This window comes from Aquipuribacter sp. SD81, assembly GCF_037153975.1.
GTDB lineage: Bacteria > Actinomycetota > Actinomycetes > Actinomycetales > JBBAYJ01 > Aquipuribacter.
This window is the reverse complement of the sequence record NZ_JBBAYJ010000012.1, coordinates 1-113131: the sequence shown is the minus strand read 5'-3', so window position 1 is coordinate 113131 and position 113131 is coordinate 1. Positions and strand designations below refer to the sequence as shown.

Annotated in this window: 114 protein-coding genes, 1 tRNA gene and 1 riboswitch (1 of these 116 cut by a window edge); of the genes, 49 read left to right on the top strand and 66 right to left on the bottom strand. The window is 76.3% G+C overall.

Annotation, left to right across the window (positions count from 1 at the left end):
* The 5 genes in view from WAA21_RS09390 to WAA21_RS09370 are tightly spaced (at most 48 nt apart) and all read left to right on the top strand, a layout consistent with a single transcriptional unit that may run on beyond the window.
* Positions 1–189, top strand: partial view of an RNA polymerase sigma factor gene (locus WAA21_RS09390; protein WP_336922523.1) — the final stretch only. Its footprint begins 390 nt before the window's first position; 189 of the gene's 579 nt are visible here — the last part of the coding sequence; its start codon lies beyond the left edge, outside the window; its stop codon occupies positions 187–189.
* On the top strand, positions 186–1322 hold the full coding sequence (locus tag WAA21_RS09385; RefSeq protein WP_336922522.1) for a hypothetical protein: 1137 nt from the start codon (positions 186–188) through the stop codon (positions 1320–1322). Before WAA21_RS09390 ends, WAA21_RS09385 begins: the two co-directional genes overlap by 4 nt.
* Positions 1319–2293: an ABC transporter ATP-binding protein gene (locus tag WAA21_RS09380; protein WP_336922521.1), complete on the top strand. Its 975-nt coding sequence runs from the start codon at positions 1319–1321 to the stop codon at positions 2291–2293. The genes WAA21_RS09385 and WAA21_RS09380 overlap by 4 nt, the downstream gene beginning before the upstream one ends.
* Positions 2290–3159, top strand: coding sequence for an ABC transporter permease (locus tag WAA21_RS09375; RefSeq protein WP_336922520.1), 870 nt, complete (start codon positions 2290–2292; stop codon positions 3157–3159). The genes WAA21_RS09380 and WAA21_RS09375 overlap by 4 nt, the downstream gene beginning before the upstream one ends.
* A gap of 48 nt (positions 3160–3207) precedes the next feature.
* Positions 3208–4323 carry a lipid kinase gene (locus WAA21_RS09370; RefSeq protein ID WP_336922519.1) on the top strand — a complete coding sequence of 372 codons (1116 nt, stop codon included), beginning with the start codon at positions 3208–3210 and terminating at the stop codon, positions 4321–4323.
* Here WAA21_RS09370 and WAA21_RS09365 read toward each other — a convergent pair.
* Entirely contained in the window at positions 4223–4846 is a 624-nt protein-coding gene (locus WAA21_RS09365; RefSeq protein WP_336922518.1) for an HdeD family acid-resistance protein, read from the bottom strand. The genes WAA21_RS09370 and WAA21_RS09365 overlap by 101 nt on opposite strands.
* Positions 4847–5012: 166 nt before the next feature.
* Between WAA21_RS09365 and WAA21_RS09360 the strand changes: the two genes are divergently transcribed.
* From WAA21_RS09360 to WAA21_RS09345, 4 genes are all read left to right on the top strand, one after another.
* Positions 5013–5279: a hypothetical protein gene (locus WAA21_RS09360; protein ID WP_336922517.1), complete on the top strand. Its 267-nt coding sequence runs from the start codon at positions 5013–5015 to the stop codon at positions 5277–5279.
* An 84-nt stretch (positions 5280–5363) separates the two neighbouring features.
* Entirely contained in the window at positions 5364–6359 is a 996-nt protein-coding gene (locus WAA21_RS09355) for an LLM class flavin-dependent oxidoreductase (protein ID WP_336922516.1), read from the top strand.
* A gap of 30 nt (positions 6360–6389) precedes the next feature.
* A complete protein-coding gene (locus WAA21_RS09350; RefSeq protein WP_336922515.1) occupies positions 6390–6758 on the top strand; it encodes an FKBP-type peptidyl-prolyl cis-trans isomerase in 369 nt (122 codons plus the stop codon).
* A 196-nt stretch (positions 6759–6954) separates the two neighbouring features.
* Positions 6955–7269 carry a hypothetical protein gene (locus WAA21_RS09345; protein ID WP_336922514.1) on the top strand — a complete coding sequence of 105 codons (315 nt, stop codon included), beginning with the start codon at positions 6955–6957 and terminating at the stop codon, positions 7267–7269.
* A 299-nt stretch (positions 7270–7568) separates the two neighbouring features.
* Here WAA21_RS09345 and WAA21_RS09340 read toward each other — a convergent pair whose 3' ends face one another.
* From WAA21_RS09340 to WAA21_RS09330, 3 genes are all read right to left on the bottom strand, one after another.
* On the bottom strand, positions 7569–7973 hold the full coding sequence (locus tag WAA21_RS09340; RefSeq protein ID WP_336922513.1) for a hypothetical protein: 405 nt from the start codon (positions 7971–7973) through the stop codon (positions 7569–7571).
* A complete protein-coding gene (locus WAA21_RS09335; RefSeq protein WP_336922512.1) occupies positions 7970–10240 on the bottom strand; it encodes an MMPL family transporter in 2271 nt (756 codons plus the stop codon). The genes WAA21_RS09340 and WAA21_RS09335 overlap by 4 nt, the downstream gene beginning before the upstream one ends.
* A gap of 135 nt (positions 10241–10375) precedes the next feature.
* Positions 10376–11194 carry a trypsin-like serine protease gene (locus tag WAA21_RS09330; protein ID WP_336922511.1) on the bottom strand — a complete coding sequence of 273 codons (819 nt, stop codon included), beginning with the start codon at positions 11192–11194 and terminating at the stop codon, positions 10376–10378.
* Between the two features lie 194 nt (positions 11195–11388).
* Positions 11389–11480, top strand: a riboswitch (SAM riboswitch).
* Positions 11481–11649: 169 nt separating this feature from the next.
* Here WAA21_RS09330 and WAA21_RS09325 point away from each other — a divergent pair.
* From WAA21_RS09325 to fgd, 5 genes are all read left to right on the top strand, one after another.
* Positions 11650–13110 (top strand): O-acetylhomoserine aminocarboxypropyltransferase/cysteine synthase family protein, encoded by a 1461-nt coding sequence (locus tag WAA21_RS09325; RefSeq protein WP_336922510.1) that lies wholly within the window; start codon positions 11650–11652, stop codon positions 13108–13110.
* Position 13111: 1 nt separating this feature from the next.
* Positions 13112–14434, top strand: coding sequence for an LLM class flavin-dependent oxidoreductase (locus WAA21_RS09320; protein ID WP_336922509.1), 1323 nt, complete (start codon positions 13112–13114; stop codon positions 14432–14434).
* Between the two features lie 60 nt (positions 14435–14494).
* Positions 14495–14935 carry an SRPBCC family protein gene (locus tag WAA21_RS09315; protein WP_336922508.1) on the top strand — a complete coding sequence of 147 codons (441 nt, stop codon included), beginning with the start codon at positions 14495–14497 and terminating at the stop codon, positions 14933–14935.
* A 179-nt stretch (positions 14936–15114) separates the two neighbouring features.
* Positions 15115–15465, top strand: a complete 351-nt coding sequence (locus WAA21_RS09310) for an STAS domain-containing protein (protein WP_336922507.1) — start codon at positions 15115–15117, stop codon at positions 15463–15465.
* A 101-nt stretch (positions 15466–15566) separates the two neighbouring features.
* Positions 15567–16577 carry a glucose-6-phosphate dehydrogenase (coenzyme-F420) gene (gene fgd, locus WAA21_RS09305; RefSeq protein WP_336922506.1) on the top strand — a complete coding sequence of 337 codons (1011 nt, stop codon included), beginning with the start codon at positions 15567–15569 and terminating at the stop codon, positions 16575–16577.
* Between the two features lie 25 nt (positions 16578–16602).
* Here the strand turns inward: fgd and WAA21_RS09300 are convergent, their stop codons facing one another.
* Positions 16603–18642, bottom strand: a complete 2040-nt coding sequence (locus tag WAA21_RS09300; protein WP_336922505.1) for a putative bifunctional diguanylate cyclase/phosphodiesterase — start codon at positions 18640–18642, stop codon at positions 16603–16605.
* Between the two features lie 218 nt (positions 18643–18860).
* Here WAA21_RS09300 and WAA21_RS09295 point away from each other — a divergent pair, with 218 nt between their 5' ends.
* Positions 18861–19535 carry a nuclear transport factor 2 family protein gene (locus tag WAA21_RS09295; RefSeq protein ID WP_336922504.1) on the top strand — a complete coding sequence of 225 codons (675 nt, stop codon included), beginning with the start codon at positions 18861–18863 and terminating at the stop codon, positions 19533–19535.
* A gap of 67 nt (positions 19536–19602) precedes the next feature.
* Here WAA21_RS09295 and WAA21_RS09290 read toward each other — a convergent pair whose 3' ends face one another.
* The 16 genes from WAA21_RS09290 to ispF form a co-directional block, all read right to left on the bottom strand.
* Positions 19603–20505 (bottom strand): HDOD domain-containing protein, encoded by a 903-nt coding sequence (locus WAA21_RS09290; RefSeq protein WP_336922503.1) that lies wholly within the window; start codon positions 20503–20505, stop codon positions 19603–19605.
* Positions 20502–22640, bottom strand: a complete 2139-nt coding sequence (locus WAA21_RS09285; RefSeq protein WP_336922502.1) for a putative bifunctional diguanylate cyclase/phosphodiesterase — start codon at positions 22638–22640, stop codon at positions 20502–20504. Before WAA21_RS09285 ends, WAA21_RS09290 begins: the two co-directional genes overlap by 4 nt.
* A gap of 176 nt (positions 22641–22816) precedes the next feature.
* Positions 22817–23851 (bottom strand): CopD family protein, encoded by a 1035-nt coding sequence (locus WAA21_RS09280; protein ID WP_336922501.1) that lies wholly within the window; start codon positions 23849–23851, stop codon positions 22817–22819.
* Positions 23848–24924, bottom strand: a complete 1077-nt coding sequence (locus tag WAA21_RS09275; RefSeq protein WP_336922500.1) for a hemolysin family protein — start codon at positions 24922–24924, stop codon at positions 23848–23850. Before WAA21_RS09275 ends, WAA21_RS09280 begins: the two co-directional genes overlap by 4 nt.
* On the bottom strand, positions 24921–26345 hold the full coding sequence (locus WAA21_RS09270) for a hemolysin family protein (RefSeq protein ID WP_336922499.1): 1425 nt from the start codon (positions 26343–26345) through the stop codon (positions 24921–24923). Before WAA21_RS09270 ends, WAA21_RS09275 begins: the two co-directional genes overlap by 4 nt.
* A 173-nt stretch (positions 26346–26518) precedes the next feature.
* Complete coding sequence (locus WAA21_RS09265; RefSeq protein WP_336922498.1) at positions 26519–27580, bottom strand: ABC transporter ATP-binding protein; 1062 nt, start codon at positions 27578–27580, stop codon at positions 26519–26521.
* The gene (locus tag WAA21_RS09260; RefSeq protein WP_336922497.1) at positions 27577–28377 is read right to left on the bottom strand and encodes an ABC transporter permease; all 801 of its coding nucleotides are present in this window, start codon (positions 28375–28377) and stop codon (positions 27577–27579) included. The genes WAA21_RS09265 and WAA21_RS09260 overlap by 4 nt, the downstream gene beginning before the upstream one ends.
* Positions 28374–29195, bottom strand: coding sequence for a molybdate ABC transporter substrate-binding protein (gene modA, locus WAA21_RS09255; RefSeq protein WP_336922496.1), 822 nt, complete (start codon positions 29193–29195; stop codon positions 28374–28376). Before modA ends, WAA21_RS09260 begins: the two co-directional genes overlap by 4 nt.
* Positions 29192–29587: a TOBE domain-containing protein gene (locus WAA21_RS09250; protein WP_336922495.1), complete on the bottom strand. Its 396-nt coding sequence runs from the start codon at positions 29585–29587 to the stop codon at positions 29192–29194. The genes modA and WAA21_RS09250 overlap by 4 nt, the downstream gene beginning before the upstream one ends.
* A gap of 67 nt (positions 29588–29654) precedes the next feature.
* Positions 29655–30431 carry an ABC transporter permease gene (locus WAA21_RS09245; protein WP_336922528.1) on the bottom strand — a complete coding sequence of 259 codons (777 nt, stop codon included), beginning with the start codon at positions 30429–30431 and terminating at the stop codon, positions 29655–29657.
* A 73-nt stretch (positions 30432–30504) separates the two neighbouring features.
* A complete protein-coding gene (locus WAA21_RS09240; protein ID WP_336922494.1) occupies positions 30505–31464 on the bottom strand; it encodes an ABC transporter ATP-binding protein in 960 nt (319 codons plus the stop codon).
* Positions 31465–31480: 16 nt separating this feature from the next.
* Positions 31481–32740: a LolA family protein gene (locus WAA21_RS09235; protein WP_336922493.1), complete on the bottom strand. Its 1260-nt coding sequence runs from the start codon at positions 32738–32740 to the stop codon at positions 31481–31483.
* Positions 32741–32843: 103 nt separating this feature from the next.
* Positions 32844–33941, bottom strand: a complete 1098-nt coding sequence (locus tag WAA21_RS09230) for a hypothetical protein (RefSeq protein ID WP_336922492.1) — start codon at positions 33939–33941, stop codon at positions 32844–32846.
* Positions 33938–34756, bottom strand: coding sequence for a GNAT family N-acetyltransferase (locus WAA21_RS09225; RefSeq protein WP_336922491.1), 819 nt, complete (start codon positions 34754–34756; stop codon positions 33938–33940). Before WAA21_RS09225 ends, WAA21_RS09230 begins: the two co-directional genes overlap by 4 nt.
* Before the next feature lie 65 nt (positions 34757–34821).
* On the bottom strand, positions 34822–35919 hold the full coding sequence (locus tag WAA21_RS09220) for a PHP domain-containing protein (protein WP_336922490.1): 1098 nt from the start codon (positions 35917–35919) through the stop codon (positions 34822–34824).
* Positions 35916–36422 carry a 2-C-methyl-D-erythritol 2,4-cyclodiphosphate synthase gene (gene ispF / locus WAA21_RS09215; RefSeq protein ID WP_336922489.1) on the bottom strand — a complete coding sequence of 169 codons (507 nt, stop codon included), beginning with the start codon at positions 36420–36422 and terminating at the stop codon, positions 35916–35918. Before ispF ends, WAA21_RS09220 begins: the two co-directional genes overlap by 4 nt.
* A 125-nt stretch (positions 36423–36547) precedes the next feature.
* Between ispF and WAA21_RS09210 the strand changes: the two genes are divergently transcribed.
* The gene (locus WAA21_RS09210; protein ID WP_336922488.1) at positions 36548–37339 is read left to right on the top strand and encodes an IspD/TarI family cytidylyltransferase; all 792 of its coding nucleotides are present in this window, start codon (positions 36548–36550) and stop codon (positions 37337–37339) included.
* 35 nt (positions 37340–37374) lie between these two features.
* Here the strand turns inward: WAA21_RS09210 and WAA21_RS09205 are convergent, their stop codons facing one another.
* The 3 genes from WAA21_RS09205 to WAA21_RS09195 form a co-directional block, all read right to left on the bottom strand.
* Positions 37375–38112, bottom strand: coding sequence for a 2-C-methyl-D-erythritol 4-phosphate cytidylyltransferase (locus tag WAA21_RS09205; RefSeq protein WP_336922487.1), 738 nt, complete (start codon positions 38110–38112; stop codon positions 37375–37377).
* Entirely contained in the window at positions 38105–39157 is a 1053-nt protein-coding gene (locus WAA21_RS09200; RefSeq protein WP_336922486.1) for a PIN/TRAM domain-containing protein, read from the bottom strand. Before WAA21_RS09200 ends, WAA21_RS09205 begins: the two co-directional genes overlap by 8 nt.
* Before the next feature lie 62 nt (positions 39158–39219).
* Positions 39220–39702: a CarD family transcriptional regulator gene (locus WAA21_RS09195; protein WP_336922485.1), complete on the bottom strand. Its 483-nt coding sequence runs from the start codon at positions 39700–39702 to the stop codon at positions 39220–39222.
* 286 nt (positions 39703–39988) lie between these two features.
* Between WAA21_RS09195 and WAA21_RS09190 the strand changes: the two genes are divergently transcribed.
* Positions 39989–40498, top strand: coding sequence for a hypothetical protein (locus WAA21_RS09190; protein WP_336922484.1), 510 nt, complete (start codon positions 39989–39991; stop codon positions 40496–40498).
* Positions 40499–40507: 9 nt separating this feature from the next.
* Here WAA21_RS09190 and WAA21_RS09185 read toward each other — a convergent pair whose 3' ends face one another.
* Positions 40508–41191, bottom strand: a complete 684-nt coding sequence (locus WAA21_RS09185; protein WP_336922483.1) for a response regulator transcription factor — start codon at positions 41189–41191, stop codon at positions 40508–40510.
* On the bottom strand, positions 41188–42408 hold the full coding sequence (locus WAA21_RS09180; protein ID WP_336922482.1) for a sensor histidine kinase: 1221 nt from the start codon (positions 42406–42408) through the stop codon (positions 41188–41190). Before WAA21_RS09180 ends, WAA21_RS09185 begins: the two co-directional genes overlap by 4 nt.
* A gap of 89 nt (positions 42409–42497) precedes the next feature.
* Between WAA21_RS09180 and phoU the strand changes: the two genes are divergently transcribed.
* Positions 42498–43169, top strand: a complete 672-nt coding sequence (gene phoU / locus WAA21_RS09175; RefSeq protein ID WP_336922481.1) for a phosphate signaling complex protein PhoU — start codon at positions 42498–42500, stop codon at positions 43167–43169.
* A gap of 4 nt (positions 43170–43173) precedes the next feature.
* Here phoU and WAA21_RS09170 read toward each other — a convergent pair whose 3' ends face one another.
* From WAA21_RS09170 to mshA, 3 genes are read right to left on the bottom strand one after another with little or no spacing between them, the layout of a single operon-like run.
* A complete protein-coding gene (locus tag WAA21_RS09170) occupies positions 43174–43932 on the bottom strand; it encodes a phosphoglyceromutase (protein ID WP_336922480.1) in 759 nt (252 codons plus the stop codon).
* A gap of 22 nt (positions 43933–43954) precedes the next feature.
* Entirely contained in the window at positions 43955–44506 is a 552-nt protein-coding gene (locus tag WAA21_RS09165) for a YbjN domain-containing protein (RefSeq protein WP_336922479.1), read from the bottom strand.
* Between the two features lie 4 nt (positions 44507–44510).
* The gene (gene mshA, locus WAA21_RS09160; RefSeq protein ID WP_336922527.1) at positions 44511–45824 is read right to left on the bottom strand and encodes a D-inositol-3-phosphate glycosyltransferase; all 1314 of its coding nucleotides are present in this window, start codon (positions 45822–45824) and stop codon (positions 44511–44513) included.
* Positions 45825–45987: 163 nt separating this feature from the next.
* Here mshA and WAA21_RS09155 point away from each other — a divergent pair, with 163 nt between their 5' ends.
* Positions 45988–46782 (top strand): class I SAM-dependent methyltransferase, encoded by a 795-nt coding sequence (locus tag WAA21_RS09155; protein ID WP_336922478.1) that lies wholly within the window; start codon positions 45988–45990, stop codon positions 46780–46782.
* Between the two features lie 10 nt (positions 46783–46792).
* Here WAA21_RS09155 and WAA21_RS09150 read toward each other — a convergent pair whose 3' ends face one another.
* From WAA21_RS09150 to WAA21_RS09100, 11 genes are all read right to left on the bottom strand, one after another.
* Positions 46793–47899, bottom strand: coding sequence for a hypothetical protein (locus WAA21_RS09150; RefSeq protein WP_336922477.1), 1107 nt, complete (start codon positions 47897–47899; stop codon positions 46793–46795).
* Positions 47896–49161, bottom strand: coding sequence for an ATP-binding protein (locus WAA21_RS09145; protein ID WP_336922476.1), 1266 nt, complete (start codon positions 49159–49161; stop codon positions 47896–47898). Before WAA21_RS09145 ends, WAA21_RS09150 begins: the two co-directional genes overlap by 4 nt.
* A gap of 10 nt (positions 49162–49171) precedes the next feature.
* Positions 49172–49867, bottom strand: a complete 696-nt coding sequence (locus WAA21_RS09140) for a response regulator transcription factor (RefSeq protein WP_336922475.1) — start codon at positions 49865–49867, stop codon at positions 49172–49174.
* A 261-nt stretch (positions 49868–50128) separates the two neighbouring features.
* Complete coding sequence (gene dtd / locus WAA21_RS09135; RefSeq protein WP_336922474.1) at positions 50129–50575, bottom strand: D-aminoacyl-tRNA deacylase; 447 nt, start codon at positions 50573–50575, stop codon at positions 50129–50131.
* Between the two features lie 10 nt (positions 50576–50585).
* On the bottom strand, positions 50586–50906 hold the full coding sequence (locus tag WAA21_RS09130) for a DUF2516 family protein (protein WP_336922473.1): 321 nt from the start codon (positions 50904–50906) through the stop codon (positions 50586–50588).
* Positions 50907–51112: 206 nt separating this feature from the next.
* Positions 51113–51964 (bottom strand): hypothetical protein, encoded by an 852-nt coding sequence (locus WAA21_RS09125; RefSeq protein WP_336922472.1) that lies wholly within the window; start codon positions 51962–51964, stop codon positions 51113–51115.
* Complete coding sequence (locus WAA21_RS09120) at positions 51961–52419, bottom strand: helix-turn-helix domain-containing protein (protein ID WP_336922471.1); 459 nt, start codon at positions 52417–52419, stop codon at positions 51961–51963. The genes WAA21_RS09125 and WAA21_RS09120 overlap by 4 nt, the downstream gene beginning before the upstream one ends.
* A gap of 646 nt (positions 52420–53065) precedes the next feature.
* Positions 53066–53659, bottom strand: a complete 594-nt coding sequence (locus WAA21_RS09115) for an RsiG family protein (RefSeq protein ID WP_336922470.1) — start codon at positions 53657–53659, stop codon at positions 53066–53068.
* A 41-nt stretch (positions 53660–53700) separates the two neighbouring features.
* Positions 53701–54576 carry a 3-keto-5-aminohexanoate cleavage protein gene (locus tag WAA21_RS09110; RefSeq protein ID WP_336922469.1) on the bottom strand — a complete coding sequence of 292 codons (876 nt, stop codon included), beginning with the start codon at positions 54574–54576 and terminating at the stop codon, positions 53701–53703.
* 22 nt (positions 54577–54598) lie between these two features.
* Complete coding sequence (ygfZ, locus tag WAA21_RS09105; protein ID WP_336922526.1) at positions 54599–55612, bottom strand: CAF17-like 4Fe-4S cluster assembly/insertion protein YgfZ; 1014 nt, start codon at positions 55610–55612, stop codon at positions 54599–54601.
* Positions 55613–55626: 14 nt separating this feature from the next.
* On the bottom strand, positions 55627–56157 hold the full coding sequence (locus WAA21_RS09100; RefSeq protein ID WP_336922468.1) for an FABP family protein: 531 nt from the start codon (positions 56155–56157) through the stop codon (positions 55627–55629).
* Positions 56158–56310: 153 nt separating this feature from the next.
* On the opposite strand from WAA21_RS09100, the gene WAA21_RS09095 reads away from it, so the two are divergent.
* Positions 56311–56694, top strand: coding sequence for a DsrE family protein (locus WAA21_RS09095; RefSeq protein ID WP_336922467.1), 384 nt, complete (start codon positions 56311–56313; stop codon positions 56692–56694).
* Here the strand turns inward: WAA21_RS09095 and WAA21_RS09090 are convergent.
* The 5 genes from WAA21_RS09090 to WAA21_RS09070 form a co-directional block, all read right to left on the bottom strand.
* On the bottom strand, positions 56660–57151 hold the full coding sequence (locus WAA21_RS09090; RefSeq protein WP_336922466.1) for a DUF4395 domain-containing protein: 492 nt from the start codon (positions 57149–57151) through the stop codon (positions 56660–56662). The two genes, WAA21_RS09095 and WAA21_RS09090, sit on opposite strands and share 35 nt — an antisense overlap.
* Positions 57148–57645, bottom strand: a complete 498-nt coding sequence (locus WAA21_RS09085; protein WP_336922465.1) for a hypothetical protein — start codon at positions 57643–57645, stop codon at positions 57148–57150. The genes WAA21_RS09090 and WAA21_RS09085 overlap by 4 nt, the downstream gene beginning before the upstream one ends.
* A 106-nt stretch (positions 57646–57751) precedes the next feature.
* Positions 57752–57985, bottom strand: a complete 234-nt coding sequence (locus WAA21_RS09080) for a hypothetical protein (protein WP_336922464.1) — start codon at positions 57983–57985, stop codon at positions 57752–57754.
* 229 nt (positions 57986–58214) lie between these two features.
* Positions 58215–58712 (bottom strand): hypothetical protein, encoded by a 498-nt coding sequence (locus WAA21_RS09075; RefSeq protein ID WP_336922463.1) that lies wholly within the window; start codon positions 58710–58712, stop codon positions 58215–58217.
* Positions 58713–58813: 101 nt separating this feature from the next.
* The gene (locus tag WAA21_RS09070) at positions 58814–59566 is read right to left on the bottom strand and encodes a hypothetical protein (RefSeq protein WP_336922462.1); all 753 of its coding nucleotides are present in this window, start codon (positions 59564–59566) and stop codon (positions 58814–58816) included.
* 108 nt (positions 59567–59674) lie between these two features.
* On the opposite strand from WAA21_RS09070, the gene WAA21_RS09065 reads away from it, so the two are divergent.
* On the top strand, positions 59675–60379 hold the full coding sequence (locus tag WAA21_RS09065; protein WP_336922461.1) for a winged helix-turn-helix transcriptional regulator: 705 nt from the start codon (positions 59675–59677) through the stop codon (positions 60377–60379).
* A 123-nt stretch (positions 60380–60502) separates the two neighbouring features.
* Here WAA21_RS09065 and WAA21_RS09060 read toward each other — a convergent pair whose 3' ends face one another.
* Complete coding sequence (locus tag WAA21_RS09060) at positions 60503–62293, bottom strand: bifunctional metallophosphatase/5'-nucleotidase (RefSeq protein WP_336922460.1); 1791 nt, start codon at positions 62291–62293, stop codon at positions 60503–60505.
* 267 nt (positions 62294–62560) lie between these two features.
* Between WAA21_RS09060 and mshD the strand changes: the two genes are divergently transcribed.
* From mshD to rlmB, 9 genes are all read left to right on the top strand, one after another.
* Entirely contained in the window at positions 62561–63628 is a 1068-nt protein-coding gene (gene mshD, locus WAA21_RS09055) for a mycothiol synthase (RefSeq protein ID WP_336922459.1), read from the top strand.
* A 70-nt stretch (positions 63629–63698) separates the two neighbouring features.
* Positions 63699–66137: an RNA degradosome polyphosphate kinase gene (locus tag WAA21_RS09050; protein ID WP_336922458.1), complete on the top strand. Its 2439-nt coding sequence runs from the start codon at positions 63699–63701 to the stop codon at positions 66135–66137.
* 260 nt (positions 66138–66397) lie between these two features.
* On the top strand, positions 66398–67513 hold the full coding sequence (locus WAA21_RS09045; protein WP_442893255.1) for a phosphate ABC transporter substrate-binding protein PstS: 1116 nt from the start codon (positions 66398–66400) through the stop codon (positions 67511–67513).
* Between the two features lie 139 nt (positions 67514–67652).
* Positions 67653–68609, top strand: coding sequence for a phosphate ABC transporter permease subunit PstC (pstC, locus tag WAA21_RS09040; RefSeq protein ID WP_336922456.1), 957 nt, complete (start codon positions 67653–67655; stop codon positions 68607–68609).
* Positions 68606–69817: a phosphate ABC transporter permease PstA gene (pstA, locus tag WAA21_RS09035; protein WP_336922455.1), complete on the top strand. Its 1212-nt coding sequence runs from the start codon at positions 68606–68608 to the stop codon at positions 69815–69817. The genes pstC and pstA overlap by 4 nt, the downstream gene beginning before the upstream one ends.
* Positions 69818–69831: 14 nt before the next feature.
* Positions 69832–70611, top strand: coding sequence for a phosphate ABC transporter ATP-binding protein PstB (gene pstB, locus WAA21_RS09030; RefSeq protein WP_336922454.1), 780 nt, complete (start codon positions 69832–69834; stop codon positions 70609–70611).
* 46 nt (positions 70612–70657) lie between these two features.
* Entirely contained in the window at positions 70658–71638 is a 981-nt protein-coding gene (locus WAA21_RS09025) for a substrate-binding domain-containing protein (protein ID WP_336922453.1), read from the top strand.
* Positions 71639–71673: 35 nt separating this feature from the next.
* Positions 71674–73140, top strand: coding sequence for a cysteine--tRNA ligase (cysS, locus tag WAA21_RS09020; RefSeq protein WP_336922452.1), 1467 nt, complete (start codon positions 71674–71676; stop codon positions 73138–73140).
* Positions 73140–74165 (top strand): 23S rRNA (guanosine(2251)-2'-O)-methyltransferase RlmB, encoded by a 1026-nt coding sequence (gene rlmB, locus WAA21_RS09015; protein ID WP_336922451.1) that lies wholly within the window; start codon positions 73140–73142, stop codon positions 74163–74165. Before cysS ends, rlmB begins: the two co-directional genes overlap by 1 nt.
* A 154-nt stretch (positions 74166–74319) precedes the next feature.
* Here the strand turns inward: rlmB and WAA21_RS09010 are convergent, their stop codons facing one another.
* Entirely contained in the window at positions 74320–74754 is a 435-nt protein-coding gene (locus WAA21_RS09010) for an arsenate-mycothiol transferase ArsC (protein WP_336922450.1), read from the bottom strand.
* Positions 74751–75506 (bottom strand): aquaporin, encoded by a 756-nt coding sequence (locus WAA21_RS09005; protein WP_336922449.1) that lies wholly within the window; start codon positions 75504–75506, stop codon positions 74751–74753. The genes WAA21_RS09010 and WAA21_RS09005 overlap by 4 nt, the downstream gene beginning before the upstream one ends.
* Positions 75507–75593: 87 nt before the next feature.
* On the opposite strand from WAA21_RS09005, the gene WAA21_RS09000 reads away from it, so the two are divergent.
* Positions 75594–76280, top strand: coding sequence for an arsenate reductase/protein-tyrosine-phosphatase family protein (locus tag WAA21_RS09000; RefSeq protein ID WP_336922448.1), 687 nt, complete (start codon positions 75594–75596; stop codon positions 76278–76280).
* Between the two features lie 12 nt (positions 76281–76292).
* A complete protein-coding gene (locus WAA21_RS08995; RefSeq protein ID WP_336922447.1) occupies positions 76293–76979 on the top strand; it encodes an arsenate reductase ArsC in 687 nt (228 codons plus the stop codon).
* 12 nt (positions 76980–76991) lie between these two features.
* On the opposite strand, the gene WAA21_RS08990 is transcribed toward WAA21_RS08995, so the two are convergent.
* Positions 76992–77351 (bottom strand): metalloregulator ArsR/SmtB family transcription factor, encoded by a 360-nt coding sequence (locus WAA21_RS08990; protein WP_336922446.1) that lies wholly within the window; start codon positions 77349–77351, stop codon positions 76992–76994.
* Positions 77352–77425: 74 nt separating this feature from the next.
* Between WAA21_RS08990 and WAA21_RS08985 the strand changes: the two genes are divergently transcribed.
* Positions 77426–78787 carry an NAD(P)-binding domain-containing protein gene (locus WAA21_RS08985; protein ID WP_336922445.1) on the top strand — a complete coding sequence of 454 codons (1362 nt, stop codon included), beginning with the start codon at positions 77426–77428 and terminating at the stop codon, positions 78785–78787.
* Between the two features lie 314 nt (positions 78788–79101).
* Positions 79102–79773, top strand: coding sequence for an SPFH domain-containing protein (locus WAA21_RS08980; protein WP_336922444.1), 672 nt, complete (start codon positions 79102–79104; stop codon positions 79771–79773).
* A gap of 227 nt (positions 79774–80000) precedes the next feature.
* Here WAA21_RS08980 and WAA21_RS08975 read toward each other — a convergent pair whose 3' ends face one another.
* Both WAA21_RS08975 and WAA21_RS08970 read right to left on the bottom strand, forming a co-directional pair.
* Positions 80001–81263, bottom strand: coding sequence for a DUF4032 domain-containing protein (locus tag WAA21_RS08975; RefSeq protein WP_442893254.1), 1263 nt, complete (start codon positions 81261–81263; stop codon positions 80001–80003).
* A gap of 106 nt (positions 81264–81369) precedes the next feature.
* Positions 81370–82494, bottom strand: a complete 1125-nt coding sequence (locus WAA21_RS08970; protein WP_336922442.1) for an ABC transporter ATP-binding protein — start codon at positions 82492–82494, stop codon at positions 81370–81372.
* A gap of 327 nt (positions 82495–82821) precedes the next feature.
* Between WAA21_RS08970 and WAA21_RS08965 the strand changes: the two genes are divergently transcribed.
* The 6 genes from WAA21_RS08965 to WAA21_RS08940 all read left to right on the top strand — a co-directional run bounded on the left by WAA21_RS08965 (position 82822) and on the right by WAA21_RS08940 (position 89438).
* Complete coding sequence (locus WAA21_RS08965; RefSeq protein ID WP_336922441.1) at positions 82822–84447, top strand: ABC transporter substrate-binding protein; 1626 nt, start codon at positions 82822–82824, stop codon at positions 84445–84447.
* Positions 84448–84523: 76 nt separating this feature from the next.
* Positions 84524–85465 (top strand): ABC transporter permease, encoded by a 942-nt coding sequence (locus WAA21_RS08960; RefSeq protein ID WP_336922440.1) that lies wholly within the window; start codon positions 84524–84526, stop codon positions 85463–85465.
* Entirely contained in the window at positions 85462–86469 is a 1008-nt protein-coding gene (locus tag WAA21_RS08955; RefSeq protein ID WP_336922439.1) for an ABC transporter permease, read from the top strand. Before WAA21_RS08960 ends, WAA21_RS08955 begins: the two co-directional genes overlap by 4 nt.
* Positions 86470–86473: 4 nt before the next feature.
* Positions 86474–87592: an ABC transporter ATP-binding protein gene (locus WAA21_RS08950; RefSeq protein WP_336922438.1), complete on the top strand. Its 1119-nt coding sequence runs from the start codon at positions 86474–86476 to the stop codon at positions 87590–87592.
* Positions 87585–88616 carry an ABC transporter ATP-binding protein gene (locus WAA21_RS08945; protein WP_336922437.1) on the top strand — a complete coding sequence of 344 codons (1032 nt, stop codon included), beginning with the start codon at positions 87585–87587 and terminating at the stop codon, positions 88614–88616. Before WAA21_RS08950 ends, WAA21_RS08945 begins: the two co-directional genes overlap by 8 nt.
* Positions 88617–88952: 336 nt before the next feature.
* On the top strand, positions 88953–89438 hold the full coding sequence (locus WAA21_RS08940) for a VOC family protein (protein WP_336922436.1): 486 nt from the start codon (positions 88953–88955) through the stop codon (positions 89436–89438).
* A gap of 10 nt (positions 89439–89448) precedes the next feature.
* Here the strand turns inward: WAA21_RS08940 and WAA21_RS08935 are convergent, their stop codons facing one another.
* Positions 89449–91062: a hypothetical protein gene (locus WAA21_RS08935; RefSeq protein WP_336922435.1), complete on the bottom strand. Its 1614-nt coding sequence runs from the start codon at positions 91060–91062 to the stop codon at positions 89449–89451.
* A complete protein-coding gene (locus WAA21_RS08930) occupies positions 91038–91802 on the bottom strand; it encodes an ABC transporter ATP-binding protein (RefSeq protein WP_336922434.1) in 765 nt (254 codons plus the stop codon). Before WAA21_RS08930 ends, WAA21_RS08935 begins: the two co-directional genes overlap by 25 nt.
* 86 nt (positions 91803–91888) lie before the next feature.
* On the opposite strand from WAA21_RS08930, the gene WAA21_RS08925 reads away from it, so the two are divergent.
* Positions 91889–93724, top strand: coding sequence for a serine/threonine-protein kinase (locus WAA21_RS08925; protein ID WP_336922433.1), 1836 nt, complete (start codon positions 91889–91891; stop codon positions 93722–93724).
* An 8-nt stretch (positions 93725–93732) separates the two neighbouring features.
* Here WAA21_RS08925 and WAA21_RS08920 read toward each other — a convergent pair whose 3' ends face one another.
* The 5 genes from WAA21_RS08920 to WAA21_RS08900 all read right to left on the bottom strand — a co-directional run bounded on the left by WAA21_RS08920 (position 93733) and on the right by WAA21_RS08900 (position 98695).
* Positions 93733–94845, bottom strand: coding sequence for a spore photoproduct lyase family protein (locus WAA21_RS08920; protein ID WP_336922432.1), 1113 nt, complete (start codon positions 94843–94845; stop codon positions 93733–93735).
* 37 nt (positions 94846–94882) lie between these two features.
* Entirely contained in the window at positions 94883–95695 is an 813-nt protein-coding gene (locus tag WAA21_RS08915) for an SGNH/GDSL hydrolase family protein (RefSeq protein ID WP_336922431.1), read from the bottom strand.
* 75 nt (positions 95696–95770) lie between these two features.
* Positions 95771–96982, bottom strand: a complete 1212-nt coding sequence (locus WAA21_RS08910) for a hypothetical protein (protein WP_336922430.1) — start codon at positions 96980–96982, stop codon at positions 95771–95773.
* A 94-nt stretch (positions 96983–97076) separates the two neighbouring features.
* Complete coding sequence (locus WAA21_RS08905) at positions 97077–97931, bottom strand: helix-turn-helix transcriptional regulator (RefSeq protein WP_336922429.1); 855 nt, start codon at positions 97929–97931, stop codon at positions 97077–97079.
* A 116-nt stretch (positions 97932–98047) separates the two neighbouring features.
* The gene (locus WAA21_RS08900) at positions 98048–98695 is read right to left on the bottom strand and encodes an FMN-dependent NADH-azoreductase (RefSeq protein ID WP_336922428.1); all 648 of its coding nucleotides are present in this window, start codon (positions 98693–98695) and stop codon (positions 98048–98050) included.
* Between the two features lie 108 nt (positions 98696–98803).
* On the opposite strand from WAA21_RS08900, the gene WAA21_RS08895 reads away from it, so the two are divergent.
* Together WAA21_RS08895 and WAA21_RS08890 are read left to right on the top strand one after the other, a co-directional pair.
* On the top strand, positions 98804–99142 hold the full coding sequence (locus tag WAA21_RS08895) for a winged helix-turn-helix transcriptional regulator (RefSeq protein WP_336922427.1): 339 nt from the start codon (positions 98804–98806) through the stop codon (positions 99140–99142).
* 201 nt (positions 99143–99343) lie between these two features.
* Positions 99344–100291 carry an SDR family oxidoreductase gene (locus WAA21_RS08890; protein ID WP_336922426.1) on the top strand — a complete coding sequence of 316 codons (948 nt, stop codon included), beginning with the start codon at positions 99344–99346 and terminating at the stop codon, positions 100289–100291.
* Between the two features lie 4 nt (positions 100292–100295).
* Here WAA21_RS08890 and WAA21_RS08885 read toward each other — a convergent pair whose 3' ends face one another.
* Complete coding sequence (locus tag WAA21_RS08885) at positions 100296–101147, bottom strand: LysR family transcriptional regulator (RefSeq protein ID WP_336922425.1); 852 nt, start codon at positions 101145–101147, stop codon at positions 100296–100298.
* A 68-nt stretch (positions 101148–101215) separates the two neighbouring features.
* On the opposite strand from WAA21_RS08885, the gene WAA21_RS08880 reads away from it, so the two are divergent.
* A complete protein-coding gene (locus WAA21_RS08880; RefSeq protein ID WP_336922424.1) occupies positions 101216–102169 on the top strand; it encodes an EamA family transporter in 954 nt (317 codons plus the stop codon).
* An 11-nt stretch (positions 102170–102180) separates the two neighbouring features.
* Positions 102181–103305, top strand: a complete 1125-nt coding sequence (locus WAA21_RS08875; protein ID WP_336922423.1) for a hypothetical protein — start codon at positions 102181–102183, stop codon at positions 103303–103305.
* On the opposite strand, the gene WAA21_RS08870 is transcribed toward WAA21_RS08875, so the two are convergent.
* From WAA21_RS08870 to WAA21_RS08860, 3 genes are read right to left on the bottom strand one after another with little or no spacing between them, the layout of a single operon-like run.
* Positions 103257–104777: an acyltransferase family protein gene (locus WAA21_RS08870; protein ID WP_336922422.1), complete on the bottom strand. Its 1521-nt coding sequence runs from the start codon at positions 104775–104777 to the stop codon at positions 103257–103259. The genes WAA21_RS08875 and WAA21_RS08870 overlap by 49 nt on opposite strands.
* 32 nt (positions 104778–104809) lie before the next feature.
* Entirely contained in the window at positions 104810–105265 is a 456-nt protein-coding gene (locus tag WAA21_RS08865) for a GntR family transcriptional regulator (RefSeq protein WP_336922421.1), read from the bottom strand.
* On the bottom strand, positions 105262–106197 hold the full coding sequence (locus WAA21_RS08860) for a hypothetical protein (RefSeq protein WP_336922420.1): 936 nt from the start codon (positions 106195–106197) through the stop codon (positions 105262–105264). The genes WAA21_RS08865 and WAA21_RS08860 overlap by 4 nt, the downstream gene beginning before the upstream one ends.
* A 155-nt stretch (positions 106198–106352) precedes the next feature.
* On the opposite strand from WAA21_RS08860, the gene WAA21_RS08855 reads away from it, so the two are divergent.
* On the top strand, positions 106353–106844 hold the full coding sequence (locus tag WAA21_RS08855; RefSeq protein ID WP_336922419.1) for an anthrone oxygenase family protein: 492 nt from the start codon (positions 106353–106355) through the stop codon (positions 106842–106844).
* A 19-nt stretch (positions 106845–106863) separates the two neighbouring features.
* On the opposite strand, the gene WAA21_RS08850 is transcribed toward WAA21_RS08855, so the two are convergent.
* Entirely contained in the window at positions 106864–108072 is a 1209-nt protein-coding gene (locus WAA21_RS08850) for an FAD/NAD(P)-binding oxidoreductase (protein ID WP_336922418.1), read from the bottom strand.
* A gap of 162 nt (positions 108073–108234) precedes the next feature.
* Here WAA21_RS08850 and WAA21_RS08845 point away from each other — a divergent pair, with 162 nt between their 5' ends.
* Positions 108235–109239 carry a 3-keto-disaccharide hydrolase gene (locus WAA21_RS08845; protein ID WP_336922417.1) on the top strand — a complete coding sequence of 335 codons (1005 nt, stop codon included), beginning with the start codon at positions 108235–108237 and terminating at the stop codon, positions 109237–109239.
* Between the two features lie 22 nt (positions 109240–109261).
* Here WAA21_RS08845 and WAA21_RS08840 read toward each other — a convergent pair whose 3' ends face one another.
* Genes WAA21_RS08840 through WAA21_RS08830 form a run of 3 tightly spaced genes read right to left on the bottom strand, consistent with a single transcriptional unit; the run spans position 109262 to position 111532 of the window.
* A complete protein-coding gene (locus WAA21_RS08840; protein WP_336922416.1) occupies positions 109262–109783 on the bottom strand; it encodes an LURP-one-related/scramblase family protein in 522 nt (173 codons plus the stop codon).
* The gene (locus WAA21_RS08835) at positions 109780–110538 is read right to left on the bottom strand and encodes an MBL fold metallo-hydrolase (RefSeq protein ID WP_336922415.1); all 759 of its coding nucleotides are present in this window, start codon (positions 110536–110538) and stop codon (positions 109780–109782) included. Before WAA21_RS08835 ends, WAA21_RS08840 begins: the two co-directional genes overlap by 4 nt.
* 28 nt (positions 110539–110566) lie before the next feature.
* Positions 110567–111532 carry an intradiol ring-cleavage dioxygenase gene (locus tag WAA21_RS08830; protein WP_336922414.1) on the bottom strand — a complete coding sequence of 322 codons (966 nt, stop codon included), beginning with the start codon at positions 111530–111532 and terminating at the stop codon, positions 110567–110569.
* Positions 111533–111834: 302 nt separating this feature from the next.
* Here WAA21_RS08830 and WAA21_RS08825 point away from each other — a divergent pair, with 302 nt between their 5' ends.
* Entirely contained in the window at positions 111835–112485 is a 651-nt protein-coding gene (locus tag WAA21_RS08825) for a fasciclin domain-containing protein (protein WP_336922413.1), read from the top strand.
* A gap of 341 nt (positions 112486–112826) precedes the next feature.
* Positions 112827–112899, top strand: a tRNA-Thr gene (locus tag WAA21_RS08820).
* Positions 112900–113131: the final 232 nt, after the last annotated feature.

Here is a 113131-nt window from a genome sequence, read left to right as displayed (position 1 = left end):
GCGGAGGACCGGCGGCGGGTGCGCGAGGCCGTCGCCCGACTGCCACGCACCCAGGCCGTCGTGCTCGTGCTCCGGCACAGCGGCCTCAGCTACGCCGAGGTCGCCGCCGCCTGCGGGCTGTCGCCCGGCAGCGTCGGCACGACCCTGCGCCGCGCGGAGAACGCCCTTCGAGAGGAGCTCGACCGATGAGGACCCGCACCCGACACCCCGACCCCGGCGCCCTGCGACGGCTGGTCGACGAGCCCGCGGGCGTGCTCGACGTCGACCGCGACCACGTCGCCGGCTGCCCGCCCTGCCTCGCCGACCTCGCGCGGACGCGGGAGGACGCCGACCGTGCGGCGACGGTGTTCGCCCCGCGCGGGGCCGAGCGCGCCCACGACACCGACGCCGCCGACCTCGAGCAGGCCTGGCAGCGGCTCACGGGCGCGCTGCGCGCCGACGGCACCGGAGGGACGAGCGGTCAGGTCTCCCGCATCGACCGTCGTCGCCGCCGCCGGGCGCTGCGCAGCCCCGCCCTCGCCGCGGTCGGGGTCGCCGCCGTCCTCACCGGCGCGAGCGCGGCCGCCGCGGGCGACTGGATCCGGGTCTTCCGCACCGAGCAGGTCGCGGTCCCCGGCATCAGCCGCGCCGAGCTCGTCGCCCTGCCCGAGCCCGAGGAGCTCGACGCCTTCGGCGACCTCGCCGTGCTCGCGGAGCCGGACGTGCGACCCGTGGACGACGCCGCCGCGGCCGCCGAGGCGACCGGCCTGGCCGTCCCCGGCGTCGCCGCCCTGCCGCGCGGGGTCGCGGGCGAGCCGACGCTCCAGGTGCTCGGGCCGGTGGCCGCGGAGTTCACCTTCGACGCCGAGGAGGCGCGCGACACCCTTGCGGCGGACGGCGAGCAGCTGCCGACCCTGCCCGACGGTCTCGACGGCGCGACCTTCCGGCTGTCCGCCGGCCCGGGGCACGCCGCCGTGTGGCAGAGCGGCAGCGGCGCCCCGGCCCTCGTCGTGGCCCGGGCCGTCGCACCCACGGTGCACTCCTCCGGCGTCCCCTTCGACACGGCCGTCGACTACCTGGCGGGGGTCCCGGGCGTGCCGCCGGAGCTCGTGGGCGAGCTCGACCGGTTCGCCGGCGGGACGACGCTGCCGCTGCCCTTCGCCGACGACGAGGTGCGGACCCGCACGGAGGACGTCGGGGGCCGACCGGCGACGGTCGTCACCTCCCGCGACGGGACGTTCGCGGGCGTCGTGCAGGTGCGGGACGGGGTCGCCACCGTCGTCGCCGGGACGCTCGGGGCCGACGAGGTGCTGGCCGTCGCCCGCGGGCTGCGGGAGCCGTGACCCAGCGGACGGGTGAGCGGGCGGCGGCCGACCTGGTCGCCGCCCTGCCCGCGTCCCCGGCCGTGTGGTGCGCGGGACTGCGCAAGCGGTACCGGCGAACCACCGCCGTCGACGACGTCGGCTTCACGGTCGGGCGGGGTGAGGTCGTCGCGCTCCTCGGCCCGAACGGCGCCGGCAAGACGACGGTCATCAAGAGCCTGCTCGGGCTCGTCCGGCCCGACGCGGGCGAGGTGCACCTCCTCGGACGCCCGGCGAGCGACCCCCGCTCGCGCGAGCGCGTCGGCTACCTGCCCGAGCTGTTCCGCTACCAGCCGTGGCTCACCGCGGCGGAGGTCCTGCGCCTGCACGCCCGGCTGTCGGGCGTCGACGCCCAGGCGCACGAGCGGGACGACCTGCTCGGGCTCGTCGGCCTCGCCGACCGCCGCGACGACCGGGTCGGCGGCTTCTCCAAGGGCATGCAGCAGCGTCTCGGGCTCGCGGTCGCGCTCGTCGGGCGGCCCGAGCTCGTCGTGCTCGACGAGCCCACGAGCGCGCTGGACCCGATCGGCCGGGCCGACGTCCGCGACGTCGTCCTGCGGCTGCGCGCCGACGGCGTCGCGGTCCTGCTCAACTCCCACCTCGTCGACGAGGTGGAGCGGGTCTGCGACCGGGTCGTCGTGCTCGACCACGGCCGCGTGGCCGCCGCCGGCAGCCTCGAGGAGCTCCTCGGTCGGCGTGCCCTGCGGCTGCGCCTCGACGGCGTCGGACCCCGGGCCGCCGAGCGGCTCGCGGCCCTCGGCCCGCTCACCGTCCGCGGCGACGAGGTGACGGTCGCGCTGCACACGTCCGACCTGGGCCCCGCAGCCGACCCGGTGCCGGACCTCGTCGCGGACCTCGTGGCCCTCGGCGTCCGCGTGCACGGCGTCGAGACGGTCCGGGGCAGCCTCGAGCAGCGGCTGCTCGAGATCCTGCGGGCGGGGGCCCAGCCGTGAGCGCCGTCGTCCGCACGGTGCTCACCGTCGCCGCGCTCACGGTCACCGAGACCTCGCGCCGCCGCGTGCTCCGCTCCCTCGGCGTCCTCACCGTCCTGCTGCTCGGGCTGAGCGCGTGGGGCTTCTCGCGGCTCGCGGTGCTCGAGCTCGGCGGCGAGCCGGTGACGAGCGGCGAGGGCCGGCTCACGGCGTCCATCGTCCTCAACCTCGTGATGTTCGGCCTCAGCCTCGTCGCGGCCCTCGGCACGACCTTCCTCGCCGGGCCGACGCTCGCGGGCGAGGTCGAGTCCGGTGCCGCGCTCGCGGTCCTGGCCCGCCCGGTCCGCCGCGAGACCGTCCTGCTCGGCAAGTGGTGCGGCCTCGTCGCCTTCGGCGGCGGGTTCGTCGTGCTCGCGGGCCTCGCGCAGCTCGTCGTGGTGCGGCTGACCGTCGGGTACTGGCCGCCCGAGCCCGTGACCGGACTGGCACTGCTCGCCGCCCAGACGACGGTCCTGCTCACCCTCGGGCTGCTGCTGTCGACGGTGGTCTCGCCCATGGCGTCGGGCATCGTCGCGGTCGGGCTGTTCGGCACGACGTGGATCGCCGGCGTGGTGGGCGGCGTCGGGACGGCGCTCGGCAACCGCAGCATCGAGCAGGTCGGGACCGTGTCGCGCATGCTCCTGCCCACCGACGGGCTGTGGCGCGGGGCCATGAACGCCTTCCAGGACCCGACGGCCCTGCTCACCATGAGCGGGGACGACGTCGCGGGCGGGTTCCCGTTCCTCGGTCCGGCCCCGCTCACGGCCGCCTACCTGCTGTGGACGGCGGTGTGGGTGGTGCTCGTCCTCGGGCTGGCCGCCCTCGCCTTCCGCCGCAGGGACGTGTGAGGCCGGGGCGCACAGCGGGCACCCAGGTCCGTGCGGCAGGGTGCGGGCGTGCAGCAGCGTCCCCGGGCGGTCACCCTCGTCGTCAACGAGGGGGCGCGCCGTGGGTCCGGCTCGCTGGAGCGCGCCGCGGGGGCGCTTCGGCGGCGGGGCGTCGACGTGGTCGCGGCCCACTCCGTCACCGGTGGCGACGCGCTCCGCGACCGCCTCGGGGCGGTGCTGGAGCAGCGGCCCGGGACGGTCGTCGTGGGCGGGGGCGACGGCTCGCTCAGCTGTGCCGCGGGCATGGTCGCGCACACGCCGACCGTCCTCGGGCTGCTGCCGCTCGGCACCGCGAACGACCTCGCGCGGACGCTGCAGCTGCCGCGGGGGCTCGAGGCCGCGTGCGACGCCGTGGCGCACGGGCACGTCGTGGACGTCGACCTCGGTCGCGCCGACGGCCGGCCGTTCGTCAACGTCGCCTCCGCCGGGCTGTCGGTCGGCGTCACCGAGGCCCTGGACGCGGGCCTCAAGCGGCGCCTCGGCGCCCCCGCGTACGGCGTCGCGCTGCTGCGCGCCTACCGGCACCACCGGCCCTTCGCCGCCCGGCTGGAGTTCCCGGACGGCGACCACGAACCGGTCGAGTGGCACGACCTGCTGCAGCTCGCGGTCGGCAACGGCCGCCACCACGGCGGCGGCAACGCCGTCTCGCCGACCGCGACCATCGACGACGGTCTGCTCGACGTCTACGCCGTCCGCACCGCGGGTCTCCGTGAGCACCTGCGCGTCGCGGCGTCGCTCAAGGACGGGTCCTTCGTGGCCCACCCGTCGGTCGACGCGCTCACGACCCGCCGGGTGCGCGTGGTCACCGACCCCGGCACGCCGCTCAACCTCGACGGCGAGGTCGTGGGCGGGACGCCTGCGCTGTTCGAGGTCGACCGCAACGCCGTCCACGTGCTCGTGCCCCGCAGCTCGACCGCGGCCACGTACGACGGCGACCGCGGTGAGGAGGCCCTCGACCGCGGCGACCGCTCGCCCGCGGCCGCGCCGACCAGGGACGGACGGCGCGACCGCGGGCCGGCGGCTCTCAGGCCGACGGCGCGGCGCCCGTCGGGCGGCGGCTCTCCTCCTGCGGGGCGCCCGCGGGTGCGGGGACGCCGACGGGACCGCTGGTGGGCAGCTCGATGACGCGCACCCGGCCGAGCAGCACCATGGTGACGCCCTCGATGACCGCCTGGACCCCGACGAGGATGCCGAGCAGCGACAGGCTGGCGGTGAAGAGGTTGACGAGCACCATCGCCCCGAGCAGGGTCGAGGCGACGCCGCTCACCACGAGGACCGCTCGTCCCTCGGGTCGGCCGACGGCCACGGCGATCCGGGTGATGCCGGAGGCGAGGAAGAGGGCACCGGCCGTCAGGGTGAGGCTCACGGCCGTCACGAGCGGGTTGGCGAGGACGAAGGCGCCTAGGACGGCGAGAAGCGCCCCGCCGAGCGCCGTCGACCAGAAGCCGCCGCGGCGGATACGCACGAAGGCCGCCACGACGAGGACGAGACCGGTCAGCAGGGCGGACCAGCCGACGAGGAGCACGGAGAACGCGGTGGCGAGGACCGCGTTGCCGAGGACGACGAGGCCGGCGAGCGCGACGAGGACGCCGAGGACGACGTCCCACGGCGTGCGGCGGCGGCCGAGGGCGGGGCTGGACACGGACATGGCGGACCTCCTGCTGGGAGCGCGCCGGGGCGCCGTGTCCCGACGCGTGGTGGCGACGACGCTGCCCGCCCGTGGTGCCCGTGACCAGGGACCAAGGTCCCGGTGCGACGGCCGGGGGCCCGGTCCTCGTCTCGTGCGCACCGTCGGGCGGTGCGACGATCCCGGGATGGAGGGGTACATGGAGGAGCACGACCGCATCAACGAGCTGCAGGAGCACGTCGCGGGGCTCCTGGTGGCCGTCCGGGACCTCACGGCGGCGGTGGAGGGCCTCGCGCCGCTCCTGCCGCCCGAGGACGCCGAGCGCGTCGTCGCCCTCGCGCGCGACGCCCGCACCGCGATGGACCGCGCCGACGTCACCGGCGACGCCGCCGCGAGGGTCGGCGTCGCCCGCGCCGGGCGGAGCGCGCCGGGACGCGCGGACACGTCTCGCTAGCGGGCGGGGGCCGCGCGGCCGCGCCGCCGCACCGGCCGTCGCCGGCGGCGGGAAGGTCTGGGCGCCACGGGCGTTGCACCCCGTGTGACCGTGCCGCTCTCCGTGCTCGACCTCGCGCCCGTCGCCGAGGGCCAGACCGTCGGCGACAGCCTCGCGGCCAGCGTGGCCCTCGCCCGGGCCGCCGAGGCGAGCGGCTACCGCCGCGTCTGGTACGCCGAGCACCACAACATGCCGACCATCGCCTCGTCCGCGACGAGCGTGCTCATCGCGCACGTGGCCGCGCACACCTCCCGCATCCGGCTCGGGGCCGGCGGCGTCATGCTGCCCAACCACTCCCCGCTCGTCGTCGCGGAGCAGTTCGGCACCCTGGAGTCGCTGCACCCCGGCCGGATCGACCTGGGTCTCGGCCGCGCGCCGGGCAGCGACCGCACCACGTCGTACGCGCTGCGTCGCGACCCGGGCGCCGCTGACCGCTTCGCCGACGACGTCCTCGAGCTCCAGGCGTTCCTCGCCGGGGAGTCGCGCGTCCCCGGCGTGCAGGCCGTGCCCGGCGCCGGCACGCGCGTGCCGCTGTACGTGCTGGGCTCGTCGCTGTTCGGGGCGCAGCTCGCCGCGGCCCTCGGGCTGCCGTACGCCTTCGCGAGCCACTTCGCGCCGGCGGCGCTCGAGCAGGCCGTCGACGTGTACCGCCGCGGGTTCCGGCCCTCGGAGCAGCTCGCCGAGCCCTACGTCCTGGCCGCGGTCAACGTGGTGGCGGCCGAGGACGGTGACGACGCGCGGGAGCAGCTGCGGACCGTGCGGCGCTCCTTCGTCAAGCGCATCCTGCAGCGTGGTCCCGACGCCCCGCTCCTGGACGACGAGCAGGTCGACGCCCTGCTCGCGAGCGACCAGGGCGCCCAGCTCGCCGACATGCTGCGCTACAGCGTCGCGGGCACCCCGGACGAGGTCGTCGACTACCTCGGCTGGTTCGCGGAGCACGCCCGCGCGGACGAGCTCGTCGTCGCATTCCAGTCGCCGGACGCCGGGCGCCGGGTGCGCTCGCTGGAGCTCACGGCCGCGCGGGCGCTCGTCCCCGCGTGAGGCGGCCGCCGAGGTCCTAGGCTGCGGCGCATGGAGAAGCCCGAGGTCGAGTTCGTCGACCCCCAGCCGCCGTCGGACCTCGTCGTCGACGACCTCAGCGTCGGCGACGGCGACGAGGCACGCCCCGGGACCACGGTCCGCGTGCACTACGTGGGCGTCGCGCACTCCACGGGCGAGGAGTTCGACGCCTCGTACAACCGCGGCGAGCCGCTGGAGTTCCGGCTGGGGGCCGGTCAGGTCATCAGCGGGTGGGACAGCGGCATCACCGGCATGCGCGTGGGCGGGCGCCGCCGGCTCGTCATCCCGCCGCACCTCGCCTACGGCGACCGCGGCGCCGGCGGAGTCATCGGACCGGGTGAGACGCTCGTCTTCGTCTGCGACCTCGTCGGGGTGCGCTGAGCCCCGTCCTCGCGCCACCACCGGGCGTCACCGGGAGGCGTGAACACCCCGGCCAGGGCCCGTACTGCGTGACCGTGCGTGACGCCCGGGCGCGCCGATTACCGTGCTGGCACGGTGTTGCTCACCGAGGGTGTGGCGGCAGGCTCCCGCCACCACCGGCGGACAGGCCCGCCGGGGACCCCACCCAGGAGAACCCATGACTGCACGCTCCCGCGTGGTCGGCGTCGTCCTCGCCGCCGCCGCGCTCGCCCTCGTCGCCTCGCCGGCCTCGGCCGCCGGGCAGACCGAGCGCGGTCCTGAGCACGCGAACTCGCTGTGCTCGTACTCCGGCCTCAACGACGACCCGGCCGAGGCCTTCCCCGACGACGGTCGGACGCAGACCTACGGCCAGCTCGTCCGGAAGGGCGTCATCCCGCCGAGCCTCGTCCGCAACGGCGAGCCCAGCCCCGGCACCCTGTGCAACGGCCACCTCGTGCCCCTGCAGGACATGCCGGAGGAGCCGCCGGCCTGACGGTCGGCGCGTCCCGGTGCCCGCGACGGGCGCCGGGACGCCCGCCATGGGCGACGGGACGAGCACCACTCGCTCGAGGCCGGGGCACGACTACGGCCAGTACGTGCGCGACGCGGAGAACGCCGGCATGGACGACGAGGCCTCGTTCTCCCGCGAGGTCATGGAGCAGGACTCCCAGCGTGCGCAGCGCTGCCACGAGCTGCTCAAGAAGCTGACGGACCGACGCGGCCCGTCGGCACGACGACGCCCCCGGCCGCTGCCGGGGGCGTCGTCGCGTCCGGGGCCCGGGCCGGTCGGCGTCAGGGTCCGACCGAGGGTCGCGCCGACGGGTAGGACGAGGCGGGTGACGGGAGGGGCAGGGCCGGCACCTCCTCGGCGCTCCGGCAGCGCTCGAGCGCCTCACGGGCCCGCACGTCCTCGGCGCGCATCCGCTCGACGACCTGCTCCAGCTCCGCGGCGTCGAGGTCCGCCATCGCAGCGGCCGCGGACTCCGCGAGCTCCAGAACCGTCGCGGTGCGCTCGGCCGCCTCCACGCACTCCGCCGTGACCGGCTGCGGTGCCGGGTCGCTCGCGACGGGGCCGGGCGGGCCGCCGCGTGCCGCGTCCTCACGGGGACCCGGACCCGACGCGACGGCGACGCCGATGACCACGCCGAGCGCGACGCCCGCCACCACGAGCCCCACACCTCGTCCGACTGCGCTCACGGGCGCGCCTCCTCCTCCTCGGGCCGCAGCGCGGGCCACGGCCAGCGGTTCCAGCGGTCCAGCAGCACCAGCAGCGAGGGCACCAGCAGCACCCGCACGAGCACGGCGTCCAGCAGAACGCCCACCGACATGACGAACGCGAGCTCGTGGAACGGCCGCAGCGGCACCACCGCGAGCAGGCCGAAGCTCACCGCGAGCGTGACGGCCGCCACCGTGATGGCGCGGGACGTCCTCGGGACCACCTCGACGACCGCCCGCCGCAGCGGCACGTCGTGCGCGACCCGCCACAGCCGACCGACGCCGTACACGTTGTAGTCCGAGCCGAGGGCGACGAGCAGCACCGCCGCGGCGAACGGCACGTAGAACGTGATCCCGTCGTGGCCGAGCAGCGTCTGGAACACGAGCGTGGTCAGGCCGAGCGCGGCGAGCAGCGACAGCACGCTGGTGCCGAGCAGGTACAGGGGCAGGACCGTCGCGCGCAGGAACACCACGAGCACGAGCAGGTTGATGACGACCACGGCGACGGCCACCCGCGCGAGGTCGTCGGTGGTGGAGCGGGCGAGCAGGGACGCCAGCGCCGTGTCACCCCCCAGGGACACCCGCACGCCCGGCAGGCCCGACTCCTCCGCCCAGTCCTCGACCCCCGCCTCCAGCCGGTCGAAGGCGGCGACGGCCGCCGCGCCCAGCGGCTCGTGGTCGAGCACGACGAGGTAGCGCGCCGCGGTCCCGTCGGGCGTCACCACGAGCCCGAGCGGCTGCTGCAGCAGCCCGTAGCCCGGGCCCAGCACGCCGGCCACCCCGGCCTGCGACTCCAGGCGGGTGCGGAAGGCGGCGAGCGCCTGGGCCTGCTCGTCGAGGTCGGCGCCCTCGACGAGGACGAGCGTGGGGGACAGGATGCCGGGAGCGACCCCCTCGGCGGCCGCGTCCGCCGCCTGCGCCGCCTCCTCCTCCGCCGGCAGCGACGGGACGAACGAGACCCCGAGCGCGAGGTCCTTGACCGGCACCGCGAGCGCGAGGAGCACGAGCGTGCCGCCGACGACGACCGACGCGGCCGTGCGTGGGCGGACGAGCCGTCCCACGAGAGGTCGTCGTACCCGGGCGAAGCGGGCCGTGCGGCGAGCCAGCGGGACCGAGGCGCCGTCCAGCGCGCCGGGCCGGGCGGGCCAGTACGCCGCGCGGCCGAGCACCGCCAGCAGCGCCGGGAGCAGCGTCACCGAGACCGCCAGGCCGACGAGCACCGCGAGCGCCATGCCCGGTCCGAAGGCGCGGAACACGCTGCCGCGGGCGGCGAGCAGCGACGCCGTGCCGGCGGCGACCGTGAGGCCCGCGACCACGACGACGGGCAGGTAGTCGACGACCGCGCGTCGCGCGGCCCCCACGCGGTCCTCACCGTCCTCCAGCCCGCTGCGGGTGGCGGCGAGGAAGAAGACCGCGTAGTCGGTGACGACCCCGAGCAGCAGCGCGAGCAGCAGCGGGCGCAGCTCGGCGGGCACCTGCACGTCGAGCACCGCCCCGAGCGCCCCGGCCGCGTGGAGCGTGAGGACGAAGGCGAGGACCGCCGTGCCGATCGCGAGCAGCGGCGCGACGAGGGAGCGGAAGCTCAGCGCCAGCACGCCGAACACCGCCAGCGGTGCCGTGAGCTCCAGCGCCCGCAGCGACCGGTCGAGGACGGCGTCCTGCGCGACGCGCGCCGGGAAGGTGCCGGTCACGCCGACGGTCGCGTCGAGCGGGTCCGGTGCGCCGGCGGCGTAGCGCTGCGCGGCCCGGGTCTGCCCGAAGATGCCGGTCTCGGGCGACATGAGCAGGTAGGTGAGGGCCGTCGTGCCCTCCTCGCGGGCGCCCGGCACGAGACCGGCGGTGTTGAGCAGCGGCAGCGCCCCCAGCAGCGGGCCCGGCTCGGGGTAGGTGCCCTGGGCGACCGACGCCGCGCGCAGCACGGCGGCTGCCTGCGTGTACGGCGACAGCCCGTCGGGGTCGCGCTGCACGACGACGGCGCGCGACAGCAGCGGGAAGCCGAACGCCTGCGCCGACCGCACCTCGGTCGACACGTAGGGGTTGCCGTCGGGCGCGAAGTCGTCGAGGTCGCCGACCCCCGTGCCGCCCGGCAGCGGGAGCAGGACGACGGCCGCGACGGTGAGCACGACCCAGCCGAGCAGGACGGCGAACCGGCCGCGGACCACGAGGGCCGCGGCGGCCCCGACCCCGCGCGGCGGAGCGCGGTGCGGCGTCCCCGCCGTCCCCGCCGCCCGCGCCGTCCCCGCTGTCATGGTCACCTCCGGGCACGGGCCCCGGTCCGGACCCCTGTCGCCGCAGTACCCCGACCGAGCGGTCCGCACGCAGCGGGCCCGGCACCCGTGCCGGGTGCCGGGCCCGCCGTCAGGCGCGGGTGCGTCCGTGCGGCCTCACAGGAAGCCGCGGATGAACCCGAGCTCCCGCTCCTGGTCGATGCGGAACATGCCGCCGACACCGGCGCAGTTGCCGTTGAGGCCGTAGGAGTTGACCGAGACGAGCGTGTCGCCGACCAGCGCGGGGCCGCCGGAGTCGCCGAAGCACGTACCGCCGTGCTTGGCGTCGCCGCTCAGCAGGATCGACTGGTTGCCCGACGCGGTGCCGGCGCCGTTCGCCCCCTGGGTGTTGAGGACGAAGAGGTCCGCCTGGTAGCGGGTGAGCTCGGCGACGTTGCGCTCCGGCTGCACGGGGTTGCTGGACGCGGCCTGCAGCCCGTAGCCGACGGCCGTGACCACGGCGCCGTTGCGCCCCTTGGGCAGCGTGTCGACGACGCCGACCTGCGGCAGCTCGGCGTAGCGGTCGAGCTCGACGGGCTCGTCGAGGACGACGACGCCGAGGTCGTGCAGGTAGAACGCGGCGTCGTCGTACTCCGGGTGCGTGTACGGCGTGCCGGTCACCGACGTCGCGCCCTCGTAGGGGTAGCCGAAGTCGGCCGGCGTGGGCTCGAGCGTCGTCTCGAACCAGATCTCGACGGAGTCCGCCCCGAACGTGCAGTGCCCGGCCGTGACGTACACCGTCGGGGAGATGAGAGAGCCGCTGCACCGCGACTGCGGCACGAGCTCGCCGTCGGCGTCGTAGGTGCTCGACACCATGATGCCGACGTAGGGGTGGTCCTGGCCGTCGAGGCTGCCGCCCCGGGTGATGGCCGCCGCGGGCGCCGCGACCGCGGCGCCGAGGACGAGAGCCGCGGCGGCGGCGAGAACAGGCTTCATGGGTGCTCCTCCGGGGGCGGGATCGAGGTCCGGCGGTGGCCCCTCGCCGCCGTGCCGGGACCATAGCCACGCCCACCGACCGTCCGATAGGCCTGACTCGTCCCGGAGTTCGGGGCGAGTCCCGACCGCGTCCACCCGTCGGGACGACCCGTCCGCTGCTTGACACGGCCGCGCCGCCTGCCGAACACTCGGCGACACCATCCAGAGCGGCCGAGAGACGTGGCTCGTCGACGCCGCAGCAACCACCCCCCCGGGGGGCAGGTGCTCCCGCCACGGCCGATGGAGGAGTCATGACGCAGCGCCGCTCGGCGGTCGGTCACCGCACGTCGTACCGCACCCGTGTCCTCGTGGTGCTCGGGGAGAGCGAGCCCTGTCGGGCCTGACGCCCGACCTCGCCTCCCGACCACCCGTCGCCGCGCCGCGCGGCCGGCGACCCCAGCACCCGAGGACCCGCCATGACCGTGACCGACCCCTGGTTCGACGTGCTCGCACCCGTACCGGCCCACCCCCTGACGGCCCCGACCACCGGCGCCCCGACCCACGAGGCCCTGTCCGGCAGCGAGACGGCGCCGTCCGACCCGTGGGCGCCGCGCGGGTTCGCCACCCGCCAGGTCCACGCCGGCGCCGAGCCCGACGCCCTCACCGGCGCCCGCGTCGCGCCGGTCCACGTGAGCGCGGGATTCGTGTTCGACGACTTCGAGCAGGCCCGCGCCCGCTTCGCCGGCGACGAGGAGGGCTACACGTACTCCCGCGTCGCGAACCCGACGTGCGCGGCGCTCGAGCGGCGCCTCGCCGCGCTCGAGGGCGGGACCGACGCGGTGGTCGTCGGCAGCGGGCAGGCCGCCGTGACCGTCGCCCTGCTCGGGCTGCTGCGGGCCGGCGACCACCTGCTGTCGGCGCGCAGCGTCTACGAGGGCTCGCGCGGGCTGTTCACCGAGAACTTCGCGCGGTTGGGCATCGAGGTCGACCTCGTCGACGACCACACGGACCCCGAGGCGTGGCGCCGGCTCGTCCGGCCCACGACGCGGGCGTTCTTCGCCGAGTCCGTGCCCAACCCCACGAACGACCTCGTGGACCTGCGCGCCGTCGCCGACGTCGCTCACGCGGCCGGGGTCCCGTTCGTCGTCGACAACACGCTCGCGACGCCGTACCTGCTCCGGCCGCTGGAGCACGGGGCCGACGTCGTCGTGCACTCCGCGAGCAAGTTCCTGTCCGGGCACGGCGCGACCCTCGGCGGGGTCGTCGTGACCGGGACCGGCTTCGACTGGGCGGCGCGCGAGGACCGGTGGGAGCACCTCACCGCGCCCAGCGCGCTGCTCGGCGGGAGCAGCTGGGTGCAGCGGTACGGCCGGCGCGCGTACGTCGAGCACGCCCGGCACGTCGTCGCGGCCCGGCTCGGCCCGACCCTCGCCCCCCTCAACGCGTGGCTGCTGCAGCAGGGCGTGGAGACGCTGTCGCTGCGGGTGCGGCAGCAGACCGACAACGCCCTCGTGCTCGCCCGTTGGCTCGAGGCGCAGCCGGAGGTCGCCCACGTCGCGCACGCCGGGCTCGCCTCCAGCCCGTCGCACGACCTGGCCCGGCGCTACCTGCCGCGCGGCACCGGCTCGGTCTTCGCCGTCACGCTCGCGGGCGGTGAGCCCGCCGCGCGCCGGTTCGTCGACGCCGTCCGGCTCCTCAGCCGCATGACGCACCTCGGCGACGTCCGCTCGCTCGTGCTCCACCCCGCCTCGACCACGCACGCGCACCGCTCGCCGGCCGACCGCGCGGCGGCCGGGGTCCACGACGGGACGCTGCGGCTGTCGGTGGGGATCGAGGACGTCGAGGACCTCCTCGACGACCTCGCGCGCGGCCTCGCCGCGGTGCGCGCCGGCGACGGCGCGACCGGCGTGACCGGCGCGACCGCGACGGGCGCCTGACGTGGGGCGGCTGCAGCACGTCGGCTGGTTCTTCTCCCGCGGCTTCGGCCCGCAGGGGTGGGGCCGCGAGGACTGGCGGTGGGGCTGGCGCTGGACCGACCCGCGGCTGTACCAGCAGGCCGTCCGCGAGCTGGAGCAGGCGGGCCTCGACCTCGTCGTCATGGAGGACGCGCTGAGCCTCGGCAGCCCCGAGACGCTCCATCTGCGCGTGCGCGAGGCCTACGGGGGTCCCAAGCACGACCCGCTCCTGCTCGCGCCGTACCTGTTCGACGTGACGTCGCACCTCGGCCTGGCGCCGACGGTCAACGCGGGCGTCACGCCGCCCTACCTCGCGGCCCGTCAGGCGGCCACCCTGCACCACCTGTCGGGCGGGCGGTTCGGGCTCAACGTCGTCACCGACACCGGCTCCGCCCGGCACGTCGGCGCGGCGCCGCTCGGGCACGACGCCGCGTACGACCGCGCGGAGGAGTGGACCGACGTGGTGCGGGGCCTGTGGCACTCGTGGGAGGACGGTGCCCTCGTCGCCGACCCCGCGACCGGCCGCTTCGCCGACGGCGACCGCATCCGGACGCAGCGGTGGAGCGGGGCGCACTTCGACGTGACCGGCCCGCTCAACGCCGTGCCGTTCGACGGCCTCGGTGACCCCGTCGTCGTCTCCCCGGGCGGGTCGCCACGCGGGCTGGCCTATGCCGGGCGGAACTCCGACGTGCAGCTGGCGTACGCGCCGCTCGACGCCGGCACCGTGCGGGCGTACCGCGCGAGGGTCCTCGACGCGGCCGCGGCGGCGGGTCGGACGGCGGACGACGTGCGCGTCCTGTTCGTGCTGAAGCCGGAGCTGCTGCCCAGCCGCGAGGAGGCCGACCGGGTGGTCGAGGCCTCGCGGCACCCCGACGAGGCCGTGCTCCTGCAGGTCGCCGCCGCGCAGTCCAGCGACCTCGAGACCGACCTCACCGCCCTGCCGCTCGACGAGCCGCTGCGCGCGTCCGCCTTCGGCGAGCACGTCTCGCAGGGCACGGTCCGCGGGCTGCTCGGCAAGGAGGGCGAGCTCGGGGTCGACACGCTGCGGGAGCTCCTCACGCGCAAGGCGCGCAAGGGCCGGCTGTCCGCGCGAGAGGGGTTCGTCGGCACGGCCGAGGAGCTCGCCGACTTCGTCGAGGAGCTCGGCGAGGACGCGGGCAACGACGGTGTCCTGCTGTCCGGCGACCTCCACCCGACGACGGTGCACCGAGTGCTCGACGACCTCGTGCCGGTCCTGCGGCGGCGCGGGGTGCTGCGCGAGGGGTACGGCGACGGCGGGGTGCGGGGCAACCTCTTCGACTTCTGAGCCGACGGCCGGATCCGGCGGGTCGGAGTGAGCGGCCCGCACGACGGGTACCTCTGCCGCATGTCCGACCACGAGGCCAGCCGTCGGCTCGACGCCGACCCGGACGCCGTCTACGCCTACCTCTCCGACGTCCGTCACCTGCCGGAGTACTTCCCGCAGATGACGGCCGCGGAGCAGGTGCCGGGCGAGGACGCCGTCCGCACCACCGCCGTCCTCGAGCCGGACGAGGCCGGTCTCCCGGACCAGGACGGGCCGCGGGAGGTGCACGGCGAGGCGTGGTTCCGCACCGACGACGACGCCCGCCGGGTGCGCTGGGGCAGCGAGGGGGCCTCGGACTACGCCGGTGACCTCGTCGTCACCCCGGACGACGGCGGTGCGCGGGTCGAGATCCGTCTCCACGCGCCCGCGCACCACGCGGCCGAGGAGTCGGTCGACGAGGCGCTCGAGCGCGCCCTCGACGCCATCGCGACCGCGGCCGGGCCCGCGGGCGACGGGGCGTGACGGACCGGCAGCCGAGGGTCGGCGACCCGGGCGGGGCCGAGGGAGCGCCCCCGCCGGACGACGCGGACGCGGCCTCGACGTCCGTCCTCTCCCGCCGCGACGTGCTGATCGCGTCACGGAACGGTCACAGGCTGGTGCGTCGCGGGGTACGGACCCGCCCGAACGGGTACACACGGGTCATGACCTCGACGCCGAGGGGGGACGACGGCGACCGGCGCGGCCCCGACGTCCTGGCCCCGGGCCCCGCCGTCGTGGAGGTGGGCCCGCGCCTGCTGGCGAGCGAGGCCCCGCGGCTGCGCCGCTCGGTGCACCTGGTCTCCGCCGAGCACGACCTGGTCGAGCTGCGCGTGCACCAGGTCCAGGCCTTCGACGCCGCCGGGCTCGGGCTTCTGCTAGGCCTCCACCGCCTCGCTCGCTCTCACGGGGCGGCGATGGTCGTCGTCGGGCCGCCGCCGCGCCTCATGACCGCGCTGCGGCGGCGCGGCCTGCACAAGGTGCTCGTCGTCGAGGTGTCGCTGCCCGAGGACTGAACGCGCGGACCGAGCCGGGGTGCGGGGCCGAGGACCCTGCCGGCACGGGTGGCGTGCCCCTCCGGCTGTCGGAGGCGTCCCCGGGCTGCGACCCTGGAGCGGTGGCAGGGCTGAGGATCGGCTACAAGGCGTCGGCGGAGCAGTTCGCCCCCCGCGAGCTCGTCGAGCTGGGGGTGCGCGCGGAGCAGGCGGGCATGGACTCCGCGTTCGTCAGCGACCACTTCCAGCCGTGGCGGCACGAGGGCGGTCACGCCCCCTTCGCGCTGTCGTGGATGACGGCCGTGGGCGAGCGGACCGAGCGCCTCGTCCTCGGCACGTCGGTCATGACGCCGACGTTCCGCTACAACCCCGCCGTCGTCGCGCAGGCCTTCGCCACCATGGCGTGCCTGTACCCCGGCCGCGTCGTCCTCGGCGTCGGCACCGGGGAGGCACTCAACGAGGTCGCCACGGGCTTCACCGGCGAGTGGCCGGAGTTCAAGGAGCGCTTCGCCCGGCTGCGGGAGGCCGTCGACCTCATGCGCCGGCTGTGGCAGGGCGACCGGGTGACCTTCGAGGGCGAGCACTACCGGACGCAGGACGCGAGCATCTACGACGTCCCCGACGGCGGCGTGCCCGTGTACGTCGCGGCGGGCGGCCCCGTCGTGGCCCGCTACGCCGGCCGCGCGGGCGACGGCTTCATCTGCACGAGCGGCAAGGGCATGGACCTGTACACCGAGAAGCTCCTGCCGGCGGTGGCCGAGGGGCTCGCGAAGGCGGAGCGGGACCCTGCGGGCATCGACCGCATGATCGAGGTCAAGGTGTCCTACGACCGCGACCACGCCGCCGCGCTCGACAACACCCGGTTCTGGGCGCCGCTGTCCCTCACGCCCGAGCAGAAGCACAGCGTCGACGACCCGGTCGAGATGGAGCGCCTCGCCGACGAGCTGCCCATCGACCAGGTCGCCCGGCGCTGGGTCGTGGCGAGCGACCCCGACGAGGTCGCCGAGGCGGTGCGGCCCTACGTGGACGCGGGCTTCGACCACCTCGTCCTGCACGCGCCCGGGCACGACCAGCGGCGCTTCCTCGAGCTGTTCGAGGCCGACCTGGCCCCCCGGCTGCGCGCGCTGGCATGAGCGCGCCGCGGCCCGGTCGGCGCGGTCACACCACGTAGCCGGGGCGGGGCCGACCGAGCAGGAACCCCTGCGCGTACCGGGCGCCGGTGGAGCGCACGGCCTCGTACTGCTCGGGGGTCTCGATCCCCTCGACCACGCAGTGCGCCCCCACGGCGCGCGTCATCTCCACGGCCGTGCGCAGCACCGCCGAGCGCCGGGAGTCGGTGAGGTCGGTGAGGAACGTCCGGTCGATCTTGACGAGGTCGACCGGGAGGCTCGCGAGGTGGCTGAGGCTGGAGTACCCCGTGCCGAAGTCGTCGACCGCCACCCGGACCCCCAGCTCGCGCAGCTCCCGCAGCTGGTCGATGACGCTCGTGCTCGACGGCAGCACCTGCGACTCCGTCATCTCCACCACCAGGCCCTCGCTGGGCAGGCCGGTCGCCTCCAGCGCGCGGCGCACCGTCCGCACGTAGTTCCCGCTCACCAGCTGCTGGGCGGACACGTTGACCGTCACGAACGAGTCCCGCCGGGTGATGCCGCGCCAGCGCGCGGCCTGCCGCAGCGCCTCCAGCAGCACCCACGCGCCGACGTCGACCATGAGGCCGCCGGCCTCGGCGGCGGGGAGGAAGTCGGCGGGCGTCAGCAGCCCGCGGCGCGGGTGCCGCCAGCGCAGCAGCGCCTCCGAGCCGACGACGGTGCCGCTGCTGACGTCGACGATGCCCTGGAAGTGCAGCTCGAACTCCTCGCGCGGCAGCGCGTTGGCGAGGTCGGCCTCGAGGGCGACGAGGTCGATGACCTTGCGGCGGTGCTGCTCGGTGAAGACGGTGTAGCGCGCCTTGCCGCTGCCCTTGGAGGCGTACATCGCGATGTCGGCGTTGCCGAGGACCGCGTCGGCGTCGGTCTGCCCGGCCGCGGGGAACACGACCCCGACGCTCGCCCGCAACGACACCGCCTGGCCGGAGACGAGCACCGGCCGGGCGATGGCCTCGACGACCCGGTCGTACACCGGGAGCCACTCCTCCTCCTCGCCGCACCCCTCGAGCACGAGGACGAACTCGTCGCCGCCGAGGCGCCCGACGGTGTCCTCGTCCCGGACCGCCGCGGTGAGGCGGGTCGCGACCTCCTGCAGGAGGGCGTCGCCGTGGCGGTGCCCCAGGGTGTCGTTGACGGCCTTGAAGCCGTCGAGGTCGAGGAAGGCGACGGCGACCCCGGTGCCCTCGCGCGCGCTGCGCTGCAGGGCGTGCTCGACCCTGTCGCGCAGCAGCACCCGGTTCGGCAGCCCGGTGAGGGCGTCGTGCGTCGCGGCGTGCAGCAGCCGCTGGGCGTCGTCCCGGGCCTGCGAGACATCGCGGAAGACCGAGAGCACCCGGTCCTCGTCGATGCGGATGACGACGTTCTCGTACGTGCCGGGCCACGTCCCGTGCTCGCCCACCTCGACGAGCAGCCGGCTCGTGCGACCGGTGCGCATGGTGTCCAGCAGGGCGTCGAACAGCCCGGTGCCCGCCGCCTCCGGGAAGAACTCCTGCACCGGCCGGCCGACCACCTCCTCGGGGCGGCGGCCGGCGAGCCCGGCGCGGTTGAGGCGGACGAGGCGCGCGTCGACGACCTCGCCCGCGTCGTCGCGCTCCGCGTGGTAGATCGCGAGACCGTCGGGGGAGGCCTCGAGCGCGGCCGTCACCGTCGCGCGCTCCTCCTCCACGGCCGCCAGCAGGTCGTCGGACACGAGCATGGTCCGCGCCGTCGGGTCGACGTCCTCCACCTGCACGACGGTCCACACCCCCGCCTCGTCCTCGTGCTGCCGCCAGGTCCACCGGCTCCAGCGCGGCGAGCGCCGCTCGATCGCGAGCCGGCACGTGAAGCGGCCACCGCCGTCGCCGGGGTGGGAGCGGGCCCACTGCGCCTGGAAGGTGCCGTGGTCCTCGGCGGCGACGAGGCGGGCGAGCCGGGTGCCGACGACCTCGGCCGCGTCCCGGCCGACGAGCCGGGCCAGCGCGGCGTTGCACTCGACGACGACGCCGTCGGAGTCGGCGAGCGCGACCCCGACGGGGCTGTCGGCCACGGCGGCCCGCAGCCACGTCTCGTCCACGTCGCACCTCCCGTCGACCGGTGTGGGGACCACCCGGGTCGGCGCCCCCCTTCCCGCGGCGCCCGTGCCCGGTCTACCACCGGTCGACCTGCGGTGACGCGACCCTACGAGGACTCACCCTCATGGCGCAGCCCTACGCGAGGGCGACCGGGGAAGCCCGGACGGGGCGCTGCCGCGAGCGCGGGCGGGCGCACGAGCCCGTCCCTATGCTCGGGCGGGTGGTGGTGACGGCGTCGGTGGAGCGGCTCCGGGCGGCGCTGGCCGCGCGCGACGTCGACGCCGTCGTGGCGTGCGCGCACGAGGACGTCGTGGTGAGCGTGGACGGCGACGCCGCGGACGTCGTCGGCCGCGACGAGCTGAGGGCGTGGCTGGAGCGGCTGCGCGACGCGACCGCCGACAGCCGCTGGGTCGTGCACGTGTCGTCGCGCGGCGACGGGTCGCCCGCGGCCGTGGAGGACGAGGTGACGCTCGCGTGGCGCCCGCTGCCCGCCTCGGCCGGTTCCGGTCCCGCGCGGCCCCGCTGGGTCGTGGTCGCGGGCTCCGTCCGTCTCGAGGTCGCCCCGGGTGACGGCGCGCTCCGGCGGGCGCGCGTGCGCGTCGACCGGGCCGCCGTCGCCGCGCAGCTCGCGGGGGCCGAGCGGCTGCCGGCCTCCTCGGTGCGCACGGAGGTCGCGCTGGCCACGTTCGACCCCGAGGCGTCCCCGCCCGTCCTGGACGAGCGGACGCTCGCGCCCCCCGCCGGGCACGGGGCGAGACGGGCCGGCCGGGCGGTCCTCGTCGCGCTGGGCGTGCTGCTCGCGGTGGGCGCGGTCCTCGGCGGCCTGTGGTGGACCGACGTCCTGCCCGCCGGTCTCGTGCCGGACGGCCTGCTGCCGGAGCGACCGGCCGGCTGAGGACGCTGGGGAGGGCCGACGGGGCACTTCCCGGTGCCGTCGGGGTCCGGTCCCGCGCGCCCCGGGCTCAGGACTGCACGGCGCGCACGAGCTCCGCGGCCAGCGGCGGCACCCGGCGGGCGAGGGCGGCGAGGTCGTCCTCGTCGACCCGGCCTCCGGACATGTGGCGGGCGTCGAGCCCGCTGCTGCCCCAGCCGGTGACGCGGTCGGCGACCTCGCGCGCGACGAGCAGGCAGCGCGTCGTGGCGTCGACGCCGTCGGCGGGCTGGCCGAGGGGCCACGAGTCGAGCGTCTGCAGGGCGGTGGCCATGTCGGGCGGGAAGCTCCACGCGCGCAGGGCCGACGCGGACACCGACACGTGGGAGACGCCGTAGCGGCTGCGCTCGGCGGCGGCGAGAGCGTGCCGGCCGACGGCCTCGCCGGCCAGCCGCGTGTACTCCCGCTCGTCGGCGCGGTGCAGCAGCGCCTGGCCGATGCCCGACAGCAGGCCGAGGCAGAACGCGTCGGGGCCCTGCAGCCCGAACCGCCGCGCGAGCTCGCCCGCCGCGACCGCCGCGGACGCGCTGCGCTCCCAGAAGCCGTCGGGCACCGCGCGCTCGCTGTCGAACCCGGCCGCCGCCGACAGCGCGATCGTGCGGACGGTGGTGAAGCCGACGACCGTGACCGCGAAGCCGAGGGTCCGCACCCGACCGGACAGGCCGTAGTACGCCGAGTTCGCCAGCCGCATGAGCCGCGCGGTGACGCTCGCGTCCGCTGCGGCGACCGAGGCGAGCTGCGCGGCGCTCACGTCCTCGTCGTGGGTGAGCTGGACCATCCGCGCCGCGACCGGGCGCTGCGCCGGGAGGTCGTCGAGGGAGGCGAGGAGCTCCTCGAGCACGACGGGCCCCGTCAGCGTCTCCGGGGCGGGCTGCTCCGGCGGTGCCGCCCCACGGGACACGGCGTCGGCGAGCACCGCGCGCAGGGGGCTCACGCCGCCGCCTCGCGCTCGCGGACCCAGCGGGCGAGGTCGTCGCCGGTCATGCCGCGCGCCCAGAGCCAGCCCTGCGCGTACGTGCAGCCGAGCGCGCGCAGCGCCGCGGCCTGCTCGGGGCGCTCCACGCCCTCCGCGACGGTCGACAGCCCCAGGGCGCGGGCCAGCGAGACGACCGCTCCGGCGAGGGCGCCCCCGTCGCCGTCCTCCGGCGCGCCGCCGGTCTCCAGCAGCCCCGTGACGAAGGAACGGTCGATCTTGAGGTGGTCCACCGGCAGGCGGCGCAGGTGGGCGAGCGAGGAGTAGCCGGTGCCGAAGTCGTCGATCGCGACCGCGACCCCGGCCTGCCGCAGCCCCCGCAGCACCTGCCGCGTGGTGGCGGGGTCGGCGACCAGGGCGGACTCCGTCACCTCCAGGCAGAGGACGTCGGCGGGCAGGCCGTGCCGGGCGAGGGTCCCGGTCACGGTGCCGACGAAGCGGGGGTCGCCGAGCTGGTGGGGTGACACGTTGACCGCGACCCGGCGCGGGGCGCGCTCACCGAGCTGCTCCCGCCAGCGCACCACCTGGGCGCAGGCCGCGTCGAGGACGGCCTCCCCGAGCCGGCCCACGAGCTGGTGGGCCTCGGCCAGCGGCACGAACACGTCGGGCGGCACGGACCCGCGCACCGGGTGCTGCCAGCGCGCCAGCGCCTCCACGACGGGCAGCGGGCCCGGCGACGTGCCGTCGCCGAGGTCGGGGCCGCCGCTCGGCGCGAGGGCGACGATGGGCTGGTAGACGACGCCGATGCCGACCTGGGCGCCGTCGTGCGTGCGCTCCCCGGCGTTGTCGTCCAGGGCCGTGCGGAGGTCGGCGAGCAGGCGCAGCTCGTCGCGGGCGGCGTCGCGCGTCACCTCGTCGCACAGCGCGTAGCGGTTCTTGCCCAGCGACTTCGCGCGGTACATCGCGATGTCGGCGTCGCGCAGCACGTCCTGCGCCGACACGCCGCCGGCGTCGACCCGGGCGACGCCCATGCTCGCCGACGGGTGCACGCGCAGGGTGCCGATGTCGGTCGGCTGCGTGCACACCTCGAGGACGCGGGCCGCGAGCTGCTCGGCCTCCTCGTCGTCGTCGACGCCGTGGCACACGACGACGAACTCGTCCCCGCCCATCCGCGTGACGACGTCCTGGTCGCGCACGGCCGCCCGCAGCCGGCGCGCCACGTCGACGAGGAGCGCGTCGCCCGCGTGGTGGCCGAGGGAGTCGTTGACGAGCTTGAAGTTGTCGAGGTCGAGGAACAGGACAGCGAGCCGGGGGCTCGCCCCGCGCGCGGCGAGCACGGCGCGCTGCAGGTGCTCGAAGAGCGCGGCCCGGTTCGGCAGGCCGGTGAGCGGGTCGTGCCGCGCCTGGTAGGCGAGCTGGCGCTCGAAGGCCCGGCGTTCGGTGACGTCCTCGGCCGTGCCGACGAAGCCTGACCCGTGGCGCGGGTTGGTCGTCGGGGCGAGCCGCAGGTGCACCCAGCGCTCGCCGTCGGCGCCCTGGAGCCGGGCGAAGGTCTCCGCCGCCTCGCCCTCCAGCGCCGCGCGGGCGCACGCCGTCACCGGCTCGAGGTCCTCGGGGTGGACGAGGTCGAGCCACGCGGTGCCGAGGACCGACTCCGCGGGCAGCCCCACCAGACGGGTGAAGGCGTCGTTGACGTGCGCGAGCCGGAGCCCCACGTCGGACAGGACGGTCGGGACGGGTGTGCGCTCGGCGAGCGCGGTGAAGCGGCGCTCGACGGCCCGCAGCGCCTCGGAGTCCGCCTCGACGGGTCGGCGCTGCGCCGGGACGGCGGTCAGCACCCACAGCGGCTGCCCGGGCACGGGGTGGCTCGTGACGCGGACGGCGGTGCGGGTGCCGTCCGCGGCGCGCAGCGAGCCGTGGCCGGCGCTGCCGCGCGCGGTGCCGAGCAGGTCGTCGCGGGACTCCAGGAGACGGGCGAGCGGGGCGCCGGCGATGGTGCCGCTCGCGGCCCCGAGGACCGTCTCGGCGGCGGGGTTCACCCACTCGACCCGTGACGGGTCGCCGGCGCGCACGACGAGGACCGCGTCGTCGGCGACCTCGGCGGCGTGCAGCAGCGCGTGCCGCACACCGGGGTCGAGCCGGTCCTCTCTCGTCACCGTGGTCCTCCTGGGCCGCCGCCGCCCGTCCGTGGGTGGCGAGGGGCCGGTGGTCGGCCCCAGCAGGGAGATCGGCAGCCGGCGCACGCGCTGTAGCGCGCGGCGCGCGGGTGCCCCCTACCGGGTGAGGGGGCGGCGGCGCCGGGGCAGGCCCGCCGGCCCCGGCGCCCGGACGCTCAGCCGGGGGGCGGCGTGCGGGCCAGCGCGACCGCGACCGCCACGACGAGCACCATGACGACGACCTCGACGGCCAGGAGGCGGGCGAAGGCGGACCGGCCCGCGCCGGCCAGCGCCGCGGCGACCCCCCGGCGCCGGTGCCACCAGCCGAGCCCGGCGAGCGCCGCGAGGCCGAGGGCCTTGACCGCGAGCAGGAGACCGTAGGACGTGGTCCACAGCTGCTCCGGCGCGGTGACGCGCAGGCCCGCGTTGAGCACGCCGCTGGCCGCGACGACCGCGACGCAGCCGAGGGCGAGGGTGCTGAACGACCCGACGACGCGTGCGGCGTCCCGGACCTGCACCCGGTGGTCGGCCACGACCAGCACGGTGAGGACGACGACACCGCCCACCCACAGCGACGCGGCGACGAGGTGCAGCGACAGGCTCGCCACCGCGAGCTCGTGGGCGGAGGCGGCGGCGGAGTGGCCTGAGAACGCGGGCGGCACGAGCGCGGCGGTGGCCAGCACGAGGAGCGCCGCGAGGGCCGGCGGCGCGTGCTCCGGCTCGCGGTCGCGCAGCACCGCCGCGGCGACGGCGAGGACGACCGCGGCGAGCAGCACGAGCAGCAGGGCGCGCGACTGGGGCAGCGACGTGAACGCGCGCTGCACCTGCCACGTCAGGGTCTCCGGCACGGTGCGGCCCGACAGGTCGGAGGCCGTCAGCACGTACACGGCGGCGGTCGCGACCGCGAGTCCCACCGCGGCGGGCACGAGCAGGCCGAGGGCCCGGCGCACCGTCACCGCCAGCGGGGCCGCGAGGACGGCGACGAGGGCCGCGCCCACCGCGAGGACGCCGAGCAGGTCCTGCGCGAGGCGGGCCAGCGGCAGCCCGGTCGTCGTGAGCGGGCCGGGGTCGGCGAGCGTGCCGGGCCGGGCGCCGCCGCCGGCCACGAGCAGCCCGACCACGAGGACCGAGGCGGCCACGACCGTGAGGACGGCCGTCGCGACGACGGTCGTGCGCTCGGGCGGTGACGGCGGCGCGGCGGTCGACGTCACGTCGTGGCGCCCTGGCCCTGCCGCCGGCGGGGGCCGGCGCGGTGGGCGGGGTCGCGCACCTCGCCGATGAGCTCCTCGAGCGCGTCCTCGAGGGCGACGAGGCCGACGACCTCCTCCCCGCGCACCACCCGACCGAGGTGCGCCCCGGCGGCGCGCAGCGCCTGGACGACCTGCTCGACCGAGGCCGCGGCCTGCACGTCGGGCAGCGGGTGGCGCGACCCCGCCGGCACCGGGCGGCCGTTGACGCGCTCGCCCTTCGGCGGCAGGACGTCCTTCACGTGGACGTACGACACGGGCTCGCCGGAGGCGTCCACGAGGGGGAAGCGCGAGAACCCGGTCTCGACCGTGGCGGCGTGGACGTCGCTCGCGCGGGCGTCCGTCGGCAGCGTCCGCACCTGGTCGCGCGGGACCATGATGTCGCCGGCTGTGCGGTCGACGAGGTCGAGGGCGCCCTCGAGGAGGCCGACCTCCTCGGTGTCGAGCAGGCCCTCGCGGCCGGACTCGCCGATCATCGTCGCGACCTGCTCGCGCGTGAACGCGCTCGCCACCTCGTCGGTCGGCGTCACCCGCACCGCACGCAGCAGCAGGTTGGCGAGGCCGTTGAGCAGGACGATGACGGGCTTGAGCGCCGTCACGACGCCGTACAGCATCGGCCCCAGCACGAGGGCCGAGCGCTCCGGCCCGGCGATGGCGATGTTCTTGGGCACCATCTCGCCCAGCACCATGTGGAGGTACACGACGATCGCGAGCGCGATCGCGAAGGCGATCGGGTGCACGAACGCCTCGGGCACGCCCAGGCCCTCGAACACGGGCTCGAGCAGGTGCGCGACGGCGGGCTCGCCGAGCGCGCCGAGGCCGAGGGAGCACGCGGTGATGCCGAGCTGCGCGCCCGCCATCATGAGCGAGACGCGCTCCATGGCCCGCAGGGTCGTGCGCGCGCCGCGCCTGCCCTCCTCGGCGAGCGGCTCGATGCGCGAGCGGCGGGCGCTGATGAGCGCGAACTCGGCGCCGACGAAGAAGGCGTTGCCCGCCAGCAGCAGGACGGCCACGAGGACCGCGGTCTGGTCGCTCACCGGCGTGCCTCCCTCGTGGCGGGGACGGCCTCGGCGGCCGCCGGGTCGTCGTCGTCGCGGCGCGACCCGGCGCCGCGCCCACCCCGCGTGGCGGGGCCGCGCTCGTCCGGGTGCCCGTCCTCCTCGCCCGGCGCGGGCGGGGTCGCGCGGACGGTCTCGACGCGCATGCCGTCCATCGCGACCACGTGCAGCCTCCAGCCCTCGACGTCGACCTCGTCGCCCGTCTCCGCCAGGCGGCCGAGCCGGTCCACGACGAGGCCGCCGAGGGTGTCGTAGTCGCTGTCGTCCTCGGCGGGGATGCCGAGGTCGCGCAGCTCGTCGGGCCGGAGCAGGCCCGAGACCTCCAGCGAGCCGTCGGGGCGCTCGGTGTAGCGGGTCTCCGGCGCGTCGTGCTCGTCCTCCACCTCGCCGACGAGCTCCTCGACGAGGTCCTCGAGCGTGACGACGCCCGCGGTGCCGCCGTACTCGTCGACGACGAGCGCGAGGTGGCTCTGCGTGCGGAGGATGACGAGGAGGTCGTCGAGGTCGACGGACTCCGGCACGACGACGGGGGCGTCCATGACGGCGACGGCCCGCGTCTGCGCCCGCTGGTCCTCGGGCACGCGCAGGCACGTGCGCAGCGACACGACGCCGACGACGTCGTCGGAGCCGCCGCTGCCCGTGACGGGGAAGCGGGAGTGCCCCGTGGTGCGCGACAGCTCGACGACGTCCTCCAGCGTGGTGTGGCGCTCGACGAAGTGGACCTGCCCGCGCGCGGTCAGCACGTCCGCGGCGGTCCGGTCCGCGAAGGACAGCGAGCGCTCCAGCAGCGTGGCGGTGCGCGGCTCGAGCGTGCCGGCCTCCGCGGAGCGGCGCACGAGGGACTGCAGCTCCTCCGGCGAGCGCGCGCTCGCCAGCTCCTCCTGCGGCTCGACACCGAGGCGGCGCAGCAGCCAGTTCGCGTTGCCGTTGAGGAAGCGGATGAGGGGGCCCGCGACCCGGGTGAAGCCGCGCTGGAGCGGCACGACGACCACCGCGGTGCGGAACGGCTGCGCGATGGCGACGTTCTTGGGGAACAGCTCGGCCACGATCATCTGGAAGCCGGTCGCCACCACGAGCGCGAGGGTGATGGCGACGACCGGCACCGCGCCCTCGGGCAGGCCCGCCGACGTCAGCGGCGGGCGCAGCAGCGCCGCGAGCGACGGCTCGGCGAGGAAGCCGACGAGCAGCGACGTCACGGTGATGCCGAGCTGGGCGCCCGACAGCTGCGTCGACAGCGTGCGCAGGCCCTCGAGCACGCCCGACGCGCCGCGCTGCTGCGCGTCGACGCGGTCCTCGACCTCGCCCCGCTCGACGGTGACGAGGCTGAACTCGGCGGCGACGAAGAGCCCGTTGAGGGCGACGAGCAGCAGGGCCACCCCCAGGTAGACCCACTCGGTCACGGTGCACCCCCGCCCAGGCGGGGGCCGCTACTTGACGGCAGCTCGGACGCGGTCTCGGGGGACTCGCCCTCGGGGGGCGGCAGCGGGTGTGAGCCGGACATGGTGCTGACCAGTATGGGGGAGCGCGCCCGTGCGCGGGAGCCTCGCGGCTCCGGCGGTGGACGGCGCCACCCTCACGCCGGGTGGACGGCGACCTCCGTCGCCTTGAGGCCCACCCACACCCGCCGTCCGGGCGCGAGCCCGAGGTCGGCCGCCGCGAGGGCCGTCACCTCCGCCGTCGCCTCGGTGCCGTCGTCGGCGAGCAGCTGCACGCGGACGGTGTCCGCACGCGGCTCCAGGCCCCGCACGTCCGCCTGCCACACGTTGCGCACCGACGTCGCGGGGGGTCGCGCACCGAAGAGCACGACGGCGCTCGGGGCGAAGGTGAGCAGCACCGGCCCGTGGGGTGCGCCGGTCACGGTGACCTCCCTGCCGCCGGGCAGGCGGACGCGGTGCCCGGACGCGACGCCCTCCCACCGGTTGAGGCCCACGAGCCGCGCCACGTAGTCGGTCCGCGGGGCACGCGCGACGTCGCGCGGCGCGCCCGCCTGCACGACGCGGCCGCCCTCCAGCACGACGACCCGGTCACCGAGCACGAGCGCGTCGACGGGGTCGTGCGTGACGACGACGGTCGGCACGCCCACCTCGGCGAGGTGGTGGCGCAGCTCGGTCCGCACGAGCAGCCGCGTCCCTGCGTCGAGGGCCGCGAGCGGCTCGTCGAGCAGCAGGGCGTCGGGACCGGCCGCGAGGGCGCGTGCGAGGGCGACGCGCTGCTGCTGCCCGCCCGAGAGCCGGGCCGCGCGCCGGTCCGCGAGGCCGGTGAGGTCGAGCCGGGCCAGCCACGGCCGGGCCGCGTCGCGGGCCCTCGCCCGCGGCAGGCCCGCGGCGCGCAGCCCGAACGCGACGTTGTCGAGCACGTCGAGGTGGGGGAAGAGCAGGTGGTCGGCGAAGACGTGCCCGACCCGGCGCTGCGGCACCGGCACGTGCCGGCCACGCGCGGGCTCGTCGAGCACCCGGCCGCCGCACTCGACGCGGCCGGCGAGCAGCGGCACGAGGCCGGCGACGGCCTGCAGCAGCGTCGACTTGCCCGCCCCGTTGGGGCCGACCACCACGACGACCTCGCCCGCCGCCACGCCGAGGTCGACGGCGAGGTCGAGCGCCCCGCGGCGCACGCGCACGTCGGCCCGCAGCGTCACCGGCCCACCGCCCACCAGCGTTCGCGCAGGAGCAGCAGGACGGTCACCGAGACGGCGAGCAGGACGAGGGAGAGCACGACGGCGGCGTCCGGGTCCGTCTCGAGGAACAGGTAGACCGCGACCGGGGTGGTGCGGGTCGTGCCGGGCAGGCTGCCGGCGAAGGTGATGGTGGCGCCGAACTCGCCGAGCGCCCGGGCGAAGCACAGCACCGCCCCGGCCGCGAGCCCCGGCACCACGAGCGGCAGGGTGACGTGGCGGAACGTGAAGGCGCGGGACGCCCCGAGGGTGGCGGCCGCGTCCTCGAGCCGGCCGTCGAGCGTGCGCAGCGCCCCCTCGACGCTCACGACGAGGAAGGGCAGGGCGACGAAGGTCTGCGCGAGGACGACCGCGGCGGTGCTGAACGGCACCGTGACGCCTAACCACACGTCGAGCGGGCGGCCGAGCAGGCCGTTGCGGCCGAGCAGCAGCAGGAGCGCGACGCCCCCCACCACCGGCGGCAGGACGAGCGGGACCGTGACGAGCGCCCGCACGACACGCCGGCCCGGCAGCGAGGTGCGCGCGAGCAGCCACGCCAGCGGCACACCGAGCAGCAGGCACAGCAGGGTCGAGACCGTCGCCGTGCCGAGCGACAGCCCGAGCGCCTGCCGCACCTGCGGGTCGGTGACGACCTCGCCGAGGCGCGACCACGGCGTGCGCACGACGAGGGCGAGCAGCGGCAGCACGAGCAGCGCGACCGCGAGGGCCCCGGGCACGGCGAGGGTCCACGGCACCGTCGCCCGCCGGCCGTGGTCCGTCACGGCACCTCGAAGCCGGCCCGGCGGAGGGCCGCGGCCCCGGTCGCGGAGGCGAGGAGGTCGACGAGCTCGCCGGCGGCCGCCGGCTCGGCGGCGCCGGCGAGGACCGCGGCCGGGTAGTCGGTGGCGGCGGCGTCCTGCAGGTCGGCGGGCAGCGGCAGGGACTCCACCGCCCCGTCGGCGGCGGCGACGTCGGTCGCGTACACGAGCCCGGCGTCGACCTCGCCGAGCCGCAGCCGGCTGAGGACGGCACGCACGTCCTGCTCGAGCGTGTCCGGTGCGGCGGTCACGCCCGCCGCGTCGAGCACGCGCTCGGCGGCGGCCCCGCACGGCACCTGCTCGGCGCACAGCGCGACGAGCAGGTCGTCGGCGGCGAGGTCGGCGAGCCCGTCGACGCCTGCCGGGTTGCCGGCGGGCACCGCGAGCACGAGGTGGTTGGTGGCGACGACGACGGGCTCGCCGGCCACCGCGCCCGCGTCGACGGCCCGGGCCATGGTCTGCGCCGACGCCGTCACGAGGACGTCGGCGGGGGCCCCGGCGAGCACCTGCTGCACGAGGCCCGAGCTGCCGGCGAAGGAGAACGTGACGGTCGTGCCGGGGTGCTGCTCCTCGAAGGTCCGGCCGACGTCGGGCAGCACGTCGGACAGCGAGGCGGCCGCGAGGACCACGAGCGTCGTGTCCCGCGGAGTGTCCCTCGCCGGGTCCTGCGCCCCGGCGGCGGGTCCCGCGGGGTCCGCGGCCGCGCCGCACGCGGTCAGCAGGGCCACCGCACCGGTGAGGGCGGCGAGGAGGGTGACGACGAGCCCGCCGGAGGGCCTCACGTGGGGACCTCGAGCCCGACGTCGGTGGCCTTGACGACCGCGGCCACCCGCGACCCGACCTCGAGCCCGAGCTCCTCGACGGCCTCGCGCGAGACGAGCGAGACGAGGCGGTACGGCCCCGCCTGCACCTCTACCTGCGCCATGACGGTGTCGACGGTGAGGCGGGTGACGAGACCCGTGAGCCGGTTGCGCGCGCTGGGTCGGGTCCGCTCCCCGACGGGCGGGGTCCGGGCCACCTCGTGCGCGAGCGCGGCGAGGGCGGCGCCGTCGACGACGCGGACGCCGGCGGCGTCGCGCGAGGCGGCGAGCCGGCCGTGGGCCACCCACCGCCGGACCGTGTCGTCGCTGACGCCGAGCAGCGCGGCGGCCTCTCCGATCCTCATCTGCGGCACGACACCACGCTAGCCGTCCGCACGTGCGGCTAGCAGTGGGGGAGAGCCCGACGAGTCCGGACGTTCGTCAGCTGAGGACGTCCTTCGAGGTGAACCTCGCCCACGCGAGCGCGCCGAACACCGCGACGTAGCCCGCCTGCAGCAGCGCGTTGAGGCGGAAGGACTCCCACGCCACGGGGTCCCGGAGCACGTCGGCGACCTCGAACCAGCGGTACGTGAGCAGCCACGGGTGCACGACCTCCACCTGCGGGATCTGCCCGACCACCTGCGCGACCACGGCGACGGTGACCGTCGCCGCCATCGCGCCGACCGGCACGTCGGTGAGCGTGGAGATGAAGACCCCGACCGTGCCGAGCCCGACGAGCGACACCGTCACGTAGGCGGCCGCGAGCAGCGCGCGCCCGAAGGACTCCCACGGGGTGATCGTCCCGCCGGACAGCACGGCGACGTCCTGCGCGCCGAAGACGGCGAGCCCGACCGCGGCGCCGGTGAGCACGACCGTCAGCGTCGCGGCCAGGCAGAAGGCGACGACGCCGGCGAGCTTGACCGCGAGCAGCCGGGTCCGCCCGGCCGGGGACAGCAGCAGGTAGCGCAGGGTCCCGGTGCCGGCCTCGCCGGCGACCGCGTCGCCCGCGACGACCCCCACGGCCAGCGGCAGGAACAGCGGGACGCAGATGACGAGCGCCGTCAGCCCGACGAACAGCCCGTTCTGGGTGACCCGGTCGAGGAACGGGGGTCCGTCGCCGGCACCCACGGGGTCGGACAGCCGCACGGCCACCGCGATGAGCACGGGCACGGCCGCGAGCACCGCGAGGATCGCCAGGTGCCGGCGCCGGGTGAACATCGTCGCGAGCTCGCTGACGAGCAGCGGGTCGACGACCCGTCGCCGGGTACCGCCTCCGGTCGCCGCCCCGGTGTCAGCCACGGACCTCGAACCCCTCCCCGGTGAGCTCGACGAAGCGCTCCTCGAGCGTCTGCGCCCGCACGTGCACGCCCCGCACCCGCACCCCGGCGGTCACGAGCGAGGCCACGACGTCCTCCACGGCAGGTGCGCCGTCGCGCGGCAGCGCCGCGACGAGCGTCGCCGCGCGGTCGTACGCGGCCCCGGCGCCTGCGGTGGTGCCGAGACCCCGCGCCTGCAGCACGCGGCGGGCCTCGTCCGGGTCGGGCGTGAGGAGCACGAGCTCGCGCTCGCTCTCCTCGGCGAGCCCGGCGAGGGTGCCCTGCGCGACGAGGCGGCCGCCGCTCATGACGCCGACGTGGCTGCACACCTGCTCGATCTCGGCGAGCAGGTGCGAGGAGACGACGAGGGTCGTGCCGTCCGCCGCGAGCGAGCGGACGAGCGTGCGCACCTCCCGCGTGCCCTGCGGGTCCAGGCCGTTGGTGGGCTCGTCGAGCACGAGCAGGTCCCGCGGGCGCAGCAGCGCCCCGGCGATCCCGAGGCGCTGCTTCATGCCGAGCGAGTACGCCTTCACGCGCTTGCGCCCGGCGCGGGCGAGCCCGACCCGCTCCAGCGCCGCCCCCACCCGCGCCCGGCGGGTGCGCGGGTCGGCGTCGCGGTCGGCGGCGTCGAGCCGGGCGAGGTTCGCCGGCCCGGACAGCCACGGGTAGAACGCCGGCCCCTCGACGAGCGCGCCGACCCGCGGTAGCACGTCGCGCCACGACGCGGGCATGGGCGAGCCGAGCAGCTCGACCTCGCCGCCGCTGGGACGGGCGAGGCCGAGCAGCACCCGGATGGTCGTGGTCTTCCCGGACCCGTTCGGGCCGAGGAAGCCGTACACGGCCCCGGCCGGGACGGCGAGGTCGACGCCGTCGACGGCGACCTGCTGCCCGTAGCGCTTGGTGAGGCCGGTGGTGCGGACCGCGAGGTCGCTCACCCGCTGGACCGCCCGGTCAGCCGGCGTAGCGCTGCAGCACCGCGGGCTCGACCGCCCCGACGAGCACGCGGCCGTCGTCGGTGAGCAGGACGCTCAGCAGCGTGCTCGTGAGCACGCGGCCGCCGTCGACCTCGGCCGTGAGGCCCTCGAGCAGGGCGGCCGGGTCCCCGGCGCCCTCAGGCAGGTCGCCCTCGCGGACCTCGGGCCCACCCGCGGCGGCGCCGTCACCCAGCTCCATCCGCCAGTCGGCACCGGCCTCGGGGGCCGCGAGCTCGAGGACGGTCGACCAGCCCTCGCCGTGCACGACGGGCTCCGGCGCGTCGCTCGCCGCGCCGGCCTCCGCGTGCGGGGCGGCGGTCTCGTCCTCGCGCGGCTCGGCCTGCGGCTCCACGACCGTCGTGCCGGGCGCGGGGGAGAAGTCGAACACCGACGCGTCCGGCGCCGTGAGGTCGAGCGAGGTGAAGCCGGTGACGAAGGCGGGCTCGCCCTGGCCGCGGGCGCCGACCGACACCTGCAGCACGTGCCCCGTCTCGGCGTCGACGGCGACCTCGAGGGTGCCGACGAGGGTCTCGTCGTCCTGCGGGGTCGCGGTCAGCGTGTAGGCGTCCCGGCCCGCGACGACGCGCGGGGTGCCGACGGCGACCTCGGTGTCCTCGACGTCGGCGAGCAGCGTGCGGGCGACCTCGTCGGGCGTCATGCCGGCGAACGGGTCCTCGGCGGTTTCGAGGCCGGCGCGGAGCTCCGCGAGGTGCTCCTCGAGGGCCGCGCGCTCGGAGTCGGTGAGCGAGGCCTCCTTCTCCGCCCACGCGGCCTCGGCGTCGGCGCGTGCCTCGGCGAGGTCGAACCGCGTCGCGGTGTCCTCGCTCGAGGAGTACGTCCACACGACGTCGCCGTCGCGGACGACGTCGAGCTCGGTGAAGTCGTCGACGAGCGACACCCGCTGCTGCTCCGGGCCCCCGACCCACACGCGCAGCTCGTTCTCGCCCGACAGCAGGCGCGTGAGCACGGCGGTCGGGTCGGTGGACGTCTGCTCCGGTCCGGCGCCGCCGGCGGCGCCGGCCAGCCCGGACAGGTCCGGCAGGCCGAGGGCGGCGACGGTCCGGACGGTGCCGGAGAACGGCTCGGGCTCGGCCTCGGCGACGGCGACGAGCAGGTCCTCGGCGCTGCGCTCCGGCAGGTCCGGGGTGGCGTCGGAGGAGGCGGACGCGGCGACCCCGCCCCCCACCACGACGGCGGTGACGGCGGCGGGCACGAGCCAGCGGGCTGCAGCGGACATGCCACCACGGTACGTCCGCCCCGAGCGGTCCGGCAGTGGGGGCAACCCCCCGGCCCGCGCTGCGGCGGGCCGCAGCCGCGGGCCCCCGCGGGCCGCGACCGCCTCAGACCCGACGGTCCGGCGGCAGCGGGAACCCGAGGTGGACGTGGTCCTGGTGGACCCGGTCGGTGAAGTACCGCTCCGCCGGCCGCAGCTCCGCGGGCCCGCCGATGTCGGTGGCGCCGGCCTCGAGGGCCGCCGCCATGAACGCCCGCCACGGGGCGCGCTCGCGGTCCACGACCCACAGCCCGTCCAGGGCCGTGACGTCGACCGCGCGCCCGACGGTGTGCGCGGACGGCCTCGTCGTGGCGAAGACGTTGACGGGGTGGGCGGAGTACAGGACGTGGACCCGGACTCGCCAGCGCGCCGCGAGCTCGGTGAGCGCGAGGGCGACCGACTCGTGGACGACGCCCGAGCGGAGGTCGGCGGCGGCGATGCCGGACAGCTCGACGCGGTCGTCCTCCAGCAGGGCCTGGACCGGCCCGGGCAGCGGCGGCAGCGGCGGGTCGGGGAAGGCCGGCTGCACCGACGTCACCACCCAGCGGTCGCCGTCGCGGCTCAGCCGCACGTCGGCGCCGAACGGCCGGCGCACGAGGTCGCCCGCCCCGTCCAGCAGCAGCAGGTCGCCGAGGACCATCTGGCTCGCCCGGTCCTCCTCGGCGTTCAGCCCGCCGTACTGCGGGTACGTCACGCGCAGCGCCGCCGGCCCCCGCTGGGGCAGGAGCCCGAGCAGCGGCCGGGCGACGCCGGGGTCCTGCCCGGTCGGGGCGAGGCGCTCGGCGAGGGCGTCGTCGTCGCGGCCGAGGTCGTCGACCGACATGACGGCCTCGAGGAAGCGGACCGCGTCCCGCTTGCAGGCCGCGAGCATCTCGCCGGGCAGCACCTCGTACGGCGCCGGCCGGTCGGGCAGGGTCGGCACGGGTGGGGCCTCGGGCGCCGCGGTCACCGTCCGCGGCGGCGGTGTCGCCTCGACGGTGACGGTCGGCCCGCCCGTGGTGACGGTGGAGGTCACGGTCGGCGCGGCGACGTCCGGGCCGGGCCGCGCCGAGCAGGCCGCGAGGCCGCTGCCGCCCGCGGCCGCGGCGGCGAGCAGCAGGCCGCGCCGGCTCCAGCGCCCCTCGCCGCCGTCCCCGTTGCGCCCCGTCCGGTCCCCGCGCCTCACGCCCGGCCCTCGGGGCGCCCGTCGGCGCCCACCGGCGCGGAGCCGGCCGTCAGGTCGAGGACGGTGCCCGGCGTGGTGACGCGCGCGAGCGGGAGCCGGTACTCCGCCACCCACCGGCCGTCGCGGTGGCGGCGCACCTCGGCGCGCGTCCAGCCGAGCCGCTCGTACATCGCGGCGGCGCCCTCCGGCGGGAGCCCGAGGTCGGGGTCGGAGCAGTCGGTGACGAGGGCGACGTGGTCGGCGCGCGCGGCGGCCGCCGCCGCCACCGCGGTCTCCAGCAGCGCCCGCGCGAGCCCCAGCCCGCGCGCCCCGGGCACGGTGACGACGGCGTGCACGACCGCGACCCGGACCCGGCGCCCGGGTCGCGGCGTCCCGTCGGGCCCGGGCGCGGGGCCGGCCTGCGCGGCGGCCCCCGCGCGCAGGCGGCGCGGCAGCAGGTGGCGGGCGTAGGCACGCACCCGGGTGCGCAGGAACCGGACGAGCACCGCCGGGCGCACGAGCAGGCCGAGCGCGCCCCGCCACAGCAGCGCCGTCCGGTGGGTGCGCAGCACGTGCCGCAGGTACAGGCGCTGGTCGAGCGTCACGAGCACGAAGGCCACGACCTCGCCGGAGCGGACGACGCCCAGGCCGAGCGCGGCGGGGGTGTCGAGGAACGTGCGGTGCCAGCGCCGGACGAAGGCCTGCCCGAGGCGCGGGAACAGGCCGTTGGGCAGGAGGCGGCGGTGCAGGCGCGCGGTGCGGGCGGTGTCCGCCGGTCGCAGGGCTCGCACGAGGCACCCTGCCGGCAGGGTGGGCGTCGGCACGTCCAGCCTCATCGCCACTCACGGTAACCCGTCGTGCGCGCTGTGCCTATGCCGCCTGGCCGGGGACCGGGATCGGGTCAGCCGCGGGTCCAGGCGAGCAGCCGGTCGAGGTCCCACGTGTCGACGACGCGGTCGGCGTCGATGCCCGCGTGCTCCACGCGCGCGCAGCCGAGCTGCTGCCAGTCCAGCTGCCCGGGCGCGTGCGCGTCGGAGTCGACGGCGAACAGGCACCCCGCGTCGGCGGCGAGGGCGAGCAGGTCGGTGGGCGGGTCGAGGCGCTCGGGGCGGGCGTTGACCTCCACGGCCGTCCCCGCCGCCGCGCACGCGGCGAAGACGCGCTCGGCGTCGAACTCCGACTGCGGGCGCCCGCCGCGGCCGCGGCTGGCGCCGGGGGAGTCACCCGCCCGCCCGCCGAGGAGCCGTCCCGTGCAGTGCCCGAGCACGTCGACGTGCGGGTCCTGCACGGCGCGCAGCATCCGCCGGGTCATGGCGTCGGCGTCCATCCGCAGCTTGGAGTGCACCGAGGCGACGACGACGTCGAGCCGGGCGAGCAGCTCGTCGGTCTGGTCGAGGCTGCCGTCGTCGAGGATGTCGACCTCGATGCCGCTGAGCACGCGCAGCGGCACCCCGTCGGCGTCGAGGCGCTCCTGCACCTGCTCGATCTCGTCGAGCTGCGCGAGCAGCCGCTCCGGCGACAGCCCGTTCGCCACGGTGAGGCGGGGGGAGTGGTCGGTGACCACCAGGTAGTCGTGGCCGAGCGCCGCCGCCGTCCGTGCCATCGTCTCGATGCTGCTGCCGCCGTCGCTGGCGAGGGTGTGGCTGTGCAGGTCGCCCCGCAGCGCCGCCCGCAGGGCGTGGCCGTCCGCGACGAGCGGCCCCACCTGCGCCTCGAGCGCCGCGCGGTACCCCGACACCTCACCGCGGACGGACTCGGTGACGACCTCGGCGGTGCGCGGGCCGATGCCCGCGAGCCCCGTGAGGCCCCCCTCGTCGGCGAGCCGGCGCACCTCGTCGTCCGCCAGCCCGCCCACGACCGCGGCCGCGGTCCGGAAGGCCTTGACCCGCGGGGTCGCCGACTGCGCGCGCTCGAGCAGGAACGCGACCCGCTCGAGCTCCTCGCGAGGGGCGAGCGGCCGCTCGTCGGGCTCGCCCGCGAGGGGTACCCGCGTGCTCACCGGTCGCCCCCGGTCACGCCGCGCACGAGCAGGGCCGTCGCGAGGGCGGCGGCCCCCTCGCCCCGGCCGGTCAGCCCGAGGCCGTCGCTCGTGGTGCCGGACACCGAGACGGGCGCCCCGACCGCCTCGGACAGCACCTGCTGGGCCTCGGCCCGGCGCGGCCCGAGCCGCGGTCGGGCGGCGACCACCTGCACCGACACGTTGACCACCCGCCACCCGGCCTCGCGCACCCGCCGCGCGGTCTCCGCGAGCAGCGTCGTGCCGGACGCCCCGGACCAGCGGGGGTCGCTCGTGCCGAAGACCGCCCCGAGGTCGCCGAGCGCCGCGGCGGACAGCAGGGCGTCGCAGGCGGCGTGGGCCGCCACGTCGCCGTCGGAGTGCCCGGCGAGCCCGGCGGGCTCCTCGGGGAAGTGCAGCCCCGCGACGTGGCACGGCACGTCGGCGGCGAAGGCGTGGACGTCCACGCCGTTGCCCACCCTCAGGTCCGGCAGGCCGCCGGTCACGGCGCGCCGGTCCGGTCCGTGGTGCCGCGGGGTGGTCGCGAGGGCGTCGGGCTCACGACGGCATCCAACCGCGCCGTCCCGGTGACGGCGAGGGCCGGTCGGTCGCGACGGTCTACCGTGCGCGCGTGGGCGACGCCGGGACCGACGCGGGGACCACGGCGCGGGCCGGTGTCCGGGCCGCGCTGGTGGTGCTGGCGGGCGGGAGCGGCACCCGTGCGGGCGGCGTGCTCAACAAGGTGCTCGCGCCGGTGGCGGGACGACCGGTCCTCGCGTGGTCGCTGCGGCGCGTCGCCGACGCGCCCTGGTGCGTGCGGACGGTCGTCGTGGGCCGCGCCGACGAGCTCGACGCGGTCCGGGCCGTTGTCGCCTCGTGCCCGGGGCCGCGCCCGGTCGACGTCGTGGCGGGCGGTGGGACCCGGCACGGCTCGGAGCGGAACGCGCTGCGCGTCCTCGAGGCCGACGTCGCCGCGGGCGCGCTCGACGTCGTCGTGGTCCACGACGCGGCCCGTCCGCTCGCGCCGCGGCGGCTGTTCGACGACGTGGTGGCGACGGCGGCCCGCTCGGGGGCGGCGCTGCCCGTCGTGCCGCGACGCGACGTGCTGCTCGCCGGTGCCGTCGCCGACGTCGCGGCCGTGCAGACCCCGCAGGCGTTCGCCGCGGCGCCGCTCGTCGCCGCGTACCGGCGCGCCGACGCCGACGGCTTCACCGGGACCGACACCGCGGCCTGCGTCGAGCGCTACACCGACCTCGTGGTGGTCGGCGTGCCCGGCAGCCCGCGCAACCTCAAGGTGACGTTCGCGCCGGACCTGCCCCTGGCCTCCGCCCTGCTCGCGGCCGAGGCGGCGGACGAGGCGGCGGGCCGGGCGGGGGGCCAGGCGGCGACCGGGACCACGGACGAGGCGGCCGGGCGGGTCTGACGCCCCGGCCCCACCGCGCGACCGCGACCCGCGGCTCAGCCCGCGGCCGCGGCGTCGAGGGACAGGGCGAGGACCTCGGCGTCCTCCGGGGTGTGCACGCGCCGCGCGGCGCCCGTCACGGGGACGAGGTCGACGGTCGCGGCCGCGCGCAGCGCCGCGAGCGTCGCGGCGGGGTCGCCGAGCGGGACCGGGGCGCTGAGCACGGTCCCGGCCGGCACGACGACGGGCGTGCCCGCGCCGAGGCAGGCCTCCCGGTCGACCGTCGCGTCCACGACGACCCGGTCGCCGTCGCGGTGCACCGCCTTGAGCGTGTCGGTCACGGGCAGCACCGCGGCCGCGCACCGGCCGCCGGTCCGCGAGCGCGCGGCGACGGCGGCCACGTCGGCCGGCGGCACGAGAGCGCACAGCGGGTCGAGCACGACGACCTCGGTCGCCGTCCCGGCGCGGGCGAGGACCTCGCACAGGTCACCCGGCTCGACGACCTCGACCCGGGGGGCGGCGCCGCCGGCCGCGCCGGCGACGGTCCGTGCCGTCGCGGTGGCCCGCTCGACGAGCGTCTCGCCGTCGGGCAGCGGGCCGCGCCCGAGCACGAGCGCGCGGTCCGCCGCGTGCGCCGGCAGGGGCACGACGACGAGGGTGGCGCCGCCCGCGGCGCCCGCCCGGGGACCGCTCGCGCCGCCGGCCGGGTCGCCGGGCAGGTCGCCGGGCAGGTCGCCGGGCAGGTCGCCGGGCAGGTCGCCGGGCAGGTCGGGCACGCCAGGCAGGTCAGGCACGCGCGCGCGGCTCCGGTGCGGCGTGCGGGCGCGCGAAGACCATGCGCCCGTTCGCGGTGAGGAGGACGCTCGTGACGGTCACGGGGAGGTCCTGCCCCACGTGACGTCGCGCGTTCTCCACGACCACCATGGTGCCGTCGTCGAGGTACCCGACGGCCTGCCCGGGCTCGCGTCCGGCGCGCAGCAGGGCGACCGTCACCGTGTCGCCCGCGCCCACCGGGGGGCGCAGCGCGAGGGCGAGGGCGTGCAGGTTCATGACGCGGGCGCCGGCGAGCGCGGCCACCTTGGCGAGGTTGGTGTCGAGCGTGAGCAGCGGCTCCCCGCGCCGCAGCGCCGCCCGCACGAGCTTGGCGTCGACCTCGTCGAGCTCCGGCGCGGGGTCCTCGACGACCTCGACGTCGACCTCGCGCAGGTTGCGCAGCGCCGTGAGCGCGTCCAGGCCCCGCCGCCCCCGCGCGCGCCGCCCGTCGTCGCCGGAGTCCGCGAGGTGCTGGAGCTCGTCGAGGACCGGCTGCAGCACGGTGAGCCGCCCGTGGAGGAACCCGGCCCGCACGACGTCGACGACCCTGCCGTCGACGGCGACGGACGTGTCGAGCAGCCGGGCCGAGGTCGGGCCGGACTCCGCGGCCGCCGTGCCCGGCGGGGCGGAGCCCACGAGACGCAGCACGCCCTCGCGCCGCGCGAGACCCAGCCGGTAGCCGACCGTCCCGGCGACGACGAGGACGAACACGAACACCGGCAGCACCACGAGCGGGCGGCCGAGCACGAGCAGCGGCCACGTGACGAAGCCGGCCGCCAGGACCGCCACCGCGGCACCCAGCAGCCCGGACAGCAGCTGCTCGGCGGACCGCCCGGCGAAGAGCCGGTCGGCGTGGCCGACCCCGCGCGCCACGCGCCGGGCCAGCCAGCCGCCCAGCACGTAGCCCAGGCACGCCCCCAGCAGCACGCCGAGGGTCGCGCCGGACAGCGGAAGTCCCGTCCCGCCCGCCTCGTCACCGACGAGCTCTCCCAGGTGGGCGCCCACGCCCGCCAGGAAGACGACCACGCACAGGCGCAGCGTCTCGACGACGAACGTCGGGACAGGGCGCCCGGGCGCGGGCGCGGTGCTCAGGAGGAGAGGACCTCGTCGAGCATGGTCTCGGCGGCGACCTCGTCGGTCTTCTCGCACAGGGCGAGCTCGGAGACGAGGATCTGCCGGGCCTTGGCGAGCATGCGCTTCTCGCCGGCCGACAGGCCCTTGTCGCCGTCGCGTCGGTGCAGGTCGCGGATGACCTCCGCGACCCGGATGACGTCGCCCGAGGCGATCTTCTCCTGGTTCGCCTTGAAGCGGCGCGACCAGTTGGTCGGCTCCTCGGCCTGCGGCGAGCGCAGGACGGAGAACACCTTGTCGAGGCCGTCCTTGCCGACGGCGTCACGGACGCCGACCAGGTCGACGTTCTCGGCGGGGACGCGCACCGTCAGGTCGCCCTGAGCGACCTTGAGGACGAGGTACGCCTTCTCCACCCCCTTGATGGTCCGGGTCTCGACGGCCTCGATGAGGGCCGCTCCGTGGTGTGGATAGACGACGGTCTCGCCCACTGCAAACGCCATGTGTTATGCCCCTTTCCGACGTAGAGAGTACCACCGGCCGGGGGCCCGGTGAAGATCGCGGACCAACGTTTGCGCTGGTCAGCGACCTACGGCCCCTGTCAGACCCTCTTGACAGGAAGGGACCCGGACCGCTACGCGCGCCTGTTCCGTCACGCCCGGGAGCGCCCCCGCGACGGCTGCTCCCCAGGTCAGGGCCAGGTCGCGCCCAGGTCCCGCGCAGGCGAGCGGGCGGCGTCGCGGCAGGTCGGGCGACGCCGTGGGGCCCCCGCTCGCTAGCATCGGCGCCGTGACCCCGCAGAGCCGCCATGGCGTCCCCCGCACCGCCGCCGCGTCGAGCCGCCCGGTCCTCCGGGGTCTCGCGTGGACGGGGGCGCTCGCGGTGTCCGCGACGCTGCTCGGCGGCTGCTCGTTCTGGTCGCGCGACGTCGTGCTCGAGCCGTACGCCCCCGCCGACGGCCTGCAGGCGGAGCTCGGCGACGTGCTCGTCCGCAACGTGCTCGTCGTGTCGGAGGGCTCCGGTGAGCCGGGGGTCGTCAGCGGCGCGCTGGTGAGCCGGTCGGAGGAGGACACCGTGGTCCTCGTCGAGGCCGGCGGCTCCGACGCCGTCGTGGAGGTCGGGGCGGGGGAGACCGTCTTCCTCGGCACGGAGGACGGCGAGCAGGTGGAGATCGAGACCGTCGAGGAGGCGGCCGGGGCGGCGACGCCCGTCACCTTCACGAGCGAGACCGTCGGTGCGGTCACGATCGTCGTGCCGGTGCAGCTGCCCGAGGGCGCCTACGCCGAGATCACGCCCTGACGGGCGGGCTCAGGTCTCGAACTTGTAGCCGAGGCCGCGCACGGTGACGATGTGCCGCGGCCGCGACGGGTCCGGCTCCACCTTGGTGCGCAGCCGCTTGACGTGGACGTCGAGCGTCTTGGTGTCGCCGACGTAGTCCGCGCCCCACACCCGGTCGATGATCTGCCCGCGGGTGAGCACCCGGTCGGCGTTGCGCACGAGGAGCTCGAGCAGCTCGAACTCCTTCAGGGGCAGCTGCACCTGCTCCCCGGCCACGTGCACGACGTGCCGGTCCACGTCCATGCGCACGGGGCCGGCCGTCACGAGCGCGCCGGCGCCGTCGGGCTCGGTCTCCTCGTGGCGCCGCAGCACGGCCCGGATCCGGGCGACGAGCTCACGGGCGGAGTACGGCTTCGTCACGTAGTCGTCGGCCCCGAGCTCCAGCCCGACGACCTTGTCGACCTCGCCGTCCTTCGCCGTCAGCATGATGATCGGCACCCTGCTGCGCGAGCGAAGCCGGCGGCACACCTCGGTGCCGGGCAGGCCGGGCAGCATGAGGTCGAGCAGGACGACGTCGGCCCCGTCGCGCTCGAAGACGTCGAGCGCGTCGTCCCCGCTCGCGGCGACGCCGACCTCGTAGCCCTCGCGCTCGAGCTGGTAGCTGAGCGGCTCCGAGAACGACGGCTCGTCCTCGACGACCAGGATGCGGGTCACGCGGGTCCTCCGGGGGCTGGTGGGTCGGTCGTATCCTGCCCGGTCCCCGGGGGCGGGGAGGGCGGGGTCTCGGCCGGTGCGCTGGGGGCGTCGGCGTCCGGCAGGCGCAGCGTGAAGGTCGAGCCCTGGCCGGGGCGGCTCCACAGCCCCACGTCGCCGCCGTGGTCCTCCAGCACGTGCTTGACGATCGCGAGCCCGAGACCCGTGCCGCCGGTGCGGCGGGACCGGGCGGGGTCGACGCGGTAGAAGCGCTCGAACACGCGCTCCTGCTCCTCCAGCGGGATGCCGATGCCGCGGTCGGTGACCTGCACGACGGCGAGCCCGTGGCGTCGGGTGACGGCCACCGACACCGGCGAGCCGTGCGGGCTGTAGGCGATGGCGTTGGTGAGGAGGTTGCGGACGGCGGTCGTGAGCAGGTCGCGGTCGCCGACCGTCCGGACCCCCGCGGGCCGGGACCGGGTGATGCCGGTGCCGGCCTCCTGCGCGATCGGGCGGACCTGGTCGAGCGCGTCGTCGACCACGTCGTCGAGGGCGACGACGTCCCGCGCGCCGGGCCGGTCGACGACCTGCACGCGGGACAGCTCGACGACGTCGGCGACGAGCCGCTCCAGCCGGAGGCTCTCCTGCCGCATGCGGGCGGAGAAGCGGCGGACCGCGGCGGGGTCGTCGGCCGCGTCCTCGAGGGTCTCCGCGAGCAGGCTGATGGCCCCGACCGGGGTCTTGAGCTCGTGGCTCACGTTGACGACGAAGTCACGGCGCACGTCCTCCACGCGCATCGCCTCCGTGCGGTTCTCCACGTCGAGCAGCACGTGCTCGGGCCCGACCCGGTGCGCGACGACGCGCACCTCGACCGTCCCCGGGCCGAGCGGGCCGCGCGGCAGGCTCAGCTGCTCGGTGCCGTGCCCCGACGGCCTGCGGCCGGTGAGGACGTCGGCGGCGAGCGCACGCAGCTCGTCGTGGACGAGGAACTCCGCACGGACCAGGCCGAGGCCGACCGCCTCGCGGGAGGCGAGCACGACCCGGGCGCCGCGTGCGACCACGAGCAGCGGGCGGTCGGTGAGCGCGACGGCGCGCGCGAGCACGTCGGTGAGGCCCGGGGACGCGTCGCGGGGGCCGGCCCGCCCGGCGCGGTGACCGACGGTGAATGCGCCGACGAGGAGCACGACCGCCGCCACCGCCACGACGGCCACGAGCACCACGACGTCGACCGCTGCCACGTCCGCCGAGCCTAGGGCCGGGCGCCGGGCGCGCGTGTCGTCGCCCCGCGACGGGACAACCGCCGCCGCGCACGGCAGGATGAGTGGGCGTGAGCAGGTTCGACGAGGATCTCGCGTCGCTGACCTCGGGCATGGTCGAGATGACCGGGCTCGTCGCGCAGTCGATCTCGCGCGCCTCCTTCGCCCTGCTCAACGGCGACCTCGAGCTCGCGGAGGCGGTCATCGCCGAGGACGACCGCATCGACGCGTGGCAGTGGACGCTCGACGACCAGATCATCGGCATGATGACGCGCCACGGTGCCCTCGCCGGTGACCTGCGCACGCTCGTGTCGGGCCTGCGCGTGACCGCGGACCTCGAGCGCATGGGCGACCTCGCCCGTCACCTCGCGCAGGTGACGCGGCTGAAGTACCCGGACCCGGTCGTGCCGGACACCGTGCGACGGCACATCGAGTCGATGGGCGACGTCGCCGAGCGCATCGCCTTCAAGACCGGCGACGTGCTCGCCCGCAGCGACAGCCGCCTCGCGCGCGAGGTCGACCGGATCGACGACGAGATGGACCGGCTGCACCGCGAGCTCTTCACGGTCATGCTGTCCTCGCGCTGGGACGAGGCCGTCTCCGTCGCGATCGACGTGACCCTCATCGGGCGCTTCTACGAGCGCTTCGCCGACCACGCGGTCAACGTCGCCAACCAGGTGGTGTACCAGATCACGGGCGAGGACCCGGACCGCGTGGGCGGCCCGGGCCTCCCGCCCGTCTAGCCGCTCAGCGGCCCTGGTTCGCCACGGCCGCGACGGCCTCCGCGGCCGCCTCGGGGTCGAGGTAGCGCCCGCCCTTCTCGACCGGCACGAGCTCGTCGCCCTCGGCGCGCAGCTCGTAGAGCAGCGGGATGCCCGTGGGGATGTTGAGCCCCGCGATCGTCTCGTCGTCGATGCCGTCGAGGTGCTTGACGAGCGCGCGCAGCGAGTTGCCGTGCGCCGCGAGCAGCGTCACCTTGCCGGCCCGCAGGTCCGGCACGACGGCCTCGCGCCAGTACGGCAGCATCCGCTCGACGACGTCCTTCAGGCACTCGCTGGTGGGCATGGCGCCGTCGATGTCGCGGTAACGGGGGTCGCCGGTCTGGGCGTACTCGTCGTCGGGGTCGATCGGCGGCGGGGGCGTGTCGTAGGAGCGGCGCCACAGCATGAACTGCTCCTCGCCGAACTCCTGCAGCGTCTGCTTCTTGTCCTTGCCCTGCAGCGCGCCGTAGTGCCGCTCGTTGAGGCGCCACGACCGCGTGACGGGCACCCAGTGCCGGTCGCACGCGTCGAGGGCGAGGTTGGCGGTCATGATGGCCCGGCGCAGCACCGAGGTGTGGCAGACGTCGGGCAGGACGCCGGCCTCGGCGAGCAGCCGCCCGCCGCGCGTGGCCTCCTCGCGGCCCTTCTCCGACAGCGGGACGTCGACCCAGCCGGTGAAGAGGTTCTTCGCGTTCCACTCGCTCTCGCCGTGGCGGAGCAGGACGAGGGTGAAGGTGTCGCTCATGGCGGCCATCCTGGCAGCCGGCTCAGTCGGCGTCGTGCCGGTCCCGGCCCTCGGCGTCGTCGCGCAGCAGCGAGGAGAAGGCCGCGAGGTTGCGCGCGTCCAGACCGCGCTCGGCGCGCCAGCGCGCCTCCCGGCGGATCGAGCCGGCGAAGCCGAGCCGCAGCAGCTCGTCGAAGGCGCCGTCGGCGGTGGCCAGCACCGTGCCGAGCAGCTCGTCGAGGACGTCGGGGACCACGGCCGCGAGCGGCAGGCGCGCGACGAGGTACACGTCGCCCTCGCCGTCCAGGGCGAAGGCGACGCCGCGCAGGCGCGCGTTGCGCCGCAGCAGCCACCGCATGACCTGCTCGGTCGCCTCCTCCGGCCGCCGCACGACGAAGGCGGACAGGCTGAGCGAGCGGTCACCGACCAGCAGCGACGCGGTCGTCGTGAGGCGGTGCTCGCCCGGCAGGCGGACCACCACCTCCCCCGTCCGTGCGCCCGGCTCGTGCTCGACCCCCGCCTCGTCCAGCCAGGCCAGCACGAGGGCCGTGGCGCGCTCCCGGGCGGTGGCGGACGCGCCGCCGCCCTCCGTCACCGGCTCACCCGGAGGCCTCGAGCAGACCCGGCACGACGAGCTCGTCGGGCCGGGTCGGCACCGTCGGGCGTCGCCGGAAGTCGGTGACGGCCCGCCCGTACTCGGCGAGCACGCGCTCGGCGGTGACGTCCCAGCCGTGCTGCGTCGCGTGGCGGGCGGCCGCCGCACCCAGTCGGGCCCGGCCCGCCTCGTCGTTGAGCAGCCGGTCGAGCTCGTCGGCCCAGCGGGCGGGGTCGTGGCCGTCGACGAGGACGCCCGTGACGCCGTCCCGCACCGCCCGGCGCAGCCCGCCGACCGCCGCCGCGACGACGGGCGTCCCGCACGCCTGCGCCTCGAGCGCGACGAGGCCGAACGACTCGCTGTACGACGGGACCGTCACGAGGTCGGCGGCGCGGTACCAGTCCGCGAGCCGGGGCCGCGGCACGGGCGGGGAGGTGTGGAGCAGGTCGGCGACCCCGAGCTCGCGGGCCTGCTCCACCAGTGCGGTCGGCCGGGCGAGGCCGCTGCCGCTCGGTCCGCCGAGCACGGCCACGACGAGCGGTCGGTCGGCGCGCGGGTGACCGGCCGCCTCGCGGCGCCGGCGGAGGTGGGCGGCCGCAGCGACGAGCACGTCGGGCGCCTTGAGGGGCTGGAGGCGGCCGACGAAGAGCAGGACGTCGGCGTCCGGCGGCAGGCCGAGGCGCGCCCGCGCCCGGCCGCGCGGTCCGGGGGTGAAGAGGTCGAGGTCCACCCCGGGCGACACAGCGGCGACCCGGGCCGGGTCCGCCCCGTAGTGGCGGACGAGGTCGGCCGCCTCCTCCTCGGTGTTCGCCACGAGCCGGTCCGCCGCGTCGACGACCTGCTGCTCGCCGATGACGCGGCCGCGCGGCTCCGGGGCGTCACCGGAGGCGAGGCTCGCGTTCTTCACCTTCGCCATCGTGTGCATGGTGTGCACGAGCGGCACGCCCCAGCGCTCGGCGAACAGCCACCCCACCTGCCCGGACAGCCAGTAGTGGGAGTGCACGACGTCGTGGTGGCCGTCGGGGACGCTCGCCGCCACCCGCATGAGGCCCGCGGAGAACGCGCACAGCTGGCCGGGCAGGTCCTCCTTCGCCAGCCCGTCGTACGGCCCGGCGTCGACGTGGCGGACGAGCACGCCGGGCGCGTCCTCGCCCAGCGGGACCACGTCCGGCTGGCCCGAGCTCGTGCGGCGGGTGGCGATCTCGACCGCCACCCCGCGGTCGGCCAGGCGCCGGCTCAGCTCGACGACGTAGACGTTGAGGCCGCCGGCGTCGCCCGTGCCGGGCTGCTCCAGCGGCGAGGTGTGCACCGACACCATGAGCACACGGCGGACGCGGGCGGGCTCCTCCACGGGCCGAACCTACGCCCGCGCGCAGCGGGAGGCGCCCCGGGGTGAGCCCGCGCGGGGCCTACCCTCACCGCCGTGAGCCCACTGTGAGTCCGTCGTGAGCCCGTCGTGAGCCCGTCGTGAGCCCGCCGCCGTGAGCCCGGCCCCGCGCCCCCACGGCCGCGTGACGCGCGGCACGACGGCGCCCAACCGGTTGAGGCGGGTCGACCGCTGGCTCGTGCGGCGTCACGCGACGCGGCTGCGCGCCGCCGGCGACCCCCTCGTCGTCGACCTGGGCTACGGCCGGCACCCGGTGACGGTCGTGGAGCTCGCCGACCGCCTGCGACGGGTGCGCGCCGACGTCGACGTGGTGGGGCTGGAGATCGACCCCGACCGGGTCGCCGCCGCCCGCGGGCGCGAGCGGGCGGGCCTGCGCTTCGCCGTCGGCGGCTTCGAGCTCGGCCCGGTAGGGGGACGCCGTCCCGTGGTGGTCCGCGCGCTCAACGTGCTGCGCCAGTACGACGAGCACGAGGTCCCGGCGGTGTGGGCCGGCCTGGTCGCCCGGCTCGCGCCCGGGGGGCTGCTCGTGGAGGGCACGTGCGACGAGCAGGGGCGCCTGGCGGCGTGGGCCGCCCTCGACGCGGGCGGCCCGCGCAGCCTCGTCCTCGCGTGGCGGCTCGCGGGGCTCGACCGTCCCGGCGCGGTCGCCGCGCGGCTGCCCAAGGCCCTCATCCACCGCAACGTGCCCGGGGAGGGCGTGCACGCCTTCCTCGCCGCGCTCGACGACGCGTGGGCGCGCGCCGCCCCGCTGGCCTCGCACGGCGCCCGGCAGCGGCTGGCCGCCACGGCGGCCGGGCTGCTCGACGCGGGCTGGCCGCTCGTGCGCGACCCGGCGGGCTGGCGCGGCGGCACGCTCGAGGTGGCGTGGTCGGCGGTGGCCCCGCGCTGACGGACGCGCGTCAGACCGCCTGCCGGGTCCCGGCCGGGGCCGGTGCGAGGGCGGTCGACACCGTCACCACCATCTCCGACGACCCGCGCTCCACGGGCTCGACGTCGACGACGGCGTCACCGGTCCCGCGCTCCTGCAGCGTGCGTCGGCAGCGGTCCGCGAGGTCCGCCGCGTCAGGCGCGACGACGACGAGCGTGCCGTCCTCCGGCGAGGACAGGCGCACCGTGAGGACGCCGGCCTCGACCTTCTCCACGAGCTCGACGAGGCAGCGGCGGACCGCCTGCGCGATGGGGGGCGGGTCGTCACCGGGCTCGGTGCCGGAGTCGTCGAGCAGCACGACCTCGACCCCCCGGCTGCGGGCGGCCCACACGCTGTCGCGCACCGACGGGTCGACGACGTGCCGCCCGCGGATGCCGTCGCGGACGGCGGCCTCGAGCAGCCGGCACTCCGTGGCCAGGCGCGCGTCGACCGGGTCGCCCTCGGCGAGGCGGCGCAGGACGGGCACGGCGATCTGCTCGACCTGCTGCAGGTGCTGCCGTCGCTCCTCGGCGGCCGCGAGCGAGGCGGCGCGCGCGCGGGCCGCGGCGGCCCGGGCGGCCCGGGCCCGCTCGACCGCGCGGGCGTTCTGCTGCACGAGCAGGTGGATCCCGACGGCGACCACGACGACCGCCGTCGGCGAGACGACCCGGTACAGGCCGTCCTGCACCGGGGCGACACCGGGCTCCTGCCACGCCCAGCCGACCGTCGTGGCGGCGCTCGCCACGGCCGCGGCGAGGGCGAGGCGGGGGTGGCCGCGCAGCGCCAGGCCGCTCAGCGGCAGCCAGACGAAGGCCGGGTACCACAGCGCGTAGCCGGGCCGGTCGTCCGGCAGGACCGCCACGACGAGCAGGCCGATGGCGACGACCGCGACCGCCACGCCGGTCGCGATCGCACGCGCCCGCTCCGGTGGCCACCGCAGGACCACGGACACGGAGCTGGCGAGGCCGAGCGCGAGCGCGAGCGCGTACAGCGCGGGGCTCCGGACGTCGCCGATGCTGAGCGCCCCGAGCGCACCCAGGCTGACGACGATGGCGGCCGCCGCGACGACGACCACCCGTGCGGGCAGCCGGTCGATCACGGGGACGCCTCCCCGCCGGGCCGCCACGACAGCCGGACGGTCGTGCCCGAGCCGGTCGCCGTCACCAGCTCCGCCTCGCCTCCCACCCGGGCCATGCGGGCGCGCACCGACACGGCCAGCCCCATCCGGTGGGGGGCGACGAGCGCCGGGTCGAACCCGACGCCGTCGTCGTGCACGACGACGACGAGGCCGCGTCCGTCGCCGCTCGGCCGCACCTCGACGGTGATGTCCGGCGCGCCGCCCGCGCCCCCGCCGTGCCGTCGCGCGTTTCGGGCCGCCTCCAGCGCCGCCTCGGTGAGGGCGCGGGCGACCACCGCGGGGACGGCCGGGCCGCCGCGCACGTCGAGGTCGGCCTCGGGGGCCACCGCGGCGAGGCTCTCCTGCAGCCGTCGGCCCACGGCCTCGCCGCTCACCGGCTCGTCACCGGCCGGGTCCGGGACCGAGCTCAGCGTGGTGAGGGCGCGCTCGGCCAGCGACGGCAGCTCCGGGGCGCCCGGGTCGTGCACGGCCGTGTGCAGCGCCGCGAGGACGGTGTCGTGCACCGCGGCGTCGAGCTCGCGCCGGGTGGCGAGCGCGGCGGCCGCCCGCGCCGCGGCCGTGCTCTCCTCCGCGGCCCGCGCGGCGACCGCGTCGAGCCGGGCCGCGGCGCGGCGGGCGCCGACGACGAGGACGGCCGGCCCGGCGGACAGCCCGACGATGAGGACGAGCTCCAGCACCGCGGTGACGACGGTCCCGCCGCCGCCGACCGGCTGGACGCGCACGACGGCGTACGCGGTGCCGACGACGAGCCCGTACCCCGTGCTGAGGGGCACGGAGCCGAGTGAGGCGAGCACGAGGGTCGTGAGCGGCAGCACGAGCCACAGCCAGGGCAGGCCCTGCGCGGCCCGGGCCTCGTCCGTCACGCCCTCCTCCCACAGCACGAGGCAGGCCAGCGTCCCCACGGACAGCCAGGCGGCGGCGGCCCGGATGTCGCCGGCCCGGCGCAGCGACAGCACGACGAGCCACGCGGCCGGGACGCAGATGCCGAGGACGGCGAGCACCTGCCACCAGCCGGCGAGGAAGTCGCGCTGGTCCAGTGCGCCGTGGCCCCAGGCCGGCACGGTGAGGACGACCAGGACGCCGGCGAGCCGGGCCAGCATGCTCGAGACGGCGGCGGTGCCGGGTGCCGTCGCGGCCGTCGGGTCGGCTCCGGGCACCTCGGCGGTGCCGGAGGGGTCGGGCGCGGCGACGGTGGCAGCGGGCGCCTGCGCGGAGGAGGCCACGGTCGTCCTGTCAGCCCGCGGCGCCCGCGCCGCCGCCCCCGTGGCGGGGGGTGGCGACGTAGCCGTCCTCGACCGCCCGGTGGTAGAGGTCGAGCTTCGTCGTGGCGGGTCGGTCGACGTCGGCGTACTTGCGTCGCACGCGCAGGAGGTACTCGCGGAACGACCCGAGGCTGATGTCCATGCGCCGGGCCGCGGACTTCATCGGCAGGCCGCTCGCGTACAGCGACAGCGCCTCGGTCTCGCGCTCGGACAGCGCGGGACGCCCGGACCCGCGTGCCGCGTCGAGAGTGGCGGCCCACTCGGTGGTGAGCAGCGGCTGACCGGCGGCCGCGTCGCGCACGGCGGCGACGAGGACGTCGGCGTCCTGGCCCTTGTGGACGACCCCGAGCGCACCCGCGACCAGCGCCTCCCGCAGCAGTCCCGGGTCGGTGAGGCTGGAGTAGACGAGGACGTCGGCGCCGGCCGCCACGAGCACCGCGACGTTGGCAGCGGGACGCGACCCGTCGTCGAGGTGGAGGTCGAGCAGCACGACGTCGACCCCCGTGAGGCCGTCGGTCGCGGCGAGCAGGGCGGTGACGCTGTCGGCGGTCGCGGCGACGGTGATCCCGGGCGCGTCGTCGAGCATCGCCGCGAGACCCCGTCGCACGGGCACGTGGTCGTCCACGGCCGCCACCACGACGGTCCGGTCCTCGTCGAGCGGGGACATACGTGCTGCTCCTGGGGGGCCTCGGGACGTTCGGTCTGCGCCTCAGCCTGCCACCGGGGTGGTCCGTCGCGCACGGACACGGCAGGCCCGGCACGGAGAAGGGCGGTACCCGTGACCCCCCGGTCCGGGTACCGCCCTTGCTTCCCCTTGCCCCTGCCTGCCGGCTGGTGTCACAAGCATATGTCGGACGTTGCGGGAACGGGAGAGTCACACCGTCGTCACCGTGTCCTCTCTTTGGGGGACGCGGGCCGACCGCCCGGCTCAGGGGGTGTCGACGACGAGGGTGACGGGGCCGTCGTTGACGAGGTCGACGCGCATGTCGGCCCCGAACCGCCCGGTGGCGACCTCGACGCCGCGCGAGCGCAGCGCGTCGGCGAGGGCGTCGACGAGCGGGGCGGCGACCGGCGGCGGGGCCGCCGCCGCCCACGTCGGGCGGCGACCGCGACGGACGTCCCCCAGGAGCGTGAACTGGCTGACGAGGAGCACCCCCGCGCCCGGCGGGTCGAGGACCGAGCGCTCCTCGCGCAGCACGCGCAGCCCGCTCAGCTTGTCGGCGAGCCAGCGGACCTGCTCGGGACCGTCGTCGTGTCCGACGCCGACCAGCACGAGCAGTCCCGGCCCGTCGAGCTCACCGGTCCGCTCGACGCGGCCGTCGGGGTGGACGACGTCGACGGCCGCGCGGGTCACCCGCTGGACGACGGCGCGCACGGCGGCCGGGTCACCAGCCGCCGTAGGGCCCGCGACCGCCCGCCCCGCCGCCGCCGTACGTGCGCACGGCCGGCCGGACGTCGGCGAGGTACACCCCCGCGGCGACCACGGCGATGACGACGAAGAAGAAGCCGCCGCCGATCGACACGAAGGCGAGCGCGACCGCGACGGCGAGCAGGATCGACCAGAACCGCTTGGTCCGCTTGCCGGCGTACTCGAAGGCCGCCGCGGGCCGGCGCAGCGCGTCGACGAGGGCCCACACGCAGATCGCGAAGGCCGCGAGCGTGAGCGCGTACAGCACGAGGCCCTGCGCGGTGCCGAGGAAGTCCACGACGGTCAGGGTAGGCGAGCCGGTCCCGACGGCACGGGAAGGCCCCGCGCACCGGGCGGTGCGCGGGGCCTGAGGGTCCGGTTGCGGCCGACGGTCGTCCGGTCGGTCGCCGTCGGTCGCCGTCGTTCGCCCGGCCGGTCGCCGGGCCGGTCGCCGGGCCGGTCGCCGGGCCGGTCGCCGGGCCGGTCGCCGGGCCGGTCGCCGGGTCAGTCGCCGAGCTTCTCCGAGCCCGCGGTGACGGCGTCGCCCGCGGCTTCGGCGGCCTTGCTCGCGCTGGTCGCCGCGGCCTTGACCGCCGAACGCGCCTGCGAGCTCCGCTCGGCGGCCGCCTCTCGCGCCTCGGCCGCGGCGGCCCGGGAGCCGGTGCGCGCGGTGCCCGTGCGCGTCGTCGTGCGCTTCGCGGCCGGGGTGCCGTCGGTCCGGGCCGTCGACTTCCCGGCGGCGGTGGTCCGCGGGGTCGTCGACTTGGCGGTGGTCTTCCTCGCGGTGGTCTTCGTGGCGGTGGTCTTGCTGGCGGTGGTGCGGCTGCCCGTGCCCGAGGTGCCGGTGCGCGCGGTGCGCCGAGCGCGGCCCGTCGTGGTCGTCGCGGCGCCCGCGGCCTCCGACGCGGTGTCGGCGACCTCGGCCGCGACCGTGGCGACACCGGCGGCGGCGGTGCTGGTGGCCGCGCCCCGCACGGTGGTGACGGCCGCCTTGGTGCGGCTGACCGCGACCTTGCTGCGGCGGACGAGCTCCTCCGACGCGCGCTGGCGGCGGATGCGGACGGCCACGTCCTTGCCGCGCGCGGCGAGGGTGTCGACCTGCTTCTCGGCGCGGCCGGCGAGGTCGAGGGCCGCGCTCACGGCCCGGGTCGGCAGCTGCTGGAGCGACTGCGAGACCTTGGCGGGCAGCTCGCGGGTGTCGACGGCGTGGACCTGCTCGCGGGCCTTGTCGGCGGCGCCGGCCGCCTCGCGCAGCCGCGCGACGACGAGGTCCGTCGCGCCGATGGCGAGGTACGCGCCGGTGGTGGCGGCGTCGACGACGGCCTTGCGGGTCTGGTCGGTGGTGGTGGTGCTCATGCGTTCCTCCGTGGGATGTCGGGGGTGGTGCCGGTGGTTCCGGCCCGCTCGGCGGGTGGCGCCTCGGCCGGGCCGGCCGTGACGAAGCTGGCGTAGACGTCGAGCAGCACGCGCTTCTGCCGCTCGCTCAGGTGCGGGTCCGCCGCGACGGCGGCCGGCACCTCGGAGGCCTCGGCCTGCTCGAGCAGGCCGGCGCGCACGTACAGCGCCTCGGCCGAGATCTCGAGCCCCTTGGCGATCTGCTGGAGCACCTCCGCACTCGGCCGGCGCAGACCGCGCTCGACCTGGCTGAGGTAGGGGTTGCTGACGCCGGCGGCGTCGGCCAGCTGCCGCAGGGACATGCGCGCCTGCTGCCGCTGCTCGCGCAGGAAGCCGCCGAGGTCGCCGACGCGTGTCCGCGCCCCACCGACCGCGCCACCGACGGCCGTGACGGCCTCCGTGACGGCATCGCTCACGACGCCCTGGACGGACCCCGTGACCGCAACCCGACGGGACCCGGGACCGACCGTCCCGTCCGCGCGCGGCTGCTTCCTGCTCACGTGGTCCAGCCTGCTAGCAGAGTGCTAGCAATTGCAAGCGGCAGAGGTGTGACCGCCGACACCTGGCGCTCGTGCGGTCGTGGCCGCGGGCGCGTGTGGTCGGGGCGTCCGGATTCCGGGCGAGGTGGCGCGTGATGAGGGCCGCGTGTGGTCGGGACGTCCGGATTCCGGGGGTGACGCGCGCGATGAGGGCCGCGTGTGGTCGGGACGTCCGGATTCCGGGGGGAGACGCACGTGAGGGGGGCCGTGGGTGGTCGGGACGTCCGGATTCCGGGGGAGGGACGCGTGAGGAGGGTCGCCCGCGGTCGGGACGTCCGGATTCCGGGGGGAGACGCGCGCGATGAGGGCCCCGGGTGGTCGGGACGTCCGGATTCCGGGGGAGACGTGCGTGAGGAGGGCGGCGTGTGGTCGGGACGTCCGGATTCCGGGGGAGACGCGCGTGAGGAGGGCCGCGGGTGGTCGGGACGTCCGGATTCCGGGGGAGACGCGCGCGATGAGGGCCGCGGGTGGTCGGGACGTCCGGAATCCGGCCGGATGGCGCGCGCGCGGGCGCGGCGCGGACTCAGTCGCGGGACGTGGGAAGAGCGTCCTCCACGGTCATGAGCCCGTCGCGGTAGCGGCGCCCGATCTCGTCCTTGAGGGCGTCGGCGGCGTGCTGGACCGCGGTCCGCTGGCGGCCGACGGCGTCCGCGAGGGCCTGGAGCCGCTCGACCGCCGCCGCGAGCCCCGCGTCGTCGAGGGAGCCGGGGTCGCTGATCGACGGGTCGGCGACCGCCGCCTCGGCGGCGCGCCGGTGCTCCCCGACGCGGCTCGGCTCGGCCAGCCCGTGCCGGCCGAGGCCGTGGCTCTGCCCGGGCGGGTCGGCGAGGGTGCGGGCCAGCCTCGCGACGAGCTCCTCGGTCGAGCGCTCGGCGAGGCTCGCGCCCTCCTGGCGCGCCCGCTGCTCGGCGCGCAGCAGGTCGAGCCGGCCGTGCAGCAGCCGCCGCGCGTAGCTGAGGTCGGTCTCCTCCTGCTCGGCCTCCGCGCGCCGGGCGCGCAGGTCCTCGACGGGCATCTCGCCGAGCCCGTCGAGGAAGTCCTCGGCGAGGACGTGGTCGAGACGGCGCCGCCCACCGGGCTGCGGCTCCACGGGCGACGGCGTACCGGACGACGACATGTCCCGCAGCCTAGGCGCTCGCGCCCGGCTGCGGGCCGGGCTCAGGCGACCGACGCGCGGGCGGCGTCGAGCCCGAGCAGCTCGCGCGCGGCGGCCACGGGCAGCGGCGGGCGCTGCAGCTGCGTCGCCACCCCGGCGGCGCGCGCGACGAGGTCGGCGTTGGACCCGACCGGCACGGCCCCCTCCGGCCCGCGGGACCACACGAGCACGTCCTCCATGCCGACGCGCAGGTGCCCGCCCGCCGCCAGCGCGGCGGCGAGGACGGTGAGGTGCGAGCGGCCGATGCCCGTGGCCGACCACGACGTCACCTCCGGCGGCAGCGCCGCGACGCACGCGACGAGCGTGTCGGCCGTGCCGGGCATGCCGCCGGGCACGCCCATGACGAGGTCGACGTGCACCTTCCCCCCGGCGGGCAGGCCCTCGCGGTCCAGGAGCCGGCGCAGCGTCGCGAGCTGGCCGAGGTCGAAGACCTCGAACTCCGGCACGATGCCGCGCTCGCGCGCCGCGCGGAACAGGTCGACGACGAAGCCCCACGGGTTCATGAACACGTCGTCGCCGAAGTTGACGGTGCCGAGCGTGAGCGAGCACGAGTCCGGCTCCGCGTCCAGGACCGCGAGACGGGCGTCGAGCGGGTCGTGGACGCTGCCGCCGGTCGACAGCTGCACGACGAGGCCGCACGCCTCCCGCACCGCGGCCAGGGTCTCGCGCACCCGCGGCAGGTCGAGGGTCGGCGCGTGCTCGGCGTCGCGCACGTGGACGTGCACCATGGCCGCGCCGGCCCGCTCGCACGCGGCGGCCTCGGCCGCGATCTCCTCCGGTGTCGTCGGGAGGTTCGGCACGTCCGCCCGGCGCGACTCCGCCCCGGTCGGTGCGACGGTGATCATGGTGCCGGCGGGCGGGCGCAGGAAGCGGCTCACGGCCGCAGACCCTAGTGCTCGGCTACGGCCGGACGAGCACGTCCTGCGAGGCGGCGACCCCGTCGGCGACGAGCACCGCGTCGACCGGCGTGCTCCGTTTGACCACGCCGAGCGCGATCGGCCCGAGCTCGTGGTGCCGCACGACGGTCGTGAGCCGCCCGACGGCGCGCCCGCCGTCGACGGCGTGCAGCTCCGCGCCCTCGGCGGGCAGCGTGTGACCGGACCCGTCGAGGTGCAGGAGCACGACGCGCCGGGGCGGTCGGCCGAGGTTGTGGACCCGGGCGACGGTCTCCTGCCCGCGGTAGCAGCCCTTCTGCAGGTGCACGGCGGTGCGGAGCCAGTCGAGCTCGTGGGGGATGGTGCGGTGGTCGGTCTCGCGCAGGTGGCGCGGCCGCCCGGCCGCCACGCGCAGCGCCTCGGCCGCCCACACCCCCGCGCGCGGGCGCTCGGCGAGCACCGCCTCGAGCCGGTCGCGGGGGACGAGGACCTCGCGCCAGGCGCGCTCGCGTCCCGGGTGGCTCGCGTCGTCGCTGCCGTAGCCCGCGCTCACCGCGCCCGTCCGCGGCCACGGGTCGACCCAGGCGAGCGGCTCGCCCTCGCCGGACTCCCGCGCGACGGGCTCGCCGACGACCGCCCAGTCCGCGGTGACGTCGGCGACCTCCACCCGAAGCATGAAGCGCATGCTGTCGAGGAAGGCGACGAGGTCCGGTGCCGTCCCGGGCTCCACGACGAGCCACGTGGTGCTGCCGTCGTCGACCACGTGGAGCTCGTGCTCGACGTGGCCCTTGGGGCTCAGCAGCAGCGCCTCGGTCGAGGTGCGCGGCGGCAGCGTGCGCAGGTCCTGCGTCGTCAGGGAGTGCAGCCACGTGAGCCGGTCGGGGCCGGTCACCGTGACGACGCCGCGGGTCGACAGGTCGACGTGGGCGAGGCCCTCCTCGAGCAGCCGCTGCTCGCGGACCGGGTCGCCGTAGTGCGCGGGCACACCCGCGTCCGGTCCGTCGGCGACGAGGACCGCTCCGGCGGAGCTCGACGGCATCCCGGCGGCGGTGCTCACGCGACCTTCTTGAGGCGGGCCGAGGCGTGCGAGCCCATCGGCTGCCCGACGGCGACCATGTCCATGGCCCACAGCAGGTCGCCCTGCACGTAGCCGTACAGCCGCTGCGCGGCGGAGTACTCCGCGGCGTCCGTGGAGCGGGCGACCAGCTCGGTGCTCAGCTCGATCTTCCCGGCGTGGGCGCGGCCGAGGTACTGCTCGAGGTAGCCCATGGGGTGCACGAGCAGGAGCTCGACGTCGGTGCCGTCGACGCCGGCCTCGCCGCCGGGCACGCGCCAGAAGCCGGTCTCCGTCGCGAGCGGCTGGCCGAGCGCGCCGGCCTCGTCGAGCTGCCACGTGCGGGAGTCCCACCGCAGGAACGGCCGGCCGTCGTGCGTGACCCGGACCTCCTGCCCGAAGGGCACCGCGCGGTCCATGGTCGGGTACGTGACCTCGCCGGCGCCCTGCCACGTGCCGACGAGCCAGCCGACGGCCACGAGCGGGCGCGCGAGGTCGGCGGGGATCTCGATGGGTCGGGCGGGGCTCACGGGGTGCCGGTCCGGGTGCGGCCGCGCCTCAGCGCTGACCCGCGAAGAGCTTGTAGAGGACGACGAGGCCGACCCAGCCGATCGCGAGCGACGAGAGGACCAGGAGCCCCGTGAAGACGGCCTCGAGCATGCGGCCATCGTAGCCTCGGCGGCGTGGACGAGCTCTCCCCGGACCCCGCGCCGGCCTCCCTCGTGGTCAAGGTCACGTGCGGGGCGGAGGCGCCCGAGCGCTGCAGCCAGGCCCTGACGGTCGCCTCGACCGCGGTCGCCGCCGGGGTGGCGGTGTCGCTCTGGCTGACCGGCGAGGCGACCCGGCTCGCGGTGCGCGGCGCCGAGGGGTTCGTGCTCGAGCACGCGGCCGACCCGCTCGAGCTCCTCGCGCTCGTCGCGACCGAGGGGACGGTGACGGTCTGCTCGCAGTGCGCGGCGCGCCGCTCGCTCACCGAGGCCGACCTCGTGCCGGGGGCGCGCATCGCCGGCGCCGCCGTGCTCGTGCAGGAGGTCATGGCGCCGGGCGCCCGCTCGCTCGTCTACTGAGGCGCCGCCGGCGCAGGCCGGCCCGGTACAGCGCGCAGCCGAGGCAGATGCCGAAGCCGGCGTTGAGGCCCGCGGCGACGAGCGCCGCCGCGGCGGAGCCGACGACCGCTCCCGGCACGCCCAGCGCCCACAGCGCGAGGCCCGCGCCGACGACTCCGAGCCCCACGAGCTGGGCGAAGCGCGGCGCGGCGGCGTCCTCCCAGAACGCGGGCGGGCCGAGCCGCGGTCGCACGGCGACCCGGAACAGGGCGCCCCACGGGCCGCGGCCCGGACCGAGCACGACCGTGAGCGCGAAGACGACCGCCTGGAGCGCGAGCAGCCACACCGACCCGGTGAGCACGGTCGCGGCGAGGACGAGCGAGGTGCCGGCCGCGGCGACGCGCGGGCCGCGGGGGTCGACCGCTCCCGGCGGGCGCGGGCCGGCCGCCGTGCCGGGCGCGATCGCCGTGCCCGTCACGCCGCGCTCCGGGTCGCCGGCGGCGCCGCGTCCAGCGAGGGGCGGCGGCCGGCCGCGAGCACGTCGAGCGCCGCGGCGACCCGGTCGGCGTCGACCGCGCCGGGGTGCGAGACCACGACGACGCCGGCCGCGTCGGCAAGGAGGACGGTCGGGGCGGTGCGGACGTCGAGCCGCTCGACGAGGTCCGGCACGCGCTCGGCGAGCACGTGCGCGACCGTCACGCCCGGACGTGCGCCGAGGGCGGCCCGGAGCGCGGCGAGGGTACGGGCGCAGTCCGAGCAGGCCCGGGTGCCGACGACCACGACGGTCGCGACGGTCCCCGCCGGCCGGTCGAGCGTCCCGGCGGCGAGGTCGGGCAGGGAGACGGCCGCGGTCGTGGGCGCGAGGTCGCGGCGCCGGACGCGCCGCTCCCGGGCACGCACGACCAGGCCGGCCACGACGACCGCGGCCATGACGGCGGCGAGCAGCAGCGCGCGCGCGAGCAGGGGGTCCACGACCGAACCAAGCGGTGGCGGGGCGCGCGTGTTCCCGGGCCGTCCGGCATGCGGATCCGCGGGCCGCCTCGTGCGCGACGAACCGGGCGGCGCACGGCACGCGCCTTCACGTGCAGAGCAGGCCGAGGGTCAGGTTCCGCGTGGGGTAGGGCGCCGCCGCCGCACGGCTCCAGCCGCCGACGACCGACGTCACGCGGTAGCGGTACGTGCCGAGGAGGCCTGGCTGGTCGACGAGGGACGTGGCGGTGGTCGTCGCGAGCACGGTCCACGTCGTCCCGCCGTCGGCGGAGCGGGCGACCACGTGGCGCGTGCCGGGCACGGCCGGGGTGCCCGGCTCCACGCGACGTCGACGCCGCTCGGCAGCAGCAGCGAGCACCGGGCGGTCACCGCGCTCGGCGCGGCGAGCGTGGCGGCCCCGGCCGACCCCGCCCCCGCACCCGGCGTGGTCCACGCGTGCGCCGCGCCGGCGTTCACGAGCCAGACCAGCACCCACGCGAGCAGCGCGGCGAGCAGGCGCGCCCCCGAGCGGGCGGGCCCCACCCGCGGCGCGCGGCGGGTCACGGCCCGCCTCAGACCTGTGCGGCGACCAGCGTGCCCGCGACCTGGACGGTGACGCCCTGGCACGCGTCACCCGCCGCGGCCACCATCGTGAGGCCGCCGACCACGGTGACGTCGCCGGAGGCGCCGGCCGCCAGGGTCACCGGCGCGACCGTGCCGGCGGAGGTGGTGAAGTTCGACGCGCCGCACGCGCCCTGGCCGGTGACGGCGCCGAGGGTGACGCCCGTGACGCGCACCGGGAACGGGTTGGGGTTCGACACGGCGAACACGACGTCGCCGGAGCCGCCCGGGAACAGCTGCGCGCCGGCCGTGCCGGGCGTCACGACGAGGTCCTGCGCGGTCGTCGCCCGGCCCCCGCCGACCCCGGCGCCGCCGACGGTCCACAGGGCCGCGGCCGCGGCCGCCGGCAGCGCGAGGGCGACGACCCAGGCGACCAGGGACGCGCGGCGACGGGCCCTCGTGCCGCGTGCGCGGCCGACGGCGGCGCGGTGCTGCGGCGTGCCGGTCATGACGTCCCCCCGTCGCTGCCGCCGCGGTCGGAGCGCCGCGGCCACCCCGTCGATCGGCAGCCGGGCGGCGCACCTGAGGGGCGGCGCCCGGCGGCCGGCGCTCAGCCCAGGGTGAGGCGGGCGCCGACGTGCACGCCGAGGCCGGCGGCCATGACGCACGCGGCCCCCGCGGACACCGCCGCGCGGCGGTGCGAGGTCGTCGGCTGCCGGTACAGCAGCACGTGCAGGCCCGCGGTCGTCGCGCCCGAGACCGCGCCGAGCGCGAGCGCCGGCAGCACGCCGGTGCCCTCGACGACCCAGCCGCCGAGGGCGCCCGCGAGCAGCCCGCCCGCGACCGTGGCGAGCGGGAGGGTGACCGGGCGGGGCCACGGGACGCTCATGACGAGGGCCGCGCTCACGCACCCCGTCGCGCCGACCAGCAGCGGCGCGACGGAGCCGGTGCCGGCGTCGGCGGCGAGCCAGCCGGTGCCGAGCAGGACGACCGCCTGGCCGCTCACGCTCGCGGACACGGACTCGACCAGGCGCGGCCGGCCGTCGCGCCGGCCCATCTGGTGCACGAAGGCGACGACGACCCCGACGGCGAAGACCGCGGGCACCCACTCGAGGTCGTCGGTGCCGTCGAGCTGCACGAGGACGGCCCCCGTGACGCCGGTGCCCACCACGATCCAGCCGACCCCCCAGCCGACCGGCACCTGGAGCAGCCGCGTCCACCCGTAGCCGACCGCCGCGACGACCGCGACGAAGGCGAGCGACGTCCACCACGGCCCGAGCGGGCCGCCCGCCAGCAGCGGCACGAGGGTGAGAGCGGCGGCCGCCCCCAGTGCGCCGAGCAGGACGATCACGCGGGCGAGCACCCCGGCATCGTGCCAGAGGCCGCACGCACCGGGACCGAGCGCCGGGGCGGCGCCCGGCACGCCCTATCCTCCGAGCCGAGCCATCCGACGGCGACAGGAGGACGAGGCGTGGCCCGACTCGTGCTGCTCGGTGACGTCCTCAGCCCCTCCACCTCCGCCCTGCCCGCCCTCGCGCTGCTCCCGCACCGGGTCGACGTCCTGCCGGGCGTGCCGGGTGCCCTCGTCGACCTGGGTGACGCCGACGTCGTCCTCGTCGACTGCCTCCGCGACCTCGTCGCGGCGCGCGCGCTGTGCCGGCTGCTGCGGACGACGGCGCCGGACACCCCCGTGCTGGCCGTGCTCACCGAGGGCGGCCTCGCCGCGGTGTCCGGTGACTGGGGCGTGACGGACGTCGTCCTCCACGACGCGGGTCCGGCCGAGGTCGACGCGCGCGTGCGGCTCGCGGCGGCGGCCGTCGCGCCGCGCGACGACGCGGCGGACGGGCCGGGGGAGATCGTCGCGGGCGACGTCGTCATCGACGAGAGCACGTACACCGCCCGCGTCCGGCGCACCGTCCTCGACCTCACGTACAAGGAGTTCGAGCTGCTGAAGTTCCTGGCCGCCCACCCCGGCCGGGTGTTCACCCGCGCACAGCTGCTGCAGGAGGTGTGGGGCTACGACTACTTCGGCGGCACCCGCACCGTCGACGTCCACGTGCGCCGGCTGCGCGCGAAGCTCGGCGCGGAGCACGAGCACCTCATCGGCACCGTCCGCAACGTCGGCTACCGCCTCGTCGTGGGCCGCGCCGCCGTTGAGGACGACGCGACGGACTGAGGCCGCGGGCGCCGGTCCGCGGGCGCGTTCGCCCCGTCCTCGAGACGCACGCAGGAGGGGCCCCGACCGGTCCGGTCGGGGCCCCTCCGCGGTGTCAGCGGCCTGCCGCCGACGACCTGCCGGTCACGGCAGGATCGTGATGCGGCCCTCGCCGCCGCGGGGGTAGTCCGCCGCGGTCACGACGCCGCCGAGGTCCTCGCTCAGGTACGTGACGAGCCCCTGCTGGTACTGCACGCCGAGCCGCACGAAGTCGACCGCCGGGTAGCCGTCGCCACCGGCCAGCGAGAAGTCGTTCGAGGCGACCGCGTACGTGCTCGTCGGGTCGAGGACGACGCCGCCGGAGATGATCTCGGTGCCGTCGTCGAGCGTGAGCTCGGTGATGCGGTCACCGGCCGGGCGGGACGCGTCGATCGTGTAGCTCGCGCCGGCGATCTGCACGAACGCGCCGTTGGCGGCCGGGTAGGACGCCGCACCGGTCTCCAGCAGCTGCTTGAGCTGCGCCGCGGTGTACTCCGGCGCGACCGACACGAAGTTGGAGAACGCCGCGATGCGGAACGTGTCCGCCTCGGTGATCGGGCCCTCGGGCTGGTCGATGTTGCCGCGGATGCCGCCGCCGTTGTGGAAGGCGAGGTCCGGCACGGGCGTGCCGAACTCGGCGGCCTGCTGCGTGGCGATGGCGAGCTGCATGTCGGCCATGAGGTTGCCGCCGTTGGACTCGCCGGTGCGGACGTCGACGGTCTGCAGGTCGAGGACGACCTGGCTCTGCGCCACGACGTTCGCCTCGAGCGCGTCGAGGTAGTCCTGCACGGGCTCCTCGACGTTCTCCAGCAGGTACGGGTCGGGCTCGACCGCGTCGGGGCCGACCGAGGACACGCGGCGGACGCCGGAGGCGTCCTCGTCGACCGAGAGGACCTCGCCGCTGCGGTCGAAGTTCACCGTCAGCGCGCCCACGTAGCGCCAGGAGCCGAGCGTGGTGACGACCGGGACCTCGACGCCGTCGGCGTCCGTGGAGTACAGCGGGTAGTCGTCGAGGCGCGTGTCGCCGGGCACGAGCAGGTCGTCCTCGTCCGCCAGCAGCTCCGCACCGCCACCGCCGATCACGACGTCGACGCCGCTCAGCTCGGTGACGAGCTCGAGCTCCTCGTTGATGTCCTGCAGGTGCGACTGCAGCACGATGATGTCGACGCCGGAGTCGGTGAGCAGGTCGACCTGCGCCTGGGTGATGTCGACCAGCTCCGGCCGCGCGACGACGTCGCCGGGGGAGGAGATGGTCGGCAGCTCGGGCGTCGTGAGGCCGATGACGCCGATGCGCTCACCGCGCTCGCGCACGACCGTGCTGGCGGCGATCGAGCCGTCCGCGGCCAGCGCCGCCAGTGAGGGCACGCCCGACACGTCGAGGTTGGCCGACACGAACGTCGTGTCCGGCACCGAGGAGATGAAGCGGGCGAGCGTCTCGGGCCCGAAGTCGAACTCGTGGTTGCCGATGGCGAGGGCGTCGTAGTCGAGGTAGTCGACCGCCACGGCGTCGTAGAAGGGCGCACCCTCCTGGCGGGAGGCGTTGAGCTCGGCGCCGGCCAGGTAGTTGTCGCCGGAGTTGAGCAGGAGGAAGCCCCGCTTGCCGGACTGCCCCGGAGCGGGCCGGCCGCTCAGCGACTCGCGCTCGATGCGCTCCACGACGGAGGCGAAGCGGGCGACGCCGCCGTACTCGCCGCCGTCGATCTCGGTGGGCGTGAGCGCGGACTCGCCGTCGTTGTTGTGGGCGATGGTGAGGGTGAAGGCGGCCTTGGGCGCCTTCCCGGCGCCCGTGCCGGACGGGGGCGCGGCGGACGCGGCGCCGGCGGACGCGGTGCCGGCGGCGGCGAGCGCCACTGCGGCCACGGCGGCCAGTGCGCCGCGGCGGTGTGCCTGGGACATGTCACTCCAGATCGGGTCGGGTGCGGGGTCGTGCCGGCCGGACGGCGGTACGGGCGGGTCGCCCCCCGTTCCCGCCCGGTGCGGCACCGTTGCTACCAGGGACGCCTTCGCCCCGGTGAGCACCGGGTGAACGATCGGTGAAGTATGGCCCTCGGCGCCAGGCTGCCCGGTGTGTCCTGACATGCGGTGCGGCCGCCCTCACCGACCGTGAGCCCCGCGGACCCGCATCCGGGTGCAGCCGAGCGGCCGCGGCGTAGGCTCGCGGCCATGCCGAGCGAGCCCGCCGGCGCCGTCGTCGGCGCCCCCGCCGTGCGGCGTGCGGCGCGGCTGACGCCCCGGGACGTGGCCGCCGTCGAGGAGCTCGTGCGGCGGGCGACCGAGGCGGACGGGGTGGCGCCGCTCAGCGAGCACGTCGTGCTCCACCTCCGCCGCGGCGGGGAGGAGCCCGGGGTCCACCTGCTCGTCCGCGAGGGGGGCGCCGACGCCGCTGCCGACGAGGGCCCGCTGCTCGGGTACGCCCACCTCGACCCGACCGACGCCGTCGCGGGGTCGTCGGCGGAGCTCGTCGTCGACCCGGACGCGCGCCGTGGCGGCCTCGGGCGGGCGCTCGTGGCCGCGCTGCTCGACCTGTCCGGCGAGCTCGCCGACGGCCGGCTGCGGCTCTGGGCGCACGGCGAGTCCCCCGACGCCGCGGCCCTCGCGAGCGCGATGGGCTTCACCCGGGCCCGCGAGCTGTGGCAGATGCGGCGGTCCCTGCGTGCGGCCCTGCCGCGCCCCGACGTGCCCGACGGCGTCGCGGTCCGGACGCTGCGCACCGAGCCGCGGGCAGCCCTCGACGCCGACGCGGACGCCGTGCTCGCGGTCAACGCCGCCGCCTTCGCCGACCACCCGGAGCAGGGCCGCTGGACGAGGGCCGACGTCGACGCGCGCCTCGCCGAGGCGTGGTTCGACCCCGCCGGGCTCTTCCTGGCCCACGAGGTCGGCGCCGACGGCACCGAGGGCGCGCTGCTCGGCTTCCACTGGACGAAGGTGCACGGCCACGCGTCCGGACCCTCGACCGGCGCGACGGACGGGCCGGCCGACGACCACGACCACGACCAGGACCACGGCCACGAGCCGGTCGGGGAGGTGTACGTCGTCGGTGTGTCGCCGCTGGCGCAGGGCCGGGGCCTCGGGCGCGTCCTCACGCTCGTCGGCCTGCACCACCTCCGCGCGCGCGGCCTGGACCAGGCCATGCTGTACGTCGACGCCGGCAACACCGCGGCCGTGCGCACGTACACATCCCTCGGCTTCACCCGCTGGGACGTCGACGTCCAGTTCTCGCGTGACGGCTGACCGACCACCCGACGCCGACCGACCCCGACCGACACCCACGACCTCGTCCGACTCCCCGGGAGCCCCCACGATGGCCACCACCCGACGTCCCGCCCGCCCCGCCCGCCCGGCGCGTGCGGCGACGCCGACCCGTCGCACGTCCCGCGCGCGCACCGCGGCCGGGCAGGACGCCGCCGACGCGTCCGGCGCGGTCGACGGCGCCGAACCGACCGGCGCCGGGTCGGGCGAGGCCCCGGCCGGTGGGGACGACCGCGGGGAGGCCGGCAGCGGCCCCGCGGCCCCGCGGCCCGGGCGGCAGCGGCGCGAGACCGCGGAGATCGCCGAGCACCTCGGCGAGGCGGCCCCCGAGCACGAGCCGGACGACGTCGACGAGCTGCCCGAGGACCGCTTCGCCGACCGCGAGGTGTCGTGGCTCGCGTTCAACGAGCGTGTCCTGGAGCTCGCCGAGGACCCCGACGTGCCGCTGCTCGAGCGGGCGCGCTTCCTCGCGATCTTCGCGAGCAACCTCGACGAGTTCTACATGGTCCGCGTCGCCGGCCTGAAGCGGCGCATCGCGACCGGCATCGCGGTGCGCGCCGCGAGCGGCCTGGAGCCGCGCGAGGTGCTCCACGAGATCTCGGTGCGCACCGAGTCGCTCATGGCGCGGCACGCCCGGGTGTACCGCGACGTCGTCGGCCCGGAGATGGCCGTGCACGGCATCACGGTGGTGCGCTGGGACGAGCTCGACGACCACGCGTGCGAGCGGCTGTCCGAGCTCTTCCGCGAGCAGGTCTTCCCCGTGCTCACGCCGCTCGCGGTCGACCCCGCGCACCCGTTCCCCTACATCTCCGGGCTGTCGCTCAACCTCGCCGTCGTCGTCTCCAACCCCGCGACCGGCAAGCAGCACTTCGCCCGCGTCAAGGTGCCGCCGGTCCTGCCGCGGTTCCTGCGGGTGCCGCGCGAGGGCGGCAGCGGCGACGACGTGAGCGTCGGGTTCGTGCCGCTGGAGGACGTCATCGCCGCCCACCTCGGCATGCTCTTCCCCGGCATGGACGTGGTCCGGCACTCCACCTTCCGCGTCACCCGCAACGAGGACCTCGAGGTGGAGGAGGACGACGCGGAGAACCTCCTGCAGGCGCTGGAGAAGGAGCTCCTGCGCCGGCGGTTCGGCCCGCCCGTCCGGCTCGAGCTCGCCGACGGGATGGCCGAGGAGGACAAGGACCTGCTGGTCCGCGAGCTCGACGTCACCGCCGACGAGGTCTACCACCTGCCGGAGCCGCTCGACCTGCGCGGCCTCACCGTCATGGCCGACCTCGACCGGCCGGAGCTGCAGTTCCCCACCTTCCTGCCGCGCACCCACCGGGACCTCGCCGAGGTCGAGACGGCCAAGGCGAGCGACGTCTTCGCGGCGGTCAGCCGTCGCGACGTCCTCCTGCACCACCCGTACGACTCGTTCTCCACGAGCGTGCAGGCGTTCCTCGAGCAGGCCGCAGCCGACCCGCACGTCCTCGCGATCAAGCAGACGCTGTACCGCACGAGCGGCGACAGCCCGATCGTCGACGCCCTCATCGACGCCGCCGAGGCGGGCAAGCAGGTGCTCGCCCTCGTCGAGATCAAGGCGCGCTTCGACGAGCAGGCGAACATCTCGTGGGCGCGCAAGCTCGAGCAGGCCGGCGTCCACGTCGTGTACGGGATCGTCGGGCTCAAGACGCACGCCAAGCTGAGCCTCGTCGTGCGCCGCGAGCCCGGGGGCCTCGCGCGCTACTGCCACGTCGGCACGGGCAACTACAACCCGAAGACGGCGCGCATCTACGAGGACCTCGGCCTGCTCACCAAGGACCCGCAGGTCGCCGACGACCTGACGGTGCTGTTCAACCAGCTGAGCGGCTTCGCGCCGAGCTCGCGGTACACCCGCCTGCTCGTCGCGCCGCGGACGGTCCGGCAGGGCCTCGTCGACCTCGTGGAGCGCGAGATCGCCAACCACGCCCGCGGGCTGCCCGCGGGCGTGCGCCTGAAGGTCAACTCCATCGTCGACGAGGTGCTCATCGACGCGCTGTACCGCGCGTCACGGGCGGGCGTCCCGGTCGACGTCGTCGTGCGCGGGATCTGCGCGATCCGGCCCGGGGTGCCCGGCCTCAGCGAGAACGTGCGGGTCCGGAGCATCCTCGGCCGCTTCCTCGAGCACTCGCGCATCTTCTGGTTCGCGGCGGGCGGGGAGCCGGTCGTCTACATCGGCAGCGCCGACATGATGCACCGCAACCTCGACCGCAGGGTCGAGGCGCTCGTGCGGCTGCGCGACGAGCGGCACGTCGAGCAGCTCACCGCGCTGCTGGACCTGTCGATGGACGCCGGGACGGCGTCGTGGCACCTCGGCGCCGACGGCGAGTGGGTCCGGCAGGCACGCGGCGAGGACGGCGAGCCGCTCGCGGACCTGCAGACCGTCCTCATCGCCCAGCACGGCGGGCGCTCCTCGCGCCGGCACGGGGGCTCGCGGGGCCGGCCGTCGACGGGGCGCGCGGCCGCCCGCTGAGGCGCCTCGCGCGCCGGTGACGGCACGTGAGCCGCGGTCACCGTGCGGGGCGGTCGTTACCGTCCCGTGACCGGTGCGAGCGGCGGGGGCCCAAGGTTCCCCGACCGTTCACCTGGGGTTCACCTGGGCGGTCCGGAGGGCCCCGCGGGCGCGGTTAGCGTCGGAGCGCAACGAGCCCCTGCCCGTTCCCGGGCCCCCACAGGAGGTACTCCGTGACTCGCTCCACGCTCTCCCGCGGCCTGCTCCCGGCCGCCGTCGTCATGTCGCTCGCCCTCGCCGCGTGCGGTGGCGGCGACGGCGGCTCCGACGACGCCACCGGCGCCGCGGGCGCCGAGGACACCGCCGCCGCCGGCGACGGCGCGACCGCCGAGGACGGCGCGGCCGCCGGCGAGGAGCTGTCCGGCACCCTGGTCGGTGCCGGCGCGAGCTCCCAGCAGGCGGCCGTCCAGGCCTGGGTCGCCGGCTACAACGGCGTCCAGCCCGGCGTGACCGTCAACTACGACCCCATCGGCTCCGGCGGCGGCCGCGAGCTGTGGCTCGGCGGCGGCTCCGACTTCGCCGGCTCCGACGCCTACCTCGACGACGAGGAGCTCGCCGCGGTCGCCGACAACGGCACCTGCGCCTCCGCCGACGTCGTGGAGCTCCCGCTCTACATCTCGCCCGTCGCCGTCATCTTCAACCTCGAGGGCGTGGACACGGTCAACATGCCGCCGGAGGTCATCGCCGGCGTGTTCGCCGAGGAGATCACGACGTGGGACGACCCGGCGATCGCCGAGGCCAACCCCGACGTCGAGCTCCCCAGCACGAACATCACGCCCGTGCACCGCTCCGACGACTCCGGCACCACCGAGAACTTCACGTCGTACCTCGACGTGGTCGCCGGCGACGTGTGGACCTTCGGCGAGGTCGAGACCTGGCCGAGCGAGCTCGGTGGCGAGGCGGCCCCGCAGACCTCCGGCGTCGTGCAGGCCGTCCAGTCCGGTGACGGCTACATCGGCTACGCCGACGCCTCGCAGGCCGGCGACCTCGGCACCGTCGCGGTCGGCGTCGGCGAGGAGTTCGTCGCCTTCTCGCCCGAGGCCGCGGCGACCGTACTCGACGTGTCGGAGCGGGTCGAGGGGCGCGGCGAGACCGACCTCGCGATCGACCTCGCCCGGGACACTCAGGAGTCCGGCGCCTACCCGATCGTGCTCGTCAGCTACCACATCGCGTGCGCGGACTACTCCGACGACGAGAAGGCCGCCCTCGTCAAGGACTACCTCACGTACGTCTCGAGCACCGAGGGCCAGCAGGCCGCGGCCGACAACGCGGGCTCCGCGCCCATCTCGGACACCCTCCGCACCGACGTCCAGGCGGCCATCGACTCCATCCAGTGACGCCGGCGCGGTTCTGACCAACCGCTGACACGTCTCTGGACCGGACGGGGGTCGGGCGGCCACCATCTTCGGTGGCCGCCCGTCCCTGCGCCGCCCCCCTCTCCCGCGCCCCTCCCCGTTGCGGCCGAAGGACACCCCCATGACGACTGACACCCAGCCGGCGGCACCACTCGCCGAGCAGCAGAAGGCGCCGCAGCGCCCCGGCGACCGGATCTTCTCCGGCGCGACGCTCGTCGCGGCGCTGCTCATCCTGCTCACCCTCGCGGGCGTCGCGATCTTCCTCACGCTCGAGGGGCTGCCCGCCCTCACGGCCGACCCCGAGGAGATCACCCGCGAGCAGGGCTTCGCCGCCTACGTCTGGCCGCTCCTGGCGGGCACGATCCTCGCGTCCGTGCTCGCGCTGCTGTTCGCGGCGCCCGTCGCGGTCGGCATCGCGCTCTACATCTCGCACTACGCCCCGCGCCGGGTCGCCAAGACCTTCGGCTACGTCATCGACCTGCTCGCCGCCATCCCCAGCGTCGTCTTCGGCTTCTGGGGCTTCGTCGTGTTCGGCCAGTACCTCGTGCCCGCGTTCCAGTGGCTGGAGGCCAACCTCGGCTTCGTCCCGCTCTTCGCCGGTCCGACCGCGACGTCCGGTCGCGTCATGCTGACGGCGTCCCTCGTGCTCGCCGTCATGATCCTGCCGATCATGACGGCCGTCTGCCGCGAGGTCTTCCTGCAGACGCCACGCCTGCACGAGGAGGCCGCGCTCGCGCTCGGCGCCACGCGCTGGGAGATGATCAGGATGGCCGTGCTGCCGTACGGTCGCTCCGGCGTGATCTCGGGGGCCATGCTCGGCCTCGGCCGCGCGCTCGGCGAGACGCTCGCCGTCACCCTCGTGCTGTCGGTCAACCCGGCGATCTTCACGTGGAACCTCATCAGCTCCGAGAACCCCTCGACGATCCCCGCGAACATCGCGCTGAACTTCCCCGAGGCGACCGGCATCGGGGTGAGCGAGCTCATCGCCTCCGGCCTCGTCCTCTTCGTCCTCACCTTCCTCGTCAACTACGCCGCGCGCTGGATCGCCTCGCGCGGCTTCTCGGGAGCCGCCGGATGAGCACCGACCGCGGGACCGACGCCCGGACCACGGCCGACGCCGGGCCGTCCACCGACCCCCGTCCGCAGCAGCCCGGCCAGCGGGTCGCGGCCCCGGCCGACACGAGCGGCCTCACGCCCGAGCGCTTCGGCGTGCCGGGCGGCGCGCCCGCGACCCCGCCACCCGCCACGGGCGGTCTCGGCGGGTCCGGCATCCTGCCGCGCCGGCTGCCGCAGGCGCTGCTGCTCGTGGCGGCCGCCCTGAGCGCCGGGGGCCTCGTCCTCGCCGGGGCGTTCAGCTGGACCGGCCTCGCGGCGCTCACCGCGCTCGTCTACACCGTCGGGATCTTCGCGCTCGCCCGCAGCGTCGAGGGGCCGCGCCGGGCGAAGGACCGCGTCGTCACCTCGCTCGTCACCATCGCCTTCGTCCTCGCGATGGCGCCGCTGGTCTCGCTCGTGTGGACGGTCGTCACCAACGGCGTCGCCCGCTTCGACGTCGCGTTCTTCACCCAGACCATGGCCGGGGTCGTCGGCGAGGGCGGCGGTGCCGCGCACGCGATCGTCGGCACGCTCGTCGTCACCGGCCTCGCCGCCCTCATCTCCGTGCCGGTCGGCCTGCTCGCCGCCGTGTGGCTCGTGGAGTACGGGCGCGGCCCGCTCAAGGCGGCCATCACCTTCCTCGTCGACGTCATGACCGGAATCCCGTCGATCGTGGCCGGGCTGTTCGCCTTCGCGCTGTTCTCCACCCTGCTGGGCGACCCCGGCCACCGCTCCGGCATCGCCGGTGCGGTGGCGCTGTCGGTGCTCATGACGCCGGTCGTCATCCGCTCGTGCGAGGAGATGCTCAAGCTCGTGCCGGACGAGCTCCGCGAGGCCTCCTACGCCCTCGGCGTCCCGCGCTGGCGCACGATCGTCAAGGTCGTCATGCCGACCGCGATCGGCGGCATCGTCGCGGGCATCACGATCGCGATCGCCCGCATCATCGGCGAGACCGCCCCGCTGCTCATCACGCTCGGGTTCACCGTGGGGTTCAACTTCGACGTGTTCGGCGGGCGCATGTCGACGCTCCCGGTCTTCGCCTACGACCAGTTCGTGCGCCGCGGGCTGCCGCCGGAGGCGTTCCTCGACCGGGCGTGGACCGCGGCGCTCGTCCTCATCCTCATCGTGATGCTGCTCAACGGCATCGGCCGCCTCATCGCCTTCCTGTTCGCCCCGAAGACCGGACGCTGAGAGGAACACCCACCGTGTCCAAGCGCATCGAGGTCAACGACCTCGACATCTACTACGGCAAGTTCAAGGCCGTCGAGGACGTCTCCATGGTCATCGAGCCCCGCTCGGTGACGGCCTTCATCGGCCCGTCCGGGTGCGGCAAGTCGACCTTCATCCGGTCCCTCAACCGCATGCACGAGGCCATCAAGGGCGCGTACGTCACGGGCGAGGTCCTCGTCGACGGGCAGAACCTCTACGCCCCGACGACCGACCCGGTCGACGTGCGCCGCCAGATCGGCATGGTCTTCCAGCGGCCGAACCCGTTCCCGACGATGTCGATCTACGACAACGTCATCGCCGGCTACAAGCTCAACGCCAAGCGCATGAGCAAGAAGGTGGCCGACGAGAAGGTCGAGAAGGCGCTCCAGGGCGCCAACCTGTGGAACGAGGTCAAGGACCGCCTCGACGAGTCCGGCTCGAGCCTGTCCGGTGGTCAGCAGCAGCGCCTGTGCATCGCCCGCGCCATCGCGGTCGAGCCCGAGGTCCTGCTCATGGACGAGCCGTGCTCCGCCCTGGACCCCATCTCGACGCTCGCGATCGAGGACCTCATCCAGGAGCTCAAGGAGCAGTACACGATCGTCATCGTCACGCACAACATGCAGCAGGCCGCCCGCGTGTCCGACCGGACGGCGTTCTTCAACATCGCGGGGACCGGCAAGCCCGGCCGGCTCATCGAGATGGACACGACCACGACGATGTTCTCCAACCCGTCGGTGCAGGCGACCAACGACTACATCTCGGGCCGCTTCGGCTGAGCGGCGTCGACCGGGCGGCGACGCGCGGCACCGCATACTGCTCCGCGTGAGCGCAGCGGCACCCCGTGGGGCCGCCACGCGCCGGTCCCGGCCGGCGGTGGCGGCCCTGCTGCTGTCCGCGACGGCCGTGGCGCTCGCCGCCTGCAGCGACGGCCCGCCCGCGACGCAGGGCCTCACCGGCACGGTGCGGGTCGCGGGGTCGTCGTCCCTCGCGCCGCTCGTGCGGGCCGGTGCCGCCGACCTGGTCGGCGACGTGGAGCCGGGCGTGCAGGTGGACGTCGCCGTCACCGGGACCGCGGACGGGCTCCGGCGGCTGTGCGCGCCTGCGACCCCCGACGCCGTCGAGGTCGCCATGGCCTCGCGCGAGCCCACCGCCGAGGAGCTGGCCGCGTGCGAGGCGGCGGGCGTCGAGCCGGTCGAGGTGGTGCTCGCGCGCGACGGCGTCGCGGTCGTCGTCCCGGCCCGCAACGACTGGGTGCGCTGCCTCACCGGGACAGAGCTCGCCCGCCTGTGGTCGTCCGACGACCCACCCGCCACGTGGGCCGAGGTGCGGGACGGCCTGCCCGAGGTCGCACTCGCGCCCTACGCGCCCGGGCCCGCGAGCGGCACCGCCGAGGTGTTCGCGGCCGAGGTCCTCGACGGCGGTCCGCTGCGCCCCGACGCCGCCCGCAGCGAGGACGACGCCGTCGTGGTCGAGGGCGTGGCCGCGAGCCCCGGCGGCGTCGGCGTCGTGCCCTCGTCGTACGCGGGGCGTGCCGCGGGGGTGCGTGCGGTCGCGGTCGACCTCGGCGACGGCTGCGTCGCGTCGGACGCGCGCAGCGTCGACGACGGCTCCTACGGTCCGCTGGCCCGGGAGCTGCGCGTGCTCGTCGACCGCGCCGCCTACGACGACGACCGGTCGGTGCGCGCGCTCGTCGACCTGCTCCACGCGCGGGCCGACGCCCTGGCGGAGAGCACCGGCGCGGTCCCGCGCTCGGCCGCGCAGCGCACGGCCGCCGCCCGGGCCCTCGGCGGCGCGGGCGCGTGAGGGGAGGCGCGGCGCGGCGCCCGTAGGCTTGGCCGGTGCCCGACCCCGCCCAGCCCGCCGCCGGCACGCTCCGGCTGCACGACAGCCTCACCCGCGAGACCGCGCCGCTGCGCCCGGTCCGCCCGGGCCACGTCGGCATCTACGTGTGCGGCGCGACGCCGCAGACCAGCCCGCACATCGGGCACGTGCGCGCGCAGGTCGTGTACGACGTGCTGCGCCGCTGGCTGCTGCACTCCGGCTACGACGTGACGCTCGTGCGCAACGTCACCGACGTCGACGACAAGATCCTCGCCCGCAGCGCCGAGGTGGGGCGGCCGTGGTGGGCGCACGCGTACCGGTACGAGCGGGAGTTCACCGCCGCCTACGACGCGCTGCGCATCCTCCCGCCGACCTACGAGCCGCGGGCGACCGGGCACGTGACGGAGATGGTCGAGCTCGTCGAGCGGCTCCTGGCGCGCGGCCACGCGTACGCCGTCGAGGGCACGGCGGACGTCTACTTCGACGTGCGCTCCTTCGACCGCTACGGCGCGCTCACCCGGGTGCGCCTGGAGGACCTCGAGCCGGCCGGCGACACCGACCCCGCGCTCGCCGGGCGCAAGCGCGACCCCCGCGACTTCGCGCTGTGGAAGTCCGCGAAGGACTCCGAGCCGGCGACCGCGTCGTGGCCGACGCCGTGGGGCCGCGGCCGCCCCGGCTGGCACCTGGAGTGCTCGGCCATGGCGACCCGCTACCTCGGTGCCGAGTTCGACGTGCACGGCGGCGGCCTCGACCTGCGCTTCCCGCACCACGAGAACGAGATCGCGCAGTCCAACGCCGCGGGCGACCCGTTCGCGCGCGTGTGGCTGCACTCCGCCCTCGTGACGACGGCGGGGGAGAAGATGAGCAAGAGCCTCGGCAACACCCTCGGCGTCGCCCACCTGCTGCAGCGGCACCGCCCGGAGGTGCTGCGGTACTACCTCGCCTCGGCGCACTACCGCAGCAACCTCGAGTTCGCGCCCGGCTCGCTCGACGAGGCCGCCGCGGCCTGGGGTCGGATCGACTCCTTCCTGCGACGGGCGCGCGACGCCGTCGGCGCCGACGTCGTGAGCGGTCCTGACGCCCCCGCGGGGCAGGTCTGCGCCGACTTCGCCGCAGCCATGGACGACGACCTCGGCGTACCGCAGGCGCTCGCGGCGCTGCACGGTGTGGTGCGCGAGGGCAACACCGCTCTGGCGGACGGTCGCCACGACGCGGCCGCGGGCGCGGCCCGCAGCGTGCTCGCGATGGCGCGCGTCCTCGGCGTGGAGCCGGCCCCCGACGGCGGTGGGCCCGCCGGGTCCGCCGGTGCCGCGGAGGCGGCGCTCGACGCGCTCGTGCGCAGCGAGCTCGAGGCACGCGTCGCCGCCCGGGAGGCGCGCGACTGGGCGGCGGCCGACGCCGTCCGCGACCGGCTGGCGGCCGCGGGCATCTCGGTCGAGGACACCCCGGACGGACCGCGGTGGACCCTGGGGAAGGACTCCTGATGGCGGGCAACTCCCAGCGCCGCGGCGCGGTGCGCAAGGCCGGTCGCAGCGGCGTCGGCAGCGGCGGCCAGCGCCGTCGCGGGCTCGAGGGCCGCGGGCCGACGCCCAAGGCCGAGGACCGCGTCAGCCACCCCGCGCACGACAAGAAGGTCGCGCGGGAGAAGGCGGCGAAGAAGGCGGAGCGCGACGCGAAGTCCCGCGCCGGCATGCGCAAGGGCGCCCCGGCCGGCTCGCGGTCGACCGGTGGGCGCACGTCCGGCGGCCGCCCGACCGGCCCGCGCCGCCGGGCCGGCACGGGCGCGGAGTACGTGGCCGGGCGCAACTCCGTCGTCGAGGCGCTGCGGGCGGGTGTGCCCGCGAGCGGGTTCTACGTGCAGGACACCGTCGAGGCCGACGCCCGGGTCAAGGAGGCGCTGCAGGCCGCCGCCGACGCGGGCCTGTCGGTGCTCAACGTCACGAAGCACGACCTCGACCGCCTCACCGACGGTGCCGTGCACCAGGGCGTCGCGCTCCAGATCCCCGCGTACTCCTACTCCCACCCCGACGACCTGCTGCAGGGCCGGCGCCGCTCCGACGTCGTCGTGGTCGCGCTCGACGGCATCACCGACCCCCGCAACCTGGGCGCGGTCGTGCGCTCGGCCGCGGCGTTCGGCGCGGCCGGCGTCGTCGTGCCGGCGCGGCGCAGCGCGAGCATGACCGCGGGCGCGTGGAAGTCCAGCGCCGGCGCCGCCGTGCGCGTGCCCGTCGCCCGGGCGGCGAACCTCGTGCGGGCGCTGCAGCAGTACAAGGACGCCGGCCTCATGGTCGTCGGCCTCGACGCCGGCGGCGACATGAACCTGCCCGAGCTCGACACGGCCGGCACCGGCGTGTGCCTCGTGGTCGGGGCGGAGGGGGAGGGGCTGTCGCGGCTCGTGCGCGACACGTGCGACGTGGTGGTGTCGATCCCCATGCACGCCGCGACGGAGTCGCTCAACGCCGGCGTGGCCGCGGGCATCGCGCTGTACGCGGTCGCGCAGCAGCGCTGACCCGCCGCGCGGCAGCCCGGTCGGGGCTGCCGCTGCCGGCCCGGACGAAGGAGCGGTGCTCGGGACGGCCGTCCTGATGTCGCGCCCGGGCGTCGGGTCCTTCGTCCGGGCCGGGCCGGGCCGGGCCCTCGGTCCGTGCGCGCCGCCCGAGCGCTCAGCCGGCGGTGAGCTCGGCGACGAGCCGCTGCACCCGACGGTCGATCTCCTCGACGATCCCCCGGACCGTCTCGAGGTCCCGGCCCTTGGGGTCGGTGAGCTCCCAGTCCTCGTACCGCTTCCCCGGCACGAACGGGCACGCCTCCCCGCAGCCCATCGTCACGACGACGTCCGCGGCCTCCACGCCCTCGCGGGTCAGCAGGCTCGGTCGCTCGCCCTCGGTCGACAGGCCCCGCTCGTGCAGGACCTGGACCACGACGGGGTTGAGGTCGGTCCCGGGCTGCGAGCCGGCCGAGCGGACCTCGACGGCGCCGGCCGCGTGGTGCTCGGTCAGCACCTTCGCGGCGAGCGAGCGCCCGCCGTTGTGGACGCAGGCGAACAGGACGGACGGGCGGGGCCGGTCGGTGGGCCGGTCGGTGGGCGGGTGGGTCACGGGGCCTCCTCGGCGTGGTGGACGACCGCGCGCGCGGCCGCCCGGGGGTCGGGGTGGAGCACGCGGACGACGAGCAGCGCGACGGCGCCGCCGGCGAGCTGGGCGAGGACGAACGGCGGGACCGAGGCCGGGGCGATGCCGGCGAAGGTGTCCGAGAGGGTGCGGGCCAGCGTGACGGCGGGGTTGGCGAAGCTCGTGGAGCTGGTGAACCAGTACGCGGCGGTGATGTACGCGCCGACGGCGACCGCGACGTGCCGGGTCTGACCCGTGCGGACGACGCCGAACACCACGAGGACGAGCCCGAAGGTGGCGACGACCTCGGCGAGCCACATGCCCGGACCGGACCGGACGGTGGTCGCGGTCGACACGGCCGGCAGCTCGAACATGAGGTTGGCGAGCACGACGCCGCCGGCGCCGCCGAGGCACTGCGCCGCGACGAGCGCCGCTGCGCTGCGGTTGTCGAGGGCGCCGAGCGCTCGCTCGACGAGCGTCACCACCGGGTTGAACGCCGCCGACACGGGCCCGAGGGCGAGGATGAGGGCGGTGAGGACCGCGCCCGTGGCGACGGAGTTGTACAGCAGCTGCGCGCCGACGTCGTCGGGGGTCAGTCGGGTGGCCGCGACGCCCGAGCCGACGACGGTCGCGAGGAGCAGCGCGGTGCCCACGAGCTCGGCGAGCGCCTTGCGCAGCAGCGTCCGTCGGCGTCCGGCGACGGCGTCGGGGGACAGGTCGTCGACCGGCGCGAGGGGCACGGTCGGATGCTGCCGCAGGAACGGACGGCTGTCCAATTTCGCTCAACAAGTCTTGACTCAATACCGGCTGAGCGTCAGGCTGGGCGCGTGGGTGGCGACGACAGCGCGGCGGCGGGCCTGCGGCGGCGGGCCGCGGTGCACGCCGCGCTCGCCGACCCGACGCGGCTGCATGCCGTCGACCTGCTCGCCCTCGGTGACCTCGCGCCGGGCGAGCTCGCGGCGGCGCTCGGTGTGCCCGGCAACCTGCTCGCGCACCACCTCAAGGTGCTCGAGGGGGCCGGAATCGTGGCCCGGCGCCGCTCCGAGGGCGACCGGCGTCGCACGTACGTGACGCTCCTCGACGCCTCGCTCGCGGTGCCCACCGCGCGCAGCGCCCCGCGGGTCGTGTTCGTCTGCACCCACAGCTCCGCGCGCTCCCACCTCGCCGCGGTCGCCTTCACGCGTGCCTCGCGGCTGGCGGCGGCGAGCGCCGGCACCGAGCCCGCACCGGAGGTGCACCCGGGGGCGGTCGCGGCGGCCGCCCGGCACGGCCTCGACCTCACCGGTCGCACTCCGGCGCACGTCGACGACGTCGTGCGGGCGGACGACCTCGTGGTCGCGGTCTGCGACGGCGCCTACGAGACCTCGCTCGCCGCCGCACGACCCGTCGACCTGCACTGGTCGGTGCCGGACCCCGTCCGGGTCGGCACCGACGACGCCTTCGAGGACGCGCTCCTCGACATCACCGCCCGCGTCGACCGGCTCGGCCGGGCCCTCGCGGACCCACCCACCTGAGGAGCCCGCACCATGACCGACACCCACCACGACTCGGGGGCGACGCTCTCGCGGCTGCACCGTCGGGCCGGGATCGACCTCGACCAGCAGGTCGCGCTGCGGACCGCCGCGACCCGGCTCGCGGACGACTTCGCGGGCGTCTACGGCGCCGGGACCATCGAGCGGTTCCTCGTGTCCAGCTACGACCAGTTCGCCGAGCGCGCCACCGTCGCGCGGTTCCTGCCCCTGATGGCCGAGCGTTTCGCGCGGCAGCGGCTGCGCGCGCTGGCGCGGATCGAGGGTCGCCACGACGACGGCCTGCCCACCGTCCTCTTCCTCTGCACGCACAACGCCGGTCGGTCGCAGATGGCCATGGGCTTCTTCCAGCAGCTCGCGGGAGACCGTGCGGTGGCGTGGTCCGGCGGCTCGGAGCCCGGGACGGTGGTCAACCCCGCCGCCGTGCAGGCCATGCGCGAGCGCGGCGTCGACATCTCGGGCGAGTTCCCCAAGCCGTGGACCGACGAGACCGTGCGCGCGGCGGACGTCGTCATCACCATGGGCTGCGGGGACGCGTGCCCGGTCTTCCCGGGCAAGCGTTACGAGGAGTGGGTGCTCGAGGACCCCGCGGGCAAGGCCGTCGACGAGGTGCGCCCGCTCCGGGACGAGATCGAGCGCCGCGTCCGCCGGCTGCTCGAGGATATCGGGGTGCCTGCCGCCTGAGGGGGCCCTGGCTCAGGTCGCGGGTGCCGCCAGCACCCGCGCGAGGTCGTCGAGAGCCTCGGGCACCAGCCCGAACCACGCCCACACGCCGCGCTTCTCGCGGACCAGCAGACCCGCCTCGACGAGGACCTTGAGGTGGTGCGAGACCGTCGGCTGGCTCAGGTCGACCGCGTCCACCAGGTCGCACACGCACGCCTCCTGTCCCTCCGACGCGGCGACCAGCGACAGCAGCCGGAGCCGGGCGGGGTCGGCGACGGCCTTGAGCGTCCGCGCGACGGTGTCCGCGGTCCCGGCGTCGAGCGGCGCGCGGACCAGCGGGGCGCAGCACGCGAGCGGCGACGTCTGGCGGGCGGTGGCCGAGGAGGCGGGCATGGCGGCACGGTACCCGAAAGGCATCGACGCTCGTCAATATTGACGTACATCGATGCGTGTGGTTCCGTCACGCCATGAGCAGCCCCGACACCACCGCACGCACCGCCGACCTGCCCGTCCTCGTGCTGGGGGCCGGCCCCGTCGGCCTGGCCGCCGCCGCGCACCTGCTCGAGCGGGGGCTGGAACCGCTGGTGCTGGAGGCCGGCGACGACGTCGCCGCCTCGGTGCGGCAGTGGTCGCACGTGCAGCTGTTCTCCCCCTGGCGCTACGACGTCGACGCCGCGGCCGCGCGGCTCCTCGCCGCGACCGGCTGGCAAGCGCCGAGGCCGACCGCCCTGCCGAGCGGCGCGGAGCTCGTCGGCCGCTACCTCGCCCCGCTCGCCGACACCCCGGCGCTGCGGCCGTGCGTCCTCACGGGCCACCGCGTCCTCGCCGTCGCCCGTGAGGGCCTCGACAAGACGCACGTCGCCGACCGGGCCGGGCAGCCGTTCGTCGTCCGGGCCCGGCGTCGCGACGGCCAGGTGGTGGACCTGCGGGCGCGGGCCGTCATCGACGCGACGGGCACGTGGAGCCGTCCCAACCCGCTCGGCACGTCCGGGCTCCCGGCGCTCGGCGAGGCCGAGGCGGGCGACGCCGTCCTCGGTCCCCTGCCGGACGTCCTCGGGCGGGACCGTGCCCGCCTCGCCGGACGTCGCGTCGTGGTCGTGGGGGCGGGCCACTCGGCCGTCACGACCCTGCTCGAGCTCGCCCGACTGGGCCGCGAGGTGCCCGGGACGACGGTCACGTGGGCCGTCCGCAGGTCCTCGCCCGAGCGCGTCTACGGCGGCGGCGACCGGGACGGCCTGCCGGCGCGCGGCCTGCTGGGCGAGCGGCTGCGCCGGGCCGTGCAGGCCGGTGCCGTCGAGCTCGTGACGGGCTTCCGCACGACGCGGGTCCGTGCGGGCGACGGTGGCGTGCTGCTCACCGGTACAGGGGGTGACGGCGACGAGCGGACCCTGGCCGCCGACGTCGTCGTCGCGGCCACCGGCTTCCGGCCCGACCTCGACATGCTGCGCGAGCTGCGCCTCGACCTCGACCCCGGGCTGGAGGCCCCGCGGGGCCTCGCGCCGCTGGTCGACCCGGAGACCCACTCCTGCGGCACGGTGCCCCCGCACGGGGCGGCCCTGCTCGCGCACCCGGAGCCGGGCTTCTACGTCGTCGGGGCCAAGAGCTACGGCCGCGCGCCGACGTTCCTGCTCGCGACCGGCTACGAGCAGGTCCGCTCCGTGGCTGCAGCCCTCGCCGGGGACCTCGCCGCGGCCGACGACGTGCGGCTCGACCTGCCGGAGACAGGCGTGTGCTCGGTCGGTGTGGCCTCGGCCGACCGCGGCTTCGTGACCGGTTCCTCGCACGGTCGCAGCGCCGAGCGCGAAGCGGCCGTGGCCGCCTGCTGCTGACCCTTCGGCGACCCGTGGCGAAAAGGCGTCGCGCGCCCCGGGGGCGGCCCCGTACCGTCACGGCCGTCCTCGGGAGCGGCGCCACGGCGTAGCCGACCGGTGTCCCGCGCTCCACCTGGGGACGTGCCGTTCTGGTGGCAGGTGCTGTCAACACCCTGGGTTCGACTCCCTCAGGGCCGTCGGCCGCGCCCGGCAGCCGGGGTCGACCTGCGTGCCCGCACCCGTGCGGGTGCCCGTCGGTGCCGGTGGGCGCGACCGGCGGCCCGTCCAGCCCGTCCACCACGACCACCGAGCGCCCCCGGGAGGAGGCCACCATGACCACGACCACCGTCTCGCCCGGCACCGTCGCCGTCGTCCGTGTCGACGGGCGCACCACCGCCGTCCTCGGGCCCGGCCGGCACCGCCTGCCGATGGCGTGGCGCTGGTGGCGCCGCGAGGTCGAGCGGGTCGACACCCGCCGGGCGACGCTGCTCCTCACCGGCCAGGAGGTCGCGGCGGCCGACGTCCCGGGCGTCGGTCTCTCGGCCGCGCTCACGTGGCGTGTCGCGGACGCCGAGCGCTGGCTCGACGTGTCCGCCGACCCGCTCGGCGAGGTCCGCCTCGCCCTGCAGGTCGCGCTGCGCGACTGGGCGGCGTCGGCCGCGCTCGAGGAGCTGCTCGCCGGCCGCGCCCGCGCCGGGGAGACGGTCGCGCCCGCGGTCCGCGCCGCGGCCGAGGCCGTCGGCGTGGCGGTCGAGGGAGTCGTCGTCCGCGACGTCGTCGTCCCCGGCGAGGTGCGGCGGGCGGTGACGGCGCTCGCGACCGCGCAGCTCGAGGGCCGCGCCCAGCTCGAGCGCGCCCGCGGCGAGGTGGCGGCGCTCCGGGCCCTGCAGAACGCGGGTCGCATGCTCGCGGACAACCCTGCCCTGCTGCAGCTGCGGACCGTCGAGACGGCGGCCCGCACCGGCGGCGAGGTCCGCCTCACGGTGGCCCCGCCGCCTGGCTAGGACGCGGTCGAGGCCCGGCCCGCCCCGGTCGTGGGACGTCGCGCGCACGGACGTGCGGCCAGAGGGGTGCGCGACGTCCCACCACCCGGAGGTCCGCCCCGGTCGTGGGACGTCGCGCACGTCCGCACGCCCGGTGGGGTGCGTGGCGTCCCACAACCGGCGGGGGCGCGGAGGGCGGAGGCGGGGACGCGGGGGGCGGGGGCGCCGGGCGGACGGAGGGGTCGCCGCTACCAGGTGTCGCCGACGATGGGGATGGGCTCGGTGTCGATGCCGCCGAGGACGGACTTCTCGTCGCGGCGGTGGGCGAGCTCGTCGGCGAGGTAGGAGCGGATCGCCTGCTCGGTGCCGACGTCGTGCCCGGCGGACTCGCTGAGGAACCAGCGGTGCTGCAGCACCTCGTGGAACACCTCGGCGGGCTCGAGCTTGCCCTTCAGCGCGGGCGGGACCGCGCGCGTCACCGGCTCGAACACCGTCGCGAGCCACGTGTGGGCGACGATCTCCTCGTCCTCGCCCTGCAGGTCGTTGGCGGCGGCGAAGGAGTCCATGTCGTTGAGCAGGCGCCGTGCCTGGTTCTCCTCCACGTCGAGACCCGTCAGGCGCAGCAGCCGGCGCGTGTGGTGGCCGGCGTCGACGACCTTCGGCTGGATGTGGACCGTCGTGCCCGTGAAGTCGGTCGTGATCGACAGCTCGCCCACGTCGAAGCCGAGCTCGTTGAGCCGCCGGATGCGGGCGTCGACCCGCCAGCGCTCGCCGCGGTCGAACTCCTCCTCGTCGGTGAGCTCCGCCCACAGCGACTCGTAGCGCTCGACGATCCGGTTGCTCGCCGCGATGGGGTCGAAGTCCTCGTCGAGCAGACCGCCGGCCTGCAGGTCGAACATCTCCCCGGCGATGTTGACCCGGGCGAGGTCGAGGTCGTACGACCGCTGCCCGGGCGACAGCTGCGGGTACAGCTCGCCGGTCTCGGCGTCCACGAGGTACGCGGCGAACTCGCCGGCGTCACGCCGGAACAGCGTGTTCGACAGCGACACGTCACCCCAGTAGAAGCCCTGCAGGTGCAGGCGCACGAGCAGCACCGCGAGCGCGTCGATGAGCCGGGTCGCGGTGTCCGGCCGCAGCGTCTGGCTGAACAGCGCCCGGTACGGCAGCGAGAACTGCAGGTGCCTGGTGACGAGGGCGGCCTCCAGCGGCTCGCCGTCGGTGCCCTGCCGGCCCGCCACGACCGCGGCCGGCTCGACCGAGGGCACCTGGAGGCGCCGCAGGTTCCGCAGCATCTGGTACTCGCGCCGCGCGATGGGCTCGTTGATCTCCTTGATGGCGTACACGCGGTGCCCGAGCCGCACGAAGCGCACGATGTGGCGGCTGATGCCGCGGGGGAGCGCGGCGATGCGCTCCTCCGGCCACGTCTCCAGCGGCAGCTCCCACGGCAGGTCGAGGAGCCCGCTCTCGGGCGTCGTCGACGTGATCTCCAGGGCCGTGCTCACGGTGCCCATCCTTCCCGACGGCGACCCTCGCCGCCGCCACGACGGCGACGGGCGCCCCACGGTGAGCGGGGCGCCCGTCGCACGTCAGACCCTCCTCAGCGGGCCGGGGACCACCTCAGAGGCGGGCTCCGGTCTGCATGTCGAAGAAGTGCACGTGGCCGCCCGAGGGGACGAGGTGCACGGTCTCGCCGCGCTGCGGCGGACGACGGCCGTCGGTGCGGGCGATGATGTTGTCGCCCGTGGCCGCCCGGTCCTCGCCGCGCATGTCGGGGTCGTCGACGTCGACCTTGTGGCCGGCGTCGGTGGTCCCGTAGATGTACGCGTCGGCGCCGAGCTCCTCGACGACGTCGACCTGCACGGGCAGGCCCTGGCCGTCGGTGGAGATCGTGAGGTCCTCCGGCCGCACCCCGACCGTCACCTCCTTGCCGGTCGCGCGCGACAGGGCGTCGCGCTCGATCGGCAGCGTCGTGGTGCCGAACTGCACGCCGTCCTCTGTGACGGGGAAGGCGAGCAGGTTCATGGCGGGGGAGCCGATGAAGCCGGCGACGAAGACGTTGTTCGGCTTGTCGTACATGTTGCGGGGGCTGTCGACCTGCTGGAGGACGCCGTCCTTGAGCACCGCGACGCGGTCGCCCATCGTCATGGCCTCGACCTGGTCGTGGGTGACGTAGACCGTCGTGACCCCGAGCCGGCGCTGGAGCGAGGCGATCTGCGTGCGGGTCTGCACCCGGAGCTTGGCGTCGAGGTTCGACAGCGGCTCGTCCATGAGGAACACCTGCGGGCTGCGGACGATCGCGCGGCCCATGGCGACGCGCTGGCGCTGGCCGCCGGACAGGGCCTTGGGCTTGCGCTCGAGGTACTGGGACAGGTCGAGGATCTTCGCGGCCTCCTCGACCCGCTTGCGGATCTCGTCCTTCGGCGTGCCGGCGATCTTGAGCGCGAAGCCCATGTTGTCCGCGACGGACATGTGCGGGTACAGCGCGTAGTTCTGGAACACCATCGCGATGTCGCGGTCCTTGGGGGGCATGTCGGTGACGTCGCGGTCGCCGATGTAGATGTTGCCGCTCGTCACCTCCTCCAGGCCCGCGAGCATGCGGAGCGAGGTCGACTTGCCGCACCCGGAGGGGCCGACGAGGACGAGGAACTCCCCGTCCGCGATGTCGAGCTGCAGCTCGTCGACCGCGGGGTGCTCGGCCCCCGGGTAGAGCCGCGAGGCCTTGGCGAACGTCACTGTGGCCATGGCTGTGCCATTCCCTTCACCGGCAGGTACGTGCCGGACGATCCGTCGTGAAGGCGGCCCGGGGTCCCGGGCCTCCCGCCGGGAGCCGTCGTCGGCCGGCGAGGGGGCGCATGCTCCGTCGCACGGTGTCGGACGGCTGCGTCCCGACGGTGCCGATCCTGCCTCACGGGGCCAGGTCCGGTCCACCGGCGCGGGCGGGCAGAGGGGGGCGGAGGGTAAAGAACGGGTAACGAATCGTCCGGTTCGCGCGTCCTGGGTGGCCCGGCCCGCGGCTCCCCGATAGGCCAGTGATCAGCATCCTGCCGCCTGCCCCCGGAAGGAGCCGTCGTGCGACTCCCCACGCGCTCCCGGTACCTGACCCCCGCTCCCGGCGCCCGTCGCGCCTCGGGCGCCCTGCGGACCGTCCCCCTGCTCGCCGTCGCCGCCCTCACGCTCGCCGCGTGCTCCAGCGGCGGCGGGGTCGAGGGCGAGGGCCTCGAGGAGGCCCCGGACGCCGGCGCGTCCGCCGAGCCGGGCGACGCCGAGGCGTCGGCGGGCGGCACGCTCGTCGCCGCCATCACCGGCACGCCCGACCAGTTCGACCCGCACTCGACGAGCGCGTACGCGAGCTTCCAGGTGCTCGAGAACGTCTACGACACCCTCGTCGTGCCGAACGCCGAGGACCTGACGTTCGAGCCCTCGCTCGCGGAGTCGTGGGAGACGAGCGAGGACGGCCTCACGTGGACGTTCACCCTCCGCGAGGGCGTGACCTTCCACGACGGCAGCGAGCTCGACTCCGCGGACGTCGCGTACTCGTTCAACCGCATCATCGACGAGCAGCTGGCGAACGCGTTCCGCTTCGCCAACGTCGAGTCGATCGAGACGCCGGACCCGCAGACGGTCGTCATGAACCTCACGGCGCCGACGCCGAACCTGCTCGCGAACATCGGCGGGTTCAAGGGCATGGCGATCCTCCCCGAGGGCGCCGCGGAGGACCTCGACCTCGCCAACGAGGCCAACGGCACCGGCCCGTTCACGCTGGAGTCCACGAGCGCGGGCGGCGCCGAGCTCGCCGCCTTCGACGGGTACTGGGGCGACGGTCCCTTCGTCGAGGGCGTGGAGTTCCAGTACGTGCCGGAGTCCGCGGCCGCGCTGACGGCCCTGCGCAACGGCGACATCGACTGGACCGACAACGTGCCGCCGCAGGACCTCGCCGGCCTCGTGGACGAGGAGGGCGTCGAGCTCGGCCAGGTCGGCTCGACGGACTACTACTACCTCGCCTTCGACCTCACCGAGCCGCCCTTCGACGACGTCGACGTGCGCCGGGCGATCGCGACGGCGGTCGACCGCGAGGCCATCGCCGAGGCCGCGACCTTCGGCGCCGGCTCGGCGAACCAGACGGCGATCCCCGAGAGCTCGTTCTTCGCCACCGACTACGCCCCGTTCTCCGGTGACCCGGCCGAGGCCGAGCAGCTGCTCGCCGACGCCGGCGCCGAGGGCCTGGAGTTCTCCCTCATGGTCCCCGCGACCGCCCCGCAGGCGGTGACCGCGGCCGAGGTCCTCGCGAGCCAGCTCGCCGAGATCGGCGTCACCATGACGCCCGACACCGTCGAGGAGGGCGCGTTCCTCACCCGGCAGGGCGAGGGCGACTTCGACGCCTTCTCGTGGTCGTGGATCGGCAACCTCGACCCGTTCGGGTACTACCACGCGCAGCACATCACCGACGGCGGGTTCAACTTCCAGGGCTACAGCAACCCCGAGGTCGACGAGCTGCTCACACAGGGCTCCACCGAGACCGACCAGGACGCCCGCAAGGAGCTGTACGACCAGGCCGTCGAGATCATCGTCGACGAGGTGTCGTACCTCTACTACTACAACCCCGACGTGCTGCAGGCGTGGAGCAGCGACCTGACGGGCTACACGGTCCGCCCGGACCGCGCCATCAACTTCGAGACCGTCGAGCTCGGCGGCTGAGGGACGGGCGGGTGACGGCGCACCCGGCGGCCGAGCCCCCGGCCGTGACGGCACCGAGCGCCTGCGCGGCCCGGCGATGAGGACGTACGTCCTGTCCCGGGTCGCTCAGGCGGCCGCGGTGCTGCTGGGGGTGGCGGTGCTCGTCTTCGCCATCCTCCAGCTCGTGCCGGGCGACCCGGTGCGCATCGCGCTCGGCAGCCGCTACACCGAGGAGACCGGCGACGCGCTGCGTGCGCGGGCGGGTCTCGACCAGCCGGTGCTCGTGCAGTTCTGGTCGTGGTTCTCCGGCGCCCTCACCGGCGACCTCGGCGTCAGCTTCCGCAGCGGCGACCCCGTCACCGAGCTCATCCTCGAGCGGCTGCCCGCGACGCTCAGCCTCGCGGGCATGTCGATCCTCGTCGCCCTGCTCGTCGCGATCCCGCTCGGCACGATCTCGGCGCTGCGGCCGCGCAGCGTCGTCGACGGCGTCGCGACGGTCGTCAGCCAGGCGGGCATCTCCATCCCCGACTTCTGGATGGGCATCCTCCTCATCGTGTTCGTCGCCCCGCTCGTGTCCCTGCCCGTAGGCGGGTACACGCCGCTCAGCGAGGACCCGGCCGGCTGGCTGCGCAGCGTCATCCTCCCGGCGGTGACGGTCGGGGTGACCAGCGGCAGCATCCTCACGCGCTTCGTCCGCTCGTCGCTGCTCGAGGCCTCCGACGCCGAGCACGTCCGCACCGCGCGGTCGAAGGGCCTCGGTCGCCCGACGGTCCTCGGCTGGCACGTCATGCGCAACGCGCTGCTGCCCTTCGTCACCGTCGTCGGCGTCCAGCTCGCCTACCTGCTGTCCGGAGTGGTCGTCGTGGAGATCGTGTTCAGCTACCCGGGCCTCGGCGAGCTCGCGCTGCAGGCCGTGCAGAGCCGCGACTTCCCGCTGCTGCAGGGGGCGGTGCTGCTCTTCGCCGCCGTCTTCCTCGTCGTCAACCTCCTCGTCGACCTGTCCTACGCCGCCCTCGACCCGCGGGTGGGCACCCGGTGAGCGCGCCGGCGACGGACCGCCCCGACGGCGCCGGTCCGGACGGGCCCGGGCCGGCGGACGCGGAGGAGCGGGCCGCCCGCGCCGGCCGGCGGGACCGGCTCGCCAACGGCGGGCTCGCCCGGGCCTGGCGGACGCTCGTGCTGGTCGCCCACCGCGCGGGCGGGGCGTTCGGGCTGCTCGTCATCGGTGTCGTGGTCGTCGTCGCGCTCCTCGACGACGTCATCGCGCCCGACGGGCCCAACGACGTCGACATCGCCGCTCGGCTCATGCCGCCCTCGCTGGAACACCCCTTCGGCACCGACGACCTCGGCCGGGACGTGCTCGACCGCGTCGTGCTCGGCGCGACCGTCAGCCTGCAGGTCGGCTTCGTGGCCGTCGGCATCTCGCTCGTGGCCGGGGTGCTCATCGGGCTGCTCGCCGGCTACTACCGCGGCCCGCTCGACGCCGTCCTCATGCGGTTCATGGACGTGCTCTTCGCCTTCCCCGCGGTCCTCATGGCCATCGCCGTCCTCGCCCTGCTCGGGCCCGGTACCGGCAACGCCATGATCGCCATCGGCATCGTCTACGTGCCGATCTTCGCCCGGGTGACGCGCGCCGCGGTGCTCTCGGTGAGCGAGGAGGTGTACGTGCGCGCCTCCCGGTCCGTGGGGGCGCCCGACCGCCGGATCCTCTTCCACCACGTCCTGCCGAACGCGGCGGCGCCGATCATCGTGCAGACGTCGGTGAGCCTCGCCTTCGCGATCCTGTCGGAGGCGGCGCTGTCGTTCCTCGGGCTCGCGACGCAGCCGCCGAACTCCTCGTGGGGACTCATGCTGAGCGAGGGCCGGGCCTTCATGGAGCAGGCCTGGTGGATGGCCGTGTTCCCCGGCCTCGCGATCTTCCTGACGGTGCTCGCGTTCAACCTGCTCGGTGACGCGCTGCGCGACGTGCTCGACCCGCGTCGCCGCGCGCTGCTGACGTCGAGCGCGAGCGGGCCGGACGCCGGCTCGACGGGAGCGGGGTGAGGGTGTGAGCGAGGCGACGGCGACGCGCACGACCGGGCGCGACCACGACCACGACGGCCCCGCGCTGCGGGTGTCCGACCTGCGGGTCACGTTCCCCACCTCCCGCGGCCCGGCGACGGTCGTGCGCGGCGTCGACCTCGAGGTGGCCCCGGGGGAGACCCTCGCGGTCGTCGGGGAGTCCGGGTCGGGCAAGAGCGTGAGCATGCTCGCGGTGCTCGGGCTGCTGCCGGCCTCGGCGCGGGTCGAGGGCGAGGCGCAGCTGCGGGGCGAGCAGCTGGTCGGCGCGAGCGAGGAGCGCCTGCGCCGGCTGCGTGGGCCCGGCATCGGCATGGTCTTCCAGGACCCCATGACCTCGCTCAACCCCGTGCTGACGATCAGGCGGCAGCTGCTCGAGGGGCTCCGCGCCCACGCCGGCCGGGACGGCGCGCGACGGGGCAAGGACGTCCTCCTCGCCCGGGCGCGGGACCTGCTCGGCGAGGTCGGGCTGCCCGACCCCGACCGGGCGCTGCGGTCGTACCCGCACCAGCTGTCCGGCGGCCAGCGCCAGCGCGTCATGATCGCCATCGCGCTCGCGCACGACCCGGCCGTGCTCGTGGCCGACGAGGCGACGACCGCTCTCGACGTCACCGTGCAGGCGCAGATCCTCCGGCTCGTGCAGCGGCTGCAGTCCGAGCACGGCACCGCGGTCGTGTGGATCACCCACGACCTGGGCGTGGTCGCCGGGACCGCCGACCGGGTCGCCGTCATGTACGCAGGCCGCGTCGTGGAGACCGGTCCCACCGACGCGCTGTTCTCGCAGCCGACGCACCCGTACACGCGCGGCCTCCTCGCCTCGCTGCCGGACATCGACGACCCGGCGACCGGCGACGCGCGCGACGACCTCGTCGCCATGCCGGGCCTGCCCCCGGACCCGGTCGACCCGCCGCCCGGCTGCGCCTTCGCGCCGCGGTGCCCCGTGGCGCACCCCGAGTGCGTCGCGCACCCGCAGCGGCTGCGCCCCGTCGCCGAGGTGGACGGCGTCGACCGCTCGTCCGCCGACCCCTCCCACCTCGCGGCGACGCACTGCCCCGTGCCCTCCCCGACCGGGCGCGGCGACGAGCGCACGGAGGTGGCCGGTGGCTGAGCAGGTGGCCGGGACGGTCGACGACGCGCTCGTCAGCGTCCGCGGGCTCGAGGTCCACTTCGGTCCGGCGAAGCGGCCGGTCCGGGCCGTCGACGGCGTGGACCTCGACATCCGCCGCGGGGAGACCCTCGGCCTCGTGGGGGAGTCCGGGTGCGGCAAGTCGACGCTCGGCAACGCCGTGCTGCGGCTCGTGGAGCCCACGGGCGGCACGGTCGTCATCGACGGCACCGAGGTCACCGGCCTGCCCCGGCGCCGGCTGCGGGAGATGCGCCGCCGCGCCGTCATGGTCTTCCAGGACCCGTACGCGAGCCTCGACCCGCGGCACAGCATCGCCGACGCCGTCGAGGAGCCGCTCGTCGTGCACGGCCTTCACGGCGGGGCGCGGGACCGCCGCCGCCGGGTCGAGGAGCTGCTGGAGATGGTCGGCATCCCCGCGGCGGCCGCCGACCGCTTCCCGCACGAGTTCTCCGGCGGGCAGCGGCAGCGGGTCGGCATCGCCCGCGCGCTCGCCGGCGAGCCGGACCTCATCGTCGCCGACGAGGCCGTCGCGAGCCTCGACGTGTCGATCCAGGCGCAGGTCATGAACCTGTTGCGGCGGCTGCAGCGCGACCTCGGCCTCACCCTGCTGTTCGTCAGCCACGACCTCGCCGCGGTGCGGCACGTCAGCGACCGGATCGCCGTCATGTACCTCGGTCGCGTGGTCGAGGTCGGCCCCGCCCACGAGGTCGTGAGCGACCCGCAGCACCCGTACACGCGCGCGCTGCTGTCGTCGGTCCCTCGCCCCGACCCGGCCGCCGAGCGGCGGCGCGAGCCGGTCCTGCTCACCGGCGACGTGCCGAGCCCGACCGCCGTGCCGAGCGGGTGCAGGTTCCGCACGCGCTGCCCCGAGGCCTTCGACGCGTGCCCGACAATCGACCCGGTCCTCATGACGGTCGGGCCGGACCACGCCGCCGCGTGCCTGCTGCACGGCCGCGAGGGCACGCCGGTCGAGGACGCCGACGACCGGTCGCTGGTCCGCGACTGAGGAGCGCGCGGTCGGGGTCGCGTGCGTCGGTCGTGCACGACCGTGTCGTGCGCGACGGGTTCTGGGACGGGTGCGGTCCGCTGTGTGTCGCACACGACCGTGTCGTGCGCGACACGGTCGTCCGCTACACGGTCGTGCACGACTCGTTCCGTGCCGACCTCTCCTCCAGGTGGTCGTGCACGACCTGTCGCGGAGCCGCTCCGGGGGCGGGGAGGTGCGTCGCACCGAGCGGCGGCACGAGGGGCGACGGCCCGCCGATGACTCCGGCGGTCGACCGCGGTCTCACGGGTGCCAGGCGCCGACCGGCGGCGCCGAGCGACGACCCAGGAGGAACAGATGCCCAGGACCGTGCCGTGCCTGTGGTTCGACGGCCAGGCGGAGGCCGCCGCCGCCCACTACGTCTCGATCTTCCCCAACTCCGAGGTGACGAGCGTCCAGCGCGCACCCGCCGACACCCCGAGCGGTCCCGCGGGCTACGTCATGGTCGTCGAGTTCACGCTCGACGGGCAGCCGTACACCGGCCTCAACGGGGGCCCGCAGTTCACGTTCTCCGAGGCCGTCAGCTTCCAGGTCATGTGCGAGGACCAGGCGGAGGCCGACCACTACTGGGACCGGCTGTCCGAGGGAGGCGAGGAGGGCCCGTGCGGCTGGCTCAAGGACCGCTTCGGCCTGTCGTGGCAGGTCGTGCCGAAGGAGGCCGTCGCCCTCATGGCCGACGCGGACCCGGAGCGGGCCCGGCGCGCGACCGAGGCCATGCTCGGCATGACCCGCCTGGACGTCGCGGCGATGCGGGCGGCGGCCGACGGCGCGCCGGTCGGCTGAGGCACGCCGCTCAGCGGCGGAGCCGGGCCAGCAGGTCGGGGCCCCGGCGGTCGTAGACCCGGGCGCCGAGGTGCACGCCGAGCGCGAGCAGCCCGGCGCCGTAGGCCGGGCCCGCTACCGCGAGGACCCAGCCGAGCGCCGGCACGAACCACGCCCCGACCAGCAGCGCAGCCGGCAGCACCAGCAGCGGCAGCAGCACCAGACCGCTCACGCCCTGCTGCACGAGCGCCGCGACGCCGCCGCCGTTGCTGCCGGAGAACGGGTTCGAGCCCGCCGGCGGCACCGGGAACGGGTAGACCACCGACGACACCGCGGCGACGGCCGTCCCCACGAGCAGCACGGCGAGCGAGGCGCCGGCGAGCGCCGGCGCGAGCCCGGGGCGCCCGCCCATGACCGCCCCGGCGACCGCGACCGCCAGGGTCAGCGGGGCGCCCCACACGAGCATCCCGAGGGAGCGGGCGGTGCGGTCGTCCCGGCCCCGCACCCCCGCGCTCAGGCTCACCCACAGCGCCCCGCCGTCGAAGGCCAGCTCGTTGAGCATGGTGAAGCCGAGCAGCAGCCCGACGAGGGGGCCGGCGCCGAGGGCGAAGGCCGAGGGTGCCTCGGTGAGCCGCGGCAGCGACAGCAGCAGCAGGACGATGACGGGCAGCGCGACGACCGACACCGCGTAGCGGGTGTCGCGCCGCCAGTAGCGCAGGCTGCGCTCGAGCAGCGCCCCGACGGGCCGGTCCGGGACCAGGCGCGCGAGCGGGCCCGGGGACGCGCTCGCGCGCTCGGCGCCGACGGGCCCGGGGGCGGACCGCCCCGGGCGGGACAGGCGGCCCCGGCGCCCCGAGCCGCTCGGGCGGAGCCGGGCGACCAGCGCCCGCTCGTACACCCACCACAGCACCGCCAGCGTCAGCAGGACGACCACGCCGCGGCCGGCGAGCACGGCCCACCGTTCCTGCGCCGCCGTGCCGGGGAGCGACCACGCCGCGCCGAGCGGGCTCCACGCCAGCACCTCGACGAGGGCGTCCACCGCGCCCGTGCGCAGCTGCTGGCCGAGCGCGGCGAGCAGCGGTCCGGTGAAGCCGAAGAGGGACAGCACGACCACGCCGACGGCGATGGTCGCCTCCCGCCCGCGACGACCGGACACCAGCGAGGCCGCGGCGGTCAGCGTCGCGCGGGAGGCCAGCAGGCACGTCGCGGTGCCGAGCGCCGCCGCGAGCAGGGCCGCCACGACCGTCACCGGACCGCGGCCGAAGGTGACGACGAGGGCGAGGGAGGCGAGCGCGGTGGCGACCGCGAACGGCGTCACCGCCGAGCCGGCCAGCAGGCCGGCCGCCAGGGTGCGCGGCCGCACGGGCAGCAGCGCGAAGCGGACGGGGTCGCTCATGACGTCGTCGGTGCTCATGAGCAGCGGCAGCAGGACCCACGCGACCACCACGAGGGAGCCGAAGGCGACGACGGCGGCCGCGGCCAGGTCGACGGGGGCGAAGCGGAGGGCCACGAGCGAGCCCACGGCGACGACGAGCACCGACAGCGCGACGATGCTGCCGAGCACGAGGAGGAGCACCTGCTCGGTGCCGCCCCGCAGCTGGTTGCGCAGCAGCCGCCACCTCAGTCCGACGAGGACGCCAACCACGTGAGCCCCTCCCCGATGCCGCGCGTGCCCCCGGACAGCGCGACGAAGCGCTCCTCGAGGCTCCCGCCGCCCCGGACCTCCGCGACGGTCCCGGCGGCGACCACCCGGCCGGACACGATGACGCCGACGTGGTCGCACAGCTGCTCGACGAGCGCCATGACGTGGCTGCTGACGACGACGGTGCCGCCGTCGGCGGCGAAGCGCCGGAGCAGCTCGCGGATGGTCGTCGCCGACACCGGGTCGACGGCCTCGAACGGCTCGTCGAGCACGAGCACCCGCGGGGCGTGGACGAGCGCGCACGCGAGCCCGACCTTCTTCCGCATGCCGGCGGAGTAGTCGACGACGAGCGTGCGCCCGGCCGTCGCGAGGTCGAGCACGTCGAGCAGGTCCGCGGCGCGCGAGGCGGCGACCGCCCGCGGCAGGCCGTGCAGGCGGGCGGTGTGCTCGACGAGCTCCGGCCCGCTCAGGCGGTCCAGCGTCGGCAGGCCGTCCGGCAGCACGCCGAGCAGCCGGTGCGCCCGGCGCAGGTCCGCCCACACGTCGCCGCCGTCCACGAGCACCTGCCCGCCGTCCGGGCGCAGCAGGCCCGTCGCCATCGACAGCGTCGTCGTCTTGCCGGCCCCGTTCGGCCCGACGAGGCCGAACATCGACCCCGTCGGAACGACGAGGTCGAGCGCGTCGACCGCCAGCGTCGCGCCGAAGCGCTTCGTCAGCGCGCGGCAGGTGAGGGCGTCGGGCACGGTCCCGACGCTAGCCCGCGCGCGAGCGCGGCGGCCGAGCCGGGGCCCACGCTCTACCGTGGAGGGGTGAGCGGGGAGCGGGTGAGGTGAGCGTGGGCCCGGGGCAGAGCCTCGGTCCGTACCGCCTGCTCCGCGTCATCGGCGAGGGCGGCATGGGCGTCGTGCACCTCGCGATGGACCCCGACGAGCGTGCGGTCGCGGTCAAGGTCGTGCGCCCCCACGTGGCGACGGACCCGCAGACCCGCGAGCGGCTCGCGCGCGAGGTGCGCACGCTGTCCAAGGTGCGCCACCCCCGGGTCGCGGAGGTGCTCGACGCCGACTTCGACGCCGACCTGCCGTACGTCGTCATGCGCTTCGTGCCCGGCGACGCGCTCGACGCCGTCGTGCGCTCGCGCGGTCCGCTGCGCCGTCCGGCCCTCGACGAGCTCATGGTCGGGCTCGTGGAGGCGCTGTCGGCGGTGCACGCGGTCGGCGTCGTCCACCGCGACCTCAAGCCCGGCAACGTGCTGCTCCTCGACGGCGCGCCGGTGCTCATCGACTTCGGCATCGCCCGGGCCGCCGACGACGCGCAGCTGACGTCGACCGGCCTCATGGTCGGCACGCCCGGCTACCTCGCGCCGGAGGTGCTGGAGGGCACCGACGTGGGCGAGGCCGCCGACTGGTGGGGCTGGGGGGCGGTCGTCGCCTTCGCCGCCACCGGTCGCGCGCCGTTCCGGGGTGGCCCCATGGAGGCCGTCTTCGACCGCGTCCGCCGCGGCAGCGCCGACCTCGACGGCGTGCCGGAGCCGCTGGCGCGCCTGCTCGCGGCCGCGCTGCGCCCCGACCCGGCGGCCCGACCGGGACCGGACGACCTCGCCGACGCCGTCGCCCGGCTGACGGGACGCCGGCCGCGCCTCGTACCGCCGGGGACGGGCGCCGCCGCGCCGGTCGTCCCGGGCGGGGGCCGCGGACCCGGGGCGCCGCTGACCCGCCCGCTCACCCGGGTCGACGTCGCGACCGCGTCGCTGCCGACCGTGCCACCCGACGCACCCGAGACCCGGGTCGTGGAGCGCCCGCCCCCGGCCCGGCCGCCGCGTCGTACCGCGGTCACCCCGGCCGCAGCGCAACCGGCGGGCGCGGCGCCCCGGACGGCGGCCCCGTCGCGGCCCGTCCCGGCCCCGGACACGACGGCGCCGCTGCCGGGCGTCGCGTACGTCCCGACGTCCGCCACCGGGCCCGCACGTCAGGCGGGGCCCCCCGCGCCGGTCGGGCCGGTGGGTCCGGGCTCCCCGGCGCCGTCGGGGGACGGGGGTCCACCCGCCCTGCCGGCGCCGCCCGCTAGCGTGCAGCCCCAGCAGCGCTGGGGCGCCCCGGTGCCGGACCTGCCGCGCCGTCCCCTCCTTGCCCTGGTCGCGGGGGCGGTGCTCGTCGCCGTCGCGGCGGTGAGCCCGCTCGGGGCGGCGGTCGTCACGCTGGCGTGGGCCGGCCTGGCCCGCGCCGTGCAGTGGTCCCGCATCGCCGTCGCCCGCGTGCGCGTGCGGGACGGCCGGGTCGGGGCCGGCACGTGGACCGGGCAGGTGTTCGCCTACCCGTTCCGTGTCGTCGGCGCGCTGCTCACGAGCGTCGGCTACGTGGTGCTCGGCGTGCTCGCGCTGTCCCCGGCGCTGCTGCTGGCCGGTGCGCTGCTGCTGGAGGCCCGCGGCGTGCCGTGGTCGAACCTCGACGCGGTGCGGGCGACCCTCACCGAGCCGCTCGTGCTGTCGGTGGCCGCGGTGCTCACAGGCCTCGTCGCGTGGTGGGGGCCGGGCGGTCGCGCCGTGCGGCAGGGCTCACGGGCGATGACGGAGCCGGCGCTGCGTCACCGCAACGGGCGGTTCGTGGCGGCGGGGCTGGGCGGGCTCGTCGTGGTCGCGGCCCTGCTCGTCGTCACGCAGCAGGCCTGAGCCCCGGCTCAGAACGCGTAGCGCACGCGCAGCCACGGCGTGCGGCGCTCGACGAGGTCGAGCAGCTGTCGGACGTAGCGGCCCTTGTCCCCGGTCCGGTACCGCACGTTGGCCCCGCCGGTCTGCGACCGCTTCGTCTCCTGCAGGTCCGGGCGCCACAGCACGTCCTCGGCCTTCGGGTGCCAGCCGAGGTTGACCTCGTGCAGGCCCGCGTTGTGGGTCAGCATGATCACCTCGGCGGCGGCCTGCGCCTTGAACGCAGGACCCGTGGTGTCGTCGAGCTGCTGCAGCAGCCCGTCCCACGCCTGCAGCCACCCGTCCTGCACGACGACGGGGGAGAGGTTGACGTGGACCTCGTACCCGGCCCCGACGAAGTCGTCGACCGCGGCGAGCCGGTCGGCGACCGGGTCGGTGCGCACGTCGAGGAGCCGTGACACGTCCTCGGGCATGAGGCTGAGACGGACCCGTGTGCGGCCCTGCGGGTCCCAGTCGAGCAGGTCCCGGTTGACGTGCTTGGTCGCGAACGAGGCCTTGGCCGTCGGCAGGCCCCGGAACAGGTCGACGAGGTCGCGGACGTTGTCCGACAGGCGCGCGTCGACCGAGCAGTCGCTGTTCTCGCCGATGTCGTACACCCACGCGTGGGGGTCGACCTGGTCCGGCTCCGGCTTGGTGCCCTGCCGGGCCACGTGGCGGGCGAGGTAGCCGGTGATCTGGTCGATGTTGGCGAACACGGTGACGGGGTTGCTGTAGCCCTTGCGCCGCGGCACGTAGCAGTACGCGCACGCCATGGCGCAGCCGTTCGCCGTCGACGGGGCGACCCAGTCGCTCGAGCGGCCGTTGCGCCGCGCCGTCAGGGACTTCTTGACCCCGAGGACGAGTGCCTCGGTCTTGATGCGCACCCAGCGGCGCACGTTCGCCTCGTCGCCCGCCAGCTCGGGGATGCGCCAGTGGCTCGCGACCTCGACGCGCTCGGCGTCGGGCCAGCGGGCGAGCACCTCCTGCCCGCGCGGCAGCTCCGCCGCCTCCGGCTCGAGGTAGATGCGGCGGACGTCGAGCAGCGGCCGGCGGGCACGCTCGGCGCGCTGCGGCTGGGCGGCGGGCTCGGTCGGGAGGCTCGTCATCGACGGGTACAACGCCGGACGGCGCCCGGTTCGTCCCCTAGGACGGCACCTCGACGACCCGCGGCCGGGCGTCCTTCGGGACGCGGCCGTCGCCGCTGGACACACCGCGGAGCCGGCGGCCCACCCACGGGGCCAGGTGCTCGCGCGCCCACCGCACGTCGGTGGCGACCTGCTGGTGGCGCGGCACGAGCGTCGCGGGCGGCAGCGGCTCGGTCCACCAGCCGGGCGGGCCGCCGAGGAGGTCCTCGTCGGTGACGCCGAGCTGCTCGAGCACCCCGGCGGCGACGCGCGTGTGGCCGCCGGCGTTGAGGTGCAGCCGGTCCACGTGCCACATGCGGATGTCGGTGAGCGTCGGCACGCGCCCCATGTCGACGAGGGTCGCGCCGTGCCGGTCGGCGACGGCGCGCACGGTGTCGTTGAAGCGCGCGAAGCGGTCGGCGAGCCAGTCCGCGAGGCGGCCGCTGCCACCGGCCCGGCCGATCGCGGTGAAGAGCACGAGCCGGCTCACCGCGCCGGCCGCGCGGGCGACCGCGCTCTCGTAGCGCCGGGCGAGGTCGGGCAGATCCGTGCCGCGGCGCAGCACGTCGTTCGGCCCGGCGTGGAAGGTGAGGACGGTCGGGTCGAGGTCGAGCGCGGCGGGCAGCTGCTCGACGAGCACCTGGTCGAGCAGCTTGCCCCGCACGGCGAGGTTCGCGTACTCGACCGTGCCGCCGGCGCGGCGGCGCTCGTGCACGGCGAGGGCGACCGCGACCCGGTCCGCCCAGCCCGTGTGGTGCCCGTCCGGGCGGAGCACGTCGGACATGCCCTCGGTGAAGGAGTCGCCCACGCAGACGAGGCGGGTCGTCGTCACGGGGACACGGTGCCACGAGGTGCACCCGGTGGGTGCGTGCGGGCCGCGATCGCCGGCCGGGCGTCCGTCGCCCGCTCAGGGCAGCAGGGACGAGCAGCCCGGGACGACGCCGGCGCCCTCGCGCACCACGGCGACCGCTCGCACGACCGGCGCGGACGTGGCGGCGAAGGCGTCGACGCCGGGCGGCAGCCAGGCGGTGAGCCGGGTCTCCGTCTCGACGGCGAGGTCGCCCCCGTCGACGTCGGACGAGAGCGCGGACAGCGTCGAGGTGCGCACGAGGGTGCGCTCGCCCGGTGAGCCGGGGACCGGCCCGGGCACCGGGCCCGGGTCCGCCGCCGGGCGGCCGGCGAGGAGCGTGAGTCCCGCCCGCACGACCTCCCCGCCCGCGACATCGACCCAGGTGGCTCCTGCTTCGCCCGGCCGGGCGCCCGCCAGCCCCACCCGGGTGCACGACCCGGGGTCCGCGTCGGACGCCGTCAGGTAGCCGGCGTCGGTGAGGACGTCGTCGCCGGGAGCGGCCCCGAGCAGCGGCTGGAGCCGGGCGACCGCGTCCGACACCTCGCCCGGGGCCTGGGCCTCCGGGCCGGCGGGCGGGCTCAGGGCATCGAGCTCGACCGGTCCCAGCGACCCGTCGGCCGTCCGGCCGTCCAGCACGCAGTCGCCGCCTGGGGGCAGCCGGACCTCGACCCACCGGATCCCCGGCGTGCCGAGGTCGCTCGCCAGCGCCTCCACGCCGTCGGCCACCGGGGAGGTGACGGTCTTGACCTCCGCGTCCGGACTGCCGCTCACCGCGAGTCTGCCGGCACTCCGCACCTCCTCGACCGGGCGCCCGAACGCCAGGCCGAGCCGGGGGAGGTCGAGCTCTGCGGCGCCGGCCGTGACCTGCACCGAGACGAGCCGACCGTCGCGCACCCAGCCGGTGAGCACGTCGCCCGTGCTCGTGACCGCCTCCCGCACCCGGCGGCAGCCGTCGTCCTCGCCCGCGACGGTGGTCCAGCCGGAGGCGGCGAGGGCCGCCTCCGGCGCGCCGAGGACCAGGGGCCCGGCGCCGGACGTCGTCGGGGCGATGTCCGCCAGGGTCAGCGCGCCGAGCTCGAGCGGGCGGGTGAGCGGCTCGTAGGTCGCGGTGGGCTCCGGCGGGGCGGAGGAGGGAGAGGGAGGCGTCGAGGGTGGCGTGGGTCCTGCGAGCTCGTCCGGTGCCACCTCGGTCCCGGGGCGGACGAGCACGACGGCCACCGCGAGGGCGCAGGCGGTGACGGCGAGCACCGCCCCACCACGCCGTCCCACCGCTCACTCCCCTGTACCGGTCCGCCCGCCTCGCGCGGCGAGGGTAGCCCGGCCAGTTCCCGTGGCGGTCCCCGGTCCGGCGCAGGGGGACGCGTCAGTCGGGCGCGCCCACCGTCACGGGGTAGCCGCGGACCGCGGCGAGCAGCCGGAGCCTCTCGTGGCTCTCGCTGCCCGGGACCGCGGTGTAGACGAGCAGCATGTGCGACTGCTCCGGGTCGTGCAGGCGCTGGCACGTGAGCTCCAGGCGGCCGACCTCGGGATGCGTGAAGACCTTCAGGTCGTCGAAGCGCGCCCCGACGTCGTGCACCGCCCACAGGGTCCGGAACTCCTCGCTGCGTGGCAGCAGCAGCTCGGCGAGCCGCGCCGCGCGCGAGCCCGGTCCCCGCACCGCGATCACCTGGCGGAGGTTGGCCACGAGGACCCGCGAGTGCAGGTCGTGCTGCTCCGGCGGGTAGAGCCGGCGCTCGTCCGGGTCGGTGAACCAGCGGTAGCCGCGGCTGCGCGCCGCCCCGGTGTGGCGCGAGGCGTCGCCGAACAGCGCGACCGCGAGGGGGGTCTGCCGCAGCGTCTCGCCGAGCTCGCTCACGACCTCCGCGGGGGTGTCCTCGAGGCGGTCGAGGATGCGGAGCAGCCCGGGGCTGACGTGCTCCCCGGCCGCGGCGCGGGTGGGCGGGGTGTGCCCGGCGAGGCGGAACAGGTGGTCGCGCTCGTCGAGGGAGAGGTGCAGGCCCTGGGCGATGGCGGCCGTCATCTGCTCCGACGGCTGCGGGCCGCGCTCCTGCTCCAGCCGGGAGTAGTAGTCCGTCGACATGTGGCACAGCACCGCGACCTCCTCGCGCCGCAGCCCGCTGGTGCGGCGGCGCTGCCCGCGCGGCATGCCGACGTCCTCCGGCTGCAGCGCCTCGCGCCGCTGCCGCAGGAACGAGGCCAGCCCGGCCCTGTCGATCATCGCGTGGTCCCCTCCCGTGACACCCCTCGGGGCACGGACCTGTTCTAGCGCCCGGCCGGGGGTGGCAACCACGGTCCGCGGGTCCCCCCTTCCTCGCAGGGACCCGCGCGCGGGGCTCAGGCGGCCCGGCGGACCGCGCCCCCGAGGGCGGTGCCGGCCTCCCGGGCCGCCGACAGCGCCTTCTCGTGCATCTCGGCGGCGAGCTCGGTGAACTCGTCGAGGGCGGGGTTGACCCCGACGAGGGTGAACTCGCGCTCGACGACGGTGAGGTCGGCCTGCCAGACGTCGGCGAGGATGCGCCGCAGGTAGGCGGTCGAGTGGTCCCAGCCCTCGCGCGGGGTGCCCGCGCCGTACGCGCCGCCCCGCACCGTCGCCAGCACGGTCGGCGTCCCCTGCAGCAGCGGGGCGCCCGCCTCCGCGCCGGCGACGACGAGGTCGATCCACGTCTTCACGTGCTGGGAGACGCCGAAGTTGTACAGCGGCACGGCGAGCAGGACGGCGTCGGCGGTGGTCAGCTCCTCGACGAGCTCCGCCGACAGGGCGACGGCGGCACGCTGCTCGGGCGTACGGGCGGCCTCGTCGACGTGGGCCGCCGTGACGGCCTCGGCCCAGGCTCCCGACGGCAGCGGCTGGGTGCCGAGGTGGCGCCGGACGACCTCGGCGTGGGGGTGGGTGGCCCGCCAGCCCTCCTCCACGAGGTCGGCGATCTCACGGCTGCTGGAGGTGGCGGGGAGGATGCTCGCGTCGAGCCGGAACAGGGTCATGGACGTCTCCTTGTGCACGTGTTTTTCGGTAGTGACTTCTAGAATACTAGTCACACCGTCGCAAGAAGCACCTCGTCCTCGGCGGGCCGGCGGCATATCCTCGGGGTCGTGACGGAGCGGCAGGCGGTGGCGCACTCGGCGCCTGCGTGCGACGCCGCGCTCACGCACGCCTTCGGCCTGCTCGGCAGGCGCTGGAACGGCGTCATCATCGGTGCGCTCGTCGACGGCCCGGCGGGCTTCGCCGAGCTGAGGCGCGCGACCGGGGGCATCAGCGACTCGGTCCTGTCCGAGCGGCTGGGACAGCTGGCCGAGGCCGGGATCGTCGTGCGGGACGTCGACCCGGGTCCCCCGGTCGCAGTGCGGTACCGCCTCGCGCCGCCGGGGGAGGCCCTTGCGCCCGTGCTGCGGGACCTGGGCGACTGGGCACGGGAGCACCTGCCCGCCTGACGGCCTGCTCGTGACGGCCTGCTCGTGACGGCCTGCTCGTGACGGCCTGCTCGTGACGGCCTGCTCGTGAGCGCCGTCGCGGGGGACCGGCGAGCCAGGGACCGGCGGGTCCTTGTTGCGCTCTCGGCCGGCGCGGAGTGTCGGTGCTGCCACCGCGCCGCCCGGCGCGGTGAACCGCCACCACCGCCGAGGAGCACCGCCATGACCCGTCGACCCGTCGACCTCGACCTGCCCGACCTCACCGGCACCCGCGCCGTCGTCACCGGCGCCAGCGACGGCGTCGGCCTCGTCCTGGCCCGTCGGCTCGCCGCGGCCGGCGCCGACCTCGTGCTGCCCGTCCGCAACCGCGACAAGGGCGAGGCGGCCGCGCAGCGCCTCCGCGCCGCCGTGCCCGGCACCGCCATCGAGCTGCGCGACCTCGAGCTGTCGTCGCTGGCCTCCGTCGCGGCGCTCGGGGAGGCACTGCGCGAGGACGGCCGGCCCGTGCACCTGCTCGTCAACAACGCGGGCGTCATGACGCCGCCGGAGCGGCGCACCAGCACCGACGGCCACGAGCTGCAGTGGGCGACCAACCACCTCGGGCACGCCGCGCTCGTGCTGCAGCTGCTGCCGCTGCTGCGGGCCGGCCGGGCCCGCGTCGTCTCCCAGGTGAGCGTGGCCGCTGCCCGCGGGCGCGTGCACTGGGAGGACCTGGACTGGGAGCGCTCGTACGACGGCATGGCCGCGTACCGCTCGTCCAAGATCGCGCTCGGGCTCTTCGGTCTCGAGCTGAGCCGGCGCAGCGAGCAGGAGGGCTGGGGCGTCACGAGCGTGCTGTCCCACCCGGGGGTCGCGCCGACGAGCCTGCTCGACGTCCGGCCCGAGCTCGACCGCGAGCGGGCGGTGGGCGCCCGACGGGTCATCGCGGCGCTGTCGCGCCTGGGAGTCGGTGCGGGCACCGTCGAGTCGGCGGCCCTGCCCGCCCTGCTGGCGGCGACCGTCGACGCGTTCCCCGGCGACGAGCGCCTGTTCGGCCCCCGCGGCCCGGGCCGCACGAGCGGCCCGCCCGCCCCGCAGCCGCTGTACCGGCCGCTGCGCGACACCGCCGAGGCGCGCCGGGTCTGGGAGGTCTCCGAGCGCCAGACCGCCGGCGACACCAGCGCCGCCTGACGGCCTATCCCGCGGCGTACAGCGCGCGGACCAGGCCGACCAGCTCGGCGACGTGCGAGGGCGGGTCGTCGTGCCACCACACGAGGTGGACCGGCACGGGCGGGGCGTCTTGCACGGGCCGGTACACGACGCCGGGCCGCGGGAACTGCGCGGCGGTCGCCTCGGACGTCAGCCCCAGCGCCTCGCCCGCGGCGACGGCGGTGAGCCACTCGTCGACCCCGTGCACCTCCCGTGTGGTCGCGGGTCCGCCGCCCGCGGGCCACAGGTCCCGCGTCGTGGTGCCGGTGCGGAGGTCGACGGCGACGGTGCGGCCGTCGAAGTCGGCGAGGCGCAGCACGCGCCGCCGGGCGAGCGGGTCGTCCGACGGCAGGCACGCCAGCCGCCGTTCGACGCCGACGAGCGCCGCCCGCAGCCGCTCGTCGGCCACCTCCCGCCGGACGACCGCGACGTCGACGAGGCCCTCGAGCAGCCCGGCGCTCGGGGTGCCGGCCTGCACGAGCACCAGGCGACGACCGGGGTGCTCCGCGACCCACCGGCGCTGCAGCGTCGTGGTGTGCCGGCCGAGCGCGGACCACGCGAAACCGACCCGGGTCTCGCTGCCCGCGTCGGCGGCGACGCGCTCGAGCGCGGCGAGCTCGTCGAGCACCCGCCGGGCGTGCGCGAGCAGCCGTGTGCCGGTCGCTGTGGGGGTCGCCCCCCGCGGGCCGCGCTGCAGCAGGCGGACACCGAGCCGGTCCTCGAGCGCGGCCACCCGCCGCGACACCGCGGCCTGCGACGTGCCGAGCGCGAGGGCCGCGTCGGTGAAGGTGCCCTCGTCCGCCACCGCGACGAACGCCCGCAGCGACTCGACCGTCATGCGCTCAGCGTATGGCGCCGACGGCGGGTGCATTTCTCGTATGCCCACGCCGACGGCAGCCTCGTCGCATGAGCACACCCGCCGCCGGCACCACCGTCACGGCCCCGCGCGACGTGGCACCCGCACCGGCGGTCGTCACGGCCGCCTCGACGAGGCACGCGCCGGACGCACCCGTCCCGAGCCCGGTGCGCGGTGCGCTGCTCGCCCTCGGCAGCGCGGGCGTCAACCAGACGGGCGCGGCGGTCGGTGCGCAGGCCTTCGCCGCCGTCGGCCCGGCGGGCGTCGTCGCCGTGCGGCAGGTGCTGGCCGGGGCGGTGCTGCTCGCCGCCGTCCGTCCGCCGCTGCACCGGTTCACGTGGCGGCAGTGGTGGCCCGTCCTGCTGCTCGCGGTCGTGTTCGCCGGCATGAACCTGTCGCTGTACGCCGCGGTCGAGCGCGTCGGCCTGGGGCTCGCCGTCACCCTGGAGTTCCTCGGCCCGCTCGCGGTCGCGCTGCTCGGCTCGCGCTCGCGCGGGGACCTGCTCATCGCGGCGGGCGCGGCGCTCGGGGTCTACGTGCTCGTGCTCCCCGGCCCCTCCAGCGACTGGGTCGGCGTGGGGCTCGCCCTCACCGCGGCCACGTGCTGGGCCTCCTACATCCTGCTCAACCGGCTCATCGGGACGCGGCTTCCCGGGCTCCATGGTCCGGCCGCGGCGTGCACCCTGTCGGGGCTCGCCTTCCTCCCGCTGCTGGCCGCGCTGCTCGCCGACGGCCGGCTCGTCGGCGCGACGCTCGGGCAGGCCGTCGCGGCGGGCGTGCTCGCCTCGGTCGTGCCGTACGCGGCCGACGCGACGGCGCTGCGACACCTGCCGGCCCGCTACTTCGGGGTGCTGACGAGCGCGCACCCCCTGTTCGCGGCCCTCGCGGGGCTCGTCGTGCTCGGGCAGGTGCTCGAGCTGCACGAGTGGGTGGGCGTCGTCGTGGTCGTCGTGGTGAACGTCGTCGCGGTCGTCGCCCACGCCCGCCCGCGCCGGCCTGCGTAGGGTGCCTGGCTGTGACGACGGAGAGCCCCGCGCGGACGGTGCGCCTCGGCGTCGTCCTGCCGCCCGGCGCGGCGGCCGACCGGGCCACGGGACCGGGAGGGCTCGAGGGCCTCGCCCGTGAGCTGCCGGGCGACCTCGCCGACCGGCTCGGCGTGCCCGGCTGGGACGTCATCGTCGTGCAGGACCCGCTGGTCCCGCCCACGAGCGGGGTCGACGACCTCGTCCGGGCCGCCCGCGAGCGCCTCGTGCAGGAGGGCTGGGACCTCGTCGTCGTGCTCACCGACCTCCCGCTGGAGGTGGGCCGGCGCACCGTGGTCACGTCCGCGAGCCCGCTGCACGGCGTCGGGCTGCTGAGCGTGCCGGCGCTCGGGCCGGTCGGCCTGCGTCGCGGCGCGCGGCGCGGCACCGTGCGTCTCGTCGAGGCCCTGCTCGGTGGGGACGGCACCGACCCCGACGCCGTCGCGGCCAGGGTGCGCGAGCTGCAGGACGACGACGACGTCGAGGACTCGGGCAACCCGGTCGTCCTCACCGCTCGCGTGCTCGGCGGCAACCTTCGGGTCCTGCTCGGCATGGTGCGCGTCAACCAGCCCTGGCGGCTCGCCCTCGGGCTCTCGCGGGCGCTGACCGCCGCCGTCGCGGCCGCGGTGCTCGCCCTCATCACCCCCGACGTGTGGGTCCTCGCGGACGCCTACGGCCCCGTGCGGCTCGCCCTGCTCGCGGTCGGGTCCGTCGTCGTCACGGCCGTCACCCTCCTGGTCGGCGCGCGGCTGTGGGAGCGGGCGCCCGAGGGGCGCGGGCGTCCGGGCGCGCGGCGCCAGGTCGCGCTGTTCAACACCGCGACGACGGTGACCGTCCTCATCGGCGTGACGGCGCTGTACGCCGCGCTGCTCGTGCTGTCGGTCGCGGCGTCCTTCGCGCTCGTGGTGCCGTCGGTCATGGCCGACACCGTCGGCTCGGACGTCGGCCCGGTCGACCTGCTGCGCCTCGCGTGGTTCACGACGACGCTCGCGACCGTCGCGGGTGCGCTCGGTGCCGGCCTGGAGGACGACGACACGGTCCGCGCGGCCGCCTACGCCGCCCGGAGCGCTCAGGTCGACGTCGAGCGGGACGCCGACACCGACCGCGCCGGCGGCTGAGGGCGCGAGGTCGACCCGGCGAGCGCGCGCAGCCCGAGGACGCCGAGACCGAGCACGACGACGCCGACCGTCGAGCTCACGCTCAGGCCCGGCGCGGCGCGCAGCGCCTCGGGGGTGCCGTCGAGCCAGCCGTCGAGGCCGACCTGCGACACGAGGTACACCCCTACCGCGGTGGTCGTCGCGGCGGCGACCGCGACGAGCGCCGCCCGTCGGCCACCGACCGTCGAGCGGGCCGCACCGAGCAGCGCCCAGTCCTCGCCGCGGCGCGCGAGGGCCACGAGGCCGGCGAGCACCGCCGCGCACGCGACCTCGACGCCGAGCAGCAGCCACCACCAGGCGACGCTCCCCGCCGCGGGGAGGGCGAGGCCGGTCAGGAGCAGCACGCCGACCACGAGGTAGGCCGCCGTCAGGTGCCAGCAGAACAGCGTCATGAGCACGCGCGAGCCGCTCACCACCGTCAGCCACACCACCGGCACGCGCAGGACCCGGGTGAGGACGGGGCGCAGCACGAGCGCGAGCCCGAGCAGGCCGACGCCGTGCGCGAGCAGCGCCGCGGTGGGCGGCAGGAAGTTGTTCCCCGCCACGTCCTCGTTGCCGGGCAGGCCCTGCATGTCGGCCGGGTAGGCGCCGGTCGCCGCGAGCACACCGGCGGTGCCCCAGCCGAGCAGCAGGAGCACGAGGCCCACGCGCACGCTGCCGGTGGGGCGGGGCCGGCTCCCGTCGGGTCGGATCGCCGGCAGGGCGGTCCGGTCGTACCAGACGAAGCCGAGCTGGTGGATCGTCAGCCACACGAGCACGAGGTCCGCGAGGCCGGCGACGGGCACGCCGTCGCCGGCGAGCCAGCCGAAGCGGACGGCGTCGACCGCGACCACCGCCGCGACGAGCGCGAGCAGCGTGGCGACCCGGTGGCGGCGGTGCAGCGCGTGCATCGCCGGGGCGAGGACGACGACGAGCAGGTACACCCCCACGAACCACAGCGGCGTGCTCACGTTGTCGACCGCGAGCGCGACCGGTGCGGGCAGCGAGCCGACCACGCCGAGCGCGACCGCCCCGCTCGCGAGCGCGCTCGCGGCCGCCCACACCCCCAGCAGCGCGACGACCGGGCCGAGCAGCCGCTCCGCCCGGGCGAGCACGAACCGCGCGTAGGGCGGGCGGTCGGCGCGCGACAGCGTCCGGGCGTGCGTGGCGCCGCCGACGGCGAAGAACAGCGGCATGACCATGAGCAGCCACGTGCTCGCCACCGCGAGGGGGGACCGGGCGAGGTCCTGGGTGCCGTCCAGCACGACGAGCACGAGCGCCCAGTGGGCGAGCACCACGACGACGAGCGACACCAGCCGCAGCAGGTCGAGGTAGCGGTCGCGCGAGGTGGGGGTGGCGGCGTCGACGGCGAGGGCGGCACGGGTCAGGCGTCGCCGGGCACCGCTGCTGCCCGGCCTGTCGCACCCGGCGTCCCGATCCAGTCCCCCGGCCACGGCGCCATGGTGGCGGAAGGCGTCAGGGACCGTCAGGAGGTGTACGGACCCTGCCCCGTACGGTCCAACGCCGTCCCGGACGGTCGAGCGGCCCCGGCGACGTCGAGCACGGCCCGCGCCGCCTCCGTCTCGTCGGCGCCGAGCAGGCGGCACTCGTGCAGGTAGCGCGCCGCGGCCCCGCGCAGCGCCTCGGCCCGTTCCGCGGCCAGCTGTCGTCGCTCGTCGGGCGCGACGCGCGGCGCCTGGACCTTGGTGCCACCCCCGCGAGAGGTGACGACGAGCCCGGCGGACTCCAGCTCGCGGTAGGTGCGGGCCACCGTGCCCGACGCGAGCCGCAGGTCGCGGGCGATCTGGCGGATGGGCGGCAGCCGCCGGCCGTCCGGCAGGGTGCCGTCGAGGATCGCCGTCGCGAGCTGGCGGCGCAGCTGCTCGTACGGCGGCACCGGGTCGCGGTCGTCGACGACCAGCTGGGGGCCGTCGTCGCTCACGCCCGGCTCCCCGCGACCGGCGGGGCCGCCACCGTGGCGCGCCCGGCCGTCGTGGCGTGGTGGGCGGGGGCGTGACGGCCGGTGAGGAGCAGGGCGGTGCACCACACGACCAGGGCGGTGACGAGCGGCAGCGGGGCGAGCAGGAGCAGGAGCACCAGCCCGGGGGACGGGACGCACGGGTGCACGGTCGTGGCCGCGACGAGGGCCACCCCGAGGTACGGCACCCCGACGAGCAGGCCGACGGCCGCGGTGACGGTGCGCGCGGACTGGGCCCTCAGCTCCGCGTCGACGTGGGCGTCGGCGTAGGTGGAGCCGTCGGGGCTCGCCAGCGGCGGGCGCCGCACGACGGCGGTGAGGACCGCGAGAGCGAGCACGAGGCCGAGCCCCACGAGCAGCAGCAGCGGCACCACGTACCAGCTTCCCGGCCAGGGTGTCGTGGTCGTCACCGAGCCGTCGGTGCAGACCCCGCGCAGCGCTCGCCCGGCCCGGCCCAGGTCGTCCGGGGACGCGGCGAGCGCCGTCGCGGAGCAGAGCACGAGGAGCCCCACCGCGGCGACGCCCACCGCGACGGAGAGCCGTCGCGGCAGCACGTCGCGGACGCGTCGGGTCGCGAGCCCGGCGCTCCGGCGGGGCCCGCGCGGCGGTGCCACGACGAGCTCGGCGACGAGGACGCCGACGAGGACACCGGTCGCCACGACCGCGGGCGCCAGCAGCACGCCCCGGCCGAGCGGGTCCCACGCGGCCACGGCCGCGCCGGCGGCGACGCCGAGCGCCGCGCCGATCGGGCGGAGCCAGGCCCGTCGGCCGTCGAGGCGGCGGACCGCGGCGGCGGGCACCCTGCGGGCGCGGGTGGCGAGGACGAGCACGCACACGAGCAGGCCGACGGCCGCGAGCGGGACGAGGCCGAGCACGGCGAGAACGACGAGACGCATGGGGGCCTCCACAGCTTTGTATCGGACTGCTGGTACAAGCGGGAGCATGACGCCGCAGGCAGCATTGTGTCAATGTGCCGGTACAAGGTTCGTCCGCGCGCAGCCTTCCGGCTGCGTCGGCGGGTCGGCGTCGGTGAAGGAGCATGATCGGGCACGTGGTGGTCGCGTCCCTCGTGCTCGCTGTCGGCGCCGTGGTCGCGTGCGGCCTGGTCGCGGGCCTGCTCCTCGGTTTCGCGGTCGTCGTCATGCCGGGCCTCGCCGACCTGCCCGACCGCGACTTCCTGCGCGCCTTCCAGGTGGTCGACGGGGTCATCCAGCGCGGCTCACCGCTGTTCGGTCTCGTGTGGGCGGGCTCGGCGGTGCTGCCGCTGGCCGCCGCCGTCATGCGGTTCCTGGCCGACGACGGCCCGAGTGCGCCGCTGCTGGTCGCGGCGGCCGTCGTCGTGCTCCTCGGCGTCCACCTGCCGACGGTCGTCGTCAACGTGCCGGCGAACAACCGGCTGCAGGGCGTCGACGTTGCCGGGCTCGACGAGCCCGGTGCCGCCCGCGCCCGGGCCGCGTTCGAGCCGCGCTGGAACCGGTGGAACCGGGTGCGGACGGTGGCGGCGACGGTGACGGTCGTGCTGCTCGCCCTCGCGCTGGTGTGACGCGTCTCCGGGGCGGAGCTCAGACCCGTCCGCGCAGGATCCCCCGCCAGTACCAGCGCGGCAGCACGTAGCGGTCGAGCAGCCACGCCGACAGGCGTGGCCTCGCGCGGCTGAGCAGCGGCAGGCGCCGTCGCCGGGCGCCGCTGCGGTCGGTCTCCACGAGCAGCAGCCGCCGGCGGCTCGTCGTGATCGGGGCGACGGTGTAGCCGTCGTAGCGGCGCAGCCGGCCGCCGGCGGCGGCCGCGGCCAGGTTGTGCACGAGCACGTCGACCTGCTTGCGCAGCGCGCCACCGGACGACGTGGTGCGCAGGGCCGCCGCGTCGCCGATCGCCCACACGTCCGGGTGGGCCCGCGCGCGCAGCGTCTCGGGGTCGATGTCGACGAGGCCCGCCGGATCGCCGTCGGCGAGGCCGGAGGCCTCGATCCAGCCCGGCGCCGTGTAGTGCGGCACGGCGTGGGCGAGGGCGAGGTCCTCGAGCCGCCGGGTGAGGGTCGGCGTCCGGACCTCGACGGTGCGGACCACCGGGTCCACGCTCTCGACGGTCGCCTCCCGCCACACCTCGACGCCGTAGCCCGCGAGCACCTCCTCGAGCCGGGCGTCGGCGTCCGGCACCCCGATGGCGTGCCGTAGGGGCAGCGCGAGCACGACCCGCAGGTCGTCGAGCACGCCGCGGCGCTGCCAGTGCCCGCACGCCATGAGCAGCGGCTTGAGCGCGGTCGGCGCGCACCCGGCCGGCTCGGGCGGCACGGTGAAGAGCACCGTGCCCTCACGCAGCCGGCGCAGCGCCGGCCACACCAACGGCGCCGCCGCCGGCACGTAGGTGGAGAACGCCCACCCGGCCGCGTACGCGTCCTGCAGGCCGGGGGTCGCGGCCCAGTCCTCGTCGAGGCCCGGGCACAGCACGAGCCGCGACCAGGCGAGCGTGCGGCCGCGGCGCGTGGTGACGGTCCGGGCGTCGAGGTCGACGCCGTCGACCGCATCGCGCACCCAGCGCACGCCGTCGGGTACGACGTCGACCATCGGCCGCTCGAGGTCGGCGGTCGTCGCCTCCCCGCCGCCGACGTAGTTGAGCAGCGGCCGGTATCGGTGCACCGGGGAGGGCTCGACGAGCGCGACGTCGCGGGCGGTGCCGGTGCGCAGCAGCCGGGCCGCCAGCGAGATGCCGGCGTTGCCCCCGCCCACCACGAGCACGTCGGTGCGGTGCGGGTCGTGCGGGGCGGGGGTCATGCCCTCGACCCTCACCGCTGGGCCGCTCGCCCGCCACCCGGCCGGCCGCCGACATCCGGCCGGGGGGGGGCCGCTCGTGGCCTGTCGATGTCCGGTATGTCGCGTTAGGGTCGAGACGGCGACGACACCGACGTCGTCGCCGGACCGTCAGGAGGGCATCCCGTGACTCGTTCCCACCTCGCCGTCGGTGTCGCGCTCGTGCTGGGCGCCGGCGCCCTCACCGCGTCGGCCCCCGCGTCCGCCGCGACGTGCGACGCGCCGGACAGCCGGCCGACCGTCCGCTTCCTCGACACCGCCTCCCGCGTCGCCAACGCCGACGCGGGAGGCGGGTGCACGATCAACGACCTGATCGACGACGAGTCGTCGTGGGGCGGCCACGGAGCCTTCGTCCGGCACGTCCGCGACGTCGTCGACGACCTCGTCGCCGACGGTGTCGTGGACCGCCGCGAGGCGGGCGCGCTTCGCTCGGCGGCGGCGCGCTCGGACGTCGGCCGGGTCGCCGGGTACGAGGTGCTCTTCGACGGCACCGCCGAGAGCCTCGAGGGCTGGGACTACGCCGGCGACGGCGGCTTCGAGCTCGTCGACGGGCTGCTCCGGTCGCAGCCGGGCGGCTTCGGCACCCTCTGGTACGCCGAGGAGGAGTACGGCGACTTCTCGCTGCGGCTGCAGTTCCGCGACGACGCGCCCGGCGGGCCCGACGTGCGGGCCAACAGCGGCGTGCAGGTCCGCTTCCCGGCCCTGGACGGTCCGGTCGAGGGCTGCCCGACCACGTTCAACGGGGCGGAGACCAACAACCTGTCGTGGATCGCCGTGAACTGCGGCCACGAGGTGCAGGTCAATGACTCGCCCGACGGAGACCCCCGCAAGACGGGCTCGATCTACGGCTTCGCCGACCTCACGCTCGAGGAGGCGAACCCGACGCCCAAGGGCGTGTGGAACGACCTCGAGATCCGGGTGGTCGACCAGCACTACACGGTGATCCGCAACGGGGTCGTCATCAACTCCTACGAGAACGTGCCGGGGGTGCCGTTCCCGGACCGTCCGGACGACCCCGACTCCTCCAGCCGCGGCCTCGTCGGGCACGTCGGCCTGCAGGCGCACGGCAGCGCTCCCGACGTCGTCTCGTTCCGTGACGTGCGCATCCGCGAGCTGGGCTGCACCCGCTGACGGCGCGACCGGCGCGCCGGCCTCAGCGGTCGCGCTGCTCGACCCAGTGGTCCACGCACCACAGGACGGCGAGCACGAGCGCGGGGTCGGTGCCGGCCGCGACGTCCACGGCGTACGTGTCGCGGAGCGCGAGCCACTTCTGGGAGATGCGGGCGACCGGTCCGGTCGGGGCGGTGACGGCGTAGTCCTTCTCCAGCAGCGAGCCCGCCACCTCCCAGGTGGCGCCGGTCGCGGTGGTGAGCGTCATCCGCTCGCGGATCGGGGAGAAGCGCTTGCCTCGGATCTCGGCGACCGGCTCACCGCCCGGCCCGGTGATGGTGAAGCGCTTGGCGAGGTCGAGCGGCTGGCTCGCCAGGCGCAGCAGCACGCGCCCGGCGGCGTCGTGCACCTCGGCCTTGGCGCCGAGCAGGCTGAGCTTGCCGTCGACGAGGTAGCGCTGCTCGTCGGTGTCGGGGTCGAGCACGCGGAAGTCGCGGCCGACCGCGAGCTTGCTGCGCACGAGCAGCCGGATCCAGCCGCCGGGGACCTCGGGGGGCGTCGTCATGGCGCCAGCCTGCCCTCCGCCCGCGCTCGCGTCAGCAGGGTCGCCATCGTGTCGTCGGGGAACGGGCGGCCGCCGTCGAGGGCGTCGACGATGTCGGCGGCCTGCGCGAGGGCGAAATCGGGGTCGACGACCGCCCCGTGGCCGGGCACGACGACGGGGGCGAGGTCGCCCGCCATCCGGCGGACGGTCTCGACCCACGCCCGGGGGAACGCGTCGGTGAACGACGGCGGCGCGCCCTGCTCGACGAGGTCGCCCGCGAAGCTGACGTCGCCGGTGCGCACCACGACGTCGGCGTCGGTGTGGCCGCGGCCGTACCAGGAGACGTGCACCTCGCGGTCGCCGAGCCACAGCGACGTCGAGCGCTCGAACGTGACGGTCGGCGGCACGATCTCGACCTCGTCGAGGTGGTGCCGCTCGTCGGCCGGCAGGGCGTCGGAGCGGCGCAGACGAGCCAGCCGCTCGGCGCCCTCGGTGAGGAGCGCGGCGCGGCAGGCCCGGTGCCCGACCACCACGGCGTCGGTGAACACGCTGTTGCCGAAGCAGTGGTCCCAGTGCCAGTGCGTGTTGACGAGCCACCGGACCGGCAGCCGCGACACCTCGCGGACGTGCTCGGCGAGCACGCGGGCGTGGTGAGGGTGCGAGCGGGAGTCGACCACCAGCAGCCCGCCGTCGCCGAGGACGAGGCCGATGTTCTGGTCGAGCTCGGCGTAGCGGCGCACGAGGACGCCGTCGTCGAGCTCCTGCCACGCGCTCACCGGCACAGCCTGCCCCAGGCGCCGGCGCTCAGGGCCGGGGCCCACCGCCCGGGCCGCCCGGGCCGCCTGCGATGCCACCGCCCGTGGGGACCGTCGTCGTGTCGACCCCGACGCGCAGCCGGACCGTCAGACCGTCCTCCACCGAGCCCGTCACCGTCCCCAGCTGCGACGCGCCGCCGTCGTCGCCGAAGACGCCGTCGGTGTCGAGGCTCACCTGCGCGCGCGTGGCCACCGACGACTCGTAGCCGGCGGTCGCGTAGACGGCGTCGCACACGTCCTCCGGCAGCGCGACCTGGCTCGTCGCGACGGCGTTCGCCGAGTCGGTCGTGGACGCCAGGTCGGGGTACACCTCGAAGTGGAGGTGCGGCCAGCGCCCGGAGTAGCACGCGGGGAAGATGCTGGTGAAGCGGACGAGGCCCGCGCCGTCGACCACCTGCACGCCGCGCAGGTAGTTCTCGCCCTCGACGCCGCTGGAGTACATCGAGTACCGCCCCTCGCGGTCGCAGTGCCACAGGTAGACCGCCGCGTCCTCGAACGGCACGCCGCCCCCGGCGAGGTCGACGACCTCGAGCTCGATGGTGAGCGGGACGCCCTCGGCGACGCCGCTCGGCCCCCCGAAGCTCGACGTGAGGTCGGAGCGCACGACGCCGCTCTCCTCCAGGACGTCGGGGCCGTTGGAGCCGTCGCCGGGGTAGGGGCCGGCCGTCTCGTCCGGGATCTCGGTGAGCGAGGCGGCCGTCGCGCTCGTGCCGGCCGTGGGGCTGCTCGACGTCGTGCCGGTGGCCCCGGCCGCGGCACCGCACGCACCGAGCGCGAGCGCGCCGCCGCCGAGCCCGAGCAGCCCGAGGACGCGGCGACGGTCGAGCAGGGTGACGACGTCGAAGGCGAGGCCCTGGTCGACGACCTCCTCCGTCGGCTTCGCGAGCGGTCGGCCCTCGTACGACGCAGCGGCCGGGCTGTCGGGGTGGGCAGGACGGGCAGTGGGGGCAGGCACGGTACGGCTCCTCGGTCGGACGGCGGGGACGGGGACGACCGTCCGTCCTCGACCGAGGGCCCTGCTGTGGTCGTCCTGTGCCTCGCCTGTGCCTGTGGGTGAGGACCTCGCCGGTCGTGCTGTGCACGACGAGGCCGCGGCACGAGCGGGTGGTCGGGTCCGCCGTCCGCGTTGCACGGGCGGGCGGGCCCTCACCCGGAGCGTTGCGTCACGCTTCGATAACGCTCCGGTTTGACCGCATCTGTCGCGGTCCGTCACCAGGAAGCGCCTTGTGTACGCACGCCCACCAGTTGGAGGACACCATGAAGATCCGAATCGCCGGCCCCGCGGTCGCCCTCTCGGCCGCCCTGGTCCTCGCCGCGTGCGGGGATGACGCCGACCCCGTCGACGAGGCCACGGACGCCGCGGTCGAGGCCACCGAGGAGGCCGCCGAGGCCACCGAGGAGGTGGCCGAGGAGACCGAGGAGATGACGGACGAGGCCACCGCGGAGATGACCGAGGAGATGACCGAGGAGGCCGCGGCCGACACGATCGTCGACGTCGCCGCGAGCAACCCCGACTTCAGCACGCTGGTCACCGCCGTCGAGGCGGCCGGCCTGGTCGAGACCCTCAGCGGCGCCGGCCCGTTCACCGTCTTCGCGCCGACGAACGAGGCGTTCGACGCGCTGCCCGAGGGCGTGCTCGACGCGCTGCTGCTGCCCGAGAACCAGGAGGTCCTGACCGACATCCTCACCTACCACGTCCTGGACAGTGAGGTGACGTCCGACATGATCACCGCGGGTGAGGTCGAGACCGTCCAGGGCGACCCGGTGACCCTGGCCACCGACGGTGGCGTGACCGTCAACGGCGCCACCGTGGTGACCGCGGACGTCGAGGCGTCGAACGGCGTCATCCACGCGATCGACGCCGTCCTGCTGCCTGAGGGCGTCGACCCGGCGGCCCTGGTCGAGTGACCGTCGCCGGCTAGACACCGTCATCCGCACGATCGGGGCGGGGGCCGCGCATCCGCGCGGACCCCGCCTCGATCGTCGCGGTGGCCTCGAAGCCACACTCACGCTGCAGCCTGAGGTAGCCGGCCCAGCGGTCCCCGCTGAGCCGGCCGGCCACGACCGCCGTCCGGACCGCGCGCCCGGGCTCTCCGGCGGAGGTGGGTAGTCCGGCTTCGAACGGGTCACGAGGTAACCTCGGCGACGTCGCTCCCGCTCACAGCGGGTCGACGAGGAGCCTTGGCCTGATCGGGTGAACCGCAGGGCTGCTGTCCCTATCGTTGTCCCGATCAGAGTCCCCAAGTCCCGCTGGCGTGGCGCAACTGGTAGCGCACCCGACTTGTAATCGGGCGGTTGCGGGTTCGAGTCCCGCCGCCAGCTCCGCACCCGTGTGCACCTTCGCCTCATCCTTGACGTTTCGTCGTCGGGTGATGGTTGACGGTGTTTCGGCTGATGCTTGACACCTGTTTCGGCTGATCCTTGACGCTCCTGATCATGAGGGAGCTGTCGGTGGTGGAGCAGCGGTATCGGGCGGTGCTGGAGGTCGTGGCGGAGGGGCGGACCGTCACGGAGGTGGCGGTGCAGTGGCGGGTGTCGCGGCAGACGCTGCATG

Excerpts from the sequence above, each read along its gene's own strand:
- WAA21_RS09350 (WP_336922515.1), top strand. The coding sequence starts at position 6,390 with ATGGAGAAGCCCGAGGTCGAGTTCGTCGACCCCCAGCCGCCGTCGGAC.
- mshA (WP_336922527.1), bottom strand. The coding sequence starts at position 45,824 with ATGGTGTCGGTGCACACCTCGCCGCTGGAGCAGCCCGGCACGGGCGAC.
- WAA21_RS09335 (WP_336922512.1), bottom strand. The coding sequence starts at position 10,240 with ATGACAGCGGGGACGGCGCGGGCGGCGGGGACGGCGGGGACGCCGCAC.
- WAA21_RS08840 (WP_336922416.1), bottom strand. The coding sequence starts at position 109,783 with ATGACGACGCCCCCCGAGGTCCCCGGCGGCTGGATCCGGCTGCTCGTG.
- WAA21_RS08850 (WP_336922418.1), bottom strand. The coding sequence starts at position 108,072 with ATGACCCCCGCCCCGCACGACCCGCACCGCACCGACGTGCTCGTGGTG.
- WAA21_RS09365 (WP_336922518.1), bottom strand. The coding sequence starts at position 4,846 with ATGTCCGTGTCCAGCCCCGCCCTCGGCCGCCGCCGCACGCCGTGGGAC.
- WAA21_RS08885 (WP_336922425.1), bottom strand. The coding sequence starts at position 101,147 with ATGACGGTCGAGTCGCTGCGGGCGTTCGTCGCGGTGGCGGACGAGGGC.
- WAA21_RS09315 (WP_336922508.1), top strand. The coding sequence starts at position 14,495 with ATGTCCGACCACGAGGCCAGCCGTCGGCTCGACGCCGACCCGGACGCC.
- WAA21_RS08975 (WP_442893254.1), bottom strand. The coding sequence starts at position 81,263 with ATGGGCACCGTGAGCACGGCCCTGGAGATCACGTCGACGACGCCCGAG.
- WAA21_RS09170 (WP_336922480.1), bottom strand. The coding sequence starts at position 43,932 with ATGAGCGACACCTTCACCCTCGTCCTGCTCCGCCACGGCGAGAGCGAG.
- WAA21_RS08890 (WP_336922426.1), top strand. The coding sequence starts at position 99,344 with ATGACCCGTCGACCCGTCGACCTCGACCTGCCCGACCTCACCGGCACC.
- WAA21_RS08970 (WP_336922442.1), bottom strand. The coding sequence starts at position 82,494 with ATGGCCACAGTGACGTTCGCCAAGGCCTCGCGGCTCTACCCGGGGGCC.
- WAA21_RS08985 (WP_336922445.1), top strand. The coding sequence starts at position 77,426 with ATGAGCAGCCCCGACACCACCGCACGCACCGCCGACCTGCCCGTCCTC.
- WAA21_RS08920 (WP_336922432.1), bottom strand. The coding sequence starts at position 94,845 with ATGACGAGCCTCCCGACCGAGCCCGCCGCCCAGCCGCAGCGCGCCGAG.
- WAA21_RS09360 (WP_336922517.1), top strand. The coding sequence starts at position 5,013 with ATGGAGGGGTACATGGAGGAGCACGACCGCATCAACGAGCTGCAGGAG.
- WAA21_RS09075 (WP_336922463.1), bottom strand. The coding sequence starts at position 58,712 with ATGACCGGCACGCCGCAGCACCGCGCCGCCGTCGGCCGCGCACGCGGC.
- WAA21_RS08990 (WP_336922446.1), bottom strand. The coding sequence starts at position 77,351 with ATGCCCGCCTCCTCGGCCACCGCCCGCCAGACGTCGCCGCTCGCGTGC.
- WAA21_RS09125 (WP_336922472.1), bottom strand. The coding sequence starts at position 51,964 with ATGAGCACCACCACCACCGACCAGACCCGCAAGGCCGTCGTCGACGCC.
- WAA21_RS08905 (WP_336922429.1), bottom strand. The coding sequence starts at position 97,931 with ATGATCGACAGGGCCGGGCTGGCCTCGTTCCTGCGGCAGCGGCGCGAG.
- WAA21_RS09140 (WP_336922475.1), bottom strand. The coding sequence starts at position 49,867 with ATGTCCCCGCTCGACGAGGACCGGACCGTCGTGGTGGCGGCCGTGGAC.
- WAA21_RS09060 (WP_336922460.1), bottom strand. The coding sequence starts at position 62,293 with ATGTCCCAGGCACACCGCCGCGGCGCACTGGCCGCCGTGGCCGCAGTG.
- WAA21_RS09050 (WP_336922458.1), top strand. The coding sequence starts at position 63,699 with ATGGCCACCACCCGACGTCCCGCCCGCCCCGCCCGCCCGGCGCGTGCG.
- WAA21_RS09245 (WP_336922528.1), bottom strand. The coding sequence starts at position 30,431 with ATGTTCACCCGGCGCCGGCACCTGGCGATCCTCGCGGTGCTCGCGGCC.
- WAA21_RS08960 (WP_336922440.1), top strand. The coding sequence starts at position 84,524 with ATGAGGACGTACGTCCTGTCCCGGGTCGCTCAGGCGGCCGCGGTGCTG.
- WAA21_RS09330 (WP_336922511.1), bottom strand. The coding sequence starts at position 11,194 with ATGAAGCCTGTTCTCGCCGCCGCCGCGGCTCTCGTCCTCGGCGCCGCG.
- WAA21_RS08940 (WP_336922436.1), top strand. The coding sequence starts at position 88,953 with ATGCCCAGGACCGTGCCGTGCCTGTGGTTCGACGGCCAGGCGGAGGCC.
- mshD (WP_336922459.1), top strand. The coding sequence starts at position 62,561 with ATGCCGAGCGAGCCCGCCGGCGCCGTCGTCGGCGCCCCCGCCGTGCGG.
- pstC (WP_336922456.1), top strand. The coding sequence starts at position 67,653 with ATGACGACTGACACCCAGCCGGCGGCACCACTCGCCGAGCAGCAGAAG.
- WAA21_RS09385 (WP_336922522.1), top strand. The coding sequence starts at position 186 with ATGAGGACCCGCACCCGACACCCCGACCCCGGCGCCCTGCGACGGCTG.
- pstA (WP_336922455.1), top strand. The coding sequence starts at position 68,606 with ATGAGCACCGACCGCGGGACCGACGCCCGGACCACGGCCGACGCCGGG.
- WAA21_RS08825 (WP_336922413.1), top strand. The coding sequence starts at position 111,835 with ATGAAGATCCGAATCGCCGGCCCCGCGGTCGCCCTCTCGGCCGCCCTG.
- WAA21_RS08980 (WP_336922444.1), top strand. The coding sequence starts at position 79,102 with ATGACCACGACCACCGTCTCGCCCGGCACCGTCGCCGTCGTCCGTGTC.
- WAA21_RS09325 (WP_336922510.1), top strand. The coding sequence starts at position 11,650 with ATGACCGTGACCGACCCCTGGTTCGACGTGCTCGCACCCGTACCGGCC.
- WAA21_RS09045 (WP_442893255.1), top strand. The coding sequence starts at position 66,398 with ATGTCGCTCGCCCTCGCCGCGTGCGGTGGCGGCGACGGCGGCTCCGAC.
- WAA21_RS09310 (WP_336922507.1), top strand. The coding sequence starts at position 15,115 with ATGACCTCGACGCCGAGGGGGGACGACGGCGACCGGCGCGGCCCCGAC.
- WAA21_RS08995 (WP_336922447.1), top strand. The coding sequence starts at position 76,293 with ATGACCGACACCCACCACGACTCGGGGGCGACGCTCTCGCGGCTGCAC.
- WAA21_RS08880 (WP_336922424.1), top strand. The coding sequence starts at position 101,216 with ATGAGCACACCCGCCGCCGGCACCACCGTCACGGCCCCGCGCGACGTG.
- WAA21_RS09225 (WP_336922491.1), bottom strand. The coding sequence starts at position 34,756 with ATGAGGCTGGACGTGCCGACGCCCACCCTGCCGGCAGGGTGCCTCGTG.
- ygfZ (WP_336922526.1), bottom strand. The coding sequence starts at position 55,612 with ATGCCGTCGAGCTCCGCCGGAGCGGTCCTCGTCGCCGACGGACCGGAC.
- rlmB (WP_336922451.1), top strand. The coding sequence starts at position 73,140 with ATGGCGGGCAACTCCCAGCGCCGCGGCGCGGTGCGCAAGGCCGGTCGC.
- WAA21_RS09195 (WP_336922485.1), bottom strand. The coding sequence starts at position 39,702 with ATGGCGTTTGCAGTGGGCGAGACCGTCGTCTATCCACACCACGGAGCG.
- WAA21_RS09235 (WP_336922493.1), bottom strand. The coding sequence starts at position 32,740 with ATGTCCGCTGCAGCCCGCTGGCTCGTGCCCGCCGCCGTCACCGCCGTC.
- WAA21_RS09345 (WP_336922514.1), top strand. The coding sequence starts at position 6,955 with ATGACTGCACGCTCCCGCGTGGTCGGCGTCGTCCTCGCCGCCGCCGCG.
- WAA21_RS08900 (WP_336922428.1), bottom strand. The coding sequence starts at position 98,695 with ATGACCCTGTTCCGGCTCGACGCGAGCATCCTCCCCGCCACCTCCAGC.
- WAA21_RS08860 (WP_336922420.1), bottom strand. The coding sequence starts at position 106,197 with ATGCGTCTCGTCGTTCTCGCCGTGCTCGGCCTCGTCCCGCTCGCGGCC.
- WAA21_RS09115 (WP_336922470.1), bottom strand. The coding sequence starts at position 53,659 with ATGTCGTCGTCCGGTACGCCGTCGCCCGTGGAGCCGCAGCCCGGTGGG.